This is a genomic window from Mesorhizobium sp. M2E.F.Ca.ET.219.01.1.1 (genome assembly GCF_004016445.2).
Taxonomy (GTDB): domain Bacteria; phylum Pseudomonadota; class Alphaproteobacteria; order Rhizobiales; family Rhizobiaceae; genus Mesorhizobium.
Window position 1 is genome coordinate 57,672 of the sequence record NZ_SADT02000008.1, and the last position, 115,343, is coordinate 173,014.

Annotated in this window: 99 protein-coding genes (2 of these 99 cut by a window edge); 49 read left to right on the top strand and 50 right to left on the bottom strand. The window is 60.4% G+C overall.

What is annotated here, in order from left to right:
- The 7 genes from EN862_RS31390 to EN862_RS31420 form a co-directional block, all read left to right on the top strand.
- Positions 1 to 635, top strand: the 3' portion of a protein-coding gene (locus EN862_RS31390) for a carbohydrate ABC transporter permease (protein ID WP_127868167.1). The gene continues 250 nt to the left of window position 1, outside the view; only the last 635 of its 885 coding nucleotides appear in the window; its start codon lies beyond the left edge, outside the window; it ends in the stop codon at positions 633 to 635.
- 79 nt (positions 636 to 714) lie between these two features.
- On the top strand, positions 715 to 2,313 hold the full coding sequence (locus EN862_RS31395) for a GMC family oxidoreductase N-terminal domain-containing protein (protein ID WP_127868168.1): 1,599 nt from the start codon (positions 715 to 717) through the stop codon (positions 2,311 to 2,313).
- 181 nt (positions 2,314 to 2,494) lie between these two features.
- Positions 2,495 to 2,971 (top strand): heme-binding protein, encoded by a 477-nt coding sequence (locus tag EN862_RS31400; protein WP_189401898.1) that lies wholly within the window; start codon positions 2,495 to 2,497, stop codon positions 2,969 to 2,971.
- Positions 2,972 to 2,988: 17 nt separating this feature from the next.
- The gene (locus EN862_RS31405; protein WP_127868170.1) at positions 2,989 to 4,290 is read left to right on the top strand and encodes an acyl-CoA dehydrogenase family protein; all 1,302 of its coding nucleotides are present in this window, start codon (positions 2,989 to 2,991) and stop codon (positions 4,288 to 4,290) included.
- Positions 4,287 to 5,438: a Xaa-Pro peptidase family protein gene (locus EN862_RS31410; RefSeq protein ID WP_127868171.1), complete on the top strand. Its 1,152-nt coding sequence runs from the start codon at positions 4,287 to 4,289 to the stop codon at positions 5,436 to 5,438. The genes EN862_RS31405 and EN862_RS31410 overlap by 4 nt, the downstream gene beginning before the upstream one ends.
- On the top strand, positions 5,435 to 6,184 hold the full coding sequence (locus EN862_RS31415; RefSeq protein ID WP_127868172.1) for an SDR family oxidoreductase: 750 nt from the start codon (positions 5,435 to 5,437) through the stop codon (positions 6,182 to 6,184). The genes EN862_RS31410 and EN862_RS31415 overlap by 4 nt, the downstream gene beginning before the upstream one ends.
- A 34-nt stretch (positions 6,185 to 6,218) precedes the next feature.
- On the top strand, positions 6,219 to 7,448 hold the full coding sequence (locus tag EN862_RS31420; RefSeq protein ID WP_127868173.1) for an amidohydrolase family protein: 1,230 nt from the start codon (positions 6,219 to 6,221) through the stop codon (positions 7,446 to 7,448).
- Between the two features lie 181 nt (positions 7,449 to 7,629).
- Here the strand turns inward: EN862_RS31420 and EN862_RS31425 are convergent, their stop codons facing one another.
- Complete coding sequence (locus EN862_RS31425; RefSeq protein WP_127868174.1) at positions 7,630 to 8,643, bottom strand: Gfo/Idh/MocA family oxidoreductase; 1,014 nt, start codon at positions 8,641 to 8,643, stop codon at positions 7,630 to 7,632.
- A 430-nt stretch (positions 8,644 to 9,073) separates the two neighbouring features.
- Between EN862_RS31425 and EN862_RS31430 the strand changes: the two genes are divergently transcribed.
- The 4 genes from EN862_RS31430 (at position 9,074) to EN862_RS31445 (ending at position 13,042) form a co-directional block, all read left to right on the top strand.
- Positions 9,074 to 10,333 carry an ABC transporter substrate-binding protein gene (locus EN862_RS31430; RefSeq protein ID WP_127868175.1) on the top strand — a complete coding sequence of 420 codons (1,260 nt, stop codon included), beginning with the start codon at positions 9,074 to 9,076 and terminating at the stop codon, positions 10,331 to 10,333.
- Positions 10,334 to 10,513: 180 nt separating this feature from the next.
- Positions 10,514 to 11,359, top strand: a complete 846-nt coding sequence (locus tag EN862_RS31435; RefSeq protein WP_245519790.1) for a sugar ABC transporter permease — start codon at positions 10,514 to 10,516, stop codon at positions 11,357 to 11,359.
- Entirely contained in the window at positions 11,349 to 12,233 is an 885-nt protein-coding gene (locus EN862_RS31440; protein WP_127868176.1) for a carbohydrate ABC transporter permease, read from the top strand. The genes EN862_RS31435 and EN862_RS31440 overlap by 11 nt, the downstream gene beginning before the upstream one ends.
- A 98-nt stretch (positions 12,234 to 12,331) precedes the next feature.
- Positions 12,332 to 13,042, top strand: a complete 711-nt coding sequence (locus EN862_RS31445) for a cytochrome b561 domain-containing protein (protein WP_127868177.1) — start codon at positions 12,332 to 12,334, stop codon at positions 13,040 to 13,042.
- 128 nt (positions 13,043 to 13,170) lie between these two features.
- On the opposite strand, the gene EN862_RS31450 is transcribed toward EN862_RS31445, so the two are convergent.
- The gene (locus tag EN862_RS31450; RefSeq protein WP_127868178.1) at positions 13,171 to 14,976 is read right to left on the bottom strand and encodes a chloride channel protein; all 1,806 of its coding nucleotides are present in this window, start codon (positions 14,974 to 14,976) and stop codon (positions 13,171 to 13,173) included.
- 189 nt (positions 14,977 to 15,165) lie between these two features.
- On the opposite strand from EN862_RS31450, the gene EN862_RS31455 reads away from it, so the two are divergent.
- On the top strand, positions 15,166 to 15,597 hold the full coding sequence (locus tag EN862_RS31455) for a helix-turn-helix domain-containing protein (RefSeq protein WP_127868179.1): 432 nt from the start codon (positions 15,166 to 15,168) through the stop codon (positions 15,595 to 15,597).
- 78 nt (positions 15,598 to 15,675) lie between these two features.
- On the opposite strand, the gene EN862_RS31460 is transcribed toward EN862_RS31455, so the two are convergent.
- Genes EN862_RS31460 through EN862_RS31470 form a run of 3 tightly spaced genes read right to left on the bottom strand, consistent with a single transcriptional unit; the run spans position 15,676 to position 20,174 of the window.
- Positions 15,676 to 16,401, bottom strand: coding sequence for a ribonuclease activity regulator RraA (locus EN862_RS31460; RefSeq protein WP_127227940.1), 726 nt, complete (start codon positions 16,399 to 16,401; stop codon positions 15,676 to 15,678).
- Positions 16,402 to 16,414: 13 nt separating this feature from the next.
- The gene (locus EN862_RS31465; protein ID WP_127868180.1) at positions 16,415 to 18,058 is read right to left on the bottom strand and encodes a hydantoinase B/oxoprolinase family protein; all 1,644 of its coding nucleotides are present in this window, start codon (positions 18,056 to 18,058) and stop codon (positions 16,415 to 16,417) included.
- Positions 18,042 to 20,174 carry a hydantoinase/oxoprolinase family protein gene (locus EN862_RS31470; protein WP_127868181.1) on the bottom strand — a complete coding sequence of 711 codons (2,133 nt, stop codon included), beginning with the start codon at positions 20,172 to 20,174 and terminating at the stop codon, positions 18,042 to 18,044. Before EN862_RS31470 ends, EN862_RS31465 begins: the two co-directional genes overlap by 17 nt.
- A gap of 322 nt (positions 20,175 to 20,496) precedes the next feature.
- Between EN862_RS31470 and EN862_RS31475 the strand changes: the two genes are divergently transcribed.
- Both EN862_RS31475 and EN862_RS31480 read left to right on the top strand, forming a co-directional pair.
- Complete coding sequence (locus tag EN862_RS31475) at positions 20,497 to 21,993, top strand: aldehyde dehydrogenase family protein (RefSeq protein ID WP_189401894.1); 1,497 nt, start codon at positions 20,497 to 20,499, stop codon at positions 21,991 to 21,993.
- Positions 21,994 to 22,006: 13 nt separating this feature from the next.
- Positions 22,007 to 23,659, top strand: a complete 1,653-nt coding sequence (locus EN862_RS31480) for a choline dehydrogenase (RefSeq protein ID WP_127868183.1) — start codon at positions 22,007 to 22,009, stop codon at positions 23,657 to 23,659.
- Here EN862_RS31480 and EN862_RS31485 read toward each other — a convergent pair.
- On the bottom strand, positions 23,652 to 24,104 hold the full coding sequence (locus EN862_RS31485) for a RidA family protein (protein ID WP_127227935.1): 453 nt from the start codon (positions 24,102 to 24,104) through the stop codon (positions 23,652 to 23,654). The genes EN862_RS31480 and EN862_RS31485 overlap by 8 nt on opposite strands.
- A gap of 198 nt (positions 24,105 to 24,302) precedes the next feature.
- On the opposite strand from EN862_RS31485, the gene EN862_RS31490 reads away from it, so the two are divergent.
- The 5 genes from EN862_RS31490 to EN862_RS31510 all read left to right on the top strand — a co-directional run bounded on the left by EN862_RS31490 (position 24,303) and on the right by EN862_RS31510 (position 28,737).
- Positions 24,303 to 25,040, top strand: a complete 738-nt coding sequence (locus EN862_RS31490) for a FadR/GntR family transcriptional regulator (RefSeq protein WP_127868184.1) — start codon at positions 24,303 to 24,305, stop codon at positions 25,038 to 25,040.
- A 152-nt stretch (positions 25,041 to 25,192) separates the two neighbouring features.
- On the top strand, positions 25,193 to 26,284 hold the full coding sequence (locus EN862_RS31495) for an ABC transporter ATP-binding protein (protein ID WP_127868185.1): 1,092 nt from the start codon (positions 25,193 to 25,195) through the stop codon (positions 26,282 to 26,284).
- Complete coding sequence (locus EN862_RS31500; RefSeq protein WP_127868186.1) at positions 26,281 to 26,637, top strand: hypothetical protein; 357 nt, start codon at positions 26,281 to 26,283, stop codon at positions 26,635 to 26,637. Before EN862_RS31495 ends, EN862_RS31500 begins: the two co-directional genes overlap by 4 nt.
- Entirely contained in the window at positions 26,634 to 27,632 is a 999-nt protein-coding gene (locus EN862_RS31505; RefSeq protein WP_127868187.1) for a Gfo/Idh/MocA family oxidoreductase, read from the top strand. Before EN862_RS31500 ends, EN862_RS31505 begins: the two co-directional genes overlap by 4 nt.
- 67 nt (positions 27,633 to 27,699) lie before the next feature.
- A complete protein-coding gene (locus EN862_RS31510; protein ID WP_127868188.1) occupies positions 27,700 to 28,737 on the top strand; it encodes a pyridoxal-phosphate dependent enzyme in 1,038 nt (345 codons plus the stop codon).
- Positions 28,738 to 28,746: 9 nt separating this feature from the next.
- On the opposite strand, the gene EN862_RS31515 is transcribed toward EN862_RS31510, so the two are convergent.
- From EN862_RS31515 to EN862_RS31525, 3 genes are all read right to left on the bottom strand, one after another.
- Positions 28,747 to 29,496 (bottom strand): FadR/GntR family transcriptional regulator, encoded by a 750-nt coding sequence (locus EN862_RS31515; protein ID WP_127227929.1) that lies wholly within the window; start codon positions 29,494 to 29,496, stop codon positions 28,747 to 28,749.
- Positions 29,497 to 29,644: 148 nt separating this feature from the next.
- Positions 29,645 to 30,346, bottom strand: coding sequence for an SGNH/GDSL hydrolase family protein (locus tag EN862_RS31520; RefSeq protein WP_210235690.1), 702 nt, complete (start codon positions 30,344 to 30,346; stop codon positions 29,645 to 29,647).
- A 40-nt stretch (positions 30,347 to 30,386) separates the two neighbouring features.
- Entirely contained in the window at positions 30,387 to 31,430 is a 1,044-nt protein-coding gene (locus tag EN862_RS31525) for an extracellular solute-binding protein (RefSeq protein WP_189401892.1), read from the bottom strand.
- A gap of 592 nt (positions 31,431 to 32,022) precedes the next feature.
- Between EN862_RS31525 and EN862_RS31530 the strand changes: the two genes are divergently transcribed.
- From EN862_RS31530 to EN862_RS31540, 3 genes are read left to right on the top strand one after another with little or no spacing between them, the layout of a single operon-like run.
- Positions 32,023 to 33,105, top strand: coding sequence for an ABC transporter ATP-binding protein (locus tag EN862_RS31530; protein WP_245519762.1), 1,083 nt, complete (start codon positions 32,023 to 32,025; stop codon positions 33,103 to 33,105).
- A complete protein-coding gene (locus EN862_RS31535) occupies positions 33,087 to 33,983 on the top strand; it encodes an ABC transporter permease (RefSeq protein WP_127868191.1) in 897 nt (298 codons plus the stop codon). The genes EN862_RS31530 and EN862_RS31535 overlap by 19 nt, the downstream gene beginning before the upstream one ends.
- Positions 33,980 to 34,771 (top strand): ABC transporter permease, encoded by a 792-nt coding sequence (locus tag EN862_RS31540; RefSeq protein WP_245519763.1) that lies wholly within the window; start codon positions 33,980 to 33,982, stop codon positions 34,769 to 34,771. Before EN862_RS31535 ends, EN862_RS31540 begins: the two co-directional genes overlap by 4 nt.
- Before the next feature lie 486 nt (positions 34,772 to 35,257).
- Here EN862_RS31540 and nadC read toward each other — a convergent pair whose 3' ends face one another.
- The 8 genes from nadC to EN862_RS31585 all read right to left on the bottom strand — a co-directional run bounded on the left by nadC (position 35,258) and on the right by EN862_RS31585 (position 42,723).
- Entirely contained in the window at positions 35,258 to 36,106 is an 849-nt protein-coding gene (nadC, locus tag EN862_RS31545; protein ID WP_127868192.1) for a carboxylating nicotinate-nucleotide diphosphorylase, read from the bottom strand.
- Between the two features lie 2 nt (positions 36,107 to 36,108).
- Complete coding sequence (locus EN862_RS31550) at positions 36,109 to 37,662, bottom strand: L-aspartate oxidase (RefSeq protein ID WP_127868193.1); 1,554 nt, start codon at positions 37,660 to 37,662, stop codon at positions 36,109 to 36,111.
- Complete coding sequence (gene nadA, locus EN862_RS31555) at positions 37,659 to 38,633, bottom strand: quinolinate synthase NadA (protein ID WP_189401890.1); 975 nt, start codon at positions 38,631 to 38,633, stop codon at positions 37,659 to 37,661. The genes EN862_RS31550 and nadA overlap by 4 nt, the downstream gene beginning before the upstream one ends.
- 66 nt (positions 38,634 to 38,699) lie before the next feature.
- The gene (locus EN862_RS31560; RefSeq protein ID WP_127868195.1) at positions 38,700 to 39,671 is read right to left on the bottom strand and encodes a hypothetical protein; all 972 of its coding nucleotides are present in this window, start codon (positions 39,669 to 39,671) and stop codon (positions 38,700 to 38,702) included.
- 471 nt (positions 39,672 to 40,142) lie between these two features.
- A complete protein-coding gene (locus EN862_RS31570; protein WP_127868197.1) occupies positions 40,143 to 40,853 on the bottom strand; it encodes an autoinducer binding domain-containing protein in 711 nt (236 codons plus the stop codon).
- A gap of 40 nt (positions 40,854 to 40,893) precedes the next feature.
- Positions 40,894 to 41,466 carry an acyl-homoserine-lactone synthase gene (locus EN862_RS31575; RefSeq protein WP_127868198.1) on the bottom strand — a complete coding sequence of 191 codons (573 nt, stop codon included), beginning with the start codon at positions 41,464 to 41,466 and terminating at the stop codon, positions 40,894 to 40,896.
- An 89-nt stretch (positions 41,467 to 41,555) separates the two neighbouring features.
- Positions 41,556 to 42,275: a LuxR family transcriptional regulator gene (locus tag EN862_RS31580; RefSeq protein ID WP_127868199.1), complete on the bottom strand. Its 720-nt coding sequence runs from the start codon at positions 42,273 to 42,275 to the stop codon at positions 41,556 to 41,558.
- A 172-nt stretch (positions 42,276 to 42,447) separates the two neighbouring features.
- Positions 42,448 to 42,723, bottom strand: a complete 276-nt coding sequence (locus tag EN862_RS31585; RefSeq protein ID WP_127868200.1) for a hypothetical protein — start codon at positions 42,721 to 42,723, stop codon at positions 42,448 to 42,450.
- A gap of 332 nt (positions 42,724 to 43,055) precedes the next feature.
- On the opposite strand from EN862_RS31585, the gene EN862_RS31590 reads away from it, so the two are divergent.
- The 6 genes from EN862_RS31590 to EN862_RS31615 all read left to right on the top strand — a co-directional run bounded on the left by EN862_RS31590 (position 43,056) and on the right by EN862_RS31615 (position 49,722).
- Positions 43,056 to 43,757: a response regulator transcription factor gene (locus EN862_RS31590; RefSeq protein ID WP_127868201.1), complete on the top strand. Its 702-nt coding sequence runs from the start codon at positions 43,056 to 43,058 to the stop codon at positions 43,755 to 43,757.
- 311 nt (positions 43,758 to 44,068) lie between these two features.
- The gene (locus tag EN862_RS31595; RefSeq protein WP_127868202.1) at positions 44,069 to 45,328 is read left to right on the top strand and encodes an aminotransferase class I/II-fold pyridoxal phosphate-dependent enzyme; all 1,260 of its coding nucleotides are present in this window, start codon (positions 44,069 to 44,071) and stop codon (positions 45,326 to 45,328) included.
- Between the two features lie 103 nt (positions 45,329 to 45,431).
- A complete protein-coding gene (locus EN862_RS31600; RefSeq protein ID WP_245519764.1) occupies positions 45,432 to 46,769 on the top strand; it encodes an aspartate aminotransferase family protein in 1,338 nt (445 codons plus the stop codon).
- Positions 46,770 to 46,787: 18 nt separating this feature from the next.
- On the top strand, positions 46,788 to 47,705 hold the full coding sequence (locus EN862_RS31605) for a DMT family transporter (protein ID WP_189401888.1): 918 nt from the start codon (positions 46,788 to 46,790) through the stop codon (positions 47,703 to 47,705).
- Positions 47,706 to 47,731: 26 nt separating this feature from the next.
- Positions 47,732 to 48,250 (top strand): GNAT family N-acetyltransferase, encoded by a 519-nt coding sequence (locus EN862_RS31610; RefSeq protein ID WP_127868204.1) that lies wholly within the window; start codon positions 47,732 to 47,734, stop codon positions 48,248 to 48,250.
- A gap of 62 nt (positions 48,251 to 48,312) precedes the next feature.
- Complete coding sequence (locus tag EN862_RS31615; protein ID WP_127868205.1) at positions 48,313 to 49,722, top strand: amidohydrolase family protein; 1,410 nt, start codon at positions 48,313 to 48,315, stop codon at positions 49,720 to 49,722.
- A 149-nt stretch (positions 49,723 to 49,871) separates the two neighbouring features.
- On the opposite strand, the gene EN862_RS31620 is transcribed toward EN862_RS31615, so the two are convergent.
- The 4 genes from EN862_RS31620 to EN862_RS31635 form a co-directional block, all read right to left on the bottom strand.
- Positions 49,872 to 50,558: an aspartyl/asparaginyl beta-hydroxylase domain-containing protein gene (locus EN862_RS31620; RefSeq protein ID WP_127868206.1), complete on the bottom strand. Its 687-nt coding sequence runs from the start codon at positions 50,556 to 50,558 to the stop codon at positions 49,872 to 49,874.
- A gap of 189 nt (positions 50,559 to 50,747) precedes the next feature.
- Complete coding sequence (locus tag EN862_RS31625; RefSeq protein WP_127868207.1) at positions 50,748 to 51,626, bottom strand: SDR family oxidoreductase; 879 nt, start codon at positions 51,624 to 51,626, stop codon at positions 50,748 to 50,750.
- Positions 51,627 to 51,962: 336 nt separating this feature from the next.
- Positions 51,963 to 52,460, bottom strand: a complete 498-nt coding sequence (locus EN862_RS31630; protein WP_127868208.1) for a hypothetical protein — start codon at positions 52,458 to 52,460, stop codon at positions 51,963 to 51,965.
- Between the two features lie 276 nt (positions 52,461 to 52,736).
- Positions 52,737 to 53,864 carry a porin gene (locus tag EN862_RS31635; RefSeq protein WP_127868209.1) on the bottom strand — a complete coding sequence of 376 codons (1,128 nt, stop codon included), beginning with the start codon at positions 53,862 to 53,864 and terminating at the stop codon, positions 52,737 to 52,739.
- Positions 53,865 to 54,434: 570 nt separating this feature from the next.
- On the opposite strand from EN862_RS31635, the gene EN862_RS31640 reads away from it, so the two are divergent.
- Positions 54,435 to 55,580 carry a glycosyltransferase family 9 protein gene (locus tag EN862_RS31640; RefSeq protein WP_127868210.1) on the top strand — a complete coding sequence of 382 codons (1,146 nt, stop codon included), beginning with the start codon at positions 54,435 to 54,437 and terminating at the stop codon, positions 55,578 to 55,580.
- Here the strand turns inward: EN862_RS31640 and lpxD are convergent.
- The 5 genes from lpxD to EN862_RS31665 form a co-directional block, all read right to left on the bottom strand.
- Positions 55,577 to 57,001, bottom strand: coding sequence for a UDP-3-O-(3-hydroxymyristoyl)glucosamine N-acyltransferase (gene lpxD / locus EN862_RS31645; RefSeq protein ID WP_348632096.1), 1,425 nt, complete (start codon positions 56,999 to 57,001; stop codon positions 55,577 to 55,579). The two genes, EN862_RS31640 and lpxD, sit on opposite strands and share 4 nt — an antisense overlap.
- Positions 57,002 to 57,024: 23 nt before the next feature.
- On the bottom strand, positions 57,025 to 57,774 hold the full coding sequence (locus EN862_RS31650) for a DUF3313 domain-containing protein (RefSeq protein ID WP_245519765.1): 750 nt from the start codon (positions 57,772 to 57,774) through the stop codon (positions 57,025 to 57,027).
- 171 nt (positions 57,775 to 57,945) lie between these two features.
- Positions 57,946 to 59,178 (bottom strand): patatin-like phospholipase family protein, encoded by a 1,233-nt coding sequence (locus EN862_RS31655; RefSeq protein WP_348632097.1) that lies wholly within the window; start codon positions 59,176 to 59,178, stop codon positions 57,946 to 57,948.
- Between the two features lie 483 nt (positions 59,179 to 59,661).
- The gene (locus tag EN862_RS31660) at positions 59,662 to 61,053 is read right to left on the bottom strand and encodes a HAMP domain-containing sensor histidine kinase (protein ID WP_127868212.1); all 1,392 of its coding nucleotides are present in this window, start codon (positions 61,051 to 61,053) and stop codon (positions 59,662 to 59,664) included.
- On the bottom strand, positions 61,050 to 61,793 hold the full coding sequence (locus EN862_RS31665) for a response regulator transcription factor (protein ID WP_245519766.1): 744 nt from the start codon (positions 61,791 to 61,793) through the stop codon (positions 61,050 to 61,052). Before EN862_RS31665 ends, EN862_RS31660 begins: the two co-directional genes overlap by 4 nt.
- Before the next feature lie 222 nt (positions 61,794 to 62,015).
- Between EN862_RS31665 and EN862_RS31670 the strand changes: the two genes are divergently transcribed.
- The 6 genes from EN862_RS31670 to EN862_RS31695 all read left to right on the top strand — a co-directional run bounded on the left by EN862_RS31670 (position 62,016) and on the right by EN862_RS31695 (position 72,011).
- On the top strand, positions 62,016 to 64,679 hold the full coding sequence (locus tag EN862_RS31670) for a glycosyltransferase family 39 protein (protein ID WP_127868214.1): 2,664 nt from the start codon (positions 62,016 to 62,018) through the stop codon (positions 64,677 to 64,679).
- 167 nt (positions 64,680 to 64,846) lie between these two features.
- Positions 64,847 to 65,713, top strand: coding sequence for a MipA/OmpV family protein (locus EN862_RS31675; RefSeq protein ID WP_127868215.1), 867 nt, complete (start codon positions 64,847 to 64,849; stop codon positions 65,711 to 65,713).
- Between the two features lie 321 nt (positions 65,714 to 66,034).
- Positions 66,035 to 67,480, top strand: coding sequence for an efflux transporter outer membrane subunit (locus tag EN862_RS31680; protein WP_127868216.1), 1,446 nt, complete (start codon positions 66,035 to 66,037; stop codon positions 67,478 to 67,480).
- Positions 67,480 to 68,553 (top strand): efflux RND transporter periplasmic adaptor subunit, encoded by a 1,074-nt coding sequence (locus EN862_RS31685; protein WP_127868217.1) that lies wholly within the window; start codon positions 67,480 to 67,482, stop codon positions 68,551 to 68,553. The genes EN862_RS31680 and EN862_RS31685 overlap by 1 nt, the downstream gene beginning before the upstream one ends.
- Positions 68,550 to 71,639, top strand: a complete 3,090-nt coding sequence (locus EN862_RS31690) for an efflux RND transporter permease subunit (protein ID WP_127868218.1) — start codon at positions 68,550 to 68,552, stop codon at positions 71,637 to 71,639. Before EN862_RS31685 ends, EN862_RS31690 begins: the two co-directional genes overlap by 4 nt.
- Before the next feature lie 24 nt (positions 71,640 to 71,663).
- Positions 71,664 to 72,011 (top strand): hypothetical protein, encoded by a 348-nt coding sequence (locus tag EN862_RS31695; RefSeq protein ID WP_127868219.1) that lies wholly within the window; start codon positions 71,664 to 71,666, stop codon positions 72,009 to 72,011.
- Positions 72,012 to 72,320: 309 nt separating this feature from the next.
- On the opposite strand, the gene EN862_RS31700 is transcribed toward EN862_RS31695, so the two are convergent.
- The 5 genes from EN862_RS31700 to EN862_RS31720 form a co-directional block, all read right to left on the bottom strand.
- Positions 72,321 to 73,736, bottom strand: a complete 1,416-nt coding sequence (locus EN862_RS31700) for an amidohydrolase family protein (RefSeq protein ID WP_189401887.1) — start codon at positions 73,734 to 73,736, stop codon at positions 72,321 to 72,323.
- A gap of 46 nt (positions 73,737 to 73,782) precedes the next feature.
- Entirely contained in the window at positions 73,783 to 74,562 is a 780-nt protein-coding gene (gene fabG, locus EN862_RS31705; RefSeq protein WP_127868221.1) for a 3-oxoacyl-ACP reductase FabG, read from the bottom strand.
- On the bottom strand, positions 74,562 to 76,301 hold the full coding sequence (locus tag EN862_RS31710) for an acetolactate synthase catalytic subunit (protein WP_127868222.1): 1,740 nt from the start codon (positions 76,299 to 76,301) through the stop codon (positions 74,562 to 74,564). Before EN862_RS31710 ends, fabG begins: the two co-directional genes overlap by 1 nt.
- Positions 76,301 to 77,668 (bottom strand): aspartate aminotransferase family protein, encoded by a 1,368-nt coding sequence (locus tag EN862_RS31715; RefSeq protein ID WP_127868223.1) that lies wholly within the window; start codon positions 77,666 to 77,668, stop codon positions 76,301 to 76,303. The genes EN862_RS31710 and EN862_RS31715 overlap by 1 nt, the downstream gene beginning before the upstream one ends.
- A 94-nt stretch (positions 77,669 to 77,762) precedes the next feature.
- Complete coding sequence (locus tag EN862_RS31720) at positions 77,763 to 78,491, bottom strand: GntR family transcriptional regulator (protein ID WP_127868271.1); 729 nt, start codon at positions 78,489 to 78,491, stop codon at positions 77,763 to 77,765.
- A gap of 176 nt (positions 78,492 to 78,667) precedes the next feature.
- On the opposite strand from EN862_RS31720, the gene EN862_RS31725 reads away from it, so the two are divergent.
- The 5 genes from EN862_RS31725 (at position 78,668) to EN862_RS31745 (ending at position 84,399) form a co-directional block, all read left to right on the top strand.
- Entirely contained in the window at positions 78,668 to 79,843 is a 1,176-nt protein-coding gene (locus EN862_RS31725) for an ABC transporter substrate-binding protein (RefSeq protein WP_127868224.1), read from the top strand.
- Between the two features lie 96 nt (positions 79,844 to 79,939).
- On the top strand, positions 79,940 to 81,043 hold the full coding sequence (locus EN862_RS31730; RefSeq protein WP_127868225.1) for an ABC transporter ATP-binding protein: 1,104 nt from the start codon (positions 79,940 to 79,942) through the stop codon (positions 81,041 to 81,043).
- A gap of 2 nt (positions 81,044 to 81,045) precedes the next feature.
- A complete protein-coding gene (locus tag EN862_RS31735; protein ID WP_127868226.1) occupies positions 81,046 to 81,933 on the top strand; it encodes an ABC transporter permease in 888 nt (295 codons plus the stop codon).
- Positions 81,934 to 81,979: 46 nt separating this feature from the next.
- Positions 81,980 to 82,777 (top strand): ABC transporter permease, encoded by a 798-nt coding sequence (locus EN862_RS31740; protein WP_245519792.1) that lies wholly within the window; start codon positions 81,980 to 81,982, stop codon positions 82,775 to 82,777.
- Positions 82,778 to 82,824: 47 nt separating this feature from the next.
- The gene (locus EN862_RS31745) at positions 82,825 to 84,399 is read left to right on the top strand and encodes a M81 family metallopeptidase (RefSeq protein WP_189401885.1); all 1,575 of its coding nucleotides are present in this window, start codon (positions 82,825 to 82,827) and stop codon (positions 84,397 to 84,399) included.
- Between the two features lie 18 nt (positions 84,400 to 84,417).
- Here the strand turns inward: EN862_RS31745 and EN862_RS31750 are convergent, their stop codons facing one another.
- The 14 genes from EN862_RS31750 to traI form a co-directional block, all read right to left on the bottom strand.
- Positions 84,418 to 85,326: a nucleotidyltransferase and HEPN domain-containing protein gene (locus tag EN862_RS31750; protein WP_127868273.1), complete on the bottom strand. Its 909-nt coding sequence runs from the start codon at positions 85,324 to 85,326 to the stop codon at positions 84,418 to 84,420.
- Between the two features lie 270 nt (positions 85,327 to 85,596).
- Positions 85,597 to 86,193: a cold-shock protein gene (locus tag EN862_RS37460; RefSeq protein ID WP_127868228.1), complete on the bottom strand. Its 597-nt coding sequence runs from the start codon at positions 86,191 to 86,193 to the stop codon at positions 85,597 to 85,599.
- Positions 86,194 to 86,329: 136 nt separating this feature from the next.
- Positions 86,330 to 87,646 (bottom strand): IncP-type conjugal transfer protein TrbI, encoded by a 1,317-nt coding sequence (trbI, locus tag EN862_RS31760; RefSeq protein WP_127868229.1) that lies wholly within the window; start codon positions 87,644 to 87,646, stop codon positions 86,330 to 86,332.
- A 12-nt stretch (positions 87,647 to 87,658) separates the two neighbouring features.
- Entirely contained in the window at positions 87,659 to 88,111 is a 453-nt protein-coding gene (trbH, locus tag EN862_RS31765) for a conjugal transfer protein TrbH (protein ID WP_127868230.1), read from the bottom strand.
- On the bottom strand, positions 88,111 to 88,956 hold the full coding sequence (gene trbG / locus EN862_RS31770; protein WP_189401882.1) for a P-type conjugative transfer protein TrbG: 846 nt from the start codon (positions 88,954 to 88,956) through the stop codon (positions 88,111 to 88,113). Before trbG ends, trbH begins: the two co-directional genes overlap by 1 nt.
- A 16-nt stretch (positions 88,957 to 88,972) precedes the next feature.
- Positions 88,973 to 89,635, bottom strand: a complete 663-nt coding sequence (locus EN862_RS31775; RefSeq protein ID WP_127868231.1) for a conjugal transfer protein TrbF — start codon at positions 89,633 to 89,635, stop codon at positions 88,973 to 88,975.
- A gap of 17 nt (positions 89,636 to 89,652) precedes the next feature.
- Positions 89,653 to 90,855: a P-type conjugative transfer protein TrbL gene (gene trbL, locus EN862_RS31780; RefSeq protein WP_127868232.1), complete on the bottom strand. Its 1,203-nt coding sequence runs from the start codon at positions 90,853 to 90,855 to the stop codon at positions 89,653 to 89,655.
- Positions 90,849 to 91,016: an entry exclusion protein TrbK gene (locus EN862_RS31785; protein WP_348632098.1), complete on the bottom strand. Its 168-nt coding sequence runs from the start codon at positions 91,014 to 91,016 to the stop codon at positions 90,849 to 90,851. Before EN862_RS31785 ends, trbL begins: the two co-directional genes overlap by 7 nt.
- Complete coding sequence (gene trbJ, locus EN862_RS31790) at positions 91,013 to 91,762, bottom strand: P-type conjugative transfer protein TrbJ (protein WP_245519768.1); 750 nt, start codon at positions 91,760 to 91,762, stop codon at positions 91,013 to 91,015. Before trbJ ends, EN862_RS31785 begins: the two co-directional genes overlap by 4 nt.
- A 31-nt stretch (positions 91,763 to 91,793) precedes the next feature.
- Entirely contained in the window at positions 91,794 to 94,262 is a 2,469-nt protein-coding gene (locus EN862_RS31795; protein ID WP_127868235.1) for a conjugal transfer protein TrbE, read from the bottom strand.
- A gap of 9 nt (positions 94,263 to 94,271) precedes the next feature.
- Positions 94,272 to 94,571 carry a conjugal transfer protein TrbD gene (locus EN862_RS31800; protein WP_127868236.1) on the bottom strand — a complete coding sequence of 100 codons (300 nt, stop codon included), beginning with the start codon at positions 94,569 to 94,571 and terminating at the stop codon, positions 94,272 to 94,274.
- Positions 94,568 to 94,969, bottom strand: coding sequence for a TrbC/VirB2 family protein (locus EN862_RS31805; protein WP_245519769.1), 402 nt, complete (start codon positions 94,967 to 94,969; stop codon positions 94,568 to 94,570). Before EN862_RS31805 ends, EN862_RS31800 begins: the two co-directional genes overlap by 4 nt.
- Positions 94,959 to 95,930 (bottom strand): P-type conjugative transfer ATPase TrbB, encoded by a 972-nt coding sequence (gene trbB / locus EN862_RS31810; protein WP_127868237.1) that lies wholly within the window; start codon positions 95,928 to 95,930, stop codon positions 94,959 to 94,961. The genes EN862_RS31805 and trbB overlap by 11 nt, the downstream gene beginning before the upstream one ends.
- Positions 95,931 to 95,938: 8 nt before the next feature.
- Complete coding sequence (gene traI / locus EN862_RS31815; protein WP_127868238.1) at positions 95,939 to 96,562, bottom strand: acyl-homoserine-lactone synthase TraI; 624 nt, start codon at positions 96,560 to 96,562, stop codon at positions 95,939 to 95,941.
- Between the two features lie 390 nt (positions 96,563 to 96,952).
- Here traI and repA point away from each other — a divergent pair, with 390 nt between their 5' ends.
- From repA to EN862_RS31835, 4 genes are all read left to right on the top strand, one after another.
- Positions 96,953 to 98,140, top strand: coding sequence for a plasmid partitioning protein RepA (repA, locus tag EN862_RS31820; RefSeq protein ID WP_127868239.1), 1,188 nt, complete (start codon positions 96,953 to 96,955; stop codon positions 98,138 to 98,140).
- A 71-nt stretch (positions 98,141 to 98,211) separates the two neighbouring features.
- Complete coding sequence (gene repB / locus EN862_RS31825) at positions 98,212 to 99,207, top strand: plasmid partitioning protein RepB (protein WP_127868240.1); 996 nt, start codon at positions 98,212 to 98,214, stop codon at positions 99,205 to 99,207.
- A 160-nt stretch (positions 99,208 to 99,367) separates the two neighbouring features.
- Positions 99,368 to 100,708, top strand: a complete 1,341-nt coding sequence (gene repC, locus EN862_RS31830; protein WP_127868241.1) for a plasmid replication protein RepC — start codon at positions 99,368 to 99,370, stop codon at positions 100,706 to 100,708.
- A gap of 153 nt (positions 100,709 to 100,861) precedes the next feature.
- Positions 100,862 to 101,269 carry a helix-turn-helix domain-containing protein gene (locus EN862_RS31835; RefSeq protein WP_245519770.1) on the top strand — a complete coding sequence of 136 codons (408 nt, stop codon included), beginning with the start codon at positions 100,862 to 100,864 and terminating at the stop codon, positions 101,267 to 101,269.
- 18 nt (positions 101,270 to 101,287) lie between these two features.
- Here EN862_RS31835 and EN862_RS31840 read toward each other — a convergent pair whose 3' ends face one another.
- On the bottom strand, positions 101,288 to 102,403 hold the full coding sequence (locus EN862_RS31840; RefSeq protein ID WP_245519771.1) for a site-specific integrase: 1,116 nt from the start codon (positions 102,401 to 102,403) through the stop codon (positions 101,288 to 101,290).
- 98 nt (positions 102,404 to 102,501) lie between these two features.
- Between EN862_RS31840 and EN862_RS31845 the strand changes: the two genes are divergently transcribed.
- The 4 genes from EN862_RS31845 to EN862_RS31860 all read left to right on the top strand — a co-directional run bounded on the left by EN862_RS31845 (position 102,502) and on the right by EN862_RS31860 (position 105,192).
- Positions 102,502 to 102,780 (top strand): DUF1778 domain-containing protein, encoded by a 279-nt coding sequence (locus tag EN862_RS31845; RefSeq protein WP_127228078.1) that lies wholly within the window; start codon positions 102,502 to 102,504, stop codon positions 102,778 to 102,780.
- Positions 102,777 to 103,304 (top strand): GNAT family N-acetyltransferase, encoded by a 528-nt coding sequence (locus EN862_RS31850; protein WP_127228077.1) that lies wholly within the window; start codon positions 102,777 to 102,779, stop codon positions 103,302 to 103,304. Before EN862_RS31845 ends, EN862_RS31850 begins: the two co-directional genes overlap by 4 nt.
- A 245-nt stretch (positions 103,305 to 103,549) precedes the next feature.
- Positions 103,550 to 104,506 (top strand): DUF1403 family protein, encoded by a 957-nt coding sequence (locus EN862_RS31855; protein ID WP_127868243.1) that lies wholly within the window; start codon positions 103,550 to 103,552, stop codon positions 104,504 to 104,506.
- A 2-nt stretch (positions 104,507 to 104,508) separates the two neighbouring features.
- Positions 104,509 to 105,192, top strand: a complete 684-nt coding sequence (locus EN862_RS31860) for an SMC-Scp complex subunit ScpB (protein ID WP_127868244.1) — start codon at positions 104,509 to 104,511, stop codon at positions 105,190 to 105,192.
- A gap of 265 nt (positions 105,193 to 105,457) precedes the next feature.
- Here the strand turns inward: EN862_RS31860 and EN862_RS31865 are convergent, their stop codons facing one another.
- Genes EN862_RS31865 through EN862_RS31880 form a run of 4 tightly spaced genes read right to left on the bottom strand, consistent with a single transcriptional unit; the run spans position 105,458 to position 112,345 of the window.
- Positions 105,458 to 108,769 carry a DEAD/DEAH box helicase gene (locus EN862_RS31865; protein ID WP_127868245.1) on the bottom strand — a complete coding sequence of 1,104 codons (3,312 nt, stop codon included), beginning with the start codon at positions 108,767 to 108,769 and terminating at the stop codon, positions 105,458 to 105,460.
- Positions 108,762 to 109,559, bottom strand: coding sequence for a hypothetical protein (locus EN862_RS31870; protein WP_127868246.1), 798 nt, complete (start codon positions 109,557 to 109,559; stop codon positions 108,762 to 108,764). Before EN862_RS31870 ends, EN862_RS31865 begins: the two co-directional genes overlap by 8 nt.
- A 46-nt stretch (positions 109,560 to 109,605) precedes the next feature.
- Complete coding sequence (locus EN862_RS31875) at positions 109,606 to 110,784, bottom strand: PAN domain-containing protein (RefSeq protein WP_127868247.1); 1,179 nt, start codon at positions 110,782 to 110,784, stop codon at positions 109,606 to 109,608.
- Positions 110,768 to 112,345 carry a hypothetical protein gene (locus EN862_RS31880; RefSeq protein ID WP_127868248.1) on the bottom strand — a complete coding sequence of 526 codons (1,578 nt, stop codon included), beginning with the start codon at positions 112,343 to 112,345 and terminating at the stop codon, positions 110,768 to 110,770. Before EN862_RS31880 ends, EN862_RS31875 begins: the two co-directional genes overlap by 17 nt.
- Positions 112,346 to 112,609: 264 nt before the next feature.
- On the opposite strand from EN862_RS31880, the gene EN862_RS31885 reads away from it, so the two are divergent.
- Positions 112,610 to 115,343, top strand: the 5' portion of a protein-coding gene (locus EN862_RS31885) for a hypothetical protein (RefSeq protein ID WP_127868249.1). 1,652 nt of this gene lie beyond the right edge of the window; only the first 2,734 of its 4,386 coding nucleotides appear in the window; the start codon lies at positions 112,610 to 112,612; the stop codon falls past the right edge of the window.

Here is a 115,343-nt window from a genome sequence, read left to right on the forward strand (position 1 = left end):
CACCATATTTCGTGAACTCGGTGATGATGGTCGTCCCGGCTGTCCTGCTGTCGACCCCGATCGGGGCGGTCAACGGCTTCGCCCTCACGCATTTCAAGTTCCCGGGCCACAATTGGGTCTTTGCGTTTCTCTTGTTCGGCGTCTTCATTCCGCTGCAGATCGTGCTCATCCCGTTGGCCTATGTGATGGGTTCGCTTGGTGTCGCCAACAGCGTCGTGGGTCTGATCCTGGTTCATGTGATCTATGGCATTGCCTTCACGACTTTGTTCTTTCGCAACTTCTTCGTCACAGTGCCGCACGAGATCGTCGATGCAGCCCGCATGGATGGCGCCAGGTTCCTGCAGATTTTCCGTCGCATCGTGCTTCCCATCGCAATCCCAACGGTGGTGGTGTCGGTCATCTGGCAATTCACCCACATCTGGAACGACTATCTTTTGGCCACCACCTACACCTCCGGCCTGACATCGCCCGTGACCGTCGGGCTCTACAACATGGTGGCGTCAACCACCGGAACGAAAGAATACAACGTCAACATGGCCGCGGTGTTCTTGACAGCTCTGCCTACCCTTTTGGTCTATGTCTTTGCCGGACGTTATTTCCTGCGCGGGCTGGTCGCGGGATCAGTCAAGGGTTGAGCCGGGCCTGACCATCCGAGAACGACCATCGTGAACTTGAAGCCGCCGGACATTAGATCTGCTTGCCGTGAGAAATGTCGTGACTGGAATTTTTGATTTTATCATTGTCGGTGCGGGATCGGCCGGTTGTGTGCTGGCAAACCGATTGAGCGCCGATCCGGCAGTCAAGGTGCTGCTGCTGGAAGCCGGACCCAGGGACTGGAATCCCCTAATCCGTATACCGATTGGCGTGAACTATACGGTGGGCGGTCATCTGGATTGGCGGCTGACGAGCGAGCCGGAGCCAGGCGTCGACAACCGGCGCATCAAGCTTCCACGCGGCAAGGTCCTCGGTGGATCGTCGGCGATCAACGGCATGATCTTTGTCCGGGGACATGCCGAGGACTTCAATGACTGGCAGCGGGCAGGCGCCACGGGCTGGGACTGGAATGGTGTCCTGCCCTACTTCAAACGCATGGAGACCTGGCAGGGGCCGGCCTCCCAGGATCGAGGCTCATTTGGGCCGATAACCGTCAGCTACGGCAACTACCGCACGCCTTTGTTCGAAGCCTTCCTCGAGGCCGGGCGGCAAATGGGCATGCCGGTTGTCGAGGACTACAACGCCGGAAACCCCGAAGGCTTCGACTGGGTCCAGTACAACATCGACAAGAAGCGCGGCGTTCGCTGTTCGGCCGCGCAAGGCTATTTGCAGCCGATCCGCCACCGCAAGAACCTGACGGTGGCCACGAATGCCCATGTCACCGGCCTCCTTCTGCAAGGACCGCGCTGTACTGGCGTGCGCTACACCATCAAGGGCGTCGAGCACTCGGCTGCCGCCGCCGAGACGATACTGTCTGCCGGTGCCTATATGTCTCCCCATCTCCTGATGCTGGCGGGAATCGGCCCCGCCGAACAGTTGCGCGCTGCCGGCGTCGACCCGATCCTGGACCTTCCAGGCGTGGGCGAGAACCTTCAGGACCACTGCGGCAGTCTTGTGCAGTTCGCCTGCACCAAGCCCCTGACCTACTACTCGTTGAAGCACCCTGTCCGTGGCCTCAAGGCGGCTGCCGAATATGCTTTCAGGCGGACGGGCCCGATAGCCGTCTTCCCGATGTCGGTTCAGGCGTTCCTGCGCAGCAACCCTGCCGAGGAGCGACCCAACCTGCAGGTCCAATTTTATCCCGTGAGCCGCGACCTGAAATCTCCCAAGGGCGAGATCGCGACATTTAATGCCTACACGCTGCAGTTTGGCCTTATGCGGCCGAAGTCGCGGGGCCGGCTCCTGCTGCAATCAAGCGACCCCTTCACCGCGCCCAGGATCCAGCACAACCTTCTTACCGATCCGGCTGACATCCAGGTCCTGACCGAAGGTCTGCGGCTGGCGCGTGAAATCAATGCCCAGGAAGCCTTCCGCGCCTTCACCGGTGAAGAGCTTGACCCGGGCCGGCACATCCAAAGCGACCGCGATATCCAGGCCTATAATCGCCGCAACCTGTTGAACGAGTATCACCCATCCGGCACCTGCAGAATGGGAACCGATGACATGGCGGTCGTCGACCCCGAATTGCGCGTGCGCGGCATAGCGGGCCTGAGAGTGGCGGATGCCTCGGTGATGCCCGTGGTGACCTCAGGAAATACCAACGCTCCAGCGATGATGATTGGAGAAAAGGCTGCGGCAATGGTTATAGGCGAGGATTAACTGCATGCGATTTGCGCCGGGACCGGCCGCCTGGAAGAACCTGAGGCAGTAAGCCGAAAAGGCTTCAAGACATTGGAATATATAAGGAAGATCGTGGCCGATACGGCTGCGTTCGATGCCGGTTTGCGCCGCGTGTGTACAAACCACGTGCATACAACACAAAGGTTTGAGGATTGGACCCATGGATGAAATTCGAGACCAGATCAAGGACCTTCAAAGAGAGACGGAGAGGCATGCTTTCTCGGCGTTCAGCCCGGCCGACGCGCTGGGCATTGGCAAGACGTTGCTTGGTCTGGCGGAGGAGGAGGGGCTGCGCGTTGCGATCGGCGTCGACCTCGGGGAACAGGTGATCTTTCGCGCGGCGCTGCCTGGCACCAGCGCTGACTATCAGCATTGGATTGAAAGGAAATTCGCCGCGGTAAGACGTTTTGCCAAGGCTTCCATGCAGCTTGAGCTGCAAGCCAGGCTGGAGCCCGATTTCGCCACCGAACGCGCGCTCGATCCCAGCCGCTACGTGCTGTGCGGAGGCGCGGTGCCGATCTGCGTGGGGACCGCCATGGTCGGTGCCATTGGCTGTGCCGGCCTTGCTTCCATCGACGACCACCGGCTGGTCGTTCGTGCCATCGAAACGTATCGAAAGGCCATTGACGGAAGCTGAGCAGAACTGCATACTGCATGCAGTACAAAATTCCGGCCGGCAAGAAGGAAAGGGATGGGATGTATCCGTTCAAGACAAGCCCCGAGGACGCCCAATGGATCGAAAAGGCCAGAGCCCTCAAGGAGGTCTTTGCCGGACGCGCAAGGCAGGTCGACGCGGCCGGCGGCTGGCCGCATGAGAACTGGCAAGACATCATCGACGGCGGCTTCCTGAAGCTTGGCGTGCCGAAGGAATATGGAGGGTACGCCAACCAGGATGCTGGCTTCAGCAATCTGTGCCACGCCGTGGTCGAGATATTCGCCTCGGCCTGCGGCAGCACCGGCTGGATCATCCAGAACCAGTATCACTGCTTTGGACTGGTCGCCGGGCTCGGCAATGAGGAGCAGAAGCGGCGCATCTTCACTGATGTGGCACAAAACGGAGCGGGCGTGGCGTCGGTCGGTAGCGAGGTCCAGCCGGGTCGCTCACAAGTGGTGCCGCACAAGGATGGCAAGATCTCGTTCGCTTCGGATTTGACGCCCACCGAGGGCGGTTTCCTCGCGAACGGCTTCAAGGGTTTCACCAGCGGTGGCGCGGCGTCGAAATACCTGCTGTTTTGGGCATTGGCCCCCGGGACCGATGACCCCGATGTTGGTGCGAGCGTCTTCGTCATCGAGTTGCCTAACCCCGGGGTCGAGTTCGTCTCCGGTTGGGAAGAGGCCATCGGCATCCGCGCATCGCTGTCGGGCGGTGCCAAGTTCACCAACGTCTTCATTCCGTGGAAGAACGTTCTTGGCGAGCCGGGGGATTTCAACCAGAGCCATCCCTACACCTTCGAGCTTGCCTATGCGGCGCATTCGCTTGGTTCGGCGCAAGGCATCTACGAGGAAGTGCGCGATGCGGTCGCGGCGCGACCGTTCCTTCAGCAAGACGACGTCAACATGTACTCGCTCGGCGAGATGGCCTCCGCGATCGCAGCGACGCGTTCACAACTGTGGTACGCGCAATATCTCTACGACCAGAAGATGTGGGGCGAAGCCTCGCACGCCACTCTCATGGGCCTGCATATGGCCAAGACGACTGTTGCGATGGTCTCGACCAAGGCCTTCGAGATCGTCGGCACGAGGGCGGTGTTCCGGTGGAGCTCCATCCCGCGGCTGATGCGCGATGCACGCGTCGCCACGCTGCATACGCGTGAAAGCATGATCATGAAGACGGTCGCCAAGACCGAACTGTCGCGGGACTATCACCCCAAGGCGAAATATGGTCGTCGGCTCCCCGAGACCGAGCGCAAGACCTGGGCCGATCTGGGCTTCCATTTCAACCGGGATGCAGCATGACGGGCGGTACCGCCAAGGCCGATAGCCCGCTGGCCGTGCTGCCTTTCGACCGGGCGGAATTGAAGCGACGGGTCAGCCGTGTTCTTGCGGAGATGGCTGATCGCGGCGCCGACCTGTTGCTCGTCGATCAGATCGACAGTCTGGCTTACCTGACGGGCTACGCCCACTCCGGTGCCCGCTACCAGGGTGCGCTGATCTCACCCTTAGGTGATGTGACCCTGCTGATCCGCTCGGCCGATCAGTTCGGGGCCCAGCGACAGGCCACGGTGGATGCGTTTGTCACCTTTGACGATCACAAAGACGAGATCGCGCTCCTGGCGGGCCTCATCCGCGACAGCGGCGCGAAAACGCTGGCCATCGAGACGGACAGCCATTTCCTCACCATCGAGCGATATGAGCGTCTCCAGACAGAAAATCCCGGACTGAAATTCATCGATTTCGGCAAGGTGATTTGGGAACACCGTTTGATCAAGTCGCCGGCCGAGATCGAGGCGTTGCGCCGCGCCTGCGCGATAGCCGACGCCGCGATCCAGGCCGGAACCGACGCAATTGCCGTGGGCCGTTCAGAACGCGAACCCGCCATCGCAACATACCGCAAGGCAATCAGCCTGGGAGCCGACAACGGTCGCGTCGCCGTGTTCGGATACGGCAGCACAGTCGCCAACATGCACGGCCGGCTGGGCGAGCGGATCATGCAGACGGGCGAGCTTTATTTCATTGAGGCTGTTCCGCAGGTTTACGGCTATTCGGGACGCATTGCCCGGCCGATGGCTGTTGGACATGTCTCTGATCGTCAGCGCGCGATTGCGCAGCGTGTCGTCGAGATCCAGGATGAGTTCATCGCCGCCATGGTTCCCGGCGCGATTTCGGGCGAGATTGACCGCGTAGCCCGCGAGACCATGCTTCGCGAAGGCCTGAAGAAGACCTACCCACAGGTCTCGGCTTACACGCTCGGCTATCACGCCGTGCCTCGCACGTCCGATCATACCCGCATCTTCATGCCCAACGAGACGTGGGCACTCGAGCCGAACATGGTTTTCCACGTCATCCATTATTGCGAGGGCATGCCCTTCAGCGAAACGGTTCTGGTCACGCAAAACGGGCCGGTCCGTCTCACTCAGACCGCCAGGGAGATTGCCGTCAGATGAGCCAAGTCGGACAGCGTGTTCTGGTCGTCGGTGGTTCCAGCGGTATGGGCGAGGCTGGCGTGCGGGCTCTCGCCGCCTCCGGCGCGCGCGTAGTCATGGCCGACAGGAAAAAAGCGCCTGGCGACCTGGGCGCCGAGCGGGTTCTCGAAATCGACATCGGCGACGACGCCCTTATTGCCTCTGTGGTGAGCGAGGCGGGCGAAATCCTCGGCGGCCTGGATGCTGTCTGGAACAATGCCGGTGTTTGCCATGTCGGCACGCTCGAAAGCATGGAATTGGACGACTTCGATCTCAGCTTCGCGCTGAACGTTCGCGCCAATGCTGTGCTGGCACGTACTGCGCTTCCGCTGCTGCGTCAGGCCGGAGGCGGCAGCTTGCTTTTCACGGCATCGGCAGCGTCGATCATGGTCGCCAAGGGTTCGTTGCCATACATCGCCTCGAAGTCGGCATTGCTGACGATGACCCGGCAACTCGCGCTGGAATATGCCGGCGACAACATCCGCGTGAACGCTCTTTGCCCTGGTTGGGTGGACACGCCCTTCAACGCACCTGCCTGGGAGATGTTTGGCGGAAGGGAATCCTTCCTCCACAAGGTGCCGGAGCTTGTACCGCTGCATCGCATGGGAACCGTCGAGGAATTCGGCGCCATCGTCCGCTTCATCCTCTCGGCCGATGCACGCTTCATGACCGGCCAGGCGGTTGTGGTCGACGGCGGGGAGTCTTTGATAAAGGGCCCGACCCGCTGATGGGTGATGGCCGGCCACACATGTAGGAACAGCCATGAGCGATATCGTCATCACCAACGCCAGCCTGCTTGATCCACGGGACGCAAGGTTGCGTTCAGGCCAGCAGATCCGGATCGAGGGCCAAAAGATTGTCGAGGTCGCCGGCTCGGTTGGCACGCCCCAGGGAGCGACTAGGATTGATGCCGGCGGTCGTGTCGTGATGCCCGGCCTTATCGATGCACATGTCCACGCGATGGCCTTTGTCAATAATCAGGTGACGCTGGCCAACACCGCACCGTACCTCGTCGCGGCGCACGCCTCGAAGATCCTTGCCGACTATCTGCGGCGGGGCTTTACCACCGTGCGCGATTCCGGCGGTGCGGATGCGGCACTCGCCGATGCCACACGCCTCAACCTGTTTCCTGGTCCGCGCCTTTTCGTGCCGGGCCTGGCGCTGGCGGTCACCGGAGGACTGGGCGATTTCCGGGTGAGGACCGAACATGATCAAGGGTGCCCGCATTGTCGCAGCACGCGCAACATCAGCCGTGTCGTGGATGGCGTGGATGCAGTCCGCCGGGCCGTGCGCGAGGAGATCGCCGCCGGTGCTCATCAGATCAAGTTGATGGCTGGGGGAGGCAACTCCGGGAAATCCTCGATCTACTCGCCGCATTTCTCACTGGAAGAACAGCGGGTCGCCGTGCAGGAGGCGGCCGATTTCGGCACCTATGTGATGGCGCACTGTTATGGCGTCGATGTCATCCGCCGCGCGCTCGAGGCCGGCGTGCGTACGATCGAACACGCGAACCTAATAGACGAAGCTACCGCGCGTCTGGTGGCGGAGAAAAGCGCCTATGTCGTGCCTACGCTGTCGACCTTCGAGGCCAGCATCTTCTACGCCGATCGATTGGGCACGCCCGCGCATATCGTCGAACAGGTCAAGATGATGCTGCGCCGCGGCGTCGAAGCAGTAAAGATCTGCCGCGACGCCGGTGTCAAACTCGGGTTTGGTACCGACCTGGAAGGCGTCATGCATCATTATCAATTGCATGAGTTCAAGATCCGCTCCGCGGTCGAAACGCCTGCCCAGACCTTGCATTCGGCCACAATCGTCAACGCCGAGATCGTGCGGCACGAGGGCAAGCTCGGAGAACTCATCCCCGGCGCCTTCGCCGATATCCTGATCGTCGACGGCAATCCGCTCGAAGACATCGGCGTCTTCCAGGAGGACGGCAGCGGCATTCGCGTCACGATCAAGGACGGCCATCTCCACAAACGTGAAATCTGAGCGGCATCGGCGCGCCCAAGGCACAATGACGACCTCTCGTCCCTCTTCGGCGCCCCTGTCTGTTCCCGATGAAGCGAAGCTGCGCCTTCAACATTGAGCGCCAGACGGTTCCTTGTACTTCTGTTCACGCCGGGAACGGTCTGGCGCATGGCCAACTGCAACATTGTCGCGCGACCTCGTCTCACACTTGCTCGATGAGAACGGTCTGACCTGTAGCGGCCGATTGCGCCACCGCCTTTGCCAATTTCACACACCAAACACCGTCCTCACCCGTCGAGGAGGGGCTACCCTTCCCTTGAACGGCGGCTATGAAATCGGAAACACCGCGGTCATAAGTGACTCTGAGTTCAAGAGGTATGTCTCGCTCACCGTCGGATGTTCGCAAAACGACGCTGCCGCCAGGGGCCTGTGACATGACGTCGATGCCAAGAATGCTGCCGGCGGAGCCATGAATTTCGACGCCGCGCGGGCCATAGCCGACGACGAAACTGTCATGGCATTGCACCAAGATGTCGCCTGGAAATTCCCACACCGACATGACGCTGTCCTCGATGCCGTTCGCCCCTTCGCCGGACGCAGTCGCCAGCGCGGTGATCCTGGTGGGGTTGGTCTCCAGATAGAATCGAAGGAGATCTCCATTGTGCACGGTGATGTCGTAAATAACCCCCGCGCCCGCACTTTTCTCGAAAAGCCTCCAAGTCTTTAGGCTCTGGGGTAACGATCCTGCATGGAAGATGCGAATGGAGTTGACTTTTCCTATCGCTCCTTCTCGCAGGAGCCGCTTTATCGCTCGGTGGCTCTCCATGTTGCGCAGATGGTGGTTCGTAGCGAGTACCACGCCTTTGCGTTCGGCTGCCTCAACGATCGATTGCGCTTCTTTCGGCTCCAAAGCGAGCGGTTTTTCGCAAAGCACGTGCTTGCCGGCTTCGATGGCGGCTAGCGCCTGCGACAGGTGCTGATCGTTCTTGGTGCTTATGTAGACTGCGTCGATTTCTCGATCGCTCAACATCGGCACAAGCGAGTCATAGGCGTCGGGAATACCCATCTGGTCCGAGAAGGCTTGGGCTCGGCTCAAATCACTGCTCACGATGGCCTTGACCCTGCCCAGAGGGTGCTTTCGTATGGAGCCTACCATCCACTCGCGCGCGATGGTGCTGGCGCCGATCAGGCCCCAGGAAACCACTTTCTCGGTCATTGCGATGCACTCCATTCACTCCCGCAGGGATGCGGGATCCTCATGTCGACCATAATTTGTCTGACTAAAATGTCATTTGTCAACATGCTGGCAATTGGAAACTGCGAATGACCCCGGTCTGACTTTCAATTTTATCCTGCAAAAACGGTGGCTTATAGGACATTGCGCGCGCTGTTGCGCGCATACCGAAGGCCTCCCCAGGGGCATGCGCCCGATTTGTGATTGACATATATGTAATAAAAGCTAACGATAAGTCGGACATTCGAAGCCGGCGACCTGAGACGGCGACTCTGAACGACAGGCAAGGCGGCAGTGTCAGCGTCGGGGTGGGGTGGCGCGCGTGTTGTCAAGAAGAGGCGAAAGAAACGCCCGGAAGACCGCAACGAACAACCTTCTATCGCAACCGTATTTTCACCAAGGGGAATGAGAAATGCTTAATCGGAATCTGGTTCTCGCGACGGCCTTGTTGCTGTCCGGTTCGACATCGATGGCGCTGGCGGGCGGGCCGAACGTGGAGGTCATGCACTACTGGACCAGCGGCAGCGAGGCAGCCGGACTGAATGTGCTCAAGAAACTCCTCGAGGAGCGTGGCGTCACTTGGAGCGACTCGCCGGTGGCTGGTGGCACCGGAATGAACATGGTGCAGGTGCTGCGCGCCCGCATCGCATCCGATACCGCGCCCGCCGCAGCGCAGATGCATGCTCAGCAGGTCCAGGCCTGGGCATCCGAGGAGGTGCTAACCGACCTGACGGACCTCGCCAAGAAGGACGACTGGGCCAAGGTGATTGCTCCGGAACTTGTTCCTCTGATTTCTCATGACGGTTCGTATGTCGCGGTTCCGGTGAACGTGCACCGTTCCAACTGGCTCTGGTACAACAAGAAAGTCTTCGATTCCGCCGGTCTGCAGCCGCCGACAACCTGGGACGAATTCAACGAAGTTTCCGAAAAGCTTCTCGCCAAGGGCGTGACGCCGCTGGCCCTGGGAGGTCAGCCCTGGCAGGAGTTGGATCTCTTCGAGAATGCTGTTCTTGGCATCGGGGGCGCCGACTTCTACCGCAAGGCTGTCATCGATGAGGACGAAGCCGCGCTTCGCAGCGACACGATGGTCAAGGTTTTCGACCAGTTGCGCAAGATGAACAAATATATCGATTCCAATTATCCCGGCCGCGACTGGAACCTTGCTACCCAGATGGTGATCAAGGGCGAGGCTGGAATGCAGATCATGGGAGACTGGGCGAAAGGGGAGTTGTCGCTCGCCAACCTGCAGCCCAACGTCGACTACGGCTGTGTGCCCGCCCCCGGCACCAAGGGAAGTTACGTCTGGCTGACCGACAATTTCGGCTTCTTCAAGACCAAGGACAAGGACAAACAGGCCGGCCAGCTCGCCATGGCGTCGGCGATCCTGGACAAAGGGTTCCAGGAGGCCTTCAACATCAAGAAGGGCTCGATCCCTTCGCGGATCGACGTCTCCATGGACAAGTTCGATTTCTGCGGCAAGGCCGCGTTTGCGGATCGCGCGGAAGCCCAAAAGAGCCAGAAATCGCTGCCGTCACTGGCGCACAATGCCGCGGCCGGGGCAACGAAAACGGGCGTCTTCACCGACGTCGTCTCAACTTTCTTCGAAACGCCCAGCGTGACCTCGCAGCAGGCGATCGAGCAACTCGTAACCGGCCTTAAATCCGCGCAGTAGTGGACCGGGTCGAGGTCAGGCGACGATCGCAGCCGCTCAACGAAGCTGCGATCGTCGGCTTTTGCGATACGAAAGGATTCCTGGGTGTCAACGACTTTCCCGGTCCAGCAAACCGCGAAGCGCGGGCAATGGCGTGAAGGCTCCGGCGCCAAGCTCTGGCTTGCCCGCAACGCATCCCAACTGGCATTGGCCCCATCGGTCGCTATCATCCTTCTGGCGGTCTACGGCTTCATGGTGTGGACAGGGGTGGTGTCGTTCACAGCATCCAAGATGCTTCCGACCTACGAATTTGTCGGCTTCGATCAGTACTGGCGCCTCTGGAGCAATCCAATATGGCGCATCGCGGTCGACAATATCTTCATTTTCGCGATCCTGTTTATCGCGATTGCATCCATTATCGGAATGGCGCTGGCGATCCTGGTCGACCAGAAGATCCGCGCCGAGGGCTTCTTTCGAACGATATATCTCTACCCGATGGCGCTGTCGTTCATCGTGACGGGAACCGCCTGGAAGTGGATCCTCAACCCGGGCCTCGGCATCGAGCGCATGGTGCGGCTATGGGGCTGGGATAGCTTCCGGTTCGACTGGTTGGTGGACCCTCGGTTCGCCATCTACACGCTCGTCATCGCAGGCGTGTGGCAGTCGTCCGGATTCGTCATGGCCCTGTTCCTGGCGGCGCTGCGGGGAATCGACGAGGATATCACCAAGGCCGCGAGGCTTGACGGGGCCGGCAGCTTTCAAATCTATCGGCGCATCATCATACCGCAGCTTGGGCCAGCCTTCTTGACTGTGTTCGTCATCCTGACGCAGCAGGCAGTTAAAAGCTTCGACTTGGTGGTCGCTCTAACCGCCGGGGGCCCTGGAAACAGCACACATCTTCCTGCGACATTCATGTACATGCAGACGTTTGGTCGAGACCAGATGGCAGTGGGCGCCGCCAGTGCCATGATGATTTTCATGACAGTCACCGCAGTCGTGGCACCATACCTTTATTCCGACGTGAGGAAACAACGCGATGACACATGACGGCATCGTTCTCGAAAGGGGAGGGCGCTATCATCTCAGGCGCGTATTCATCTATTGCTGCCTGATGTTCATCGCGGCCGTCTATCTGCTGCCGCTCGTGGTCGTGGTATTTACGTCTCTCAAGAATATCGACGAGATACGCAACGGCTCCTTGCTTTCGCTGCCGAAGGCGCCAACCCTGGAAGCTTGGCAGCAAGCCTGGTCCGACGCTTGCATTGGTCTTCAATGTTCAGGTTTGAAGGGCTTCTTTCTCAATTCAATGATCCTGATCGTCCCCGCTGTAGGTCTGTCAACTGCAATCGGAGCCATAAACGGTTTTGCGCTCACGCATTGGAAATTTCGCGGCTCCAACGTTATATTCGCCCTGCTCCTTTTTGGCGTATTCATTCCATTCCAGATCATCCTCATTCCAATGGCTCGTTCGCTCGGCACGGTTGGCCTGGCGAACACTATGCCCGGCCTCATATTGGTTCACGTGGTATATGGGATCCCTTTCACAACGCTGTTCTTCAGGAATTATTTCGTCTCTTTGCCTGCCGAATTGGTCAAGGCCGCAAAGGTAGATGGCGCGGGTTTTTACCAAACCTTCTTTAGGGTCATCCTGCCCATTTCAATCCCTTGTATCGTCGTCGCGGTGATCTGGCAGTTCACTAATATCTGGAATGACTTCCTCTTCGGCACAACATTTACATCCGGCGACAACGTTCCGGTCACCGTAGCTCTGAACAATATTGTCAACACGACCACCGGCGTGAAGCGCTACAACGTGGACATGGCGGCAGTCGTACTGACCGCGCTGCCCACGATTGCCATCTACGTTCTCGCTGGGAAGTACTTCCTTCGCGGGCTGATGGCCGGATCCGTGAAGGGGTAGGGAGAGCCGGCCAGTTTATTGGAATCCTGGCTCCTGGCGCGTCAGCAATGGCGCCCAGGTGGCACAATGGATCTGCGCGCCAGACGGATGAGCAACACATGGACGCTCCTACCACTTTGCAATTGCCATTTGGCTTCGCACTTCAGGCGCATTGGGAATATCACGCCTGGCTGATGTTCACGATCTGGATCGTTCTGGTTCCCGGCATTGTTCTTCTCACCCGGTACGGCAAGCCGCCGCCCTCTCGCGAAGGCATACCGAAGGGAAGTCCTAAACTTGGTCGCAAGCTCTATTGGTTCACCGTTCATCGCCTGGGACTTTCCTTGCTTGGCTTCTGCAGCCTTTGTGGAGGGGCGATCGCCTTGCTGGCGAACGGAGGCTTGAGTGCCACGATCCACGCAGTATTTGGCATTGCAACCGTAGTCCTCGGCATCCTCCAGCTTGTGAGCGCGCGCCTTCGCGGGACCCATGGCGGCCCCGATGCATCCACCCAGAGCGCCATGACCGCGACCGTCGGTCGGGGCGACCATTATGATATGAGCCCACAACGCCGATGGTTTGAGGCCTACCATAAGATTGTCGGGTACTTCACGGTGGCCCTGGCGTTGGGCGCAGTGGTGACAGGCCTGTCGCAATACTGGATCTCTAGCCTAGCTGTCGGCCTCGGCCTCACCGTTATCATGTGGGTGGTGACTATGATCGTCCTGGAGGCAAAGGGATTCCACCACGATACATATCTGTCGAACTTCGGCACCGGAGCTCGTCACCCGTTCAACAAGCTTCGCATCGATCAGTTGAATGGTGACTAGGTACGCTGCTGCCCACTCTCGGCCGTTGGCCGTCTCTGGAGCGTTTTCGCCGGCGGAGCGGCGAACCGCTCTATGTCTTGTTTAAGCAATTCCGGACGGAAAACCGCCCCACTTTTCCTAGGATTGCTCTAAACCGCGCTGTCCTTGACGCTTTCTGGCGCCTTACGCTTCGCGCCAAAGCTGAGCAAGGCGGTGCGTTCGCGCTCCTCCGCCTGCTTTTTCGACCTGACCCGCATCATGTCTTTCCAGCCGATATAGCCGACGAGCCGTTCGTCCTCGCGTGAGACGACCGGCAAATGCGAGATGTTGGCGTTGAGCAGCTTGTCCGAAAGCGCCTCTAGATACTCGTCCGGATAAGCGAGCGTGATCTTGCTGCCGGCGAGCAGCTCGCCGAGGGTCGCGTTGCGGTGCTTGCCGTTACGACGCCAGCGCAGGATCGCCGGCGGATCGATCACGCCGAGCACATGGCCCGCCTCGTCGATCACCGGAAAGCTCGGATGCCGCGTGTCCGGCGCGGTCAGGAAGGTCGCCGCGCCATGTAGCGTCATCGTCGCCGGCACGCTCTCGACCTTGGTCGTCATCACTTCCTTGACCCTGGTTAAGGCGAACGGATCGACGCGGTATTCGCGCACGAGATGGTGCCCGCGCCGCGCCACCTTCTCGGTCAGGATCGAGCGCTTCATCAATAGCACGGTGACCGCGTGCGCGGTCGCGCAGGCCGCGATCAGCGGCACCAGCACATGCGTGTTGCCGGTGAGCTCGGTGGCGAAGAAGGTCGCCGTCAGCGGCGCGCGCATGGTGCCGCCCATCGTCGCCGCCATCGCCAGCAGAGGCCAGAAGCCGGGGCTTGCCTCGGGCAGGATGCCCGACAGCACCGCGCCCATCGTGCCGCCCATGATGAGCAGCGGCGCCAGCACGCCGCCCGATGTCCCGGATCCCAGCGCAACCGACCAGATGACGGCCTTCACCACCAAAAGCAGCAGCGCGGCAGTCGCGACCATGCGGCCGTCGAGCATGTTGGCGATGTTATCGTAGCCGACGCCAAGCGCGTGCGGCTCGACCAGCCCGCCGATGCCGACCACAAGGCCGCCGATCATCGGCCACCACATCCAGTGTATCGGCAGTTTCTGGAAGGCGTCCTCGCAGGCATAGACCAGTTGCGTCAGCAGGCCTGAAAGCAAGCCGGCGCAGATACCGATAAGCATCCAGCCGCCCAGCCCGGTGGCAGATGCCTCCATGGTCCCTGAGAACGGAAAGATCGGTCCTGGCAGGTGCAGCAAAGTGCGCTCGACTTCCGCGACGATCGCCGCGACCGCGACCGGGATGAAGCTGCGCGGCGTCCATTCGAACAAGAGCAGTTCGACGGCAAGCATGATTGCCGCGATCGGCGTGCCGAACACCGTCGTCATGCCGGCGGCCGCGCCCGCGACCAGCAGCGTTTTGCGCTCATTGTCGCTGACCGGCAGCATCTGCGCGATCAGCGAGCCGATGGCGCCGCCGGTCATGATGATCGGGCCCTCTGCGCCGAACGGTCCGCCCGAGCCGATCGAGATCGCCGACGACAGCGGCTTCAGCACCGCGACCTTGGCGTCGAGCCGCGAGCGTCCGAGCAGGATCGCCTCAATGGCTTCGGGGATGCCATGGCCGCGAATCTTCTCGCTGCCGAAGCGCGCCATCAGGCCGATGATCAGCGCGCCGATCACCGGAACGATCACCGCGGCTAACTCAAGCGGCGTGTCCTCGAGCCTCAGTTCGGCCAGCGAGAACTGGCCGAAATAGGCAATGTTGGTGGCGAGCCGGATGAGCTTCAGGAGCACGATACCGGCAAACAGCCCGGCGGTCGCCACCAACACGGCAATGGCCGCGATGATCAGCACGCGAGGGTCGGTCGTGAAGTCGCGAAGATGGCCGTTGCCGGCGTGAGCGGATTTCATTGTGGGAGCCCGAGCTTTCTGGCGGCGCAAAAGGCCGTCCGGTTTTCGGCGCCTTCATATCGTAATACGATATAATTCCTCAAGGCCGTTTTCGATCATCGATCCGCGTCATTTTGGACAAGGATCGCGTCAGGCACCGAACTTTGAAAAGAGTTTGAGCTTTGACGGAAAACAGCCATAAGTCGAAAAATGACGTCTCCGCCGAAACCACGCCCCGCCATCAGCCAGGCCGATTACCAGCGGCTATCCCAGTTCCGTTATCTGATCCGCCGCTTCCTCGAATTCAGCCAGATCCAGGCGAATGACGCGGGCCTGACGCCGCGCCAGCACCAGGCGCTGCTGGCGATCAAGGGATTTCCCGACGGCGGACCGGTGGCGGTCGGCGATCTCGCCGAGCGGCTACGCATTCGCCACCACAGCGCGGTGGAATTGGTGAACCGCCTTGCCGAGGCAGGCCTGGTGATGCGCGATCACGACAAGGGCGATCACCGCCGCGTCCTGCTGCAGCTCACCCCTTTGGCCGACGATCGCCTGGCCGAATTGTCGGCCGCGCATCTGGACGAGCTTTCGCGCATCGAGCCCATGCTGCGGCGTCTGCTCTCGCGCCAGGAAGAGACGTAGATCAAGGGGAAGTAGCGGGCTGCGAAGGGAGGATCGCAGCCCGCCAGGCCGGCCTCGGGAGGACGAGGCCGGCTAGGTCTAGCGTCCCGCCTTTTTGCGCCAAGCCTCATATTTTTCCTGGTTTTCTGGTTTCGTGCAGGGATAGAGCCCTATGATCGACGCGCCGCCACGAACCTCCTCCAGGACGAAGTCCTCGAAGCATTCCATTCCGGTGCATTCCTCCGCAATCTCGTCGGCGAGGTGAGCCGGGACCACCATCACGCCGTCCTTGTCCCCGACGAGGACATCGCCTGGGAAGATCGGCGCATCCCCGCACGAAATGGGCACGTTGATGTCCAGCGCTTCATGATGTGTCAGGTTGGTTGGCGCAGACGGCCTGGCGTAGTAGGCGGGCATGTCCAGCGCGCCTATGCCTTCCGCGTCGCGGAAGCCGCCATCCGAGACCACGCCCGCCGCGCCGCGCAACGCCAGCCTCGTGATCAAAATAGAGCCCGCGGTCGCAGCCCTGGCGTCCTTGCGCGCGTCCATTACGAGGACATGGCCGGGTGGGCAAGTCTCCATCGCAACGCGCTGTGGATGTTCCGGATTCCGGAAAACGGTGATCGGATTGCGATCTTCGCGCGCGGGAATGTAGCGCAGTGTGAATGCCGGGCCGACCATGTTGTCCTGTTTGGGCGCAACCGGAACGACGCCCTGAATGAACTGGTTGCGCAGCCCTCGCTTGTAGAGCGCCGTGGCGATGGATGCGGTGGATATCTTCTTCAGCTTCGCTCGCGTTTCGTCAGATAAGTTATGTTCACTCATGCTTTCCTCGAGTTCACTTGGTTAGACCGTTTTGGCGATCGGCCGTGACGCTGCCGGCATCGCGGTCCGCGGCGGAGCCATAGCCGCCCCCACCGGGCGTTTCGACGACAAGCCTGTCGCCCGCGGGCACCAGCTGCTTGCCTTTGCCCTTGAGGGATCTGCCTGACTTCAGCGCGACTTTCCCCGGAGCACCGTTTTCGCCGCCGAAGCGGCCGCGTGCGGGGTTCTCGATGCGGTCGAGGGCTGCGTAGATGTAGAACGGATGGCCTTCGCGATGACCGATCTCGATGCTTTGACCGAGACCGCCACGAAATTTACCAGCTCCGCCCGAACCGGCACGCAATTCCTTGCGCCAGAAAATGAGCGGGGTCAGGGTCTCGAGGATCTCGACAGGAACACCAGATACCCCCGACGGGAAGGCCGTGGCGTTGAGCCCATCCAGCCGCGAGCGGGCTCCGGTGCCGCCGGTCTGAACCGACAGCGCCGAGAAGCGTCGCGTCCCTGCGATGCCTTGTGTGAGGCAAGCGTCATGCGCGTCTTCAAGGATGAGGTTCCACAGAGCTGACGCGCCCTCGGCCAAAACGTTCTCGGGAACCAGTTGCGCAAGACAGCCATAGACCACATCGGGCAGCATCTGGCCGATGACGTGTCGCGACGATACCGGGGCAGGACGTTGGGCGTTGACGATTGTCTCTTCGGGAGCCGTGACCGTCACGACAGATAGCGAGCCCGAATTGTTCGGGACCTCAGGGAACAGCGCGCAGGCGACGGCATAGGTCGAATAGGCCTGGGCATAGCTGATGGGCACGTTGATGCCGCGCGCTGAAAGGCCCGATGTGCCAGAAAAATCCACCGTGATGTGGTCGTCCGCAATCCGGGTCGTTGCCTTCAAGGTGACCGGCCGGTCATAACCGTCGATCACCATTTCGGCCTCGGCTGTGCCTTTCGGAATTGCGGCGATCGCCTTCAGGGCTGCGTCGCGTGAGCGCCTGACAATCTGGTCGCAGAGGGCGGTCAGATCGGTAAGATGAAACTCATCCAGCATGTCCGCCAGCCGGCTCACTCCGATCTGATTGCAGGCGGCGAGGGACATCAGATCGCCTTCGAGTTCAGCCGGGTAGCGCGAATTCGAGCGCGCGAGGGTTATCAGGGTTTGATCGATCTCGCCCGCCGTGATCATTGCAAGTGGGGGGACATAAAAACCCTCCTCGAAGACATCGCGGCCGTCCGGGCCAAAGCCAATGCCTCCGACGTCCATGAAATGACAAGTTGATGCAAAAAGCCCAACCAGATGCCCCTTATGGAAGGCGGGCGTCACCGCGACGAAGTCATGCAGATGGCCCGTCCCCATCCAAGGGTCGTTGGTGACATAGACGTCACCCTCGCGCATCGTGCCTGCGGGATAGCGGTTCAGGAAGTGCAGCACCGAGGCGGCCATCGTATTGACATGTCCGGGCGTGCCTGTCACCGCCTGCGCGATCATGCGGCCGTCGGGGTGGAAGTAGCCCGCAGAAAGATCGCCCGATTCGCGCACGATCGGGCTGAACGCCGTGCGGCGTAAGGCCTGGGCCTGTTCCTCGACAACGGCGATAAGGCGGTTCCACATGATCTGGAACTCGATCTCGCCAATCTGCTGGATTTCAGGGCTGACGGTCATTTGCCGCTCCTTTGCGATCGGACTGTCGGGCCGCTTGGACGACAAGATTGGTCAGGACCAGGTGGCCGAACGCATTGCATTCGACACAGAAGTCCCTCGGAACGACTGTGTTGGTTTCCCGCTCGGTGATGACGAGCGGCCCGGTCAGGACGGTCCCCGGGCCAAGCTCGGAGCGCTCATAAACCGGAGCGTGGACCGTGCTGCCATCGATTTCGGTGAAGGGCGTCTCGCCCGACGGTTCGATCTTCCCGAGGCTGCCATTTGACGCCTCATCTGCCACCAGTGCAGGTTGCGCAGCAGATGCGGTGACCGCCCACGTGAGAACCTCAATTTCGTGATTGGGCAGAAAGCGACCGAAGACCTCTTTGTAGCGCCGATCGAATGCCTCCTTCAAAGCCGCGCCGTCGATCCCGCCATCCGCCGCGAATGGCAGATCGACCTCGAGCTCGTGGCCCTGCCCGACATAGCGTAGGAACGCTGAGACATGCGCTTTGATGGGTTGGTCGCCCGCTGCCGGAGCAACCACGGCGTTGGCCTCCTGTTTCATCTGCGCAATGAGGTCGGCAGTGGCGGCATTGTTGACGCGTTCCAGCCGGCTATGGCGGCTTCGCACGACCTCGTAGGCCAAAGGGGCCTCCAGAAAGCCGATGGCCGATCCAACGCCGGCTCCCTTGGGCACGATCACATTTACCAATGACAATTTCCTTGCCAGTTGCGCTGCGTGCATCGGCGCGGCGCCGCCAAAGGCGATCATTGCGCGGCGGCGAAGATCCTTGCCGTGCTCGGCGGCATGGACCCGGCTGGCGTTTGACATGTTCTCCTCGACAATTGCAGTGACCGCGGCGGCGGCCTGAACAGGCGTCAACCGCAACTTGTCCCCTACGTCGCTGGACAGCGCTTGCTCTGCCAGATCGCGCCGCAAGACCATGCGGCCGTCGGCGAATTTTCGGGTGTCGATCCTCCCCAGCACGAAATCACCGTCAGTGACAGTCGGCCGACGGCCGCCGAGTCCGTAACAAGCTGGCCCCGGCTCCGAAGAAGCACTCTCAGGACCGACCGTGAGGCGCCCCATGCTGTCGACCTGGGCGATCGAGCCGCCTCCAGCGCCGATTTCGACCATTTCGATCACGGGTATCCGGACCGGCAGGCCCGAACCCTTGAGGAACCGTTCGGTCCGATCCACCTCGAAGCTGCGCGATTTCAGCGGCTGGCCATGGTCAATCAAACAGATCTTGGCGGTCGTCCCCCCCATGTCGAATGAGATGATGGCGTCAAGATCGCATTCCTTTGCGATCTTGGCTGCAAGGATTGCCCCACCAGCCGGGCCGGATTCGACCAAACGGATCGGGTAATCAGCGGCCTGGTCGACGGTCGTGAGCCCTCCTCCCGAGGTCATAAGCAGGATTGGCGCGTTGAGCCCCTTTTGCGCCAACTCAGCTTTCAGCCGGCCGAGATAACCGGCCATGATTGGACGGATATAGGCGTTAGCAACCGTGGTTGAGGTGCGCTCGTACTCGCGAACCTCGGGGCACGTCTCGGACGAGATGCAAAAATAGACGTCGGGCAGCATGGCCGACAGGATTTCCCGCACGCGCAGCTCATGCGATGGATTCGCATAGGCATGGATCAATGAGACGGCGATCGATTGAACGCCTTGCTCCTTCAAGGAATGCGCAAGGGCGACGACATGTGTGTCATCGAGCTCGAGCAGCACGCTTCCATCGGAGGCGATCCGCTCTGGTATGGTCAAGCGCAAGCCGCGGCCCACCAACGGCGGTGGCTTCTTAATGAAGATGTCGTACTGGTCGTGGCGGCTTTCCGAACCAATTTCGATGGTGTCGCGGAAGCCTTGTGTGGTGATCAGAGCTGTCTTGGCACCACGGCGTTCGATGATTGCGTTCGTCGCCAAAGTCGTGCCGTGCAGGAAGACGTCAAGGTCATCGAATCCAAGCCCTCGCGTTTCCAGCAGGCCCTGCACGCCATCGATAACGGCGCGTTCGGGCGCCTGATGGGTCGTCAGAATTTTGGTCGAGGCGCGGACGCCGGCGATCTCGATGACGATATCGGTGAAAGTGCCGCCGATGTCGGCAGACGCTCTGTTGACGCGGGAAACCATCAGTGCTCCATTATCGGCAGGCAGTTTCCATATTTGTAATTTTTCTGAATTGTTGTCAATCAATCTTGCGTGCAGACTGACGCAACTCATCCGTCCGGCCCGGCCTTGGGGAGCCGGCTTATAGCGATTTGACTGCCACTGCAGCAATTGCGAACCCATGAAAAGTGCGGATGCCCATTTGCAGTCAGCTAAATCTTGGAGTATGTGCCGCGCGAAAGGCGGTTGACAAATATGTAATTTTGTTGCCCGCTTTGCGCAGAGTTTCAGGTGCGCTTCGGCAACGTTTGCCAAGCGCACGCAGACCGGAATGCTGGGATTTGGAATGACTTCTGGTTTTATTACGCCGAAAGCGGTCAGACAATTTGGCAGCTGGATTGACGGCGCGTGGTCGTTTAGCCAAGGCGCGCAGAGTGTGTCGGTCAACCCGGCCAATGGCGCGCCGGTTTCGCTGTTGCATGAGGCGGGGGAGGGCTTGGTCGACCAGGCCTGTGTGCGCGCCCACGCTGCCTTCGAGGCCGAATGGCGCCTGTCAAGCGGGGAGCAACGCTCCAACGTGTTGCTGCGAACCGCCAGTCTTATTCGCGAAAATGTGGATGAACTGGCCTGGTTCGAAATGGCCGAAAGCGGCAAGCCGCACAAGCAGGCGAGGCTCGAGATCGAGCGGTCGGCTATGCTGTGGGAATTTGCCGCCACGCAGGCCCGCTCGCTGACAGGCGACAGTTTTGGCGGCCTGGGCAAGGACTATTTGGCCTTGACACTGCGCGTCCCGGTCGGCGTGGCCGGCGTCGTGACGCCCTGGAACTTTCCGTTCTTGATCATCAGCCAGAAGCTGCCATTTGCCCTTGCAGCCGGCTGTGCGGCTGTCGTGAAGCCATCGGAACTGACTTCCGCCACGACACTGCTCTTGGGTCCTATCCTCAAGCAGGCGGGTCTGCCCGATGGGGTGTGCAACATAGTGACGGGCAGCGGCAGGCTGACCGGGGAGGCTTTGCTTAAGCATCCGCTGGTTCGAATGATCTCCTTCACCGGATCGACAGCGGTGGGCAAACACGCCATGGAGATCGGCGCTCGGATGTTGAAGAAGGTTTCACTCGAGCTAGGCGGCAAGAACGCCCACATCGTCATGAATGATGCCGATCTGGGAGCCGCGCTCGACGCCACCTTGCATGGAGCCTTTCTCAACGCCGGCCAATCGTGCAATCAAGGCGGTCGTATCCTGCTTCAGAACGGCATCGCCAAGGATTTCACGCGTAAGTTCATCGAGGCCGCACGGTCCATCCCCGTCGGCGACACGCTGCGTGACGACGTGCTGATGGGTCCGATCATCAGCGAAGCGCAATATCGAAAGATTCTAAGCTACATCGAGATCGGCAAAGCCGAAGGCGCCACGCTTGCCCTTGGCGGCACGTGTCGTGAAGAGGCCGGGGCGCGCTTCATCGATCCGACCGTTTTCACCGAGGTCGCATCCAGCATGCGGATTGCCCAGGAGGAAATATTCGGTCCAGTTTGCACCATCCAGACTTTCGAGGCGCTGGACGAGGCCTTCGCCATCGCCAATGGCACCGACTACGGTTTGTCGGCCGGCATATGGACGGGAGACACAGCCGCGGCGCTGAGGGCTGCACGCGAGCTGGAGGCCGGAACCGTTTGGGTCAACACCTATCTCGACGGACCCGCTGAATTGCCGTTTGGCGGCCTCGGCGCGAGCGGGATCGGGCGCGAGGTTGGTCGCGTCGGTTGCGAAGAGTTCATGGACATCAAAACTGTCCAACTGCGCAGCGGCGGATATCAGCCGCGCTGGATCGGAAAGGCCATCTGAGGGGAGGGTGACGATGGACAAGGAATATGACTTTATCGTTGTGGGGGGCGGCTCGGCCGGCTGCGTCGTGGCTTCGCGCCTGAGCGAGGATGCCGGCTCACGCGTGCTTCTTGTCGAGTTCGGCAAGAAGAACGACGGTCCTCTGGTTCGCTGGCCAGCGGGCTACGCCAAACTGCAAGGCCCGAGATTTCGCTACGAGTGGGAAACGGTTCCGCAGCCGGCGCTCAACAACAGGCGCATGCTTTTCCCCCAGGGCAAGGTTCTGGGGGGCGGCTCCTCGGTCAATTCGATGGTCTACATCCGAGGCAACCGTCGCGACTACGATCAGTGGCGCGACTTGGGCAACGAGGGGTGGGGCTATGACGATCTGTTGCCCTATTTCCGCAAATCCGAGGACAATGAGCGATACCTTGATGACTACCATGGTCAGGGCGGGCCGCTTGGCGTATCCGACCAGCGTTCGCCGATCGACCTGACGAGGGTCTATATCCGCGCGGCGCAACAGGCTGGCTACCCCTACAACACCGATTTCAACGGCGCGCAACAACATGGGGTCGGTTATTATCAGGTCACTCAGCGCGCGGCACGTCGCTCGAGCGCCGCGCAGGCCTTTATCTACCCCAATGCCAATCGCAAGAACCTGACCGTGCAAACCGAGGCCCGCGTGCTTCGGGTGTTCGTGGAGAACGGCCGCGCGAGAGGCATCGAGGTCGCAATAAAGGGACAGACAAGCCGGATCGAGGCCAGGTCCGAGGTCATCGTGTGCGCGGGCGCAATCAATTCTCCGAAAATCCTGCTGCTTTCAGGCGTCGGACCAGCCGCCGAACTCAAGCGCGCGGGCGTGAGGGCGATTCATGATTTGCCAGGCGTCGGCAAGAATTTGCAGGATCATCTGGACGTCTATTGCTGTGCCAGCCTCAGGGAACCGGTATCGTATAACGGTCACGACAAGGGCCTGATGGCGGCTTGGCACACGCTGCAATTTCTGGCCTTCGGCACTGGCCCCCTCACGTCGAATGTCTGCGAGGGTGGAGGCTTCGTATCGACTGATGGGAACACCGATTGGCCCGACATCCAGATGCACTTCCTTCCCGCCTACGTCATCGATCATGGCCGCGTGCAGGTCAAGGGCCACGGAATGACCCTCAACACCGCCTATCTTCGACCCGAAAGCCGCGGAGAGGTGATGCTGGCGTCCGCGGATCCGGCGGCCGAGCCGATCATTGATCCGAAATACATGACGCATGAGCGCGACTGGGCGCACACCGTCAACGGGTTCAAGATTGCTCGTGACATCCTGTCACAGCCCGCTTTCGCCAAGATCTACAAGGCCGAACACTTGCCTGGCGCGCAACGAACGAGCGAGGAGGATTTGCGTGCCTATGTTCGAGAATGGAGCAAGACCGACTTTCATCCTGCAGGGACCTGCAAGATGGGTTCCGACGAAATGGCTGTTGTGGACACCGACCTCAAGGTCCGCGGCATCGACGGACTACGGGTGATCGATGCCTCTATCATGCCGACGCTGGTCTCAGGCAACACCAATGCGCCAGCGATCATGATCGGCGAGCGTGGCGCCGATGCGGTGAAAGGGCGCAAGTTGCCGCAGCAGCACACGCTCGCTCGAGAGGTGCAGCAAAAGCTTCCGGCCCACCCGGCTACTTGACGGCAGCGACAAGCTCGATCTCAACGCTGGAGTTGCGCGGCAGTTCGGCAACGCCAACCGCGGAGCGCGCGTGATTGCCGCGTTCGCCCAGCACCTCACGCAACAAAAGGGTTGCAGCGTCGGCCACGCGGGGCTGGAGATTGAATCCCGGTGCCGACGCGACGAATACTGTCATCTTCAGGATCTGGACGACATTGTCCAGACCGCCGACGGCATGCGCGAGAGAGGCAAGCGCGTTGCGCATCGCAAGGTCAGCCGCTTCCTTTGCCTGTTCGAGCGTGACATCCGATCCGACCTTGCCCGGGTGGAGATCCTCATCGCCGGTCTTGGGCACATTACCGCTGACCCAGGCCTGGCCGTCGTGCACGAGAACCGAAGTGTAGCCATAAGCGGGCGGTTGGTAGGCCGGGATCTCGTATCCGTTGTAGGTGAAAGCACCTGTCATTGTTGTCATTCCTCCTATGGGCCCCGCGGTGCTTCTGGCGGGCCGCGTCTCTCGTGAGCACCGCTAAGATTTGCAACTGGGGGCGAGTTGCTGGACTTATCGCTGATATGTCGGACATGTGTCATAAAAACAGCTTGCTGTAAAACAAATTAGCTGACAGATTACAAATATGTGCAAACTCCAAGCCCCGGCAGAGCGATGAAGCTCAAACTGGCAGACCAGGTCTATGGCGCCCTTCGGCAATTCGTCGAAGGCGGTGAGTGGCCAGAGGGTACGCGCATACCTCCGGAGACCGAGCTTGCTAAGAACTATGGCGTCTCGCGGCCCGTCGTAAGGGAGGCTTTGATCCGGCTCAAAATGGAGGGCTTGATCGGATCCCGCAAAGGATCCGGGAGCTTTGTGATCGGCAAAAATGGCCTGGACCTGGGGGGCTACCGGCCAATCGAGAACATAGCCGACCTCATCCAGGCGTTTGAATTTCGATTCTCCGTCGAATGCGATGTCGCCGCTTTCGCGGCGCTGAGGCGGACCGACGAGGAGTTGGAGCAAATTCGTATTGCCTCCGCCGTTGTCAAGAACCAGTCGAACGAGGAGACCTTCGGCGATGCCGATTTCGGGTTCCACCTGGCGCTGTCCCGAGCAAGTCGAAACGCAATGTATGAAACCACGCTCAGCATGCTGCGCACGCAGATCGTCTTCGGGATGCGGCTCGTCGGAGAATTCTCTCAACAACAAGCGGCAACCCGGTCGGAGGCGATCTTCGAAGAACACGAGATGATCGTCGACGCCGTTGAGGCTCGAGATGCCGACAAAGCCCAGTCGGCAATGGGTCGGCATCTCATGAACTCACGACGAAGGATCCTCGGCTTCGAAATCGCAAGTGATTGGCAACCCACATTGGGCACCGGACCGTCGATCCGAAGGGGGCAGAATTGAAGCGGCCCCTCGGTCCGCCGCACTTGCGTTCTTGCCGACCGCGATCGCTCGGGCGTAGCGCCCCCTCGATCGCAGATCTGTGCACCCAGCCCGCGTTTTCCAGCGCGATTTCGGTCGCCGCCCGGTCCGGCGGCCCTGTGAGAGGTTAGTTTATGTCTTCGTTGTCCATCGATAGTGTTTACAAATATTACGGCCCCAACCTGTGCGTCTTGAAAAACATCAACATTGACGTCGCATCCGGCGAATTTCTCGTTCTTCTCGGACCATCAGGATGTGGCAAGTCGACGTTGCTCCATGCAATCGCCGGCCTTCATAGAATCAACGCTGGCGAAATCCGCCTTGGGGAGCGCGTCCTCAACGAAGTGCCCTGTCAGCACCGCGACATCGCGATGGTGTTCCAGTCCTATGCGCTTTATCCCTCGATGACCGTCAGGCAGAACATCGCTTTTCCGCTGGAAATGCGAAAACTGCCGAAGCCGGAACGTGACAAGGCGGTCTCCGACGTCGCCAACCTGCTCCAAATCAGCCATTTGCTTGATCGAAAGCCAGGGCAATTGTCTGGCGGGCAGCGGCAGCGGGTAGCAATTGGCCGCGCATTGGTGCGAGAGCCAAGCCTTTTCCTTTTCGACGAACCACTATCGAACCTCGATGCTCTTCTGCGTGTCGAAATGCGCACCGAGCTAAAGAAGCTGCACCACCGGATGGGTCGAACCACCGTCTACGTGACGCATGACCAGATCGAGGCCATGACGCTGGCAAACCGCATCGCCATCCTGGACAAAGGTGTCGTTCAGCAACTGGGAACCCCAGGCGAGGTCTACAATCGACCTGCCAATCTCTTTGTTGCAACTTTCATCGGCAGCCCGCGCATCAACCTTTTGCCCGCGGTCAGCAAGGGGGGGAGGGTGGTGCTGGAGGGGTCAGGAACAATCCTGCCGGTCCCGCAGGAATTCGCCTCGGCCTTGCGCCAGGATGGTCGCAGGGTCACGGTCGGAATTCGTCCGGAGCACTATGGCCTGGCAGAGGGTAACGCCGCGAGCGAGAAGACCGTCGACATCGAGGCCGACGTCAATCTCATTGAGCCGACGGGATCAGACGATGTCATTTTGTTTCAGCATTCCGGCGTGGAACAGTTGGCCCTGCTGCGGGCAGGGCATGTGAGCCAGAGCGGCAGGGCGCGGCTGCGTGTCGATACGTCACGGATCAGCGTCTTCGACAGCGGGTCCGGCGAGCGCCTTCAATGAGCCTGGATGCAGATATCTGCATGGCAGCTTCCTGGCTTGGAGACGCATCCGTCGCCCTGTCACCATGGCGGCAAATCATGCGCGGCACCGGGTGCCCATCGGCACCTGCCCACGCGATCGGCGTTACAGGTGTCTGGCGCCAAGGCGCAACTGTGCCGGCCAGCCAGCCCGAAGGTTTTGTGCCCGTATTCAGCATGCGCAAAGCGCAGCACTTCCAAAGCCTCCATGCTGCTGACGGATCCTTGTTTTCGCCTTCAGGTGCCGTCGATCCCGCGTTGACGATAGCAGCCCAAGCCGTGCTGGTAGGCGATCGGCTGACATCCATCCTCATTCATCAGGAACCCGTGCAATGACAAAGCAACTTCGATGGGGACTTGTCGGCGCAAGCCGCATAGCCGCTGAGTGGATCATCCCGGCGATCAGGGCGACACCAGGAAACGAAGTGGTTGCCGTCCAGGGCAGCAACGCGGCACGTGTGAGCGAATATGCCCGGACCAATGACATCCCGCTTACCTGCGAGTCGCTTGATGAGCTGCTCTCGGCCGGTGTCGATGCGGTCTACATCTCCAACACCAACGAAAAGCACGCGCGCGCCGCCATAGCGGCGCTCAATGCTGGCAAGCATGTGTTGGGTGAGAAGCCGATGGCCATGGCCGAACAGGACGCCCGGGAAATGGTTTCGTTGGCAAAACACAAAAATCTTGTCTTGGCGATCAACCATCATTTGCGCGGCATGAATAGCCACCGAAAGCTACGTGAACTTGTCGAAAGTGGCGTGCTCGGCGACCTTGTCGCGGTTCGCGCCATGTTCGGCGTTCTGCTGCCCCACGACAATCGCGGATGGCGCACCGATAGCGCTTCGGCCGGAGCAGGCGTCTTCTTTGACCTGACCGTTCATGACGCAGATACCCTGCACTTCATACTGGGTGAGAAATTTGTGCGCGTTGCTGCTTTTACTTCCAACAACGGCATCTCTGCCAAAGGGATTGAAGACGGCGTAGCCACAATAGCCCAAACGGCGTCTGGGCTCACAGTCCAGATCACGGAGAGCTTCGCGATCGAGCATGCTCGAACAACCCTCGAACTGCACGGCACCAAGGCTTCTGTCTTTGCCGATGACGTGCTGCTGCAGCGGCCCGGCGGCAGGCTGGAGCTAAGCGTGCGAGGCAACCGCCAAGAAATTCCGATCGAGCATGAAAACGCCTACCCCCGTGTCATAGCGGCCTTTGCCGATGCCGTCAGGGGCATCGGCGGCCCGCTTGTCTCCGGCGAGGACGGTCTCGCTTCGCTTCGATTTGCACTTGCCGCGCGGACCGCGGCCGCAACAGGCCGAGTGATCGAAATCTGACCGCGTCACGTGTGCGGATCGCGCCACCGGATCGCGCCGGGAGCATCATCCAAAGGATACAATCCGAATGACGATTGTTTCACAGGTCGAACTGAGCTCTGCGCTCGCAGCGCTCCCGCGTGTGCGGCTGGCGCATCTTCCGACGCCCATCGACTACTGCCCCACGCTGACAAAGCGGCTCGAAGGACCGAGGATCTGGATCAAGAGGGATGACTGCACCGGTGTCGCCTTCGGCGGCAACAAGGTCCGGCAACATGAATTCATCCTCGGTGACGCGGTTAGTCGCGGGGTCGACGTGGTGATCCAAGGCGCCGCGTCTCAATCAAATCAATCGCGCCAACTCGCCGCAGCTGCTGCGCGGCTTGGCCTAGACTGTATCCTGATGCCTCGCAAGGACGCCCACTACGATCATGTTCAAGGCAATCAGCTTATCGCCAGGCTTTTCGGCGCCAAGATCGTGCCCGTGGACGCAACGGCTTCGCTGAAGCAGGCCAAGGAAGATATGGCGGCAAGGCTGAAACGCGAAGGCCGAAACCCGGCTATCCTCGGTATGGGAGCGCAATCCGCGCTGAGCTTGGCGGCGGTCGCCTATGTCAACGCGTATCTGGAGATATCTTCTCAGTTCGAAGCGCTGCGCGAAGCGGAGCCCACTCACATCTATGCGACCTCTCAGGGAAGCACGCAGGCCGGCTTGCAGGCGGCGGCAATGCTGCTTGGGCACACCACTCAAATCCGCGGCATCAACCCGATGGACAGCCGCAACGAGGCCTATGAGTTTCCTTCCGCGATTGCCGGTCAGTGCGAAGCGGCGGCGCGTATCCTCGGGTTCGATTTGTCGGTCCCAGTGGAAGCAATCAGCAACTCCACCGATTGGGTCGGCGCCGGCTACGGCCTCCCCTCTGCGGATGCCCAAGAGGCGTCTGCCCTGCTGGCCCGAACCGAGGGTATCCTTGTCGACCCGGTGTACTCAGGAAAAGGGCTCTCCGGCTTGCTTGGTGATATAAGGTCTGGCCTTCTGACGGCGAAGGACCGCGTGGTGTTCATCCATACAGGCGGACTGCCAGCCATTTTTTCCTACGCCGACGCCATTCTGGCTTGTACCTAGATATGACCGTCACGAAGCTGACGAGCTGGTGTTGACCGGCCCCAGCCTTTGCCAATTCGGTGGGACATCAAATCCCAGGATACGATGGCGCGACTGAAGCAGATGGTTCCGCATCGCGTCAAAAGCCGCTTGCGCGTCACCCGACTTGATTGCATCGACGATCAAGGCGTGTTCGCGATAAACGGTCTGAGCTCTTGTGGTGCTGCCGATCAGCGAGAATTCGCCCACCAGGCGCATACCCAAAAGTATCTGGGGATTGAGCATCGACAGCGTCGCTTCGAAGAGCTTGTTCCCAGTGCCCTTGGCAATCGCGATGTGGAATGCCAGGTCAAGATCGCCGAAATCACTCTCGCTCAGATCGCTTTTGAACTTCTCATGCGCGGAGATAATTTCAGCCAGATCCTGCGGTTTGCCCCGCAACGCGGTGAATGCCGCAGCATCGCACTCAATCGTCAATCGGAACTCGAACGCGCTGATAAGGTCGGCAACATTCTCGATAGGGCTGTAACTTCGCCTAGGTGCCCCGTTGGCGGCAATGACCACGCTGCCTGAACCGCGACGGGAGTCGATGATCCCCTCGCTGCGCAGCTGCACCAGGGCCTCGCGCACGACGGGGCGTGAAACACCGAAGCTTGCCGCCAGTTCGGTCTCGGTAGGCATGCGTGTGCCTTCGCGCCACTCACCCTCGTCGATCTGACGACGCAAACCGTCATAGACGCGCTTCGAGAGCTTGATGCGCTCATCATTTGGAGCACCCATTCGCAAAATCCGCGTGATTCTCGCAGTTGTCTTACAAATCTACTCAAGCAAACACGGAAAATCCATAACGTGAGCATCGGGCCGGACGTCGTCCGCGGCAAATCAGCGGATGCTGGCGATCGACGGCCGCCATCTTCCGCAATCGAAACTAGAGCACCGTCCCCGCGCCAAACATTGTCAGCAGTTTGTCGGCTACCGCTTTTCCGAGAACAGCATGTTGTTGGACCTCCAGGTGGATACCATCCACCGGACTGACGCTAATGAACTGCGCGGCGTTCAGATATTCGGCGCCAAAATGGGATGCGACATCCTTGTATTTTCCAGCCAGTTGGCCCGATTTGATGCGTCCGCCAGAAAAAATCTCGCCGAGGAATCCGACTTCCTCGATTGGGGCGGGAGCGATGACCAAGATGTGTGGATCGGATCCTCCGGGACCCGATTTGCCGGACAAGATCAGCTCGATCAACGCGACCAAACCCCGAGCGATGTCTTCCGAAGTAAGGCTGAAGCGTGTCTTCAGATCGTTGGTGCCGAGCATCAACACGATTGCGTCCAACGGACGGTGGGTATCGATGCATGGCTTGAGGTAGGTAAGTCCGTTGCGCGAGGCGCCTTCGATAGGATCATCAAGAGTTGTCGTTCGACCGGGAAGGCCCTCCTCGATTATGCGAAAGCCCTTTCCCAAGGCTTCCGCCAGAACGCCTGTCCAGCGTGCCGTCTCATCAAATCGCTGACTGTCGAACCAACTCTTGGCTGGGGCAGAGCCATGGGTGTTGCTGTCGCCGTAGCACAGAATGCGCCTCAATTTTGTCATCGATGTCGGACCATTTGCTGCGGCGGCAGTTTTCACATGACGAGCCCGTCGCATCACGCGATGCGACCAGCCGATGTCATGGCGTCGCCTTGACTTGGTTCCAAAGGTCAGTGCGCTTGGTGGGATCTTCGTCCGGCTGCATCCAGAAGATCTTGGTGCCCGCCGGTATGGTATCAGTGGACGTGACCGAATTCGCGTAGCCGGATTTCTCCGTTAGCTCTGCGGCGATCTTCTTGCTGATTACGAAGTTGATCCACTTCAAAGCCAGATCATAGGAGTCGCCCTTGGCCCCGCTCGTAACCGCCCATGTATCCACCCAAGCGATGACGCCTTCCTTTGGATAAGCTTGCTTATAGTTCAGGCCGCCGCCTGCGAGGGCCTTAATCTGCTGATCCGCGTAAGCACCGAAAATGATCGGCGCATCATTGTTTTGCGCCAACTGAACCGAATCTTGCACGAACGTGTAGAAGCTCGCGGAGTTATGCTTCAGGTCTACCAGCTTCGGCATGGCATCCTTAAACTGCTGATCAGTCAGATGAAAAGGCGTCTGCACGCCGTTCATGATTGCCGCTGTGGCGAACGCACTTTCGCCGTCGTCATAGAGCAGCACCTTGCCCTTGTACTGAGGATCCCACATCACCGACCACGAGGTGGGCGCCGGATTCACCTTTGCGGGGTCATAGATCAGCGTCATCGGGCTGAAGGCATAGGGAATAAGATAGGTCTTGCCGTCGTGAACCGCGCCGGCGATCTTGGAAAGATCCTGGAACTGGGGTAATTGGCCGGCATGATTCGGGATCTTGGACAGATCGATCGGCTGGAGCAGTCCCGCTTCGTAGTATCTCTGCATGCCAGCTGCAGCTGTCGCAAAGATGTCAAAGTCCTTGCCTTGGCTACCCTGGATCTTGGCCCACATCTCATCGTTGGACCCTGCAAAAACCACTTCAACGGTGGCGTTGTTGTCCTTCTCGAACTGCGCGACCCATTCCTTGTCGGCGTAACCGTCCCACGTCAGTATGCGTAGCTTGCCCCCGGCGTTTGCCGGTCCGGCAATGGCAAGTGCAAGGACGGTCGATACCGCCAGCAGCTTCCCGATTTCGCCGAACAACTTTTTGTACATTCTCATCTCCTCTGGAAGGTGTTCCCACATCGTTGATCACTTGAGGCTGCCGCATTTTGGTCCGTGCGCGGTTCTGGTTCTTCTCGGCTAAGGGCGTCCTTGTGACAGGTGCTCCCGCCGAGCGGCTCGCTTTTGCTCCGGCACTCTAGCTCTCTCACACCTTGCGAACGCATCGCTCGGCTAACGTAGTGCATGCAGCGTGCAGTCGGCAGTCCGAAGAGTCAAGGGGTGGCGGTGGTTTTTTGAGCCGGGCCTTCATTAGCGGATCTCGCAACTTTTCGTGAACAGCCCCGTCGGCAACAACGCAATCCAAAATTTGGCAAGCGCCAGAAAAGGCCAGCTCAGCGGCAGAAACCTGGTGGTCGCGAAGCCTCTGTCAATTGCGATGAGCAAGCTTCTTTCGGGGCTTGGCGGTGCCAGCGCGGTAGCGTTTTAACGGCACGACTCCGGGGGGCGCAAAGCGAATTTGCAGTATTGCGTTCTGCATGCAATTTAGTATAGGTGCGGCTCATGATTGGCGGCGGTGGCATCGCCGACGCGATCCGCCAGGATAACGGGTTGCGGAGCCTAACCGGCTAATTGGGAAATGCTTATGAGCGACCAGCCTCTTATCGAAATGAGAGATATCGGCAAGATCTATGGCAGCCACACGGTCTTGCGCAATGTCAACCTTGACATCGGCCAAAACGAGTTTCTTGTGGTAGTGGGACCCTCGGGCTCCGGCAAAACGACAATCCTTCGCATGATTGGCGGATTTGTCGAACCAACAAGCGGGGACATCCTTCTCAACGGATCCCGGATTAACGGCATCCCGGTCAATCGCAGGCCGTTCAACACTGTCTTCCAGGACTATGCCCTTTTCCCGCACATGACGGTTGCTGCCAATGTCGGCTATGGGCTCCGGGTCAAAGGGCTGGCAGCCGACGAGATCAAGAAGCTGGTTGCGCAGACGCTAGACCTGGTAGGGCTGGGCCAGCTCGGGTCGCGCTATCCTGCGCAGATGTCTGGCGGACAGCGGCAACGAGTGGCCTTGGCGCGCGCCCTTATTTGCAAGCCGCGATTGGTCCTGCTGGACGAGCCGCTCGCCGCGTTGGACGCCGGCCTTCGCCACCAGATGCAGACGTTCCTGAAATCCATTCAGCGCGAAATCCAAACCTCATTCCTGTTCATCACCCACGACCAGGAAGAGGCCATCAGTCTGGCCGATCGCATTTGCGTCATGGATCACGGGGAGGTTGTGCAGGTCGGCCGGCCGGAAGAGGTCTACTATAGACCTTGCAATCGCTATGTCGCGGATTTCTTCGGTGACAACAATCTCGTTGACGCGCAGGTGAAGACAGTCAACGGCGATGGCGTCGCTGTGGAGACGCCTTTTGGGATGGCGGTGGCCCGGGGCGATCAAGGGATGCATTTCAACGCCGGCGAGGCGGTGACGCTTGCGGTGAGACCCGAGAACGTTGAGCTTCTCGGAGCAAACGGATCCGCACCGGCCGGGCACGTCAAATCAGTTTCCTTCGTCGGGCCGTTGTCGCTTGTAGAAGTTGAATCGACCAAGTCGCCCGGTGCGACCCTGCACGTTAAACAACTCAGCAGCCAATTGGCTGCGCCGTTTAAAATAGGCGCCGGCGTGACGGTCTCTTGGAAGGGTAAAGAGACGTGGGTCATCCGCAAGTGAACTTCAGGAAAACCCCAGAGCTTGGATCCGCCCGAGAGGCCCGGCTGATCAATAGCCTCGTTGTCATCGCCTATATCTTGCCGATCGCTTTGATCCTGGGGCCATTTTGTATTTTCTTCGTCGTCAGCTTCGGACGAGTTGAGGCCTCCGCCGTCGTTATCGACTTCAACCTGTCGAACTACGTTCGGATTTTGGCCGACTCTACCGTCCGCATGGTCATTGGACGGACCCTCGTAATAGGCATTGCGACAGCCCTTGTATGCACACTGGTCGGTTTTCCGGCCGCCTATTTGATGAAGATTCTTGGCCCGACGCGGCGCTCTCTTTTAATGGTGGCGTTTGCTGTGCCTTTGTTGATGAGCTACGTCATCAAGATCTATACAGTTCGCAATCTGCTTGGCACAAATGGCGTCATCAACCATTTCCTTATGGCCTCGGGCCTTGTCTCCCAACCGCTCGAATTCTTCACGCTAAGCTACTACGGGGTCTTCTTGACATTGACCTCTGTGTTGCTGCCGTTTGCCGTTTTTCCGATTTTCCTGTCCCTTGATCGCATTCCGGCAAGCTTGGTCGAAGCGGCCGCCGACCTGGGCGCCAGTCGCACGCGCATTTTCTGGACGGTGATATTTCCATTGAGCCTGTCGGGGGTGGCAGTTTCGCTGACATTCACGTTTGTGCTGGCGATCGGTGATTTCATCACCCCGGAACTGGTTGGCGGGCCCAACGGATTCACACTTGGCCGCATCATCTTCAGTCAGTTCGGTCTCGGCTTCAACTGGCCGTTCGGTGCCGCGCTCTCAATTTTCATGATGATGATTGTCACAGTGGCTCTGGCATTGGCTACTCGCATCCGTCCACCTGGAAAGGTGACATTTTGAAGTCCGCACGCTCCACGGTCGTCGTCCTTTGCGCAGTGACGGCGCTGATCTTGGCTGTCCTTTACGGGCCGATTCTCATGGCCATTGTTACCGCCTTCGTGCCGATGCGCGGCGGCGTGTTCCAATGGGATCAAGTCTCCATCGTGGCGTTTGAGAGCATCAACGGCGACATTGTCGATGCCCTGAAATTGACCCTGATCGTCGGGTTTGTCGCTTCCACGATCGCACTGGCGATCAGCACCGGAATTGCTCTTTACTGCGCACCAGGAGCTGGCTTGGGCAGAAAGTTCATTGAGTTCCTGATCTTCCTCCCGTTTGTAATGCCTCCTATCATTACAGGGCTCGCGCTCCTTATCTCTTTTCGAGAGGCCGACGTCCCGAGGTCGCTTTTGACTGTGTTGGTTGGCCATGTCACGATCTTGCTGGCGATCGCCTATCGGACCATCGTGACGCGGCTGCGTGAAATGGGCGCCTCTCTGGTCGAGGCGTCGCTCGATCTGGGTGCCAGCCGGCTTCAGACTTTCTGGTGGGTTGTGCTACCCAATCTCAGACCGGCTCTGATGGCGTCATTCGTCCTATGCTTTGCGTTATCGTTCGACGAGACCATGGTCACTCTGCTTCTGACCGGTGGCCAAAGCACTTTCCCAGTTCGGCTTTGGGGCATGATGCGCCTTGGCTTCTCGCCCTCGATCAGCGCGCTGGTCGTCTACATCCTCGCCGTCAGCACGGTATTGAGCCTCTTCCTCATTAGGCTTTTTGTCCCCGCGCGCTCCAAGGCAGTCGCGTAGAAACGAAGGGTTGCCACTGCGACGCTGGTCATTCTCCGCTCAATGACCTCGACAGCACGTCGATGCGGTCCAGCTCACGTTCGCTCATTAAACCAGTTCCAATTGGTCCAGAGCTTTCAAACGCGGGCAGATTAGCAAGGCAGGATGCGGCAGAACTGGCGAGCAGCCGTCTGGAACGTCAGGGACCTTGTGGAGCCGTGCTCCTGGTCCCACGTCACCATAGTGAAGGTGGCGCCGGATCTATTTGAACCTGAAATACACGGGACGTTACCCGACGAGGTGTTCGCCAACGGCGCGGTGCCGGCACCTCAGATTCCAGCTGTGCACGGCTTATCCCGAGCAATACCGCCGCTAAGGCGACGATATGGCGGGCAATCGCGACGAATACCTTGCCTTGCGAGCGACCGAGGCTCTGACTTTGCCGACAGGGTGAAGCCGCGGGCGCCGGTACGCAATGGCCACTGATCAATGTCGATCTGCCTCTCGCTACTGGCAATCCAGCCCGATATCCAGGATCGGCGCGCTGTGCGTGATCCAGCCGACCGAGATCAGATCGACGCCGGTCGCGGCGATCGCAGGTGCCGTCTGCACGGCCACCCGGCCGGACGCCTCGGTGATCGCGCGGCCGTCAACCATCGCCACGGCCTCGGTCAGCTGCTCGATGGACATGTTGTCCAGCAGCACGGCGTCGACGCCCACCGCCAGCGCGACATGGAGCTGTGCAAGCGTGTCGATCTCGACCTCGATCTTGACCATGTGGCCTGCGGCCGCCCGGGCGCGCTCGATGGCCGTGCGGATGTCGCCGGCGATCGCGATGTGGTTGTCCTTAATGAGAGCGGCGTCATCGAGGCCGAAGCGGTGATTGCCGCCGCCACCGGCGCGCACGGCGTATTTCTCCAGGGCGCGCAGACCGGGTGTGGTCTTTCGCGTGCACACGATCTTGGCCTTGTGGCCGCCCACAGCATCGGCGATCGCCGCGGTTTGTGTCGAGATGCCGCTCAGATGACAGAGCAGGTTGAGCGCCGTCCGCTCGGCCGTGAGCAGCGCGCGGGCAGGTCCGCGCACCGACGCTATGATGTCTCCCGCGGAGACGACGCTGCCGTCGGCGTGGATTATGGTGACTTCGGTTCGTGGATCGATCAGCTCGAAGGCGAGGGCGGCGACAGCGAGGCCGGCGATCACGCCTGGCTGTCTTGCGGCTAGCACCATCGTAGCGGTGGCGTCTGGAGGAACGATCGCGTCGGTGGTGAGGTCGCCGGCGCGGCCAAGATCCTCGAGCAGGGCGGCGCGCACCAGCGGCTCGACCATCACGCGCGGCAGAGGCGTCAGAGTCATGGTCAAGCCCTCCTGTCGAGCAGCGTTGCAGTGTCGGGTATTCCGTCGGAAAGGATCGCCGCTGCTTCGAGCGTCTCGTTCATGGACAACCGCAGCGATCGTGACCGAGCATCGCGCCGTGGAAAATCGATGCGGAAGTGCGATCCCCGGCTCTCCTCCCGACGAAGGGCGGCGATAGTGATCATCAGCGCGACCAGCGCGGGATCTGACGCGGCATCGCGACCGGCGACAATCGGCGCCAAGGCCTTTGCAGCTTCGCGCAGCATTTGGGCGTCGCGCTCAATGCCGAGCGCGTGCGAAGCGATCGGGCGGATGCGTGAGGCGTCCGGTCGCGGCGGCACGATAGCCGGCTTCAGCCGTCTGTTCGCGGGAGGCGAGGCGGCGGCGACGCTTGCCGCGACCGAGGCAGCGCACACCACTGCTTCAATGAGCGAGTTGCTTGCGAGACGGTTGGCGCCGTGCAGCCCGGTCCGGGCGACCTCGCCACAGGCCCACAGGCCGCGAAGCGAGCTGCGGCCTTCCGCGTCCACGGCCACCCCGCCCATGTGGTAGTGAACCGCTGGCCGGACGGGGATCGGGTCCAAGGCGGGGTCGATCCCGGCCTCCCGGCAGAGCGATGCGATCGCGGGGAAGCGCCGGGCGAACCTCGCCCCGAGACACCGCCGGGCGTCGAGAAACACGCGATGCCCGGCGCGAAGCTCACGCCACACGCCGCGCGCCACCACGTCGCGCGGCGCGAGTTCTTCACCTGGCGTGTCGGCGAGGAAGCGGCTGCCGCGCTCGTCGACGAGAACCGCGCCTTCGCCGCGCACCGCTTCGCTTATCAACAGCATCGGGCGCCGCGGACCGTCGAGCGCGGTGGGGTGGAACTGCACGAATTCGAGATCGGCGAGTTCAGCACCGGCACGTGCCGCAAGCGCCAGGCCCTGGCCGAACGAGCCGAGCGGGTTCGTCGTATGGTCGAACAGGCCGCCTATGCCGCCGGTCGCAAGCACCACGCGTCCCGTCGAGAGCGTTATTGCCTCGCCGTTTCCGACGGCAAGCACGCCGGCGATTTCGCCGTCCTCGACGGTCAGGCGCCGCACCTCGACGCCCTCGAGGACGGTGATCGAAGGCGTCCGCCACACGGCGTCGGCGAGCGCGCGAACCAGTTCACGGCCGGTCGCATCGCCGCCGGCATGCACGATCCGCCGGCGCGAATGCGCGGCTTCGAGTCCGAGCAGCAACGTGCCGTCGGAAGCACGGTCGAAAGCAGCGCCCAGCCGCGCGAGATGCTCGATCGCTTGCGGCGCCGCCTCGACGACGCGCCGCACTGCCTTCTCATCGCAAAGCCCGTCGCCGGCCGCGAGCGTGTCGGCCAGGTGCAGGTCCGGACTGTCGTCGCCGCCAAGGCTTGCCGCAATCCCGCCTTGGGCGAGCACGCTGGAGGCTTCTTGTCCCAAGGAGGTTTTGGAGGTGAGGACGACCGGCTCCGATGCGAGATGCAGCGCGGTCATCAGCCCCGCGATGCCGCCGCCGATGATGACCGGCCGGCCGTGGAGGTTTTGCATGGTCATATGGCGAGCATCCGCTCCACCGCCCGGCGCGCCGGGTCCGCGACACCCGGATCGATGGTCACGATGTGGCGGTTCTCCTCGAGCGCCGCGCGGATGTTGGCGAGCGTGATGCGCTTCATGTGCGGGCAGAGATTGCAGGGGCGCACGAAGTCGACCTCAGGATGCTCGACCGCGACGTTGTCGCTCATCGAGCATTCGGTCATCAGCACGACCCGCGCCGGCTTGTGCCGGCCGACATAGTCGGACATCGCCGCCGTGGAGCCTGCGAAATCCGCCTCCGCGACGACGTCCGGCGGGCATTCGGGATGGGCAAGCACCGTTACGCCGGGATGTGCCTCGCGCAGTTCGCGTATGTCGGCGGAGCTGAAGCGCTCATGCACTTCGCAATGCCCTTTCCAGGCGACGATCTCGACCTTCGTCTGTGAAGCGATGTTCTTCGCAAGATATTCGTCTGGCAGCATGATCACCCGCGGCGCGCCGAGCGATTCCACCACTTGAAGCGCATTGCCCGAGGTGCAGCAGATATCGGACGCTGCCTTCACGGCGGCGGAGGTGTTGACGTAGGTCACAACCGGAACGCCGGGATAGCGCTGCCGCATCAGCCGCACATCCGAAGCCGTGATCGAGTCGGCAAGGGAGCAACCAGCGGCAAGATCCGGAATGAGCACGGTCTTGCCGCGATTGAGGAGCTTCGCCGTCTCGGCCATGAAATGCACACCCGCCAGCACGATGACGTCCGCATCGACCGACATCGCCTTGCGGGCGAGCGCCAGGCTGTCGCCGACGACGTCGGCCACGCAGTGGAATATCTCGGGTGTCTGGTAGTTGTGCGCGAGGATGACGGCGTTGCGCTTGCGCTTGAGCGCCAGGATGGCGTCGATGTCGCCGGTGAAGGCCGGCCATTCGATCGGCGGGATCACTCGCCGGACGCGATCGTAGAGGGATGCGGCGGTCGAAGGCGAAGTAGGCATCGGCGCTCCAATTATTCTCTAGATGAGTATAATCCGGACATATTCTTATTATGAGAATAAGAACTGTCAAGCGCGCGATAGTGGCAATTTCGTCCCTGCGGCAACCCGTTCGTCGAGAACGGCGTGGCGGAAGCGGAAGAGCTTCGCCGGCCGCCCGACGGTGTCGGCGGTCGTCTCGCCGGTTTCCTCGACCAGTTCCTGCTGCTCGATGAGGCGCCGGAAGTTCGGCTTGTGGACCAGCCTCCCGGAGAGCGCTTCCACGGTGCGCTGCAACTGGAGGAGGGTGAAGACCGGCGGCATCAATTCGAAGACCACCGGCCGGTATTTGATCTTGGAACGCAGCCGCGCGATCGCCGTTGCCAGGATGCGCCGATGGTCGGCTATCATCGTGGCGCCGGGTACCGGTCGCGGCGATGCGCTTCGCTCTGACACGCGCGTCGCCTCCTCGATCAGACCTGCCTCGTAGAGAAGTTCGTAGCGTTGCAGGACGAGTTCCTCGTTCCAGTGGCGGCCGTCAAAGCCAAAGGCGATTGCGGCCCGCTGCCGGCGCTCGCGCCTGATATGGTCTTGGCCAACGCCGTCCGCCCAAGCCAGCAACCGTGGCTGCAGTATATCGGCGACCATCGAGGGGATGTCGGAACGGTGGTCTTCCCAGGGGAAATAATCGTACCAGCTCCGCCAGGCGCGCTTGCCCGGGCCGGCGGCGTGCTCTGCGCGCGTCAGGGCGAGATAGCTGATCGAGATCACTCGCTGTTGGCGCTCTTTACCGATCCGGTCACGGTCGGCAAACGTGTAGAGTTGCTCGATGTAGCCGAGCTGGTGGCCGGTCTGATGTTCCACCCATCCTCGCAGCCCGGACTGCAGCGAGCGATGGCCATGCTCGAAGGGACCCGACGGCAAGGCATCGCCAGCCCCAACGGCAAGGACGCTTGGACCATGCTCGGTCATCGCCACAACGACAGCGATCAAGTCCACGCTAGCATTGTGGGCCTTGCTCGAACGCTTAGCCTTGCTGCCTGTCGCTGCCTGGTCCTGCATGATCTCCCGCGCGTCAGTCAGCACTGGTCGAGAAGTTGAATCGGTTCGATACGAAGGTGGACTGCGACCGGGGCGCGGTCAACGGGCCTGGATCGGTCTTCATCGGCCGCAGCCGGTGCCTAGCAACGTCTCGGTGCTGACTGCGATCTGGTGCCATTCAAGCAGCTTCTCGCGGGCAAGCGTGGGGCCGAAGTACCGGTAGCGAGCGCGCACCAGATCCGACGGGCGCAATGCGCTCGGTCCGCGCCGGCGTTGCGAGCCGTCAGCCTTCCTTTTCAGTTTCGTGTTGGCAAGCCGTCTGAGATGTGAAGTCGCGGACTGTCGCATCTCTAAATTGCTCAAGTGTCGCATCGCTATATAGATGCTACGAGCGGAAATTGCATAATCAACATTATGGAACTTGCGGTGACCGGTCCGGTACACTTGTGCGTTATTCGATTGACAGTTAGCGTTACCATTTGCACTGGTCATTCAATTGAGGAGCTTGCGAACCATTGCAATACGGACAGCGTGTGGCAGGTTTATCGCCCCGAGCTTTTCTCGCACATTGTCGAGATGATATTGCACGGTTCTGTGCTCTATTCCGAGAATGGCAGCAATCTCCGGCATATATTTTCCCAGAGACGACCACGTGAGGCATGCAGCCTCCTGCGTTGTTAGCCGCGTTTCCGTCCTCTCACACTCAGCCGCGCTTAGTATGCTCAGCTTGATGTGGACGAAAGCCACCGCCGTCGCTGTCCGGTGACTGTCTTGTAGGGGCGAGATTTCAGTGGACTGACGGGAGGACGCCAAGGTGAGCATCGCCACGGTTCCAAAACTCACTTGCAGGGGAATTGTCAGTCCTGACCGAATACCAAAGTCGGTCGCCTCTGAAACGAAACGCCGCTCTTCCGGCGATCGTCGCCTTGGATGTAGATCCTCGGTCGACCAAGAGAAAGGTGCATTGAGTCGTTTCGCTTTCGTCACCACGGGATCGATGCTGGAGTACCGTTTGCGAAAATAGGTCTCTCGCCATTCGGGTGGATAATCGCTCGATACCCCGGCGCCAGTCAGACCGGAATGGAGATATGCGTACCGCTCAAAGCCACAATCCACTACAAACTTCTTCAGAGCGTTTCGCACCGCGCGTTCGTCGCGAGCAAGATCGATGGCGTCGATCAAAGCGTGAACTTGTTCGTCCAACGAGGCACCCCTGTTTAGCCTGACTCTATCTTGTCCCTACCTAAATCGTCGTATTCCAGCCGATTGCGTGGCCCGGCTCGGGAGCTTGTTCGATGTCAATCTGCACCGCGGCGAGTTGCATGCCGGCCACCTGGACAAACGACCCGAGCAGTCCATAGCGAAAACTCGCGGCATCGAACCGCGTCAGCCAATCAGGCTCTATCACGCTTGTTAGTCTCGATATGCCCAGAAGCCTGCACACGCTGGGAACTGAGCTCATCAACTGCCGGAAGAGCTTCCCTCCGCGACGATCCCTTCTTATGAAAAATCGGGACCATTCATGGATCTCACGCCCATGCGGTACCGGTCCATCGACCAGGTGCGAATAACGATCTTGGAGAAGATGAGGGGCACTCGTCGGCAGAAACCTGTACCCTCCGACCACATGGTCATCCTCGAGGGCGAGCACATAAACTGCCTCGGGTGTATCATAGCCGTCCACCTCGCGCCCGTCGGGTCGGGCAAGCGCCGCCCACCCGCGCTCGCCGACAAAAATGTCGTGACGCAACCTGTAGTGTTCCTCCAGAAGATCTTGGTGGCGAGGGTCAGCGCTACCGGTGATGAGACGAATCATGAAATGCGGCCACTCCTCTTTGGAGCGACATTCTTAGGAGGAACTCGCGCCGGCTATTGCCATCTTTAGCCATTGACGCGCGGCATCCTTCAGCCGGCGATCTCCATCGAGCTCATAGCTTTTGCGACGGCCTGCGTGCGCGTGACGGAGCCAGTCTTCCGCATAGCCCCAGCAATATGCTTGTTCACCGTGGAGTCGGATATGCCGAGTATCTGCGAGATCTCCCACGCTGTTTTGCCCTCCGCCACCCAGGTTAGCACCTCGCGTTCCCGATCAGAGAGCGTCAGGCCTTTGGGACGGCTACGGTCGACGAGCAATTGAAGCCTGCTCGCGAAAGTAAGCGACAGGACATTCACGGATTCTAGGGCCTCCTTGCGCGTGATAGGCGTCTCGCCGGCAAGCGAAATGCAGCCGGCGAGCGCGTTGCGGACGGGAATGGGAATACATACGCCGTCCTTCAGGCCGGCATCGGCCCCTTCCCTCATGATGCGATCGCCAGCGGATCCCAACGCGCTGGCGCGCATACTGGCCTCTTTCCAGGTGAAGGGCGTCCTAAGGACAAGGGAGGCCATCGCAACCGGATCGCGCTTGATGTAGTCGCGCGATAGATAGTGGGACATCCAGTCTTCGGGCCAGAACCGTTCAAGGACCAGATTTTCGAAGCGCTGGCCGTGGCTTGGCAATCCCGTGACGATGAAGTGGCTAAACCCGAACTGGCGGATAGCGGCGCGATAGAGTCCGATGAGCGCCCCGACGGTTGGGGCATTTGCCAACTGTAAGGCGTCCTGAAGTATGTGCATGGTATTCATCCGGCGCTTCCTTTCGCGTGAATGCCACGGACACGGTCAGAGTTTAATGATGCATTGAGGCTATTGAAACCGTTTTCAATCATCGGAAGCTACAAAACAAGCCCAGGCAGAGATATTAGCACTGCCGCAAATTCAGCCTAGCAGCGCTCTCGCTTGACCTTCAAATGTGCTATCAGCCGGACGGCTTCTGTTCGTCCGGCAAGGTTTTCCGTGCTGGCGGTTCTTTTCTATCACTGCGCCTCAGTTGCGAAAACACAGTGAACCAAAACCGAAAATCATCTTCGCGGCCGGCATAGCGGGCAGTGAAGGCTGCGGACGCAGCTGCGAGCGATGCCCCTGAACCGTAAAGGGCGACTGCGGCGTCAGCAGCCTCCGAAGGATTTGCAAAATGCCATAGTGTTAAGCGATTTCCGCCAGCCAGTATGTCTTCGTTATCATGTTGTTCCACGCCAAAATCTCCCGCGGGTTGCGTCCGGCGCGGGGCTGACGAAGCCATTAGACCGGACGTTGATCACCCACAGAAGTGAGCCACGGTCTCGGGCATCTGCCCGGACACATTCGTGCCGTCCCTGGTCTTGCGGTCAAGGTGCGCGTTGAGCGGCTCTGGGCAAGGTAGTAATTCTACTACCTATTTCGCTAGGATCGATTGCGATAGCGGTCAGCGTTGATTGTGTCACCTTCGAGGTCGGAATCCAGCGGGTGCTGGCATTGCGGCGAGAGGAGAACGACCGCGCGCGATCTCGTATTTCGGCTCGCCTTCGACCGGGAGCAGAGCTGCCGATGGAGCCAGTGGCAATTATCTGCTCGCAAGACGCAGAACTCTACATCATCCTCGAATACATTCTTGGCTTGGAAGGATACAAGGCCCTGCTCGCGGGCAACGTCGAGGATGCGGTGGAACGGGCGAGGGAAATATCTCCCGCCGTAGTCATCCTGGACTGTCGTCCCGGCGGCCTCCCGATCGCCACGCTGTGTGCCCAGCTGAAGCAGGAGCCGACAACTCGAGCTGCCCTGCTTGTCGCGCTGATTGCACCAGGCGCGGAAGACCAGCATATCGAACTTTTGAAGGCAGGTGTTGACGATAGCCTCGTCCGGCCTCTGGTACCAGCGAAGCTGTTAGCTTCCTTGCGATCTAAGCGGACGACAGGCGCGCGCAGCAATATTCACGGCCACCACGTTCTTGGCTTCGGCAACATAGAACTGCGGCCCGACAGTTTGCGCGCGCGAAGTGGCGATAGGGAATTCCAACTAGGGGCGATTGAATTCCGCATGCTACGGCACCTGCTCGAAAATCCGCGCCAGGTTTTCAGCCGCCAGGACCTAATCGCGATCGCTTGGCCAAAAAACATCCATGTCGACGACCGCACGGTGGACGTACATGTCAGTCGTCTACGCAAGTCGCTGCACAAGCTCCGAACGGGAATCTCGATCCGAACGGTCCGATCCGCCGGCTACATGCTTGATGATACGGACAATTCCTGATCGGCAGAACTGTTGCCTGCACCAACATCTCCACCACTTGCGGCATGCCGTGAACTTACCACAAAGCTGATTGTCCCTCGCCGGCGTGGTCAGCCGGATCCGGATGCGAGTTCCGCCCCATCTTGTTACAGAACCGTGAAGGTTGGTTTGATTATTAACTTGCTTGTCAAAAGAAATTAACAACAATTCACCCGCAAGCACAATGTTCTTCTTTATATCCATCCTCTCTTTTGGAAGATGCTTACCCGCGAAAGAAGGATGGGCTTATGTGCCACATCTGCTCGATCCTTTATTCGCGAAAGGAGGTTCAGATGTCGGCAGCAGAATCTCCAGCAAGGGCTGGCCGCGCTGCTCGCTTCCGCAACACTGCCTCGGTCATCGACCGGACTCGAACGTTTTTCGAGGAGGCTCACCGCCGCGGCCTGATGGCCGTCTACGGGCGCTGCGGACTGGGAAGGACCGTCTCACTCACGGCAGGAGACCGCCGAGGCAATACGATCACAGACTATGTGCGCTGTTCCTACCTTGGCCTCGACAATCATCCGGCTATCGTTGCCGGCGCCATCACGGCAGTCGAAGAATATGGCTCGCTTCACTGGTCCTGTGCGCGCACTCGGTTGAATTTTGGGCTCATAGGCGATCTTGAGGGCACCCTCTCCCAACTCTTTGGCGCACGCGTCATTGCGTATTCAACGGTTATGGTTGCCAACATGGGCGCACTGCCGATCATTGCCTCTGGACATCTGACGGAAGGACAGAAACCAGTGATGGTTTTCGACCGTCTGGCCCATGCCTCGCTCGCCTTTCACAGGCCGGTCGTGGCGCAAGAGACCCAGGTCGAGACTATTCCTCACAGCGACCTCGATGCCTTGGAGCAGATTTGCCGGAAGCATCCGGTCGTCGCCTATGTGTGCGATGGTGTTTATTCGATGGGCGGCTTTGCGCCGATCAAAGAACTTCTGAGGTTGCAGGACAAGTATGGTCTCTTTCTCTACATCGACGATGCGCACGGCATTTCGATCTTTGGTGACAACGGCGAAGGCTTTGTGCGCTCGCAATTGCCCCCTGACCTTGGCGAGCGCACGATCGTTGCGGCTTCGCTCGGCAAGGGTTTCGGCGCTTCTGGCGGCATGCTCATGCTGGGAACAAAGCATCAGGAAGTGCTGTTTCGCTACTACTCCCTTCCTCATGCATTCTCTGCTTCACCGAATGTCGCGGCCGTTGGCGCCGCCCTCGCATCGGCGAAGATTCACCAAACAGCCGAGCTCAAGCTTCGCCAGGAACGCTTGGCCGATCGGATTGCCTTTTTCGACAAGCACATCGAGACTGACCAGCGCGGCGCCCTGCTGCCGATCCGCATGATCAAGGTGGGTGACGAATTCGCGGCCATCAAATTCGCGGAGCGCCTGCTCGACGAAGGCTTTTACACATCCGTGACGTTCTTTCCTACGGTTGCTCAGGGCCGGTCAGGCATACGCATCTGCCTGACGGCAAGTCACGAGCTTTCGGACCTCGGGCAGCTCTGCGCCAAGATCGCTTGCTATGAGCAAGAAGCACTGACGGCGGCCTGATGCCTACGCGGCAATCAGGTCGGCTTCGTCGCGGCCTGTAGGGCCCAGGTGCCCACTCAATCAAGTCGCATCTGGACAAAGCGGCTTATCGGAGTTTCGGAACATGACCAGCCACGAGCAAATGAGGATCTCTCGCCTGGCCCATGAGCGTGCGAAAAAGGTCATGCCTGGAGGCAACACTCGCAGCAGCGTCTACGAGGCGCCCTTTCCGCTTTATCTGAAATCCGGAAAGGGAGCCTATGTGACAGATGTCGACGACAACGCCTATCTGGATTTCCAGAATAATTTCACGGCCCTGATCCATGGCTATGACCACCCTGACGTGAACTCGGCGCTGGTCACACAAATCGCCCGGGGACTGAGTTTTGCTAATCCCACCGAGAGTGAGATCGATCTCGCCGAGATTCTTTGCGAAAGGGTGCCCTTTTTCGAGCAGGTGCGCTTCACAAATACAGGATCGGAAGCGGTGATGATGGCCATCAAGGCCGCGCGTGCCATCACCGGGCGCCCGCAAATAGCAAAGTGCGAAGGCGCCTATCACGGCAACTACGACTATGTGGAAGCAAGTTTCGATCCCGTTCCTTCCGACTGGCAAACGGGGACCGCAGAGGCCCAGGCGTATAACCACGGAACCCCGGCCTCAGTCCTGGCCGAGGTGGTCGTCATTCCTTTCAACAACGTCGCTGCGACTGAGCGGGTGCTGGAGCGGCGCAAGCGGACGCTGGCCTGCGTTGTCATCGACCCCCTTCCATCGCGCGCGGGGCTGGTGCCCGTCGATCCCTCGTATCTCCGTTTCCTGCGAGAGTTCACTGGTCGCCATGGAATTCTGCTGATCTCGGATGAAGTTCTGAGCTTCCGGCTGAGCTATCGCGGCGCGATTGCCACCTACGGGATTGAACCGGACCTGTGCACTTTCGGCAAGATCGTCGGCGGCGGACTGCCAATCGGGGCTGTTGCCGGTCGAGCCGAAACCATGCGTGTCTTTGATCCAAGCCGCGGCAAACCGCCCGTCTCCCAGGCCGGGACCTTCACCGCCAATCCACTGAGCATGGTTGCAGGCGCTGCCGCCATGCGCGCCCTGACCGAGCTGGAGATCGAGCGGCTCACCGCCCTTGGAGCGCAAGTTCGATCGGAACTTGGCGCAACACTGGCTGCCTCAGATATAGGAGGGCATGTCACTGGCGCCGGCTCCCTATTTTGCGTGTTCATTGGCGACGGAGAAGTAAAGGACTACGCTAGCGCCTATCATTCGTGGCAGCAAAGACAGCGCCTTTCGCGGTTGATCTCACTCTGCCGCGACGAAGGGATTCTCCTATCGCGCATCGGTCTTGGGGCTCTTTCAACCCCAATGGCAACGGCCGAGATCGCCACGCTCGCCGTGCGGTTCGGTCGAGCATTGGCCAAGCTGGCCGCCACGACACCGTCCGCCGCTGTTGCGTGAGGCAGGAGAATGACTGTCATGAAAGGCGCCTTTGCAGTCGCGAACGATCGGCTATCGCTCCTCGCCTACCTCCTGCTCGCCGCCGTCTCAATTTGGTGGGCGGGCTCTTATATTCTCATCAAGATCGCGGTTCTTGATGTGCCCCCGGCGACCCTTGCGACGGCGAGGCTGCTGATCGCTGCAACTGTGCTGCTTGTGTGGTTGAGGTTCGGCCATGCAGAATCCCTTCCCGCAAGCTTCGATGCCTGGGCCAGATACGCGCAGATCGCGTTGTTCGGCCACGCTCTGCCTCTCTATCTGATCGCGTGGGCCTCCATGACCGTGCCGGTGAGCGAAATGGCGATCCTGGTCGCCACGACGCCTCTCTTCGCGGTGCTTCTCGCCTGTCTTGCCCTTCGTGAGAAGCCATCGCGAGCAACCATCTTCGGTCTGTTGCTGGGCTTTATCAGCCTGGCCGGGTTCTTGAGCCCTTCCGCGGTATCGACGTTGTATTCAAGCAGAAGTGCCGCACCGCTTGCGGCCCTTTTGGGAGCAGCTGCAAGCTATGCGCTGTCCGGTCGCGCGGTGGCCCGACTACAGGACAAAAATGCGCTTGTGACTGGAACGGCGGTCATGATCTGCGCAATTCCAATGTTGCTGCCGCTGAGCCTCGCCTTCGAACGCCCTTGGGCGATCACCCCGACAGCGCAGGCTCTTGTCGCACTGCTGCTACTCGGCGTCGTGTCCACAGCCGTGATGTACGTCGTTTACTATCGCTTGATCAGGTTGAGTGGGCCAGCCTTTGCCAGCACGCACCACTACTTGGTCCCTGCTTTGAGTATCGCCTTCGGCGCCGGGTTTCTCGGCGAAAGGCCAACTCCAATCCAAATGATGCTCGTGATGCCGATAATCGCGAGCGTTTTCATCGTTCGCGGGCTGATCTCCCGAAAATTGTGAAACGCGCCTTTCGGAGGAGAACGATCGTGCTTACTCTTCAGACGCCGCGACTTTTTATGCGCCCGCTGGCCAAGTCCGACCTCGAAGACGTTCATCGCCTGCACACCGATCCGTTGGTCGTACGATCGCTGTTTTCAGGCGAGCCTCCGTCCCGCCAGAACACCGAGGAAAAGCTGGACCAGTATGTCCAGGCTTGGCGGCAGAACGGCTTTGGCTTCTTCGGCGTGTTCCTCAAAGGAAATTCGCGGGCAGGAAGCGAATTCGCGGGCCGCGCGGGCCTGCGCCGCTTCGAGGATACGGCGGATGTCGAGTACGGCCTTTGCTTGTTCGGGCACGCTGCTGGCCACGGGATCGGTCCCGAACTCGGCGGGGAGATCCTGCGCTATGCCTTCGAGGAACTTGGCCTGGAGCGGGTGGTCGCGCTGATCCGGCCCGAGAACGAACGCGCTGTTCGCGCGGCCGAAAAGATCGGATTCAAACATATCGAAGACAGACCATACGGCGATCGCGTGAAGGGTTTTTACCAGGCGCGCCGGAGCCCGTAACGCGATCGAGAAGAAATGCGAGCTAACGGCTCGCGTCAAGCCCCTCAGCAGGGAGAGAAATCATGGAAGTCTTGACGGCGAAGACGATGGGTCCGTCGAAGAATGAGAGGCCCATGTATGACCTTGTCGTTCACAATGCGGTGCTTCTGACGGTCGATGAAAAAGACCATGTGATCGCGAATGGCGCCATCGCAATCCACGACGGGCTGATTGTTGCGGTCGGATACAGTCGGGACATCCTTTCTCGCCATGATTTCCGCGAGGTGATCGACGCAGGCGGAGGAATACTCCATCCCGGCTTCATCGACGCCCATGTCCATATTTCCCAATACACCTCGCGCAGCGTTCTTTCCTGCATGGACGGGACAAGTGTCACCATGGGCGACTGGAAAGCCGCGCTTACGCCGGATGATGAGCATGCGAGCGCGGCCTTGGCGGCCGTCGACTATTTAAGAAGCGGCTACACTGGCTTCGTCGACCCGGGCACCATCTTCTCGCCTGACGCGGTCGCCCCGGTCGCGGATGAATTCGGCATTCGCATATGGCTTACCGATCCGTATGTCGCCGACGCCGGCACCGAACTCCAGAAACACTTCCCGGAACTTGTCAGCGAGTCCTTTCTTGCCCTTTGGCCAAAAAATCGGGACGAAGCCTTTCGCCGCCTGGGATCACAATTATTCCGCAACAAGGACCGGAACAGTCTCGTCAGAGCATTTGTCGGCCTCTATGGCGAAGGCACGGACTCTCAAGCTCTTTTCCGCGCCGCCTTCGATCTGGCCCGTGAGCATGGCGTGCAGATGCAGGAACATTTGGGCTACGCGCCCCTCCTTTACCGTCAACGGGAATACGCGCTCGGGGCTAGCATGATGCAGCACATGAGCGAAGAGGGTCTCCTCGGCAGCCACGTCACCTTTGTGCACATGAATGCCGTTCATCCTGGGGACGTCCAGATCCTCAAGGCGCGGGACGTCGGCATAGTATGGTGTCCCTACGGGCAGTTGCAGATGCTTGGCCGGGGCGGCGCCGAAGGCCGGATGGTGGAGCTGCACCGGGCCAGCGTAAAGGTCGGGATCGCAAGCGACATTCCTCGCGCTGTGCATTTTGGCGGGCTCGGTACATTGGCAACGGTAACGGCGGCGGCAACGGGGCTGGCCGCGTCGGGCCCCGAAATCCTGCGCATGCGCACAATCGGATCAGCTGCCACGGTAGGCGCGGCTTCGGAGCTTGGCAGTCTCGAGGTCGGCAAGCGGGCCGACTTCGTAGTGCGTAGGCCGGATGTATCCGAAAACCTTGGGCTTGATCCGGCGCTGGAATTCGCGGTAATTGCCGACGCTGGCACAATCGACTCCGTGTTCGTCGACGGCAAGTGCGTTCTAAAGCATGGAGAGGTGCTGAAGGCCGACAGGCCCGCCGTGATCGCTCGCGCCCGCCGTTCAGTGCGCGGCCTTGCGGCCCGCCTTCACCTTGCCTGATCGGCCTTAGGTTTCTTGCCCTGCGCAGTGTGATTGTAGGTGCGCACGAAGCCTTCTATGGGCCGGCACCACATCTTCGAATGCGCCGAACGGAGCCACCGCCCTGCCGATAGCCTCCTGCTTCTTGCTCATTCGGTTCCCTTGTGGCTTCAACCGGCGAAGGACACACCTCGATAACGCATGCCTATCTGGACCACTCGCACGATCAGCCTTGACAGCATCTCCATGTCGACCGGCATGTTTGGACGCCAGACATCAAGAAGAAGCGCGACGCGAGGCTGATCGGACTTATTCATCACTTCGTGCTCGAAGGTATCGTCCCAGAGCATGCATTCGCCATCTGCAATGCGCCTTTCCTGATGATTGATCATCATGATTGTCGCCGGGCGACCGTCCGGCTGGCGTGGGATCACCAAGCCAAGATGAAACCGCATAACACCGCGGAATGGCCCGCGATGAGCTGGAATGTGCTTGTGCGGCGCCAGGAACGAGATTGCCGCTGATTTGACTTCCGGGCTCTCATTTAGCAGCCGGCTGAGGACCGGCATCCGCGACAGGTTTTCCGGTATCGTCATGTCATAGGCTTTGAGCACGAACATCCGCCAATCAAGGCCGTCATTGGCCGAGATTTCTGCCTGCTCGGGCATGATGTCATGAAACCGGGGAACCTTGGTCAACCGAACCGCGAGCGCCTCGTCACGGATATCCTTCCATGCGCCGACAAACTTCGCAGCGTTGGGGAATTGAGTTTCGGCCTCCAGGATCGCCGGAGCTCGTATGCGCCTTTCATAAATCCGGCGCACGAAATTGGTTGCGAAATCATAGATGCGTGACATTCATTCCTCAATAGGGTTACCTGATGCCTGCGAGTGAGGTCCAGCGGCCCTTGGGTCACGCTAGCCGCGCATCGGCATTTCCACTTAGCTATTCCGGCTTCCGGTTTTCTTCTGTTTATTTCTGTTGAGAATTATGTACGAGGCGACGCGGCGAAGCACACCAGGTGGTCCAATGGCGATGAGGACAACTCATCGCAGCCCGTCGGCCAGCACCTCGCCAAGCGGGCGGGTCGGCCGTCCGATGAGCACGCTCAGTTGGCGGCTGCAATCCTCGAGAGCGCCTTTTGCAGCGCAAGCGTCAGAGTCGACCAAAAGGTCTGCCAGCTCATCGCGCAATCCTGCGGCACGCAGCTTGTCCCGGTACTCTGACGGGGAAAGGTCTCGATAAACAATGGGCTGCCCGCTAATCGAGGCAGCCTGCGACGCCAATTCGTCGAGAGTGAATGCCTCGTCGCCGGCCAGTTCGTAGACACGACCTACGTGATCGTCTGTACTCAAGACGATCGCAGCAGCTTCAGCATAGTCAGCACGAGCTGCCGAGCAAATCCGGCCGTCTCGCGCACATCCGAACAGTACCCCTCGATCGAGGGCTGACCGCAACGACGCTAGGTAGTTTTCAGTATACCAGCCATTTCGAAGTATTGCATGAGGAACCCTGGATGCGACGAGGTCCGCTTCCGTTTGCCTATGGTCTTGCGCTACCGCGAGAGCTGACTCCGGCGCGCGAAGAACGCTTGTGTAGACGATCAGTTCGATGCCCGCCTGTTCGACTGCGGTGATCGCGTTCCGGTGCTGCTGAACCCGTGCATGAGCATCTGTCCCAGATATAAGGAGCAATCGCTCCATCCCCTCAAAGGCAGCCGCGACGAGCTCAGGTTCCCTGTAGTCGACCACCCGTACATCGACGCCCTTTGACCGCAAGCGCTGCGCCTCAATGCTCAAAGGGGAGCGTGTAGCCGCAACGATCCTGTCAGCAGAAAGTCGCCCCAGGAGAGCATCTATGACAAGCTCTCCCAACTGCCCAGTGGCACCCGTCACCAGAAATTTCCCACGCAATGGAGTTCCCATAAAAAATCCTTTTTGAGGAGAAATCCCGGACTATCCCACTGCACGCCGGCTCGCAGCAGGATGGCTCTGTCCCTTCCGCCGTCGCCTCCCCGTGGAGCCCGTCGCCCCCGGGGGTGGTAGTGGCGACGGGCAGGCAAATGGCTACACCGGGTAGAATTGGATCGACCAAAGGCCCGATCTTACTTGATTGGAAAAGCTATTTAAGTCAATTCAACAACCAATCTGAAATATAACAAAATATACATTCGCTATGGATCATTCAGATAGCAGAATACGAACCAGCATATTATTTGCTGCAGGCGAAACAGGCCGGCGTTTAACTCAGATATTGCCAACCTAAAAAGCCCGCCGAGCCGCGGCCATCACCTCAGTGACCAGATCTCGCCTCAGGAGGTCAATAGGAAGATCGCCGCCCAGATGCGGCGAAGGGTGGACCAACCACGACCATGCAAGCCGTGGGTTCTTTGCCAGGGCAAAAACGTCCGGAATTCCTGGAACAGGCCTTCCGTCCACGAATTGCGCCAGTGGGAAAACGTGCCTGCCAAGGCCTTTGCGCAATGCAATGACCTGATTGCGCTTTTGCCAGCGGTGCAACGTCGACCGGGGAATCTGAAAGTTCAATTCCAGATAGGTGGGTCCGGCAACGGCGCCCGCCCAATCTTCAAGTCGCATCGAGGTCACATCGGCTGGACGCCAACGCGTCAAATTTGGTTCAGCCACCCGCTTGGAGTTGCCAGGTGTCAGCCGGGCCTTCGTGCCTGCCAGTGCCGAATTACCGTTGATGGCATCCTGGGGCTGCGGCTCAACTGGTTCGAAGCACGCAACGCTGTCCATTTCGTGAGCGCCAAGCCATCCTACCTCGTTCAGCCGGGTTGTCACCCCCGCGACGATCAGGCCGACGTCTGTGGCCGCGTTGTCATACGTGACCAGATATCCCCACCCGTAAGGGCCCGATGTTTTAATATTTAGAAATATGTACAAACATATGCGATGAACAAATTATTTCATACCAACCCCCGGCTGCCCGCCAGAGCTAACCGGGGCATCTCCTACAAAGAAAAATGGTCCGCGGCTGGGGGCCGCGGACCAGGATGGCAAAAGCTACTGATGCTAGAATGACCGCTGGAAGCGGAGGATGCCGCCGACGCCATCGTCCTTGACGAGGCGGAAGTCACTCTTTGCCCTGTTGTAGTAGTCGACCTCTGCCGTGACCGTGAAACCGGGGACGACATCATAAGCGACGTTCGCGGCCAGACCGAGGGTTTTGCCTTCGTCATAGGAAACCTGGACGTTGAACGAAGTCTTGTCGTTGAACTTGTAGGTGCCGCCGCCCCAAATTGCCCAGCTGCCGTCCCAAAGCTTGTAGAAGTTGTGTCCGGTGTTCGGCTCCGTCACCTCATCCTTGTTGCCGTAGCCAACCATGGCGAACAGGGACAACTCGTTGGTCGCGTTGACGTCCAAGCGAACCTTCCCGGAGATCGCTTCGTAATTGCTGTCATAAGCGAGTACGCCGGTAACGGCACCCCAGCCCTGTGTGTACTTCACGCCGCCGACCACATGCGGGACGTAGCTGTCGATGGTGTTGACGCCCGACCCTTCTTCCAGCGAGACAACTGCCGAGAAGCCGTTGCCGGCGTCGAAGTAGTACTGGATAACGTTGGTGTCGAACTCGCCATAAGGGACGATCGTATCGTCAATGACATTACCGGCGTAGCCGATGAAGGTGTCGAAGGCCGATTCGTCTTTACCGACGCGAAGACCGCCCAGTTGGATCCAGGCGAAGTTCAACGACACATCCTTGTTGCCGGCCTGCCAGTGATTCCGCTTTGTGTTGCTCCCGCTTTGATCGGTGTAATCCCCGGCGTTGTTGCCGTAATTGAAGCGGACTTCGGTGTAGGTCTTCAGCGTGCCGAGTTCGGTTTCTTCGCCAGTCCATGTTTTCAAAGTGAAGCGGGCTTGCTTGAAATAGGTGTCGTTCCTCTTGCCGCTCTTGAGATGGTCCGGGACGTTCTGCACCCCCTCACGATCGCCCATGCCGATGTCGTAGCGGACAAAGCCGCCAATGCGCAGGCAGGTCTGAGTGCCGGGGATATAGAAGTAGCCGGCACCATAGACGTCGCAGATCTTGACGTATTGCGCGGGTTCCGGTTCGGCGACGGTGATCGCGTCGGCGGCACGCGCTGCCGAAACTGCAATCAGCGCCGCAGTTGAGCCGAGAAGCAGGCTCTTGATGTTCATTGTCTGACCTCCAGTGACGTTGAGGGGCGGCTAAGACTTTAGCCTCGGTCCCCGTATCGAAACGGCAGATATCGCCGCCTCCTCGCAATGGATTATCGGTCGACTTCGATTCTTCAATGGTAATATGATAAAATCACTTGGTTCAATATCGCTATAAATGGCGATGTTGCTGAAATATCACGAAATATGATACGCATGATACTTATGAAACGTAATGAAACCTTTGGCACAGATGATACGAACAAGACAATAATTGGTGGCAACGCGACATTATCTGGGGCGCAATCTGCGAGAGCAGATTTTCCGACGCAGCCGGCTCGCAAGCCAAGCGGTCGCCTAAACGAGTATGGTTGTTCCGTCGAGATTGCGCGGAAGGGGCCTTTGCTTCCCGGTGCTTAGCAAATCTTAACAACACAAAATCCACGGCAACAGCAGGACGAGGTTTCAGTGCCATCCGTGCGCGAGCGCGGAGGTCCGCTGAGATAATGCCCCGGGTTGGAAGCTTAGTTTTGCGGCTCAGCAGCATGCATGGCGCTTACGCGCCACCTGGCCACAGCCGGATCGAAAATCATGGCTGACGGCTTTTCAGTTGTGTTGGGCAAGGAACGGCATGCTCGGCCGATCGTGGCATCCATCCTAGTCATCCAGACCAAATATATTGGCGATATGGTGCTGACGTCCGCGGTGGTGCGGAATCTTCGCCTCAGCTTTCCAGGCGCTAGAATAACAATACTTTGTACGCCTGGACTCTGCAGCTTCGTGGTTGCGCAAAAAATCGCCGATGATGCACTGGGGTTCGACAGGCGAGGCAAGGGTAAGGGCCTGCTCGCGCGATTGAGCGAATACTACGATTTGATCGGGGAGCTGCGCCGGCGAAGGTTTGACCTCACAATCGATCTGAGCGACTCCAGAACGTCCCGGCTCCTGCATGGATTGGTCGGCGCCCCCCTGCGGGTCGGATTCGAGCCCCCCGAAAACCCTTTGCGCTTCTGGGAAAGGCAGCCAGCCAACATCTTTGCTGAGCCCTCTGGCCCAGAAGGACCCCATTATCTGCACCGATATCTGTCGCCTCTGCGCGCTCTCAATATCAATGTGACGGATGCCACGCCCAGGCTTGAGCCGACAGCTGGAGCTCGAGAAGAGGCCAAGGAACTCTTGGCGGTGAATGAGCTGATCGGAAACGCATACATTGCCGTGCATGCCGGCGCCAGATTTGAAGGGCGGTGCTGGCAGCCGCAACATTTCGCCACGGTGATCGACGAGATCTTTGCCGCCAGAGGTCTTCGCACCCTCCTGATTGGCGGTCCCGATGAGACAGAGTCAGAGAAAACCATACTCGCATCAACTGTGTCACCGGCTGTGAGCCTGGTGGGGAGAGTGTCGCTTGAGACACTGGTCGCGCTGCTTTCGAACGCGTTGATTTTCTTGGGGAACGAAAGCGGTCCGATGCATCTGGCGGCGTCCACCGGAACGCCGGTTGTTGGCTTGTACGGCCTCACGCCCCCCGACGTCTGGTCCCCAGTGGGGGTGCCGCATCGAACCTTGGCGCCGCCCCTGCCCTGCCAGTGTGTTGCCGCCGGCATGTGCATGCCAAACAATCCCGGCCGGGTCTATTGCGTTCATCGCTTGCGCGTCGACGACGTGGTAGCAGCGACGCTCGATTTGATCGACGTTGCGCAAAATAGAGGGCTAAGAGCGGAGGCGACGCGCCCTTAGGGCGAATTCCCGCTCCGGCGTTTCGCCAGATTTTTGACTGTGGTGACTTCGCGGAACCATTCCCGCAACGGTTTCGCCGGCATCCCGCCCCACCGTTCACCCGCTGGAATGTCTCGCATCAACCTGGAGGCTGCCGCGAGTTGAGCGCCGCGACCGACAAGCAAATGGCCAGCAATAGCGCTCTGGCCGCCTATGCCGACCTCATCCTCCACCGTCGTCGATCCCGCGATCCCGACCTGAGCCGCCAGGACGCAGCGCTGCCCGATTCTGACATTGTGAGCGATCTGCACCAGATTATCGACCTTGGTCCCGTCACCGATAACGGTGTCACGGCCGCTGCCCCTATCGACCGTGGTGTTGGCGCCGATCTCCACATCGTTGCCAAGTACGACCCGACCGAGATGAACGAGCTTGAAATGTCCCGAACGGCTCGTCGCAAACCCGAAGCCATCCTGCCCCAGACATGCCCCCGGCTTTATCACCGCCCGTTCCCCGATGCTGCAGTGGGCGATAGTCACATTGGCCCCTATGGAACAATCCGCGCCGATCACGACGTCAGGACCCAATATAGCGTGGGCGCCGATGGAGGTCGCATTACCGATGACAACCCCTTCCCCGATGACGATCCCCGGGTCGAGCACCACACCGGCTCCAATGCGAGCTGTCGGATGCACGAAACACCCAGAAATCACGCCGGCGCTGCCAAAGAGTGAGGGGGCCCGGACGGCCTCGGGATGCATTCGCGCCAGAATTCTCGCATAGGCCAGTCGCGGATGCTGGACGATAATGGGAATTGTGCCCTCGGGCACCAGATGGGCAAAACGCTCAGCGACCAGGCAAGCGCCGGCGCAGGTGGCACGTAGCGCCTCCACATGACGGGCATCGTCAAAATAGGCTATGTGCCATGGCCGCGCGGTATCGAGATTGGCGCCGCTGTGCAGGCGCATCGTTGGATCGGCATCGTTTGGCAGCTGAGCCCCGGCGTCCTGAGCAATTTCCGCCAAGGCTATGCCCCGGCTGGTGTCGGTCTGGGCCGTGCGCAAATCGTTGTTGTGAGCCGGTTGATCAGGGTCGGTCGGCCTGCCAGGGGGGCGGGGATTGCAGGCCGACCGACTGACCGCGGGCCCGCTGGCGAGCGACGCGGTTTCGGGAGGCAGGCCCTCGGTGTGGAGGAGCGGAAAGAGTTGATGAGGCTGCGTATCGGCCGACCCAGGTACCAGGCTGTCGCGCAGGCGGCGTGAGGCCCATTTCGTCAGATGGAACAGCACGAGGACGGCCATCACCGTCGTCACCAGGCCGTCGATGCCGAAGTCGATCAGGCGATCTGTGAGTCTCTGGAGCAGGGCCAAGGCCCGAGCGGCAAAAGATCGACGGCCGGCATGTTTGGCCGTCGGTCGCAGCTTGCCACCGGGTCGTGCCATTTGAACGCCCCCTGGCTCGGCTCTTACAAACTTCCGCTGTTCACCGCGCGCGGCGGCTTATCCGTCCAGGACGGCGGGAGACCAATTTGGGAGCCGGCAAAATCCTTCAGACCGGGATCCCGGCCGAACCTTTCGCAGGCGTGGTATTTCGGTTTGCCGCCGAGATTGGACTTCAGCTTCTGAAAGGATGGAAGTTTTGGCAGACCCTTGAACGGCGTCTTGCCTGTGACGAGCATCTTTGAGAAGTCATTGCCGAAGCTGGAAGCCAGGGAATAGGCATCTCCGACTTGTGACATTCTCGCGCTGGTGGTGATGAAATTCGCCCCCTTGGACCACACCATCGCGGCGGCCTGTTCCCCATCCCTCGTGGTTGCCTCGGCTTCAACGCCAAGGCCGCCAAGGCCCAAAGGCAATCTGGGAACGGGCACGGGCGAGACGAAGGATGCTCCGAGCGACGTTGCGGTCGACACGCCGGCCATCGTGGCGTTGGTCGGCACAATGCGCGTCACGGTGGCGTGTACTATGAGGTCGGCATCCTTCATGCTGTCGACCACTTGGAAACGATCACTGACGCCGACACAGAGTGCACGGTTGATGGCGTTGGCGACTAACGCGCTGTCCGAGGGCTTCTTAACCGATTGCTCCGCATAGGCAGAGACCATGGTGGGTTCGATGTATACCGTCTTGGTCTGGTTTAGATCTTGCGGAACGGCTTTGTATTCGGCTTTCTTGATCCGTCCGTCGACCTTGGCCATATCGTCATAAGAGGCCAAGGAGCCGCCGGGCTGTAGGGGCACCGATGTGCAGCCGGCAATTGCCGATACGGCGAGGGCGGGAACCAGCGCTTGGCCAAGCCGGCGCGGATTTGGCCAGTTCCGAGCTCTACCTGATCGAGAATTTGGCAATTCATTTCTCCTTGCTGACGTGAACGTGGTTGCCGGACGCTATGGATTTTGTTCATCTGGCATTGCTGCGACGCGCTTTTCAGCGAACAACGGCGTATCTTGCCAGAGATGTCCGCTGGCCATCTTGGCGTAGCCGAGGCTGTAGAGCGCGCGCATGTAGTGGGTGTTGAACGGATCGGTCATCTTGTACGGGACCTGCATGTCGATGACGCCGACATGGAACCGGATGCCCTTCTTCTGGGCGTAGAGATATGTCGCCAGCAAAGCACCGCGTGTTTGCGACTTGATGAGCGTGGCGTTTGCCCTGGCCATGACGACAAAGGTGTTGTTGGTCGTGGTGGAGAACTCGGGCATCAGCGCGTTGTTGATCAGAATGAACATGTTGAAGCGGCGGCCCTTGCGCCACGCATCCTTATCGCGCCCGGCCATCCAGCCTTCAGGGATGGTCAAAATCTGCGACACCGAACCGCCATCGGAATGCATCTCTTCGAAGGACTGAGCCCCGGACTTCGCTTTGATCAGCACCGCGGGATACATGCCCGGTATGCTGGCGGAGGCGATGATGACGTCCTGGAAGAGTTTGAGCGCGTCGGGTCGGCCGCTGTCAGCGATCGCCCCCATGTTCCAGATGACCGCCCGCTGGGAATCGAGATTCGAGGTCAGCACGAGCAGTCGCCGGCCTTTGCGGTGTTCAGCGGCGATCTTGGCTAACACTTTGGCGGTGAGGTATTTTTCGACCATCCGGCGTAGTGGCTGCTGCTTGAGCAGACTCGGCCCAAATAGCCCCTTGGGCAGAAAATCGGCGTCGACCAGGGTTTCTGCGATGCCGCTCGTGTAAAGGTCGACGAGGGCCTGGTCATAGTTGGCACCGAGGAAAGCGTAGGGTGCGATCAACGCACCGGTGCTGACGCCGCTGACGATATCGAATTGAGGGCGGGTACCGATTTCTGACCACGCCTTCAGGGCACCGACGCTGAAAGCGCCTGCGCCCCCGCCGCTCGACAATACAAGGTAATTGATTTCCTTGTTCTTCGCGATCGGCAGCCAAGCCCGTTGATCGGCCTGCCCCTTGGCCAGATCCGCGTAGGTGCGGATATCCTCGAAGCCGTCAATGGTGGCAACGCTTGCGACCTTGGCGCCGTAGTCGATCCGATCTGGCGCCAGACAGCCGGTCAGGAACGCCAGCAATAAAATGACCATCAATCGATGCACGTTTACCGCCTGCGCCGGGCTGCCGGTGAAGCGCTGGGAGTCGCTCCAGTCCTTCAGCACAATTGGCGAGCCCCTCACGAGCCGCCTTGCGCGGCACTAGCGCCGATTCACGATTGTCTTGGGTTTTGAGTTGTTAAGAATTGTTACGGCCCGGAAGGCAGCGGATCTTAGGCTTTACCAACGGGCTGGCCTGACGGTAGCGTCGCTGACGCGAGCGGGGAGGTTCAGACTATGGCGGTGATACTTGTTACCTACGATTTGAAACAGCCAAGCGTAACTATGACCCAGTCCACAAAAACCTCAAGGATAACTACATGTGGTGCAAGGGACTGGGAATCGGTGTTGTTGCTTGATACAGAATTCGCCCCCGACCAAAAATCCGCAATGATTTGAGATCGTTGGTTGATCCCAACCATGTCATCTTTGTAGGCCGAATTGTTCGCGAATCGGGGTCCTTCAACTACTGTTGACAGATTGGTTGAACAACCCAGAACGAAATTGGTGAGGCGCCTGCAGGCGGCGCTTCGCCTTGTAAGGACCTCGTCAACCCGCCAAAGCGCTTGCCTGTGCGTCCGCCAATTTGACCGTCGGGCTCGCGACAATCTGGGCCTGCGGCAGCGAGACTTTCACGCGCAGGCCGTGGGGAACGATGTTCTCCAAGGTCAGCGAGCCGCCATGGCCTTTCACAATCTCGTCCGCTATCGATAGACCAAGGCCAAAACCGCTGTTGGTCGTCGAGGTGCGGGCCTCATCCGCCTTGAAAAATGGCTCCAAGGCCTTTTCGTGCAGGCCCTGAGCAAGACCGGGACCATTGTCCCTGACCACAATGGACAGTTCGCCCCGTGAAGAGTTGGATAATTGGACATGGACGATGGTGCCGAACCTGACGGCGTTTTCCACAATGTTGGTTATGGCGCGTGTCAGGCCTTTCTGTTTGCAGGAGTACCCGAAGCGCTCGGGACCGACATAGATAACCGTGTGGCCCAGGTCGCAGAATCCGGCGACGATGGTCTTCAGCAAGGCCGCGATGTCTACCTTGCGCAGCGGCTCGTCCCGGGCGGTGCTGCTCAGATATTGCAGGCTGTCCTCGATCATCGCAGTCAAGGTGGTGATGTCATCAAGCATCAACTGCTTGGCGGGGATGTCCTTCGACCGCTCCACGCGCATGCGTAGCCGTGTCAGGGGTGTCCTGAGGTCATGGCTCACGGCGGTCAACATGCGTGTACGGTCATCAAGCATCTTATGGATGCGACGCCGCATGTCGTTAAGCGCCGTCGCAAGGGTGCGGAGCTCTTTGGCGCCAGCGACCGTGAAAAGTTCGTCCTCTTTGCTGTCAAGCCGCAGGCTCTTTGCCGCCTCGGCAAAGCGGACAAGCGGCGACGTGATCAGGCCGCCGATGTAAAGCACCAAAAGCAACATTGGGAGGATCAAGATAAGGATCTTTGCGATGAGTTCGACAATCGCGCTCAAGAATGCCGGATAGGTGTCCGCGTCGGAGAAGCGCACCAGAAGACCACGCTTGGCGTCGACGCGCACCACCAGAGCATTGTGCTCCTCGTCCTGGGGCACAACCACGGCCTCGAAGTCCTTCGGGAGCACGTCGCGCAGCTCGTCGGCGACGAACTGCAAATGCTCTCTTTGGCTGCTGACTAAGCTGAAATCCGCCCAAGGCAGGAGCTGCATATCGAGCCCAATCGGAGCTGTCGCGCGCAGCAGCTTCTCAACGTCGGCCTCGCTGGAGCTGTTTCTGACCTGTTCTACGATCAACTCGATTTGTGTGCTTCTGACGGTCACCAACGTCTGAGCGGGGCCGTTCTTGAAGATGTATGGTTCCGGCAGAAGTGCAATGACGCTCAGCAGCACCGCCGGGATGGGGATCGCGGCAAGCACGATGAACTGCAGGCGGATCGGGGCCTGTCTGAACCAGCCGATCATGCGGCGACCGTAACCTCCGGCGTGAAGATATAGCCCCCCAGTCGCACCGTCTTGATGAAGGTGGGTTCCTTGTAATTCGGCTCAATCTTCTGGCGGATCCGACTGACATGCACATCGATGCTGCGGTCCACCGGTCCCGCCGACCCCGCATGGGTGCAAGAGAGGATTTCTTGCCGGTTCATCACCTGCCGCGGGTTCTGACAAAACACCAGGAGCACGTCAAACTCGGCCGTGGTGAGTGGCACATGGACACCCTCGCTATCGGTTAGCTCACGCGCGACCGGATCTATCTTCCAGCCCGCGAAGGTCAGCGGTTCCTGGCTCGGTTTGGACTGGCTGGCATAGGCCGATCGGCGCAGAAGCGCCTTCACCCGCGCCAGCAATTCCCGGGAACTGAAGGGCTTCGTCACATAGTCGTCTGCCCCCAACTCAAGCCCCACCACCCTGTCGACCTCCTTCGTCAGCGCGGTCAGCATGAGGATAGGCGTGGTGTCGGCCGATCGGATTCTGCGGCAAATGCTGAACCCATCTTCCCCCGGCAGCATCCCGTCGAGCACAATGAGGTTGAAGTCCTTTTTCCGCAGCAGCCGATCCATTTCGGTGCCTGAACCGACGGCCTCGGCCAGGTAGCCCGCATCTTTCATCAACTCGATCAGCATGCCCGCGATATCCCGATCGTCCTCAACGACAAGGATGCGCGGCGATCCCTGCGAGGGAACGGTGTATGCGAAATTGTCCATAGGTCCAGCCATCGGATCGTCTCTAGACTAGGCAATACCCCCCCTGCTCCGGAGCTGTCAGCAATAATTGTGTTTATTTTTGTTGCTGCCGCGCAGCTCGCCTGTCGACCAAGGCGAAACAAATCCGAGCACAGCTTAACAACACTTAAACCTCTCCGATGAGCCGGGACGCTACCAGCAGTCCGGACAACAGACGCTGACGGCCATTGCCCGGAGAGCTTCATGCATTCACGTGTCGGATCGAACCTGGCAGAGGCGAGCTCGAAGTCGAGGCCTGGCGACGCGACAGTTGGCGCCGTTCATCCATCTGTGTCCATTATCGTGCCCACCCTCAACGAAGTCGGCAATGTCGACCGTACCCTGCGTGCGATCCTCGCCCAGGTTTCCCGGCATTGCGAGTTCGAGATCATCGTTACCGATGGTGGCTCGGCCGACGGCACATGCGCGAAAGTCACCGATTGGCAAGAAAGTCATCCGGTTCGCCTCTTGAGGAATGGAAGCGGGCGCGGATTGGCGGCCGACGTCTTATGGGCTGCTTCGAACGCCAGGTTTTCGATCCTTGTGGTGCTGGACGCAGATGGCAGCCATCCGGCAACATCGATCATGGATCTGGTCCGGCCCATCGCGGCGGGCCACTTCGACATGGTCATCGGCAGTCGCTATTGCGAGGGTGGGGCGAGCGTCGGCTGGCCGCTGCATCGGCGCATCCTGTCACGTATCGGCGCGTCATTTGCTGCACCCTTCACCGATGTCGAGGACCCGTTGTCGGGCTTCTTCGCGATCCGCCGCGAATGCTTGCTCAGGGGCGCCGATCAGGCGGAAGGCTTCAAGATCGGTCTGGAGGCGTTGCACGCTGGTGGCGGCGACCTCAGGGTCGCTGAAAAGCCCATCACCTTCTGCGATCGGCATGCGGGGAAATCCAAAATTGGCGCCCGGCAGTTCATCGCCTATCTCGCGCAGTTGGTCAGGTTTTCCCGCGGAACAACCTCTTCGGACGCCGTGCAGCGTTTTCTGGCGGTGGGCATGGTCGGCTTTCTTCTCGACTTGTGTGCCGTCTCGATCCTGTTGGCCGCCGGGGCCGGTCTAGCTGTGGCTCACATCTGCGGTTTTTGCTTTGCCGCTGCATTCAACTACATCGGCCATGCGCGATGGTCGTTTGAGGGACGGGCGAGCGGTCGCGCTGGAAGCACACGTTTCCTGGTTATCTCCATCCTGGCCCTGGCGATACGTGGCGGATTGATCGCGGCGGGATCCGGCGCACTCGGCCTGCCGCTCTATTGGGCACTGCTGGGCGGTATCGTCGGCGGCGGCGTGGTGAGCTATCTCGGCAATGAATTCTATGTCTTTCGGCCCAATGCGTCGCTGTCCGCCCCGGCTCGTTGGAATATGGCCGCCTTGGCCATCACGGCCTATGTGGTCGTCCTGAGGCTCGTTTATCAAGGCGACATGGACCTCATTCCGCAGGAAGCCTATTACTGGAACTACGCACAGCATCCAGCCTGGGGCTATCTCGACCATCCACCCATGGTGGCTTGGCTCATTCGGCTCGGGAGCGCGATTTTCGGCGACTCCGAATTCGGCGTTCGAATAATGGCGACGGGATGCTGGCTTGTGACCGCGTTCTTCAGCTTTCGGCTCGCCCACAACCTCTTTGGGCGCAGGGACGAAGCCTTCATCGCCCTGATGCTTCTGTCGGTTTTGCCCTTTTTCATGGGCGTCGGACTACTAGCCACGCCGGATGCACCCCTCACGGCAGCATGGGCCGGGGCGCTCTATTTCCTGGAACGTGCAACAATCGGATTACGCCCCACGGCCTGGCTCGGAGCGGGGCTTTGCGTTGGACTGGGCATGCTGTCGAAATATACAATTGCGCTGCTGGGGCCCGCGACGCTTGTGTTCCTGCTGATCCACCCTCAGACCCGGCTCTGGTTTTCAACCAGATGGCCTTATCTCGCAGCCATCCTCGCGCTGGCCGTTTTTTCGCCGGTGATCGCCTGGAATGGCCTGAATGGCTGGGCCTCATTCGAATTTCAGGGCAGCAGACGGTGGTCGGGAGAGGAAATGCAATTCTCCGTCCACAGCCTCATCGGCTATATTGCGGTCTTGTTGGGTCCGATTGGGATCTGGCTCGGCATTGCGGCAGCTTCCAAGCTTGTCTGGCGTCCCGACCGTTTCCACGCCAGAGCGGCCACCACTTTCGTCCTCATCTTTACGCTGGTGCCGCTCTCGGTTTTCGCTGCGTTTAGTATCCTGCATGCGGTGAAAATGAACTGGACGGGCCCCATCTGGCTCGCATTGTTGCCAGCTATGGCTAACGTTGTTGCGACGGCTGTCCGCAGCGGAAGCATGCCGCGCATGATCATCTTTTTGAAAATGGGCACGGTAGCGAGCGTGCTTGTTTTTGCGGTGTTGCTCCACTACGTCGCGCTCGGCCTGCCCTTCGTTGGCTACTCCGGAAGCTTGCGCGGTCTGCCCGTTGCCTGGGAAGAATTCTCCCTCCGGGCGGAGCAGATCGGGGCCGCCGTCAAGGCAGATACCGGCTACTCGCCCCTCCTGGTCGGGATGGACAAATACAACATCGCCAGCGAACTTGCTTTCTACGGCAGGGGGCGAACCGGTCTGGAAAACATCACCAGTCAAAACGTCTTCGGCGAAGAGGGGTTGATGTTCGGCGTGTGGAATGCCCCCTCTCTGTCGCGGCGTGGCGCGGTCATCTTGTTCGGTGTGAAGGAGGACAGCGTCTCCTCCAATCGTCTCGCAAGGTGGTTTGAGCATATCGGGTCCGTCAGGACCGAGACCGTGTGGAAAAACCATGCCGTGGTTGGGCGCTTCTTCTATAGGGTCGGATACAATTACCGGCGCCCGACGGACGTCGCTCCACAGTGATATCCAAGCGATCCGCGCTTTGAGCGTCGGGCAGCATTCACGAGCGCGCAGCAACATTTCTTAACATCACAAAATCCAAATCAACCGCGTCCTCTCAGAGAGTGCAGCCGCTGGAGGTGCGACTGCGTCGGGCTTCCCGAGGCCATCAACACCCAGGAGCCGACCGAATGCCATCGACGAAGTCTTTCTCAGCGCGCTCGCGGCACGCCGCCGTCGTCACGAGCCTTTCGGCGCTTGCCTTGCTCCCTTCGAAAGCAGGCGCGGCTGAGCCCTTCGACAATGAACCGGGCGCTGCTTCACCGCAGGAGGCGAATGTGGATCAGCGCCGGTATGGCCCTATCCGTCAGAAGCTTGCGGATTGGAACGTCATGGTCGCCGGCGGAGCGATGTATGCGCCGAAGTACGAAGGCTCGGATGAATTCGAAGTCGTCCCGATTCCGATGGTCTCGGCAACGATCGGCCGGTTCACGATCTCTCCCGGCGGGATAGACGTCGATGTATGGGAATCGAGCGGCTTTAAGGTCACCGTGAAGGGCGGCTACGATCTCGGCGGAGGCCGCAAGGAGAAGGATTCAATTCACCTCAAGGGTCTCGGCGACATTAAAGGCGGAGCACTCCTCGGAGCCCAGATTTCGTATGAGACGGGGCCTTTGGAATTCTATGCTTCTGTCGACAAGACGTTTGGCGGCAGCGACGGGCTGCAAGCTGTTGTGGGAGCAAACATCTCACACAACTATAACAACTTCCTCTTCGCCGCGGGCGCTTCAGCGACATTTGCGGACGACAAGTACATGCAGACCTACTTCGGCGTCACCGCTCTTCAATCCGCTCGATCAGGCCTTAGTCGGTATGAGGCCGGCGCGGGGCTCAAGCGGTTCGACATCGAAGGGTCGGTAACTTACATGGCGACCGAAAACTGGCTTGTTCGCGGTCAGGTCGGGGTAGGCTTCCTCACCGGAGATGCAAAGAACAGCCCGATCACACGAAAAGACACGCAACCGTCCGGGATGCTCCTTGTCGGTTATAGGTTCTAGGAACTCAAGGCCCAGCCCCTGCGACGCCCACGCTTGCGACATGATCAGGCCGCTGAGACTCACATAGGCGGCCACCCATCGGCACCGTGTTTTCCGCAGTCTGTATGCAGGCGAAGGGGATCATCGTGTTCTGGAACACGGTAGCCTGGAAATGGCCGAGGGCACAGTAGCGGATCAGAACGAAAAACGGGCGCCGGTATCTTCGGCCGCGTCGCCGCGACGATACAAGCCGCCAACCATTCTCCGAGCTGCAAAGCTTTCCGACGTGACGCCCGCCCCGGTCGCAGAAAGTCCTTCGCCGTACGCGGAAAATCACACAACATGTCCCGACTAAGCTTATCCTGTTTTAAAATCGTCAGCCTCAATGTCGCAGCGGCATCCTGCCTGCTCGTGACAGGCTGCACGACCAACTTCGCGCTGCAACCGCCTGGGGTAAAAGTCGCCAAGGTCTGGCATGCCACCGTCCCTCACGGCGGTCGGACCGGCGACTTGCTGTCGTGGTGGTCGACATTTTCCGACAGATCCCTGAGGGGACTTCTCGCTGCATCGCAAAGCTCCAGTCCCAGTCTTGAGTCTGCCTTGGCAGAGATCGAGAGCGCGCGCGCCACTTTGGTCACCGCTCAGGCAAGTCTGTCTCCGGCTCTGACTGGCGCGGGGGCAATCACACGCTCGGCGACCGGCGGCTCAGAAGCCAACAAAGTCCCGCCGGCCACAACAGCCAGCGCAAGCCTGGATGCATCGTGGGAGATCGATCTGTTTGGCAAGGCCCGGCAGAAGAGCGAGGCTGCGCGCCTACGCGTTGAGCAGCGAGTGGCCGACTGGCATGGTGCACGCGTTTCGCTCGCGGCCGAAGTAGCTGACTATTACATCCAGTATCGGGCCTGCCGTGAATTGGAGCGGACGTATGCCGCAGAGCTCGTCTCACAACGCGAGACCATCCGAGCAATGCAAACGGCAGAAAGTTCCGGTTTTGCATCGAGCGCCGATCTAGCGCTCGCCGGGGCTGGGGCCGCCACATCGGCCGCCACGTTGACTGCTCAGCGGGCCGAATGTGAAGTTCTCATCAAGTCGATCGCACGCCTGGCCGGGGGTGACGAGCCGCGCGCCCGCAGCCTTTTGGCGATGGGGAAGCCAGGCATTCCGACGCCCAAGGCCTTCCGAATAGCTGCGGTCCCGGCAGAGGCCTTGCGTCAGCGTCCCGATATCAACGCGCTGGAACTTGAGGTCGCCGCATCGCTGGCAGAAATCGGTGCTGCCAAAGCCGACCTCTATCCAAGCCTCAGCCTTGGCGGCTCGCTAACGATCGGATCTTCGTCACTCACCGGGGCCGCGGTTCCCTGGTCCTTTGGTCCGGCGCTTTCCATTCCGCTCTTCGATGGCGGGACACGCCGCGCCGCGGTTGGCAGTGCCGCAGCAGCCCACAATGCAGCGGTGGCTACTTACAAATCGGGCGTCTTGAGTGCCATAGCCGAGGTGGAGACTGTGCTCGTGCGGATCGAAAGTACACGGCGCCAGATCGGCGACGCCGCCACTGCTGCCCGCAGCTATCGTGCGTATTTCAAAGCCGTTGATGCTAACTGGCGGGCAGGCGGTGTCAGCCTGCTCGATCGCGAGGAAGCGCGCCGTTCGGCCCAGGCTGCAGAAGTTTCACTCATCGAGACTCGCCGGGACGCGGCACGCTACTGGATCGCCCTTTACAAAGCGCTCGGCGGCGGTTGGAACGACCCGAGGTCCGTTGAAGCAACTCCCGAAGAAAAGCCGCACTGATGCGACCGACATTCATTCTCCTTGCCCTCCTCCTGGGAGGCACCTCGTTTTCGAGCGTGAAGCTCGCCTTTGCCCAGCAAACCGAAGCGCCGGCACTTACCGTTGCTGTCGTGAAGCCCGCAGAGCGGCAATGGCCAGAAACAGTCCCGGCCAGCGGCTGGTTGAAGCCATGGCATGAGGCGGTCATATCGGCGGAAATCGGAGATCTGCGCGTCACCGACGTCCTTGTCGATGTCGGGTCGATTGTGTCGAAAGGTCAGCCGCTTGTCAGGCTTGCTGATGAAAGTGCGCGCGCGGAGCTGCGCAAGGCCCAAGCTGCGCTGGCAACCGCCAAGGTCGACCTTGCCAAAGCGGACGCAAATGCAGAACGCGCTCGCAAGGTGCAGGGAAGTGGCGCGCTATCTGATGAGAAGATATCCGACTATCTTATTGCCGAGCAGACGGCGCAAGCGGCTGTCGAGTCGGCCGAAGCCTCGTTGGAAAGCCAGAAAATCAAGCTCGACCAGACAGTGATCTCCGCGCCGGATGACGGGCTGATCACGTCCCGCTCGGCACAGCTCGGTGCCGTTGTCTCGCCTGGAACAGAGCTGTATCGCCTCGTGCGTCAGCAACGTATCGAATGGCAGGCCGAAGTTTCTGCACGTTATCTGTCCCGCATCAAGCAAGGTCAAATGGCTAGCATCGTCAGTCCGAGCGGCCGTCAGTTTAAAGGGACTGTTCGCCTGGTCGGACCGACGGTAAGCACGGACACTGGTCGGGCTCTGGCCTATGTTGCGCTGCCGCCCCAGGCTCATCCGCCAATTGGGCTTTATGTCACCGGCCAGGTCGAGCTTGAGACAACTTCGGCGCTCACAGTGCCGGAAACAGCGCTCGTGATGCGAGACGGCAACGCTTACGTCTTCACAGTTGATGCCGGCAAACGAGCGACCCGGGTCGGTGTCGACATCGGCCGCCGCCGAGGCAGCGAAGTCGAAATCCTGTCAGGCGTCGACCCCTCCGCAGACGTGGTGGCGACCGGCGGCGCCTTCTTGTCAGACAAGGCGCTCGTCAGGGTGGAGGGAGAGGCGCGATGAACTTTTCCACCTGGTCAATCCGCAATCCAGTTCCCTCGATCCTGCTGTTCGTCCTGCTTGCCGCCTGCGGTCTGCTCGCTTTCAATCGACTGCCGGTTCAGAATTTTCCCGACATGGATTTGCCTACGATCCATGTCAGCGCCAGCCTCGAGGGCGCCGCGCCGGCACAACTTGAAACGGAAGTTGCGCGCAAAATCGAGGACAAGCTCGCGTCGCTGACACTCCTTGACCACGTCTCGACGACGATCACGGATGGCTCAGTTAGCATCAACGTCTCATTCCACCTGGGAAAGGATAGTGAGGCCGCCCTCAATGAGGTGCGCAACGCCGTGGACGGTGCAGCAGGTGACCTGCCTGCCGGAATGCAGACGCCGAGCGTGACGAAGGTGAGCGTGCAGGGTACGCCTTTGCGCACTTATTTGGTCCGCTCCGCCCGTCTCAACGAGACGGAACTGTCTTGGTTCATCGACAACGAAATGACGAAGGCTCTTTTGTCCGTGGCCGGCGTCGGTGAAGTCAGCCGGATCGGCGGCGTCAACCGTGAAGTTCATATCGATCTCAATCCGCAGCTCATGACTTCGCTTGGCCTCAGCGCCGCGACCGTCTCTTCACAGCTCAAGGCCATGCAGTCGGACGCGTCGGGCGGCCGGGCCGAGGTCGGCGGCAGCAAACAGTCAATCCGCACGCTTGGCGCCGTCTCTTCCATCGAAGAACTGAAGGCGCTCGCAATCCCGCTCCCAAGCGGATCATTGGTACGGCTCGATGAAATCGGCACCGTGATGGACGGCTTCGCCGAGCGGTCCTCAATGGCCTACCTCGATGGCAAACCAGGGATTGCTGTTCAAGTCAAACGATCGAATGGTTTCTCGGACACGGGCGTCGCGTCCGCCATCCAGGCGGCGGTTGAAAACTTTGCCGCCGCCAACCCGGATGTCGAAATCGCCGAGGCATACAACACGATTGGGCCGATCATCGAAAACTATGACGGCTCGATGCACATGCTCTACGAAGGCGCCATCCTGGCGGTCATCGTCGTCTGGCTCTTCCTGCGCGACTGGCGCGCGACCTTCCTTTCAGCGGTTGCGCTGCCGCTGTCGGTCATTCCGACCTTCCTGGTGCTCTACCTTTCTGATTTCAGCCTGAACACGGTGACGCTGCTGGCGCTCTCGCTTGTCGTTGGCATCCTCGTCGACGATGCAATCGTCGAGATCGAAAACATTGCGCGTCACATGCAAATGGGAAAACCACCAATGGAGGCCGCCCTCGAGGCCGCAGACGAAATCGGACTTGCCGTTATCGCCACGACTTTTACGCTCGTTGCGGTTTTCCTGCCGACTGCCTTCATGAGCGGAATTCCAGGCCTGGTTTTCCGCCAATTCGGTGTCACCGCGGCCGTAGCGGTTCTCGCCTCGCTGCTTGTGGCGCGCCTGCTGACACCGATGATGGCCGCTTACATGATGAAGGCGCATCCTGCCAGGCAAAGAGATGGCTGGACCATGCGGGCATACTTGGCTTTCGTGAAGACCAGCCTTCGTCACCGTGCACTCACTGTACTTGGCGTGTGCCTGTTTCTGGGCCTCTCGCTTTCGACGATCCCTTTCCTCAGCGCCGGCTTCATGCCTCCCTCGGACGACGCCCAGGCGCAGGTGACCCTGACCCTGCAGCCGGGCAGTACAATCGAACAGACCAACGCTCTAACTCGGCAGGCAGCGCATATCGTTTCCGGCCTGCCTGAAGTGCGGCAGATATTTTCCGCCGTGGGCACTGCCTCTTCGAGTGACCTGCTGGAATCTTCGACCACTCTCGACACGTCCACCTCTTCCCTTGTCGTCGACCTCAAAAAGATCGGCGAGCGCAGCAAGACACAGACCGAAATCGAAAACGACATTCGACAAGCGCTCGCCGTCCTGCCCGGCGTCAGGACAGCAGTGGGATCAGGCGGCAACGGCACGACATTGACGATCGCTCTCGCCAGCGACAACTCCGACGCTCTCGAGCAGGCTGCCTGGGCATTGGAAGAGCAGTTACGCACGCTCAAGGGGATCGGCGCAGTCACCTCGAGCGCCTCTCTGCAGGCACCCGAAATCCAGATCATCCCGGATTTTGATCACGCCGCCGCATTTGGCGTCACGGCCGAGGCGATCTCCGAGGCTGTACGCGTGGCGACGAGCGGCGATTATTCCTCGTCGCTCGCAAAACTCAATCTGCCACAGCGTCAGATCCCCATTCGTGTTCGCTTCGACCCCGAAAGCCGCAAGACACTCGGCGATATCGCAAGTCTGCGTGTTGCCGGTGTCCGCGGTAATGTCGACTTAGGTTCAGTCGCCGAGATTCGTGTCGGCGGCAGCCCTTCTGAGATCAGCCGTATCGACCGCTCACGCAACATCACGCTTTCCGTCGAGCTCAACGGCCGGATCCTTGGCGATGTGTATAGCGAGGCGAAATCGCTGCCTGCGCTCCAGAACCTGCCCGAAGGCGTCAAGCTCGTCGAGCAGGGCGAATTGGAGCGCAGCTCAGAGCTCTTCGACAACTTCGCGATCGCAATGGCTATTGGGGTCTTTTGTATCTACGCCGTGCTCGTCTTGCTGTTTCACGACTTTCTGCAGCCGATCACCATACTCATGGCCCTGCCTTTGTCGCTTGGGGGAGCGCTGTTGCCAATTGTGCTGACTGGCACCAGCTTCTCAATGCCTGTGGTTATCGGCCTGCTGATGCTGATGGGCGTTGTGACCAAGAACTCCATTCTTCTCGTCGAGTATGCCATCATGTTGCGGCGCACGGGGCTCACGCGTTTGGACGCGCTCATCGACGCTTGTCACAAGCGCGCCCGTCCGATCGTGATGACCACTGTCGCCATGGGGTGCGGAATGCTTCCTGTCGCGCTCAGTCTGAGCGGCGGCGACTCGAGCTTCCGCCAACCCATGGCGATCGTGGTGATCGGCGGCCTGATAACTTCGACCGTCCTCAGCCTTGTCGTTATTCCCGTGGTATTTACTTTCACCGATGATCTATTGGAGATCCTCAAGCGTCTTGTGCGGCGGCGAACTGGATCACGGAAAATGGACCTGGTCGCAGCTGATAACTAGTCACCAGCCATCCTGATTGTACCGATGACTGGTGCCGCGACCGACAAAAGCTTCTTCGAGGCATATCTGCAGCAATTTCCGGACGGCGTCTTTGCCGCCCTTGCGAGGTTGAAGATCGACGCAATCAAGAAGCGCATGGAAACCGAACGGCACGCGCAGCTGCCAGAGGCGGAGCGCGCCACTAACGCAAACGACGGCGCCAAAGGGACCGAACTAGCAAGCCTTGAATGTCGCGACCGGCTCGTCCAGTCATCGGCTCCCACGCCAGACGCAAGCGAACTTGTGCGCGCCACCCAAGGGGAACTCTTGCGCATAGGATGCCTTTGGAGCCGGGCTAACGGAGAGTGGGCGGCCAGCAGCCGCAAAGCCTAGGCGGATCGGCAAGGTGTCAGCCTGGCATCGCTGGAACCAACGGCGGAAATTCTGGAAAGGCTGAGGGCGGTCGGAGGCCGTGTCTGCCCGCTTACTTGCGACAACGGAATTGGAGTGCAGGGCGATCATTGTGTGCCGCAGGCAAGTGGCCTGAGCGCGTTTAATGGCACATGGAGATTAATCAGACGAGCAACAACGGACTACGGCGATTGGCGAGAACTCTCAACGCCCGTCAGGCCCGCCGTGATAGCTCGCGCCCGCCAGTCAGTGCGAGGCCTTGCGGCCCGCCGTCACCTTGCCTGATCGGCCTCAGGCGCGAAGGCCTGTCCTGGATGCAAGCGCGCGCGCCGAGCGATGCGCTGCGGCAATGACCGCGTCTTCATCCAGCGTGACGACCTTCCCGCCATCGACGACCTGACGACCGCCCACGTACACCGCTTTCACGGTGTGACGGCCGCCGATCACTCCCAGCTCTAGGCCCGGATCGAAGCCGAAATTCACAGAAGCGTTCGGACACCGCACCACGAAGTCGGCGCGCTTGCCGACCTCGAGACTGCCTAGCTCTCCGTCGGCACCGATCGTCGCCGCGGCGCCAAGCGTGCGCATGCGCAGAATCTCACGCGGCATTGCCGACCGTCCCGAGGCGGCGGCAGCCGAGGCGGCCAGGCTTCCAAGGACATCGAAGTCGGCAACACGAGGAATGTCGCTTGCAATTCCAACCTTTACGCCGGCCCGGTGCAGCTCCACCATGCGCGGCTGCGCCCCGTCTTTGCCGAACATCTGCAACTGGCCCCAAGGGCACCAGACGACTCGCAGCCCATATTTGCCAAAAAGCGAAATCTCGTCTTCGCGCACCAGGTTCATGTGAGTGAACGTGACATGAGAATCCAGGAACCCACGTTCCTCGAACCACCTCAGCAGTGGCTGCCCAAGCGCCTTCTCTCGTTTCAGCTGAAAGGCCGGAAGATATCCAAGATGCTCTTGAAATCTCACATCGCGATCGCGGGCTAGGCTCAGGGCGGCTTGGTAGAGTTCGGGTGAATCGGTCGCCTCGCCGTAGAGTCCGACGAAGGCTTTCACCAGGCTGTTCGGGTTGCGATTGCGAAACAGCTGGCCCCCCAGTCTCTTCAGCGCTTCATCAGTGTTTCGCGGCCAGCGGGCGAGAAAGTTCTCGCTGACCAGTTCAGGCAAATCAGCGGCCAGCGCCTCGCCACCATCGGCGACGTAAGGGTCAGTGAGCCAGATGCGGACACAGGCTTCATCAGCAACGGCCGCGACTGCATCAGGGTCAAAGACAGTTCCAGGATCGACAAAGCCGGTATAGCCACATTGCAAGTAATCGAGAGCAGCCAAACGGGCGCTTGCATACTCATCTTCTGGGGTCAGCCCGCCTTTCCAGTGCCCCATGGTAACGGAGGTCCCTTCCATCAGGGGCAAAACGCTGCGCGCCGTGTACTGGGAGACATGAACGTGGGCGTCGATGAACCCCGGATGGACCGCGCCTCCTGCCGCATCGAACAACTGGTCCGAGGCATAGCTGGCGAAAATCTTCTCTTGCCGGTCAAGCGCGACGATGCGTCCGTCTCGGACGGCAAGCGCGCCGGTCCGAACAACGCGATCATTAGCGTCCACCGTGAGGATTGTTGCATTGTGGACGATGAGATCACAGCGTTGCGGCTCATTCGAGCCGCCTGGCACCCCTGAGGCGTTCGTTGCAAAGGGCATGGTAATCATCCCAATTTTGTGGCTGGCTCGACAAGCGCTGAAGGATTCATGGGGGCGTGAATTCGCCTCCATTGATGTCGAGTACCGCGCCGTTCAGGAAGTCGGCGTCCGGCGCGACCAGGAAAGCAACTGCACGGGCGATGTCCTCTGCTCGACCGAGCCTGCCGATGGGAATGCGTGTAAGGGCCTCCTTGTTGACGAGCGAATCCGTGGGACCCGTCATGTCCGTCACGATGCGACCGGGGGTGATCGTGTTGGCGGTGATGCCGAACGGGGAATATTCGCTGACGATTGATCGCGCGAGACCGGCAAGCCCGCTCTTGGATGCGGTATAGGCAGCACCAGCTATCCTTGGCATCGTACGACCAGCGAGCGAACCGATGAAGACGATGCGTCCGTATCGGCGCTCGGCCATCGCCGGCAGAACGCATTGGCAGCAAACCAGCGCACCGGTCAGATTGATCCCCAACACTTCATTCCAGTCGGCAAGGTCGATTTCAGCAATCGGGATTCGGCCGCCATTGCGTTTGGGCGAGTAGCCGGCATTGCAGACAAGGACGGATGGAGTCGGCCAATGGGCGGCGAGGTCGCCGAAGAACCGTCGCACTGCCTCTGGGTCTCGCAGGTCGACCACCGCCGACCTTATTCGCTCTATCCCGTAGGAGGCGGACAGCGCGCGAGCGGCAGCCTGAACCCGTTCCGGCTGATGACTGAAGAAGGCGACACGATAACCTGCCCGCAAGAGCGCGTCGGCAGTTGCAAGGCCGATACCGCTCGAGGCGCCAGTGATCACCGCAACCGGTATCTCTTCGCCAAGTTCCGCCATCAGACAGCCTCCGCAAAAGCAGGAGACGGCTCAGCCGCATCAAGCGTCCCGTCATACAAAGATAGAGGCGGATGGGCATCGGGATCGGTAATGATCTCGATCAAGCACGGTTCGTCGGCAGCAAGGGCCGTCTGCAGCGCTGGCAGGACCTCTTCCTGGTTCTCGACCCGGACGGCGCTGCAGCCGCAAGCCCTGGCAAGCCCCGAATGGTCGACGGGCGCAAAATGGCAAGCACTGGTGTAGCGGCCAAACTTCACCGTCTCAGCATCTTTTTGGTAGCCGAGCACGCCGTTGTTCAGGACGATCACCTTAACGGCGATGCCCAGGCGCATCATTGTTTCGAGTTCGGCCCAGGAGTGGGCAAAACCGCCATCGCCGACGAGGGCGACAACAGGAGCATCAGGATTGGCCAATTTGGCGCCAATGGCCATAGGTAGCCCCCAGCCAAGACCAGCGAGACCGCGCGGCGTGAGGAAACGCTGGCCGACGGCAAGGGCCCTTAGTTGACCGGCCACCCACATGGAGGAGTAGCTGGCATCGGCAACCACCGTCATGGTCGGCGTGAGGCAGTGCTGCAGATCCATCATCACTCGCTCGGGTCGAAGCGAGCTCGGATGGCGCGCCAAAATCCGCCCGCGCTCCGACTCGAACGCTGCCTGCATCCCGGCAATCTTTCGCTCCAATTGATTGCGTCCCGCCAAGCGCCGCGACAGGTCACAAAGGCTGAGCGTGTCGGTGAGAGCGGTGAGCGTTTCGGCTGCATCACCGACAAGGCGGAGCGCCTCATAGTTGCGACCAATTTCCGCAGGATCGACATCGACATGAATGAGGCGCGCTGACTTCGGAATGGAGCGCCAGCTGTCAGTCCCGTTTTGATTTGTCCGCGTCCCGATAAGGAGGATAACATCAGCCTGTTGGAGAAGGCCCCTCGAGTGCCGCCCGATCGATCCCGGACCAGTAAGTGGACCGAGGACGCCAAGGGAAAGCGGGTGCGTTTCGTTCACCGCGCCCTTGCCCATGGGAGTCGTCATCACCGGCAAGTGCGCGACTTCCTGCAAGCGAGCAAGCGCCTGCGGCGCGCCGGTTGTCAGAGCCCCGCCGCCGGCCATGACGACCGGCTGGCGTGCCTGTGCCAGCAATAGGGCGGCAGCAGAAATCGCCTCGTCGCTCGGTCGCGATCTGTCAATCGGCCAAGCGCCGAGCGTCGCGGTGCGTGGATGTCCGGATTCGACGGCCACCTCCCGCAACAGATCCGCCGGCAGCAACAGCACCGCGGGGCCAGGTCTGCCGCTTCCAGCCGCGGTAAAGGCCGCGTCGACGTAATCATCCACGCGGTCCGCGGTGATGAGACGCCTGACCCACTTGGCGCAAGGCTGGAACAGGGCGATATGGTCAAGCTCCTGGAAGGCATTGCGATCGAAATTGGGCCGCTCCACTTCCTGGACAAGCGCCACGATCGGCACACTGGCCTTCAGCGCTTCGGCGAGCGGGGCGACCAGCAATGTTGCAGCCGGGCCATTTTGGGCGGCAACGACCGAGATACGGCCCGACCGCCGCGCATATCCGTCAGCCATGGCGCCGCCCATATTTTCCTGGCGATAGGCGATCTGTCGAATGCCGATCGCCTCGCATGCGAGAACGACGGCTGAGGGAAGGCTTTGTGCAAAAATGAGCTCGACGCCGTGGCGCTTTAATGCAAGGGCGATACGCTCGGCGACGGTTTCGCGAGATGCCGACATCACGCAATCTCCTCGAGGAGGGCGGAATTTTCAGAAAGGAATGCTTCAAAGACGCCGGAGATCGTCTCGATTTCCGCCTCCCCCATGGTCGTCGAAAGACAGGCCGCTGCGCCAAGTGGAAGAACGATGCCGTTTCCCGCGAAAAAGCGGGACATCTCTTTCATGACTTTGGTTTCGGCCGGGTTCCAATGCGCTTCCCGGAACTCGCGTGGACGCGTTGGCTTCGGGTGGATGCGGAAGAGCGAAGCCGCCCCGGTAATGCTAAGCGGCGCATTTGCACGTGCGATAATGTCCTCCAAGCGGTTCCGCAGTTGGTTACCCAGCCGTTCAAGCCGGGCAAAGGCGATTTCATCGAGGGCCTTCATTGCGGCCTGGCCTGCCACCATGGAGATCGGATTCGCCGAAAACGTCCCGCCTTGCGGAAGCAATGGCCGGCCGCGGCTGCCGTCGAACACGCTCATGATTTCGCCCAGACCTCCGACCGCTCCAATCGGAAAACCGCCTCCAATAATCTTGCCCAAAGCAAACAGGTCCGGCTGGAGGCCATAGCGTGCCGAAGCGCCGTGATAGTCCTGACGAAAATTGAGGACCTCGTCGCTGATGACGAGAATCCCATGCTCGCGCGCCGTCTCCTGGAGAGCGGCAACGAATTCCGGTTCGGGAGCGATGAGCCCAGCCCGGCTGGGCATCGGATCGATAACCACCGCCGCGATTTCGCTGGCGCGGCGGTTCAGTAATTCGCGCGTTCCAGCCGCATCGTTGAACCGTAGCACCACCACATCGTCCAGCACCGAAGCCGGCATGCCGCGGTAATAGGGCGTCGCCGCCGGGCTGTCCGGGAGGCCCCAGTTTTCCGGTACGCTTGCCTGAGCCACTTCCACCCAGTCATAGGCTCCATGATAGGCGCCTTCGATCTTGGCGATCCGGGATCGTCCCGTGAACGCGCGGGCTGCCTTGACGGCGAACATGACGGCTTCCGTGCCTGTATTGACGAAGCGGATGCGCTCGAGCCGAGGCACCCGGGCGCACAAGAGCGAGGCGAGCTCGACTTCGGCCTCCGTGGGGTTGGCGAAACAGGTGCCGGCCCTCATCTGGCTCTCGACGGCCGCTCGCACCGGTTCGCAAGCGTGCCCGTGAATGAGCGTAGTGAAATTCAGGTTGAGGTCGAGGAAGCGCCTACCGTCGACGTCGGTCAAATACGCTCCCTCTGCGCGGGCAATGTAGCGAGGAACCGGGTCGCGTTCGACCGTGACGCGCGTCGTTCCGTCCGGGAAGACGGCATGCGCGCGCTCAAACAAAGCGCTCGAATGCGGCCCAGGCGGAAAGGCCGCTGCTTTAGACGTCTGTAAACTGGCCGAAACAGGCATCACACCTCACCTCCATGGTCGCCACATCAAAGGGCGCGTCCTCAGGACACGGCGGAGGAGAAGCAGATTTTGATATTTGATGCAACAAAAAAGTTTAAGTGACCGGCTCTCCTTGTTGATCGCCAGCGGCACCGAGTTGCGACGACAGGCGGCGGTAGCCGCTGCGAATGTCGTTTTCGATTGCCGCTCGCACCGCTGCGGGATCCCGGTCCTGCAATCCACGCAGAGCCCACAAGTGGTTGGAAACGCCAGTGCGCGACTGCGCGAACTCCGGATAGAGGCCGTTGAACGCCGGGCCCATGCGAAGCCACAATGATTCAATGATGGTTACAAGCCGGCGCATGCCGGAACGGCGATAGATCAGGAAATGAAAATCCTTATTGGCATCGAGCACATCCGTGTATCGGCCCTCGTCCAGACCACGATTGATGCGCTGCTGTAACTCTTCCAGTTCATGGATATCCGCCTCGGTCACGTGGTTGGTCGACTGCTCGGCCGCCAAGCCCTCCAGGGACAGGCGAATTGCAGTGATCTCATCGAGGTCTGGAAGGCTGAGATAGGGCACAATGACCGTTTTGGGGCCGGCATTGATCAGCCCTCCCTCCCCGATCAGCCGTGTGATGGCATCCCGTGCCGGGGTGGTGCTGACCTCGAGGACTTGGGCGACCGAACGAAGCGTAAGCTTGGTGCCTGGCTGCAGTGCCCCTCGAATAAGCGAGTCCTTCAAAGCCGCGTAGGCACTCTCGCCGAGGCTGCTGTGCCGCCCAATCGGGGCAAGATCGCCAGGAAGCGCTTCCTTGCCCTTTTTTGACGCAGCAAACATCGCCAACCATCCTGTCCTGCGTGCGATCGCGGGAGATGCTCCCGCCGACTCGCTGTGAAACACGTTTGGAACCCTAGTCTTGGCCTGTGGCCCGCGCCAGAGGGTCAAAATGGTGTTCGGTGACTTGACAGAAATATGAAGCGTTTGTTACACCAAATTTCATATTTTAAAAAGGCGTGCGGACGACCTGCAGCCGGGAGGATGAACGGATGGACAAATTGGGAGTCGCGGAAGGGCTGATAAACAGGCGCAAACTGCTTGGCCTGGCCTCTGGTGCGGCGGCGGCGGGCATTGGCCTGGCCTTGCCTGAGCTCGTCATGGCGGCCCCCTTCGAAGGGCTCGTCGAACGCGCGCGCCAGGCGGGCGAGCGACAAGTCGTGGTCGCGGGCGGCACCGGCGCCTACGGTGACCTGGTCAAGAAGCACTTCTATCTCCCGTTTACCGAAGCCACGGGCATAGAGGTCGTCCCGACCGGCGGTGGCTATGGCGAGAAGCTCGCCAAGCTGAAGGCCATGACATCTGTTGGAAAGGTTGAATGGGACGTCATCACCCTTTCGATCGACTCGCTGACCCCCGACGTCACGAGCCTGCTTCGTGATCTTGGTGATTGCGCCGGCTTGCCGGACGTGGCCAGCCAGGGTGTCGACGGTTCATGTCTGCGCGAGGGCGTGATGTTTGATATAGGAGGCGGCGTTCTTGCCTTCGACAAACGCAGCTTTCCCGAAGGCCAGGCACAGCCGGCCGGCTGGGCGGATTTTTGGAACGTGAAGGCCTTCCCTGGGCCGAGGGCGCTACCCAACATCGGCAATCCGTGGTGGGCATTAATTGCGGCGCTCGAGGCGGATGGCGTCAGCCGAGATGCGCTGTTCCCACTGGACATCGATCGCGCCTTTCGCAAGCTGGACGAGATCAAGCCGCATGTGACGGTATGGTGGAAGAGCGGCGACCAGAGCCAGCAGATCTTTCGTACGGGCGAAGTGGTGATGGCTATGCTGTTTTCGGGCCGCGCCTTCCGGCTGCGCGGCGAGGGAATTCCGCTCGGCATCAGCTGGAACGGTGCGCCGCTGGATGCAGCATTTTGGGCTGTGACCAAAGCGGCTCAGCATCCAAACGCCGCGCTTGCGCTGCTCGATTTCATCTACACGCGCCCGAAGGCGCATGCCGAATTCGCGGCGGAGTCTTTCGGCTCGACGGCTCAGCGCGGAGCCCTCGATTTCTTGACGGCCGATGCCAAGGCCTCAAGTGTGCTGCAGCCCGCCAACTGGTCAAACATCGTTCGTGTCGACCGCGAATGGCTTGCCGCAAACCGCGAGAAGGTTTTGCAGCGTTGGAGCATGTGGATCGCGAGCTGAACTGATTTCCGAACGCCAGGGCTGCCAAAGCCATCAGGCTTGGCGATCCTGAAATGTTGTCCCTCAACTTTCGACTTTTTTGGAGGTAGCCGAGCAGTGGATGGAGCAAGCGTTTCGGTTCGGGGGCTAGGCAAGCGTTACGGCGCGGTTCGCGCCGTGAAGGAGGTGGGCATCGAGGTTCGTTCCGGCGAGTTCCTCTCGCTTCTGGGACCGTCAGGGTCCGGCAAGACGACGCTCCTTATGATGATTGCCGGCTTCGAGATGCCAAGCGAAGGCGCGATCCGGATTGGCGATCGCGACGTGACCTATGTTGCGCCGAACCGGCGCAATATCGGTATGGTGTTTCAGCGATACGCGCTGTTTCCCCACATGACGGTTGCGGACAACGTCGCCTTTCCGCTGCGTATGCGCAAAGTTGTGAAAGCCGAGATTGCGCGTCGGGTCACCGACGCCCTCGCGCTGGTGCAACTCCAAGACTTTGGCAAACGTCTGCCGGCCGAGCTGTCGGGCGGGCAACAACAGCGCGTGGCGGTGGCGCGCGCTTTGGTGTTCGAGCCGCCCGTCCTCCTTATGGACGAGCCACTTGGCGCGCTCGACAAGAAGCTGCGTGAGCAGATGCAAATCGAGATAAAGCGCCTGCAGCAGCGGTTGGGCGTGACCGTCATTTATGTGACTCACGACCAGGAGGAGGCGCTCACCATGTCAGACCGGATCGCGGTCATGCGCAACGGCTCGCTGGAGCAGATCGGTTCACCGACCGAGCTCTATGACAATCCCGCCACGCCATTTGTCGCCGATTTCGTCGGTAAGACGAACTTCCTGGAAGCTGTCTGTCAAAGCTGCAACGGAACCGGTCTCGAATTCGGCCTTGGCCAAAGCGGCTTCATTCACCTGAAAGAATGCCCACCCAATCTGCCCTCGCCGCCCCGGCCTGGCGACAAAATGCGTGTGGCCGTGCGACCGGAGCAGATACGAATCTTGCGCCCAGAAGATAGCGATAGCCCGCCTCTCAACGGCGTCGTTGAAGCCGTGATCTTTGTCGGCTCGTTCCGGACGTTCCTGGTACGCCTTGCCGGAGGCGAGCTCGTCCATGTTCAGGCCAGTACGGATCATGGCATTGCGCACCCGCAAGAAGGCGATCGCGTCGGCCTGACCATACCAAGCCAGGCAGTGCAGGTCTTTCCGGAGCGGAGGCCGTGACGATGCGCGCCAAACCCTTGGCGGGGAGTCCTTTTGGGGGCCGCCCAACTTCGGCGCAGGAATATGGGCCGGGTCTGTCGCTGCTTCTCGTAACCCCGCTTGTCCTGCTTCTCGTTGGGGGCTTCCTCTACCCGGTCGGAAAGCTCTTTTGGGGCAGTGTCTTCGTACCGGAAGCGACGTTTGCGAACTACGCGCGCATCCTGCAGGAGCCGCTATTCTTGCTTGTTCTGTGCCGCACGTTCGAGATCGCCTTCGTCGTTACCGCTCTCGCCTTGCTGCTTGGCTACCCGGTGGCTATGGCGATGGCCCGCGTCTCTGGGCGCACAGCAATGCTGATTGCCGCCTGCGTGCTCATCCCCTTGTGGACGAGCGTCCTCGTTCGCTCCTACGCCTGGATAGTGCTCCTCCAGCGAAACGGTGTTGTCAACAACGCGCTGATCGAGACAGGGCTGACAGGGACGCCGTTGCGGCTCCTCTATACACAGGGCGCCGTGATCGCGGCGATGACGCAGGTCCTGCTACCCTTCATGATTTTGCCGATCTATTCGGTTGTCCGCAACATTCCCGATGACTTTGTGAGAGCGGCGCGCAATCTTGGCGCCGGCAGCCTCCAGGCTTTCTTTCGCGTCACGTTGCCGCTCAGCCTTCCCGGCGTGACGGCAGGGGTGCTCATCACCTTCATTCTGTCGCTTGGGTTCTACATCACGCCGGCGCTCGTCGGCGGACCAGGCACTCTCATGATGTCGACCCTGATCGGTCAGCAGACGACGGAACTCCTTGACTGGCCATTCGCAGGAGCGCTTGCCGCGGTTCTGCTCGCCGCCACGCTTTTGCTCGTCATTGTTTTCCGGCGCGCGCTCGCGCTTAACAAGGGGTTCAAACTTGGCTAACGCTGACCTGGTTCTTGCTGAACGAGCCGTTCGAGAAAAAGGCCATATCGCCAGAAATACGGCGGCACTTCTTGCCGCGGTGCCGATCGGGTTGATCCTGTTTTTCCTTCTGCTGCCGACGCTCATCGTCATCCCGATGTCTGTCGGCACCTCACCCTACATTGAGTTCCCGCCCCGGGGGCTCACATTCAAGTGGTACGAGGCGTATTTCAGCGACCCGGATTGGATGGCCGCGACCTGGTTCAGCTTTCGTATCGCTGTTGCGACGACGTTCACGGCCACGGTCATCGGCACGCTTGCCGCTGTTGCATTGATCCGAGGCCGACTGCCTGCCAAAGAGTACCTCCAGGCGCTGACGCTGGCTCCGCTTATCGTCCCCCATATCGTCATCGCCGTCTCGCTCTATCTTTTCTTTGCCCCCCTCGGCCTGGTGGGCAACTTCTACGGGTTCGTCATTGCCCACTCGATGCTGGCGGTGCCCTACGTGGTGATCACAGTAAGTGCCGCTCTGCAGCGCTTTGATCCGAACCTCGAGCTTGCGGCACTCAATTGCGGCGCCACGCGCCTGCAGGCGTTTTTTCACATCGTGCTGCCGAACATCCGGCCCGGCGTTGCCGCCGGCGCGGTCTTCGCGTTCTTGGCCTCGTTCGATGAGGCGACAGTCGCCTTCTTCATCTCCGGCATCGAGGGCAAGACGATCACGCGCAAGATGTTCGAGGACATTGATTTCAATCTTACGCCGGTGATCGCCGCCGTTTCGACTGTCCTGACGCTGGTCTCGCTGGTGCTCATGAGCAGGATCGAGATTGCGCGGCGGCGGAGCGACCATGGCCGGCGGGAATGAAGCTTGGGTCCTGGCTAGCGCCACGCGCCAACAAAGGGAGAAATCTTGTGCATGGAGCAGTGCCATCAGGCGGAGCCGAACCTCGGCGCCGGCTTGACGAAAAGCCGTCGTCCCGCAGACGCATCCTCGTTGGGCGCCTGTTTCATGAATCGCACAGTTTCAGCACGCAGATCACCTCTGGCGAAGCGTTCGAAATCAAGCGGGGTGAGGAGTTGCTCGCTAACGCGCGACAGTCCGGGACGACCCTTGGTGGCATGGTCAATCGGGCGACCGCTTTTGGCTATCAGGTGGTGCCGGCCGTCTCGGCCGTTGCTCCCCCTGGCGGCCTAGTTGACCAGGATTTTTATGTTCAGATGCGGGACGCGCTGATCGCCCTGGCTCGCCATGAGCGATACGACGCCATCGCGCTCGAATTGCACGGTGCCATGGCCACGACTGAGCTCCCGGATGCGGACGGCGATCTTCTTGTACGCTTGCGCGAGGCTGTTGGGCCGGATGTCCCGATTGGCATCGGTCTCGACCTGCATGCCCATGTTACGCCGGCCACGCTTCGTTCGGTCGATATCTGCATCGCATGCAAGGAGAACCCGCATTCCGACGTGATTTTATGCGGCGAGCGGGTAGTTGAATGCCTGGCGGCAGTGCTGGACGGAACGCTCGACCCGGTCCTCACCATGGCCAAGGTGCCCATGATTTTGCCCGGAGCCGCCGAGACCGGTAGCGGCCCTCTTGCCGAACTTCATGCACGTGCACGTGTGCTCGCCGCGGCGCACCCGGAAATCTGGGACGTCTCCCTGTTCAATGTCTATCCCTACGCTGATGACCGGGGCATGGGACAGGCAGTAGTCGTGCTGACGCATGGCCTCAGCCGGCTTGCGCAAACTGCGGCAATCGAGCTCGCTGAGCTTTTCTGGGCATGGCGCGAGCGCTTCCAGGATGACCTTCTGACTATCGATCAAGCGTTCGAGCTCATCGCTCGCGAGCCCAATCGGCGCCCATACATCCTCGCCGACATGGGAGACAGGGTCCTGGCAGGAGCGCCCGGCGACAGCACCGCAATCATCGAACGTGCGTTGGTCGGGCCCAGCAGCTTGCGTGGTGCCGTTCCGGTCACCGATCCCGAAAGCGTTGAGGCCGCCGCATTGGCCGGCGTCGACGCTCGGGTCACGCTTGCCATCGGCGGACGCTTGACCCCCAGTTTCGCACCTCTCACGGTTTCCGGTATGGTCGCCGCAATCAGCGACGGTCGCTTTGTGATCACCGGACCGTTCGGTGCGGGCGAGGAAACGTCGCTCGGCCGCACCGCGGTGCTGGTGGTCGATGACCGGCTGACCATCATGCTGACGAGCAAGCCGGGCTTCACGCATGACCCCGCGGCTTTTGCCAGCCAAGGCATCGATGTCGCGACCCAGGATTTCGTCGTCGTGAAATCCGGATATCACTACAAGCTGAATTTCGCTGGGATCGGCACGCCGCTTGGCGTTGCGACGCCGGGAATTGGCTACTACACGCCAGGACTGCTGCAGTGGAGGAGAGCGCGATTCTGGCCTGAGCACGAAGTCCATCAGCCTGAAATCAGGGCTTATGTGAATGCCAAATCCGCCAAGACGCCGGCTGATTGAACGATCGAGGCAAGGGCGTCAGCCGACCACGGCTTCCTTCAACCGCCGCAGGTGGCCACGGCAGATTTCTTCGACCACCCTCTGCAATTCTGCGGTGCGCTCACCGAGCCAAGCAAGCGCCTCGTCGCTGATGTCGTAATGCTTCGAGTACCGTGCTTTCACATAGGCCTCGTTCAAAGTGTTGAACCATGCCCGGTAACGCTGCTGGTCACGTGGCCAGACTTCGGCGATCCGCCGGTCCTGCTCCTCAGCAAGCGCACGGAGAAAGGTCAACTTATGCGAAGGCGGGCTGTAATTTGTGAGCACCAAGAGAAGTGCCGAATAGGTGTTTTCAATTGCCTGATGTAGCTGGAAAGACGCGTTCTTCAGACGTCCTTTCGTCAGCGCAAACCGAAAGGCGTCGAGAAAATCCCGAGCGCTCGGCAAACGATCATCGAAATACTCCTCAGCGAGCTTATAGGCCGCCCCGGGCGCAAGTGTCCTTGGCTCAGCGAGCGGCTCATCATCCAACTCGTAAAGCACGATCCCGTCGCGGCGCATATCGGTGAAGAAATATTGCCCTTCACGCAGCGCTGTATTCACCTCACGCCGCGAATGCACAATGAAGTTTGTTGGCGTTTCTAAACCTCGATCGCGGATAAGGCGGTCCTTTGCCTTGTACCAATAAGCGAAATCGGCGAGCTTGCGATTGTTGACGACTATCAGCAGGTCGTAGTCCGATCGGTAGCCTTTCATAGTATGCGGCTCGTCGACCCAGTCTCCACGTGCGTAGGAGCCGAACAAGATCATCTTGAGGATCCGGCCCTTCTTCTTGAATTCGGTCGTGCCATCTGCAATGGCGTCGTCGAATTCTTCATGGATGAGTTCCATGATCCGGGCAAGCTCGCGCTGCTTTTTCTCCGGCAGATGATCAATGCTGGTCTTCATCATCGGTAGGCGTTGCAATCCGGATCAAACGTCACAAGGTCGGCTGCATGGGTTCTGCCATCGCTAGGCAGTCAACGGAAGGCGCCAACGGATGTGGTGCCGAGCTTCGCGTCGCGACAATGCCTGCTTGGTTTTGTCTCGCAATTTTTCCCATTGCAATAGCAAGAATTTCCCACGCTCGGACAGCAAGGCTACTCGGAAACTATGCTGCCTCGGTCGCTCGGCCGGTAAGCGAAGGAAAACTTCGGCGACCAAGAACCACAGTATAATCTAGGGGAGGCGAATGGTCTGAACCTCAAGACCCTTCTTGCCCTGCCCGCTTTCAAAGAGAACCTTTTGCCCTTCCGCAAGTCCGCCGAGCCCCGAGCGGGCCAGCGCGGTCGCATGAACAAAAATGTCCCTACCGCCATCAGAGGGCGCGATGAAGCCAAAACCTTTATCTGGATTGTACCACTTCACCATTCCCTCGCTTGTCGTCCCCGAACCGCTTCCGGAGGGCGCTCCGGCGTGCCCGCTATGGACAGAAGGCTTGGAGACGGCCTCGCCAACCTCCAGCACCTGCGCCACCTGCCGTCCTCTTGGAGTTTCTTCAATCGTAACTTTCAGGCGAGTCCCATCGGAGACGCCTCCGCTCCCCGCGGCCTCCAGAACTCGTATGTGCAGGTAGGCCTCAGCACCGTCAGCGAGCTTCACGAAGCCGAAGCCCTTGTTGGCGTTGAACCAGACCACCTCAGCGGTCGTAGGATCAGCAGCTACCACGGGCCGACGCTGAAAATAGCTGGGTTCCGACGTTCGATCGGAAGATCGACCGTCCTCCCCATAATCCCGTCGCCGCCCTTGATCGCGATGGTCTCTATATTTGCTCATGGTCTTCTCAATTGATCCCGCTGCGTACGCCGAGCCGGCCGTCAGTGTCACTGCCTAGGACATAGCGCTTGAGTCAAACTGCAATTCCGGCATTTCGACAAAATCGGCAATCATGCGCAACCGTCCCAGGTCAAAATTATCTGGAGTGCAACCGCGGAAATACGATGTCTTGGTCGACGAGAATGTTGAACCTGTAACCCGGCCGAACTTGGAGCGTCGGCTGCACGTCCATGTTCCGCTGGATGGTCCGGTCGGCGACACGCCCGAAGGTTTCCGCAAAGTTCCGCCTTGCCGCGTCGGATGCCGTGTCCTGCGCCGCGAGCGTCGAACTCTCCGGAACGGCCATGTCGATTCCTGTCCCGATCACCGCAATCAGAATCGCCGATCCGAAGGTCTGGAGCCACTTGCGATCGACCTTGTCACGAAACCCGCCATAGCCTTGGGCGTCGGTTCCCGCCATGCCGCCGATCTGGATCGTCGATCCATCCGGGAAGATGATGTCGGTCCAGACCATGAGAACGCGACTCTGCCCGAATGACACCTTGCTATCGTAACGGCCAAATAGCTTTGTACCCTGAGGAATGAGAACGTAATGCCCCGTGGCGCTGTCGTAGACGTTCTGGGAGGCCTGTGCGGTGATGCGGCCGGGAAGATCGGAGTTGATACCAGTGATTAGGGTGGCCGGGATGACGGAACCACGTTTCAGCTCATAGGGAGATTGCTGCGGAATCACACGGCTTGGAAGGTAGCCGAGCTCCTTCAGATCTGTGTTGAAAAAGTCCTCCTTGCTACGCTGGCCATTGGGATCGACGTTGGCGTCGCCAAGCCCGGCGCGCATGGCCGCCGCGTAGAGGTCGGACGCCGGCCCGATTGTTGATGCATTGGAAGAGCCCGGACCGGCGCCATGAGCGACTGGCGAGCCGGGTTCGCTCTCCCGCCCCAGCTTGCCTCCGTCGACAGCGATCGGCGCATCATAGGCTGCATCACTGGCTTGCAACCGCGCCATCCGCTGGCGCTGACGCTCACGCAGATATTGCTCCTTCTGCTCGCGTTCCAAACGGGCTCGCCAGATTTCTTCGGGCTCCAGTTCCCGAGACCTACTCGCCTCCTCTAGGTGCAACGGCTGAGCCGACACGACGTCGGTTGCCGGCCCCGTCGGCTTATTTTCGACAGGCGTCGGTTGGAACGTGGTTTGCTGCGGCTCCCCGATGATGCCGTCCGAAACCCCGCGCTTGATCTGGTCGGCGAAAGTGGATGCCGGATTGCCGGACGTTTCAACGATGCCGGAATCCTTCCGAAAGTAGAGCCCGCGGGAGGTCAGCCCGTAGAGAATGACGGCAAGAAAGGCTACCACCAGTACGATGACGACGATGACCGGCAGCCGATTGAGCCGTCTCATGCCGGAGCCCTGTTCCGCCTCCGGCGTGCCGCCGAGCTTGAGGGATTGGACCATGGCAGCGCCTCCCTAGCCTCGCTTCATGACCGAGAGCGCACTGGAGGGCTGCGCACCGCTGGGCTTCACCGTGTAGGCGCGGCCTAGTTCAAGCTCGTCCGTTGATAGGTGGGCGAGGACTTGGCCGTCATACGGCACGATCTGATAGACGAGCGGGACGGTTCGCGCGCCCTTCTCGGTTTTCTGATCGGTTATGATGGCGTAGCCCCAACTGCGCAGGGAAGATTCGAGCGCCTGTCCGAAGGGCGAACCGTCCTGCTTGAGGTAGACCGTCGCCTTTCCGGGCCCAACTTGTTCGGCCAGCCGGCTAACCATGTCGCCGGCGATCGCGCTTGCAGCCGGTCCAGAAATCTCGGCCGGGGCATCGCTAGCGCCAAGACCATCCGTTCCGGCTGACTGGCACCCGGAAAGAAGAACAGTGAGCAGCGCGGCGGCGGCGATGGTGCGGATGGGGCGAGCTGCCATCACCGCCCTCCCCGCCGGATCGTCACCTTTTCCTGACGCCAGCCGACGCCGGAGACGAGAACCGCGCGGTCGACATGATAGTCGACCACCATCATGTCGCCCTTCATTCTGTAGTTGACGATCCTGTTCTGCCCGCCCGAGATCACGAAGAGAACCGGCGCGTCCTGTCCGGAGATTGAGCGCGGGAACTGGATGTAGGTCTTTTGCCCGTCCGAATAGACCCGGGTAGGCCGCCAGCCGGCGTTGCCCGACACAGAATAGGAGAAGTTGAGCTGTTCGGCCGGCACGCCGGCACCGGGGATCGTGCTTGCCTCGATGCGCGCATTGATGTCGGCGAGTTTGTCCGACACGTCGTCCGGATACTCGAAGCCAACTCGAGCCATGTACTCGGTCTGGTGCGATTTGAGCTGGAAGTGATAGGTCCGCCGCGAGGTCGTCACCACCATCGATGTCACCAGGCCCGGCTCGGAAGGCTTGACGACCAGATGGATGGACTGGCCGCCGGCAGCGCCCGACGTCGCCGGCTCAACCTTCCAGCGAACGGTGTCGCCGACGAGGACGTCACGCACGACCTCCCCCTGCTGAAGCTCGATGTCGCAAACCTGGAGCGGTGAGCAGACCACGGATGGCTGGACCTCGCCGTAGAGGAAGATGACCTTTCCGTCGGCGCCCTTGGTCACGAGCCCGCGGCTGCCGCGCCACTGGCCCGAGATCCCGATGCCTTTCGCCTCATTGGCCGAGACGACATCGGCAAAAGACGCGGTCAGGATCGAAGATGCGGCGGTGAACACGAACACGAACACCGAGATGGGCACGGCTTTGTATTTGAGGATCGGGGAAATCATAGGCGGGCGGGGCCTTTCAAAGCTGCGCGGTCCAGTCGAAATCGCTGAGATAAAGTCCGATCGGATTGAGGCGGATCACGCCCTCATCCTGAGGTGGCGTCACCGTGACGGTGGCGATGCCGCGAAACCGGCGCACGGCCGTCTCTCGGCCGCGGCGGTCGCGCTCGAACTCGGTCCAGTCGATCTGATAGCTCTGGTTCGAGAGCGCGACGACGTTGTTTACCTCGACCGCGATCGTGGCGTTCTTGGCCTTTTCGAACGGGGAGTTCGAGCGGAACCAGGCGTTGACTTTCTCCGTAGCCGGGTCGGAGGTGCGCAGCAGCGCATAGGTGCGGTCGATGTACTGCTTTTGCACGACCGCATCCGGCGTCACCGACCGGAAGTTTGAGACGAAGCCGCCAAGCGTGGCTCGCACGACCCGCGGATCCGCGTATTCGATCTGCTGCGGAAAGCCCGCGTTGACGGCGGTGCCGAGCTTGTCGACCTCGACGATGTAAGGGACCAGCTTGACCTGCGTGCTCTGGTAGATCGAGTAGCCAAAGCCCAAGACGGCCATCGCCATGCCGGTGATGCCGACGATGCGCCAGGCCGAAGCGGCCTTCACGTATGAGCCATAGCGTTCGTTCCATTCGTTGCGCGCAGCAAGATAGGGATTGTCGGGCGGGGTGCGTCCGGCCATGCTTCACCAGTTCTCGGTTACTTGTTCTCGTTGAGGGGCGGAGGCGTCGGAAGCTTCGCCGACATGCCGGGGCTACGCGCGTGGTCGAGCTTGGCGTTGGCGAGGCCGAGCAGCGAGCCGGCATAGGCGCCAGGCGAAGCGATCGCCTTTTCCTTGGCTGCGGATCCTGCCGCCCATCCGGCGTTTCCGATCCCTGACGCCATGCCACGGAGCGCGGCACCCGCCATAGACGAGCCCCCTGCCCTCGCCGCGCTTGCCGCCTGAGCGCCAGTCCTCGCAGCGCTTGCGCCCAGAAAGGCGCCGCCGGCAGCGAAGGTCGCTGTCTGCCCGCCGTGGCGGATCGCTTCCATGCCACCCGAGACCGATGCGCCCTGGACGACGCCCTGGATGATGTTTGGTACGTAGATAGCGATGATGAAGATCACAACGGCTATGCCGGCGATCGCAAGCGCCGTTTGAAATTGATTTCCGACTTCGGGCTCGTTAGCCAAACCGATCAGGACTTCCGAACCGATGCGCGCAATCATCACAAGCGCCATGAGTTTCATGCCGACAGAGAACGCATAGACGAGGTAACGGACAGCAAAATCCTTTGTGTAAGAGGATCCTCCGAGCCCGAGCATGATCATGCCGGCAAGCAGGCCGAGATACATTTCCACCATCACCGAGACGAAGATTGCCGCGACAAGGGAAAAACAGATGACGACGACGACCATGGCGAATGCCGCCGAGATCGCGAGCGCATTGTCGTCGAAGAGCCCGAACTGAATTTTCTCCGACATCTTCGTAGCGACGGCGAGACCGGCATTGAAGACGTCCGCGGGCGAGGCGGTGCCGCCGCCGGCGCCAATCTGGAACAGGCTGTCCACGACCGCCTTGGCGAAGGTGGGGCCTTGCGCCAACACGAAGGCGAAGAAGCCTACGAACATGACCCTCCGGACAAGCTCGGCAAACCAGCTGTCGAGAGAGGCGGCCTGAAGGGCAAGCCAGACAGCCGCAATGCCGATCTCGATGGAGGCAAGAATCCAGAACAGCGACTTGGCCGCATCCATGACGGTGGTCTCCCACCCTTTCGCGGCCGCGGTGATTTGGTTCTGCAGAGAGCTCAGTACTGACCCCTCCTGTGCGAGTGCCGGTTCTGCTGCCATCACAGCCATGGCGACAAACAGCATTGTTGTCCGCAAGGCGCGGCGTTGTTTCGGGTCGAGGGGGCTCACCATTCCACCTTCATCTTCTCGCCGCCCGAAGTGGGATATTCCTTCGCGGATCCGAAGAACTTCGCTCTGTTGCCCTGGGCGGTCTCTTCCTTGGAGATGAGGAACCATATGCCGGCACTGAAGAGCGTGACCACGATTGCGATCAGGGTCAGTTTGGTTTTCACCACTCCACCTTCATCTTTTCGCCGCCGGAGGTGGAAGGAGCGGTCGAGTTGAAGAATTTTTCGCGACGGGCCTGGGCGAGATCCTTCTGCGCCTGCTCGGACTGGTACCAGGTGCCCATCATGGTCATCTGTTGCGAGACGAGACCGCGCAGTTTCTGGAGCTGCGCGACTTCCTGCGCCGCGATCTGATGCCCGACCTGCAACGCCTTCATCTGGCCGTCTGCGCTCTCGGACATTGAGCGAAGCGAAGCCATGGTCGACTCCTCGCTGGAAAACTGCTCGGCCGTCAGGTTCGCTGCCTTCAGCGTGCCTCCGATCGTGTCCCGATTGGTGTCGGACCAGCTTTGGTAGATGGACGAGAAGGCCTCTCCGTTTGGCAGGTTGGTTTTCAGATCGGCGAAGCTCTGGAAGCGCTGCTTCAGCACGTCGTCGATATTGCCCATCGAGAAGGCGACGCCGTTCCCCTGCGCAACGATGCCCTGCAGGCGGTTGAGGTCGTTTTCGACCTGACCCCAAATGTGATCGGGCAACTGCGCCGTGTTCTGGAGCATGTTCTGATAGATGTTCAGCTGATTTTGGATCTGCTCGGCGAGTTGAGCGATCTGCTTGACCTGGTTTTCAACCTGCACCCCCGAGCTCTCGAGGAGCTTGACCAGTTCGGCATTGTTGGCGAGTTGCGTCCATTCGGTCGCTTGACCAGTTACGCCGCCGGCGAGAGCCAAATGAGGAGCGGCGAAGGACAGCATTGACACGGCGATGACGGCGCCGCGCGCCGCCTCAAGCCGCCGGGAAAAGCGAGTCGGCATGGGTTATCCCCCTCTGCTGGAGCCAGTGATGGGGCCAGTCGGCCCCATGTTCGAGATGAAGGGCGCGGATGCGCTTGAGGTCTTCCTTGCCCGATGCCCCGACGAAGGAGAGTGTGACCGGACCGAGGGCCATGTCGAACAGCCGACGGCCGTCCGGCGATGCGACGTAATATTCGCGCTTGGGCAGCGCAGTCGCGACGATCTCGATCTGGCGCTCATTGAAGCCAATACGCTCGTAGAACTCCCGCGTGCCGGGTTCACGCGCTGCGCCATTCGGCAGGCAGATCTTCGTGGGACAGCTCTCCTTCAGGACATCGATGATGCCGGAGCGCTCGGCATCGGATATCGATTGCGTGGCGAGCACGACGGCGCAGTTAGCCTTGCGTAGAACCTTCAGCCATTCGCGGATCTTGTCGCGGAAGGTCGGATGGCCCAGCATAAGCCAGGCTTCGTCGAGGATGATGAGGCTTGGACTGCCGGTCAGGCGCTTCTCGACCCTGCGGAAAAGATATGTCAGTACGGGGACGAGATTGCGCTCGCCCATGTTCATCAGCTCCTCGATCTCGAAGCACTGGAACGCGCCAAGTGCGAGACCGTCCTTCTCCGCGTCGAGAAGCTGCCCCATCGGCCCGTCGACGGTGTAGTGATGCAACGCGTCCTTGATCCCGCGCATCTGCACGCCGCTCACGAAGTCCGACAGCGAGCGGCCGCGCGATTCCGCCATGAGGCTGATCTGCCGTGAGATCGCGTTGCGATGATCCGGGGTCACGGTCACGCCTTGCAGCGCAACCAGTGTCTCGATCCACTCCGACGTCCAAGCGCGATCGCCATCCGTCGACAGCTCCGCGAGCGGACAGAAGGCGAGACCAGGCGATCTCCGCTCCCCCTCTCCGGACGCGTCGCCACCGATCTCGTAGTGATCCCCACCGATGGCCAAGGTCAGCGGCAGCATCGAGCGGCCTTTGTCGAAGGCGAAGACCTGCGCGTCTGGGTAGCGCCGGAATTGGGCCGCGATCAGTGAAAGCAGCGTCGACTTGCCCGAGCCGGTCGGACCGAAGACAAGTGTGTGGCCGACGTCGTCGACATGCAGGTTCAACCGGAATGGCGTCGAGCCGGTGGCGACTTGGCAGAGCGGCGGCGAACCCGGGGGATAGAACGGGCATGGCGCCACCGGATTTCCGGACCAGACGGAGTTCAGCGGCACCAGGTCGGCAAGGTTACGGGTGTTGATCAGGGGCTCGCGGATGTTCGCGTAGGACACCCCCGGCAGGCTGCCGAGAAAGGCATCGGTCGCATTGAGCGTCTCGATCCGCGCCCCAAAACCTTCCGCCTGGATGAGGCGCCGGACCGCCTCGCATTTCTCCTGAAGCCGCTCATTCCCGTCGTCAAAGAGCACGATGACCGGGGTGTAGTAGCCATAGGCGACGAGTTGGGAAGCGGCTTCGGCAATGGCGTCCTCACTCTCGGCCACCATGGACATTGCGTCCTGGTCGAGCGACCGGCTCTGCGTCTGGAAAAGCTGGTCAAAGAATGGGCGAACCTTCTGTTGCCACTTCTTTCGTGTGCGCTCCAGCTTGGCACGCGCTTCCTGCTCGTCGAGAAAGACGAAACGGCTCGACCAGCGATAGGTGATCGGCATCAGATCCAGCGCATTCAGGATACCGGGCCAGCTTTCGGCTGGCAGGCCGTCGATCGCGACGACACCGAGAAAGCGGTTCTCCACCTTTGGCGTCAGGCCGTGCTGGAGCTCGGCCGTTACCAGCCAGTCGAGATACATCGGAATATCCGGCAATCGGACCGGATGGTTCTCCCCGGTGATGCAGAAGCGGATGAACTGGAACAGCTCGTCGTAGCGCGCCATGCGATGGCCGCCGCGCTCCTCGGTCTCCCGGGTCACCATCCGACGTATCGAGACGACATTCGCAAGATACTGTTCGACCTCGCGGGTGGAGGTGCGGAACTTGTCGAGAATGGTGTCGGCGTAGGTCGCGGAGCGGCTCGCGCTGTCGGAGTAGACATAGCGCGTCAGGCCGGAGCGGCGCGGTTCAGGCGGCCGCCAGGTCAGGATCAAGGCATGCCGGCTCTCGAAATGCCCCCTCTCCCGCTCGAAATGAGCTCGTCGCTCAGCATCGATGGCGCGCGTCACCGGATCAGGGAAGTGGCAGGCTTCTTCAGAAGGATAGTCGGTCGTCGGCACGCGGACGGCCTCGACCTGGATCATCCACCCCGAGCCCAGCTTCGAGAGGATCGCATTTATCTGCCGGCTGACTTCGTTGCGCTCGGCATCCGTCGAGCTCTCGCTGTCCGGCCCAGCGAAATACCAGCCGGCCATGAGCGAGCCGTCCTTGAGCAGCATCACTCCATTGTCGACCAAGCCCGCATAGGGAATGAGATCGGCAAAGGCGGGGCCCGAGACCCTGAATTGCTTCAATGCGACCATGAGCGGACCTCAGTACCGCCGCCATGGCGTCGAGGTCGCGCGGTAGTAAGGTCTGAAGGAGATGTGGCGAAGATAGACCCGGCGCATCAGTGGATCGGACTGTGCCATCATGCGAAGTGCTGCCACCGCCACGAGCCAGATGGCGACGCCGAAGAGCGCTGCATACCAGGTGAGCACCACAAAGATCAGGATCACGGCCGCGAGGCCTGTAAGCAACACCAGCTCGCGATCGGCGCCCATCAGCAGGTTCGGGCGAGAGAGCGCGCGATGAATACGGGAGCGCACCAGGCTGGAGTCGGAATCACTCACGAGTCCCCTCCCCGATCGCTTGAAGGCTCGACGATTGTGCCGCGGTCGACCGTTTCAGCTCCTGGCCGTTCCTCGCCGATCGTCGCGCCAGTCGCGCCGAAGAGGCCCACGATCTGGGTGGCGCCAAGTAGGACACCGCCGACAAGGGCAATGTAGCAAAGCCGTCTCGCGAAATCGTTGAGTTCGCCGCCGAAGATGAGCATGCCGCCGGCGATTGCGACGGCGGCGAGCGCGATGAAGCCGGCCACCGGCCCGGTGATCGATTGCTGGATCTGCTGAAGCGGCGCTTCCCACGGCAACCCGCCGCCACCCGATGAGGCCAGCGCCGGACTCGCGAGCGCAAGCGAGGTCAGGACCAGCAGTCCGCAGGCCACACGAGTCCGGCGGTCACGCTGCATGGCTGTCCTCGTCAGGCTGGGCGTAATGTTCGGTCTGATAATGCGAGCCGTCGAATCCCTCGACGTGGATGATATCAAGGACGCGCCGCCCTCTTCCGGTCCTTTCGATCGAGACGATGAGATCGACTGCTTCACCGATGACCTCTCGCATCGACTGCTGGCTCGCCTCCGAGGTCAGTTGCTCAAGGCGCCTGAGCGCTGACATTGCCGTATTGGAATGAACGGTCGTGACTCCGCCGGGATGGCCGGTGTTCCAGGCTTTCAGGAGTGTGAGTGCTGCGCCATCGCGGACCTCGCCTACGATGATCCGGTCAGGGCGAAGCCGCATCGTGCTCTTCAGGAGGCGCGCCATATCGACCGTGTCGCTTGTATGCAGGCAGACGGCGTTCTCGGCCGCGCACCGGATCTCCGTTGTATCCTCGAGGATGACGACCCGGTCGTCGGGCGAATGCTGGACAATCTCGGCGATGACCGCATTGGCGAGCGTCGTCTTTCCGGAGCCCGTGCCGCCGGAGATGACGATGTTCAAGCGAGACGCGATTGCGTTGCGAAGCACAGACGCCTGCTTTTCGGTCATGACCCGCTTCGTGACATAGTCGTCGAGCGGGATAAGCCGAGAGGCACGCCGGCGAATTGTGAAGGCCGGCGCCGACACGACTGGCGGCAACAGTCCCTCGAAGCGGTGGCCGCCGATCGGCAGCTCGCCGGAGATGATTGGTTGCTCGTCATCTGCTTCGGACTGGAGAGCGTGCGCTACACTTCCGATGACGATCTCCGCGGCCGCCGGCGTCATCTCCCCGGCTGGTGCAACGCCCTGCCCGAGCCGTTCGATGAACAGCTTGCCGTCTGGATTCAGCATGATCTCGACAACCGTGGCGTCATCGAGTGCCAGGCACAGATGGTCGCCCAATGCATCCTGAAGCTTGCGGACAAGCCGCGAGTGCGATCGAAGAAGGGTCACCGATGGCCTCAAGCTGCCTGCCGCCGCGTGGCCTGAAACGCCGACCTGTAGCCTGGCGGACAAACCTGGATAAAACTCGCCCGGTCAGCCGGCAGTATCCCGGCGATGGCGATCGTGCTGCCGATGCGGCAGGGCTTTCCCAACCGCTTCATCGGCCAGCCGGCCCGATTGAGGATCCGTTCGAACCTGAGATCTGTCGCGGTGGCGATCTCCGTATATCCGTTCAGCATCGACCATTCGATGATGGCCGCGAACATGGTGAGCGTTGCCTGATGCAGCGGCCCTCCCCTGCCCTCGCTGAATGTGGTGTCGACACAAAAACGCGAGCTTTCGATCAATCTGGCATGCGCATTGAGACGGCCGACCGCGAGCAATTGCGGAAACGTCCGCTCCAGCATTGTGTCCCCAAGTGCGGGAAGCAGGCGCGCACCCCCTATGATGGCGCCGTCGTCCGATGTCACCACGATGTAAGTCGGATCGAGCAGGTCAAACTCGTCGGTTTCCCGGTTGTTGCGGACATGCACGTTCCACTCCAATCGGTCAGCAAATATGACCGCTCGCAGTCGACAATAGGCATCGATGAGTTCTCGGTCTCTCTTCCCCGAGCCATTGCGTATTGCGCGTGCCAGCATTCGCCGAAGCCCCTCACTGATTGCGATGAGGCTTCATTAATCACAGATGGCCACGCTGCTGGAGCTGTAGAATTCTACAGTCCCTGAGTCGGGTCTACGGAGGGGTTGGCGCGTCTCGAATTGGCGGAGGCCTCCAACTTCCAGGTGGTCTACCCCCGAGAATTAACGGGGGTGCTTGCGAAGGCTTTGAGAATGCAACGGCTTGGCTAAATACCGGAAACAAAAGGAGAAATCGGAATCCTGAGTCTGCCGGATCGGGAGTTCTTGGGAGTGGCGTTAACTACTTGTTAACTCTATTCTCCTTGCCAGGAGGGGGGAATCGGACATACTGGCGCCAAATTGGCCGGATCACCGCATTCTGGCGCTATTTTCTTCCCGGAGCCGGTCCGAATGAGTGCGCTTCCACCTTTCGAATTTGACGAAAAGATCCTGGCGCAAGGCGCCGAGATTTCCCGTAAACTCGACCAGCTGCGACTGGAGAAGTTTCCGCCAAACGCGAAGAAGACGCTGCGCCGCTTCCCCATGTCGGAGGTCGCACATTACCTCGGAATCAGCCCGAACAATCTCAAGCGTCTCCACCTCGAAGGGAAAGGCCCTGAGCCACTTATAGCGGCTGGCGGACGGCGCTTCTATACCGCCGAGCAGATGATCGAGCTGCGGCACTATCTCGACAAGAACGGTCGCTCTGACGCCAAGAAGTATGTCCCTTCCCGGAAGCCTGGCGAGAAGCTTCAAGTCATCGCAGTTGTGAACTTCAAAGGCGGCTCTGGAAAGACCACGACAGCTGCGCATCTCGCGCAGCATCTCGCACTTACCGGGCACCGGGTTTTGGCGATCGACCTCGATCCGCAAGCGTCCCTGTCGGCATTGCACGGGTTCCAACCAGAACTCGACGGCAATCCGTCGCTCTACGATGCAATCCGATATGATGAGAAGCGCCGATCCATAGCGGACGTGATTCTGCCCACAAACTTTCCCCTGCTCGACATCATTCCAGCCAATCTTGAATTGCAGGAGTACGAGTTCGACACGCCCCTCTCCATGCAGAGTTCGAACGAAGGCAAGAGGTTCTACAGCCGGCTTGGGCGGTCACTAGAAGAAGTGGATGACCGGTTCGATGTCGTTGTCATCGACTGCCCGCCGCAGCTCGGCTTCCTGACTTTGACGGCGCTCACCGCGTCCACATCGGTCCTCGTTACGGTGCATCCGCAGATGCTGGACCTGATGTCGATGAGCCAATTCCTGCTCATGCTGGGCAATTTCGTCGCCTCCATCCGTGAGAAAGGTGCGCCAGTAAAGATCGACTGGCTCCGCTACTTGATCACTCGCTTTGAGCCGACTGATGTCCCCCAGACGCAGATGCTGGGGTTCATGCAATCCATCCTGGCCGAGGAGATCCTGAAGAGTCCCATGGTCAAGTCGACAGCAATTTCCGACGCCGGCTTGACCAAGCAAACGCTGTACGAAGTCGAGCGTGCGAACTTCAATCGCGACACCTACGACCGTGCGATTGAAGCGCTGGATGCAGTAAATTTCGAAATACAAGGTCTGGTTCATAAGGCTTGGGGCCGGCTGTGATGTTGACTGCCGTCAAAACGGTCAAAAATTACGGTGTTTTCAACAGCATAAGAGATCTTTGAGACCGCGCGATGGCTCGTAAAAACCCCTTCGCTAACATTCTGGAAGGCGACGAGAGACCCGTCGAGCGTTCGGTCGTCGAATATGCGGCGAGGGGCGCGTCTCGATCGATTCTAAGCACGCTGGACGAAATGGCGTCGCGCGCGGACAAGCTCGCCTCGGGAGAGACCATTGTCGAGCTCGAGCCTGACGTGGTCGATGTCTCCTTCGTCCGCGACAGGCGTGCCGACAATGAACAGGAGTTCAGCGAGCTCCTCGAGGCAATTCGAGAGAACGGCCAGAATTCCCCTATCCTGGTCAGACCGCATCCAAAGGCAACCGGGCGCTACATGGTTGTTTTTGGACACCGGCGCGTTCAGGTCGCCAAGGCGCTTGGTCGAAAGGTGCGAGCCGTCATCAAGCAGATGGAGGATCGTGAACACGTCCTCACGCTCGGGCAAGAGAACTCGGCTCGCGCTAACGTGCCTTTCGTCGAACGCGCGCTCTTTGCCGCGGATCTGGCTCGGCTCCGCTACGACGAGGACAATGCAACCATCCTCAAGGCGCTTTCGATCGACCGCACGACCCTGTCGAAGATGCTGTCGGTGGCAGCCCTCCCCGCAGACATTCTCGCGGCGATTGGCGAGGCCAAGGGTATTGGTCGCGATCGCTGGTATGAGCTCAAGCTGCTCATGGACAAGCCATCGAACCACGATATTGCTTCAGAGGTGGTCAATGAGGATGGCTTTTCGGCCCTTCCGAGCGATGCTCGCTTCGATCTTCTCGTGCGGCGGCTGAAAACAGCCTCTTCTCGAAAGCGCACCCAGTCCGGCCCGCAAAAGCGAAGCTGGGCGCCGAAGGGGGGATCCCTTTCGGCTGACATAACCACAGACGCGAAACGCTTCACTTTGGCGATCAAGGCCAAGAGCTCCGAAGCGCGTGCGTTTGGCGACTATTTGTCGGAGAACCTTGATCGTCTCTACGAGACGTTTCGGCGGGATTCGACGCAACCGAGAGAGGAACCGTAACCGCAAAGGAAAAAGGCCCCCGAAACGAGTTCCGGAAGCCCTTCTCAAGATTGAACACCTAGAGAATCGCATTTCCCGGAATCACAGTCAAGAGTCCCGTGAGGGGCAAACGCCGTTTTCGGCGGGCCTAATTCTTTTGCCTAGCGATAGGTGAAGGAAGATGGGGACGCATATTGCAACGACGCCCTTTGGGCGGCGGCCGATGACACTTGGCCTGATTTCAAGCCAGGTTTCGGCGAAGATTGTAGATCAAGACGCTAAGGTCTCGAAGTGGCAGGTTTTCCGCGACATACGCGAGGCTAAGGAAGCGCTTGGGGCAACGGATCGCGCTCTGGCCGTCCTCAACGCCTTGCTGACGTTCCATCGCGGCGAGGAACTGGCTGGAGACGAGAACCTGGTCGTCTTTCCGTCGAATGAGCAGCTCATCCGTCGCGCCAACGGCATGCCGGCAACCACGCTGCGGCGTCATATCGCCGTCCTGGTGGATTGCGGCCTGATCATCCGCCGCGACAGCCCGAACGGCAAGCGTTTCGCCAGGAAGGGGCAGAGCGGTGCAATCGAGCAGGCTTACGGCTTCGATCTGTCGCCGATCTTGACGCGCGCCGAAGAGTTTAGGGAACTCGCGGAGGCAGTTGCGATCGAGCGCAAGGCGTTCCGCCGGGTCAAGGAGAGGCTGACCATCTGTCGGCGCGACGTGGTCAAGCTGATTGACGTTGGCATCAACGAGAGCGTTCCCGGCAACTGGAGCAGCTTTCAGCGTCGCTACGAAGCGATCATAGGGGGGCTCCCGCGCACGGCGCCGCGGCAGGTTCTGGAGACCATAGCAGGGGAACTCGAAGACCTCTGGGCCGACGTGCATCAGACATTGGAATTGTTCGTAGAATCGCAGAATCCGGACGCCAATGAGTCCCGTTCTGGACGCCACATACAAATTTCAAACCCAAATCATAATCCTACCGGTGAATCTGAAAATAGCTCAGGAAATAACATTGAAGCCGGCCGCGACGCCGAGCATAACGACAACGTGCGCAGCCTGCCACAACGGGATGTGCCCTTGGGAATGGTGCTGAGCGCCTGCCCTGACATCGCCAACTACACGAAGGGGACGCAAATCCGGACCTGGCGAGACTTTGCAGCGGCCGCCGACAGGGCGCGGCCAACGATCGGGGTCAGCCCAGGCGCCTGGCAGGAGGCGGTAGAGGTCATGGGCTCCCAAAATGCGTCGATTACCCTGGCTGCGATTCTGCAACGGGCCGAACATATTCGTAGTTGCGGCGGCTATCTGCGGGATCTCACAGAGAAGGCGCGGGCGCAGAAATTCTCGGTGTGGCCCATGATCACCGCGTTGCTCAATGCCAGGGTCGGGGCGCTTGAGAAGGCTGCTGCCGGGAAAGGGGCGGAGGAACCTCCGATAGGCCAAGGGAGCGGGGTGAATGCCGTGGGCAGCTCGCTGGATATCAGCGATGCACTGCGCGACAGCATGAAGAAAAAGGGCTGGTAGCCATGTCCCGATCATTTCGCCCTGTATCGGCCAGCGTGGCTGTGCTGGCAATGAGATCGGATCGGCGCGCGATCGATACGTTGGCTGCCCGTCTGTCATTGACTTTCGCCCTCTCCCGCTCAATTTGGTAACCCATTGGGTTATATGGACTGCATGCAGACAGTTGCCGAGACACCACTGTTCATCAAGCAGGCAGCTGAGCTGTTCAATGAGGGGATGAGTGAAATGACGAAATTAGGCGCCGATCTGGTCCAGGCGATGTCGGAAGCTTTGGCTCATGCGCAAGGCAAGGACGTTCGCGGCATCAAGGTGCACAGTGTGGAAGTTGGCGGCGCGGATGCAAAAGCGATCCGCATGAGGCTCGACCTGACCCAGGACGAGATGGCAACCGTGCTGGGGACCAGCCCGTCCGGCTACAAGAAATGGGAGCAGGGGAAAAGGCAGCCGAGCGGCGCCGCGCGCACCTTGCTTCGCATCATGGAGAAAGAGCCTGAGGCCGTGTTGCGAGCCCTGTTGTCCGAGAGGGAGACGGCCAAAGAACCTGCCGGTGCATCGCATTGAGCAGGGGAGGGGGCTTTTCTATAATCCCGACGCCTTGGTGAGATTGACCCGGAAACGATCGCGCCTCCGCTGGTATTTGCGGGTCATTTCCGCGCTCGCGTGGCCGAGCTGTTTCTGGACATAGCGTTCGTCGACCTCGGCCGAGGAGGCCAAGCCGGCCCGGAGCGAATGGCCGGCAAACATCATGCCGCGTTCGCCCTCGGGCAGGTCGCCGCGCACACCGGCCGCCAGCGCGGTCCGCTTGACGAGCCGGGCGACCTCCTGGTCGTTAAGCCGCTCGGACCCGACCGCCTTGCCTTGACCGGTCACGCGGCGGAATAGCGGTCCGTGTGCGATGCGCGCGAGCTTGAGCCAGGTCTCCAGCGCCACCACGGGGCAGGTTAGATCGGACGACCCACGGCCGATCTCGACCTCCCGCCAGCCCGTCTTGCCGCGTAGGGTTATCAGGAGGCCCTTCTCTAGGATCTCGATCCAGCCGCGGCCATCTTCGGTCTGGTCGCGGCCGACATCCAGCGCCACGATCTCGGAGCGACGAAGAGCGCCGGCAAAGCCGATGAGCAGCATGGCGCGGTCGCGCAAGCCGCGTAAGCTTCCGCGGTCGAGTGTTTCCAGCATGTCAATCAGATCCTCCGGCAGGATCGCCTCCTTCTGCCGAGGCGGGGCTGCGTGTTTGTTGCGAATGCCGGCCATCACGGTTGCTATGTGGCGGTCCTTGCGGTCCAGCGGCCGGCCGCGCTGGGCGTAATTCCAGGCCAGCGAGGAGAGCCGGCGTTCGATCGTCGACACCGAGCTCGGCTTCTTGTCGCCGGTCGCCGTGCCCGAGGCTTGAGCCGTGATGTAGAGGCCGACCACCTGTGGATCGGGCGGAAACATCTCGACGCCTTGCCGCCGGCACCAGCTGGAAAAATGCTTCCAGTCCGATGCATAGGCCCGCTGTGTGTTGGCCGAGCTCGCCGCCTCGACATAGTCGCGTGCGCGGCCGGCGAGGTCCTCCAGATGGCTGGGAAGGCGCTCGATGACACGCGTCGCTGCTGGAAGGGGAGGGGAGGGGACTGCCGGTGGCTCTTCTTCTGCGCGCCCCATCTCCACAACCATATCGATGATGTCGGGAAGGTCGTCCTCGTCAGGACTCATGAGACGCCTCCATTCTGTACACATTCAATGCGTACGTAGTTGCAATCGCGATCCGGCAGATGTATCTATGCTGTTCAAGTAACGTGGGAATCCAAGCGATGGCCCGGGCAGCCCTTGATGATACTGATCGGATGAACATCCGGGTAAGGCCGGAGGTGAAGGCGCGCCTCTTGCGCGCCGCAGCGCTTCGCCATACCGATCTCACCAGCTTCGTCACCCAATCCGCGCTGCGCGAAGCCGAAACCGTAATCGCCGAAGCTGACACCATAAAGGTATCCGAGCGGGATTTTGGCCGCATCCTTGAGCTTCTGGACAATCCTCCGAAGCCGAACGCGAAGTTGCGTGCGGCGGCGGCCGCGCTTCCGAAGACCCTGTGAGCCTTCCGCCCTGGCATGAGGAGGCGATCGCCCGGTCGCACGACCGGAAAGCCTTTGACTGTGGCGATGTCGAGATGAATGCCTTCCTGCAGCGGTTCGCACGGCAAGGGCATGAGCAGAACGCTGTGAAGTCGTTCTGTGCGGTTCCCGACGATGCACCGGAAAAAATCCTTGGCTTCTACAGTCTGGCTCCGGCCTCGGTCGAACACCACGCGGTTCCTCCCCCGATGACGAAGGGTCTGGCGCGACACGATGTGCCGGGCTTTCTGCTGGCGCGGCTTGCTGTCGACAAATCGGTGGCGGGCAGGGGGCTTGGTGGTCAGCTTCTGCTCGCCGCCGCGCTGCGCTGCATCCGCGTTACTGAGGAAGTCGGCGGTGTGCTGATGATCATCGACGCCAAAAGCAGTCGAGCCGCGAGCTGGTACGCGAGCTATGGCGCCGAGCCGCTGAATGACCGTCCAATGACGCTTGTCGTTCCGCTCAAGACTTTTGCCGAAACCTTGAAGGCCAGCGGGCACCTCTGAGGGCGCGCCGTTGGCCGACAGCCGCGCGGCCGAAACATCGTCATCCGCCCCCGTGCTGTGGGACGGTCCGGAGGCGCGCGCGGCGCTATTTTCGGGCTTCAGCTCGCTGAAAACGGCCATTTCCTCTATAAAGACGAAAACGAATGATAAGGCAATATTATCATTCGTTTTGTGTTGCCGACAAGCTGTGCGTTTATGGCCGAAATTGATGGTGTAAAGCGCACAGGCATTTTACCCTCGCAACCATGATTCGCCTCGATCCCGCGACCGCCAGTTCCGCGGCGCCGCCGACTGTCCCCTCCTGGGTGCTGGCCGGCGGCGGTGGGCCGAGCGACGCCGACGCCGCCTTCCAGGCCGGCGCCGCCTTGGGCGCGCTTGACACGCTTGCCCGGGCGCAGCCCGCCTGGGCCGGCGCCTGGCGCCAGCGCCTGGCGCTCAAATGCGCCGCCGCCAGCATGCGGCTCGCCGGCCGCGCCGAGGATGCAGCCGCCTTGCGCGACGCCTGGCAGCTTTGCCCCGCCGGCGCCGACCCCGGTCCCGCCGGCGCCATCCTTGGCGCCTGGCGGCAGCTGGCGCTGCAGCCGCCGGCGGTCAGCGCCGATCGGCTGGCAAAAGTGGCCGAGCTGCTCGGCCTCCATTGGGACGACGAGGCGCTCGCCGACCTCTGCATGCAGATCGAAGAAGTGACGGCCTCGCAGCGGCCGGCGCCATTCGCCGCCGCCGCGATCGCCGCCCACGTGGTCGCCATGCGGCCCGATGCTGAACTGTTCGCCTGGTGGTTGGCCGACCTAGTGCTGGCGCAAAGCCTGCGCTGGCCGCGGCCGCTGCCGCTGCTGATGGCGCAGGCCTTTGGCCCGGCCTTCCGCTTCGAGGCCGACGGCGGCAAGTGCATCCGAACTGGGCAAAAAGGTTTCGAGCGCGCGGTCTGCCTGGCGCTGGTTCAAGCGGCGACCGAGGCCTGCCGGCTGGCGGCCGAGCTGTCGCGCCGCGCCGAAAAGCTCTTGGCAGTGGCGCCAAAACTGCGCGCCAAGGGAGCCGGCGACGTGATTTTTTTGCTCCTGAATGAAGATGCCGTCCCGGGCTCGCTGACGACCAAGAACCTGTCACGTTTTGCGGCGCGACGCCTGTTCGAGCGCCTCCAGCAACTGGAGGGCGTGCGCGAGCTGTCGGGCCGCACCACCTTCCGGCTGTTTGGGCTCTAGCGATGAACCAAGCGTCCGCCCGCCGCAAGCCGAACGATCAGCCGGCGCTGCTGGACACCGAGCTCGAGCACCTGCCGCCGGAACTGCGCTGGCGCGAGTGGATGGGCCGCGTTGAAGCCGTGATCTTTGCCGCCAGCGAACCCGTGCCGCGCGAGGTGCTGACGCGCGTAGTCGGCAAGAACTGCAATCTGGATCTGGTCATCGACGACATCCGCGCGGAGCTCGCTGGCCGCCCTTATGAGCTGGTGTCGGTCGGCGGCGGCTGGCAGCACCGCACCAAAAAGGTTTTTGGCGATGTCATCCATGCTGCCTTCGGCACGGCCCCGGGGCAGGGGTCGAAAGAGCTGACGCAGTCGGAGGCGCTTGTCCTGATGTGCATCGCCTATTTCCAGCCGATCACCCGCGGCGAGCTGTCTTCCTTCTTCGGCAAGGAGATTTCGCGCGATCTGATCGGCGTGCTGCGCGGGCAGGATCTGATCGCCTCGGGGCCGCGCAGCCCACAGCCGGGCGCGCCCTACACCTATGTGACGACCAAAAACTTCCTGTCGCAGTTCGGGCTCGACACGCTGCGCCAGCTGCCGGATTTCGAGGCGCTCGAGGACGCCGGGCTGTTGTCGAAGAAGAAGCTGCTGGCCGGCGACATCATGCCCGAGTTTTCAGATCGGGATGAGGATCGGGCTGGGTAAGGATGGCGCGCGAAGCGCCTTTGCGGTGGGTATCTCGACGGTCCACCGGAGATCACCTCGAGCGTCCAGCGCGACGGAGGGCTAAAAGTTCACTGTCCACGACCGCTGCCGTGCACGTTGTCGCGGGGAGCAGCATTGCTTCCTATGCTTTCCCGCGCGCATCCTGCTAAATTCGACTCGTTGGGGAGCAATGCGATCCGAGCGATCGCACTCCTGGAGCAACGTCACCTCTCGGTGAGCTGACGAGGGCGGGCCGAGCGACTGTTCAACCAGCCCCGTCGAGATGATCGAGATCGTCGAAGCCGGCGACGATATCGGCATTGCGGATGCGCTCCAGCGTGTCCTCAAAGCTCTCGTTGGGACTGCCCGGCTGAATGTGCTGGCGAATAGCATCGTAACGTTTGCGGGCAGCAACGCGCGACACCGAACGTGTCAAATGGAGGCGTACTGCCAAACTGTCGGGACTATCACAGCCTTCGCGTACGACCCCGCTTAATGTAGCCAAGACGGTGGAGACGGGTGTCTCGTCTCCGGCGGCGCGTAACCGCGCTGCGAGCAGGCGTCCAGGAAGGCCCGCTAAAAACGCAAGATCGGGTACGAGCCGTGACGCAAACTGGCGGGCATTCTTGCACTGCTTGAGATTTGTGCTGCGTCCGAGAAATGCCTTTTCGAGCTCGCATAGTGGCGCCCCTGACATCCAAATCGGCCAAAGTTTACGCAGCAAGAACAAAGCATATTTTCCGCGCGCCTCGTCATCGGCTAGTTTTTTATAGGGCGTGCCGAACATCTCTTCTAGGCTCTCAGGTCGCACGAGACTGAGCAACTGGCTCGGATGCGCGTCGAGCCAATCGAGCAGCGCCACCACTGCCTCGAGAGCCGTTCCGGAAAAGGCGCCGGCATCGAGCCGTTCGACGATCTGCTGAAGCAACTCGATAGAGAGTCCGGTTGCGCCAGATACCTGTTTGATCCAGCGGTCAGATTCAGGCAGCTCGAGAGTGGCTCGTGCGGCTAGAGCCGAGGCAACCCTTGTGCTCAGCCATTCGGCATCAGCGGCAACTAGGGCGCGGTAGGCGCCGAAGCTCCTGTTGAGCAACACCACAGCGGGATCGCCTTCGGCCCCGGCGATTGCCAGCGGCAGCTTGCTCAAGAGATAGGCTGAGGCGCCGGTCTGAGTGATGCCGTCGTGAATGCGGTCGAGCACCACCTTCAGCGGATCATCAATGACGAGACATTGGTCGGCCTGCTCGAAGATTGCCTGCAGCTCCATCCAATGCCCATTAATCTGGTTATTCTGATCGTCGAAGTCGATGACCTTGCTGGGCACAAGCAAGACGAAACCCTGCGCACCTTCGCCGGCGCGTCCTGCACGTCCTGCGGCGTTCAATAGCTCATGTGCCTCAAGCTTCTGCATCTTGTCGGCCTGTGGATCGAACCGGCTGTCCCCCGAGATAATGACAACTTCGCTCGGCAGGTTCATGCCCTGAGCAAGCGTCGAGGTCGCGAAAAGCACCTTGATCCCGTCCGGACGGCGAAAGAGGCTTTCGTGCAGTTCGCGTTCCTCGCGCAGTAGCAGCGCATGATGGCTGGCGGTCCCAGTCCTAAGCGTGCCATCAGCGGCAAGCTTCATGTAGCAGTAACCAGCTCCGCCCATCTCCTCTTCGGCAAGGGTGCGCCATTTTTGCTCTTCCTCTGTAAGCGTGATCTGGCTAGCGGCGACGCGGGCCGGGTAATCCTTGACACAGCTCTCACAAAAGACAGTGGTCTGGACAAACACCAATGTCTTCATGCCCGCAATCGCTGCAGCGGCGGCAATTGCGCCACTTGTCTGGTTGCCGTTGGGGGTGAGGTACCAGTTACCGCGCTTAGACCGGCCGGCCGACAGTAAGCGGCCGTCGCCGAGGAGCTGCAGCAGAGCATAGTCGCTGCGGTCGGTGGTCGACCAGGTCTGCAGGAGGCTGAACAAACCGAAGGGCTGCGCCAGCAACGCATCATTTACAGAGACAGGCGGCTTGTCGTGATCGGGATAGTCGATGCGGGCCTGAGCCAGGATAGCTTTGAGCGTTTTAATCTGCTCGGCGGGATAAACGACGCAACCCCGCACCTGCCGCGTTGGCTTCCAGCTCAGGTCCAGTGTCAGGCATTGGCGGCCGGTTATGTACTGAATCCAGCCGGCAATCTCCTGCGTGTTCTTCATCATAGCAGAAAGCAGCAGCAAATCGGCGTGAGGGGCGAGGCGCGTAAGGTTGAGCACGGCGAGCATCGCATCAAGCCCGCGCCTGCTTCGATCATCGTCGCGCGAATGAAGCAAATGGCATTCGTCGAAGACGATCAGACCGAGATCCGTGAACGCATCGGGATCGACCGACAGCAGCATCAGGCAGCGCTCGGGGGTCATGACGGTGACTTCGCCGAGCACGACGACATCACCAATGCCGACATCCTCGTCGACGTCGGCAAGAATACTGTAGTCCTGGAACGTGCCCTTCAGTGATCGCTGGGTCTGCCCAACGAGCGCATGTGTGGGCGCGAGGAAGATTACGCGCTCGCCGCGCAGCAACGCGGTGGCGATCTTAAGCTCGGCGAGCGTCGACTTGCCGCCACCGGTCGGAAAGCTGATTGCCGATGAGACGCCCTGTTCTAAATAGCCTTTCGCAACCGCTTCGCGGTGGTTGCGCCAGAGATAGGGTCGCTGCCGGGCCATGCGGCGGAGCGTTTGCCACCAGCCGTTGTCATCGACCCCGCCCGGCGTCGGAATACGACTCAGAGCAGTTCCGAGCAGGTCGCCCTCTAGCCCGAGCAGTAGGTTGGCGAGGTGCAAAGGACCGGGATAGAGGCTGAGCAGCGTCTCGCCGGCCACGCCGGCGCCATCGATCGGTTCGCTTGCTAGGGCGCGCACCTGCACAAACAGCTCGCTCGCGGGCACCACGCCGCCCACCTCGGGCGCGACGTCGACGCGCAGGCGCAGCTGCCGCGCGAGACTGGTGATGCCGCGCAGAAGCAGCAGGCGGAGCGCATCGAGAGCGCGGAAGCCGAGATCGTCGCCATTGACATCAATCTCAGGCTCGTCGGTATCGACGATCTCGCCGAGCCGACCTTGGGCAAGATTGCGGATCGCGCGCAACAGGTCTTGCTCGATCGGCCCGGCGTCCGGTGCAGGCACAATGCGCTTGGCGGCTTCGGCCGCATCGGCATGCGCTTCCGCCAGAAGAAAAAGCAATGTGGCGCAAACGTCAGAGCTGACCAACGCCGTGTCGACTTGGCTGGGGGTGTGGTCTCCGCGTAGCGATAGGGAGACGGCTTGGTGTGCTGAAGCCGCGACGAAGGCCGCCGAGGCACGGTTTTCGCGGTCGGGCAGCAAGGCGGCATAGGTCTCGTGGGCGGCAGCGATGCGGCGAAGCTCGGCGACGGTTGCCAGAAACGCTTCATCGTCCGCTTCGGCGGTAGCGCCGCGCAAGCGAATGCGCGCCGAGACTATGTCGGCAAATGCCTCTGTCAGCCGCTTCGGCAGATTTTCGAGATCGAGCCCCTCGAGTGGAGGCGCCGCCCGGATCAGTGCCGCGGTCGTCGGATCAAACATTGGCGATGGCCTTAATCTTGACGATCACGCGCGCGGCGAAGCTTGCCATCCAGCTGCGCATCGCGGGAAGGTATATGGTGTCGGCTCGGCGGCGGGCGGCAGCGCCCGGCGCGGAGTCGTCGAAGCCCTTGAACAGCTTCGCGCGGGCGTCGGCATTGTTATGGGTGTCACCAATGGTGATGCTGACGCGATAGCGCCTGGCATCGTGCCAAAGTGTGTTGGCGATCGCTGTATCGAGGTCGAACTCGGGATCGGCGGCGGCACGCGCGTCGAGCATCGCGCTCACTTCCTGGCTGAGTTCATTCAACCGCTCGCCCTTTTCGAGCGCGACAATGCCCGGCCAGACATCATCGCGGATGGTGTCTCTGGCCTTGTCTGTTGCCTTGTCCTCGAAGACGACAACCGCCGTGACCGCAGTGCCAGCTTCGTTCAATTCTAGCTGCATCCCGTCGAAGCCTTTGTCGGCCTTACGAATATGCGGCATCCGGGTGAGCGAGGCAGAAGGCTGCTGGTGCGCGGCGATCCACGATATCGCTTGGAACAGCCAGCCGTCCCTGTGCCAGGGATCTTCGCCCTCGGCCAAGGTCAGCTGCTTGATCGCTGCATACGCCTGCTCGGCATTGGCAGCGGGACCTGGCACGCCCGCACCGCTCAGGATCTTGGCGACGTGGCGATACTGGCCGAGCACGATGCGTGCGACACGCTCGGCGAGCACGTCTTCATCGTCGATGGTCCAAGCCCAGCCGTAGCAGAGTTCTCCATGATCTATTGGGACGAGCGTCAGGGTCATGGCGTGCTCGCCAGTGGCGCCGCACACTGCTTAGTCTCGCGTCGGATCATTCGTTGCCGGCAGCCTTTGTTCCCGAAGCCACGCCCTTGAAGACAGAGAGCGAAGACACTTGGTCAAGCATCGAGCACATGTTGTTTGGACTATCGAAATTGAAGCCCATGCATTTCTGGTCCACGGCGCAAGCGGTCACGCAACTGGCATAATTACTGGGCTCGTTCGAATAGGAATCGCCCACGACAACCGTATTCTTGTAGAAGACGAGGCTGGAATATTGGACCTTGCTCGCGACCGCGGGCTTTGCCGCCATGGCAGCGTCCGGAGCTCTTACCAGGATCGAGGCATCGCCTTTTAGGAAGCACGCGGAGTGCTTCTTGTCATAGGTGATGGCCTGACATTGATCGTCACCTTCGCATCTGGTCTGGCATTGGTCGAATGAGAGGTTCATGAGCGGCATTCCTGGAAGGTCGAAGCCCATCGCGTCCCAACCATCTTGCGCGATGAGCTTCTTGGCCGCTTCGGCTCGTCCAGATGGGGGCTCGAAGTCTGCGGGGTTGAAAGCCTTGCCGTCGAGCCACGCACATTTCGATGCAAGTTCCCTGGCGGAATCGTCGTCCAATCCAACTGATGCGAGTGTCGCTGGTGGCGCGATGGGAGCTTGGGGCGTGGCTGTTGGCGTCACCCGGTTTACAAGGTCTGTGTTGACATCAACGCCGTTGACGAGCCGACGGGTGTAGCACCACGCCCGATCCCAAGTGGGATCGTTCTCTTCGGTGAAATAGTGCCCCGATGTAAGCGTCCAGTGAGCACCCCGGAAGTCGACCTCCTTCGTGAGGAACTTGTTGAAATCCTCAGTCACCTTATCAGGCTTGTTGGGCAGCGGTGCCGATGGAGGATCGGCCGGCTTTGCTTCCTTAGGTGGATTGGTTCGCTCCGACTTGGGTTGTGTGGTCGTGTCGGACGGATCGAGTCTGTCGGTGCGCTTCTCGATCGCCTTATTAGGCGCGACAGGCGGTCTGATCTCACGCCCGAAGAACAATGCTGCTCCGTAACCAATGCCGACAGCAGCAACCGCCACGGCTGCGCCCGTCATCATCCTGCGGAAGGCATTAGCACGGGCCATCCTGTCGTAGGCTGCAGCTTCAGCCTCCAAAGTGGGAATGGCCGCTTGCTTGACGACCAGGTCGACCGCCTTTTCGAGGAGTGCAGTATTATGCCGGACCAGCACGTTTGCGACCGCCCTTAGCTGCTACCTTGACGAGACCCACGACCTCGGCCGGCAAATCCTCGTTCAGTGCTTTGCGCAGCGCGTCTGGATCGTCGGTGAGGACTGGAACATAGAGGATCTCCTTCACCACTTTTTCGACGGGGACCTCGACGCGCTTTTCCACCTCCCTGTCCACGGGCACTTCGACCGGCACTTTGACCGTTCGCACTCGCTGCCAGCGCCATCTTAGAAGCAGGCGCCTGATCAGACGTGATAACGGGTTCTCGGAACGAGATTCAGCCTGTGCAGCGATGCGCTGCAGACCGAGAGCCACCATCGCGGTGATCGGTCCGGCAAGGCCGGCGATGACCGCAAGCGAACCAAACCAAATGGCCGCTATCTTTCCTGCCTCGCCCTCGCTTACCTGTTCAGGCTTCTCGCCGTACCATCGCGCTGCAATTCGCCGGATCTGATCAGTCCGAGCCAGCGGGATTCGCCTCTTCTCAAGCTCGTTAAGCTGCTTTGCTATCTCGTCGCGTCTCGCCTGATTTGCTGCCACTACCTTTCCTTCGGCCGCTTCGGCGCTCTGCGCCGCGGACAGGTCTTCTCGCGCTTGAGAAAGCCGCCGCTCCCAATCGGTCGAAATCTCGTCCAGTGACTTCTCCAGATCCGCACGCCGATTTTGCAGCACCTGCTTCTGTCCATCGGTCATCTTGGGGCTTTGCAGCCTCAGCCGGTCGAACTCAACGCGCGTTGCGGCGATCTGCTGATCAAGGTCCTGGATCTGTGGCTCGTACTTTGCCTCCGTCTTCGTGCGTGGATTGGCGAGCTTTCCGATCTCGTCTTCCCAGTGCTTTGCCGATGCCGTGTCGCCGCTTTCCCTGGCGTCTTTGATCCGTTCGACGTAACTGTCCCTTTGTCGCTCAAATTCCTCGACCGCTTGCTTGACCCTGGTGTCTCTTTCAGCGACCAGGTCCGTGCGCCTTTGCTCCTGGTCCTTAAGCTGTTCCCTTGCCTTTGCCGCCTCGGGCGTCAGTGCCGTTGTTGCCTGCAGTTCCGCGTCGACATCGCCGATGCGCGCTTGAGTTTCCTTTCGCGCATTGTCGGCAAGCGTGCCAACCTCCTCGAGATCGGCCTTTGCTTTGGCAACCTGATCCGTCTGTTTTGCCGCTTCGTCCGAGGCGGTCAGCTTTGCGTTTTCCCGGGTGAGAGTGTCAATCTCGTCAGCGATCTCCTCGTATTGCAGTTCACGAAGGGTGCCTGCCCGCTCCAGGCCAAGCAGCACGGTTTCGAAAGTGATACCAGCAAGCAGGAGCAGGAAGATCAACAGCACAGGCTTCCAGAACCAGGAGGCGCTGTACAGAAGCGTTGCGATCGGGATTTTGGTGAGTTCGGCAATCGAAACAATGAAGAACGGAGCGCTCGCCAGAACCAAGTCCATTGCCGTGGCGGATTGGCTGGCTTCGAAAGCTTGGACTCCCAAAGCCAAGCCAGTGGCCAATCCGATGATAGATGCTGTAATCTCAAGCGCCCAGGCACCACGGTATGTCCACTGGCCGTAACTGGCCAGTTTTTGGCTCATGCTTGCGTTCACCCGGCGCCCCCGCCTTTTTACTTTCCCATTTTACCCTGCCACCTATTTGCTGCGCTTGCATCAGGAAATTTCTGAAATGGGACGAGACGGTCAAGAAGTTAGGAATATCGTTACTATCCTCCAAGGGGCTTTGTTCCCATCGAATAAGTCGGAAGCAGCGCCATGAAACATGGCACCTCCCAGCCGCTTTTCACCTACCAAGACCGTCTAGCAGCTTGACGGTGCGTCCTAGCTTAGGCAGCACGATAAATCATGGCCAAGAAATCAATTTCTGCTGCCCGCCAGCTTTTCCCCGCAATTGCCAATGCCTTGCTTGACCTCCCTCCAACTCGCGCAGGGTTCGAGGGCTTTGTCGCTGCGCTGATCGATGCCGCGACAGGCGGTCGTCTCGCTCTAATGTCGTCGGGCGACCAAGCTGGCGTGGACGGAGTGACACTCTCTCCGGGGTTCGCGCCGCGCCGGGCAATGCAAGCAAAAAGGTATGCAGAAGGCACTGCTTTGGATCAAAGTCATCTACTCGGCGAGATGGATCGGGCGGAGCAGCGGTTTGCAGGCTTGGACTGCTGGGTGCTCGCCTCAACAAAGACAATTCACGGGAAAGAACAAGAGGAACTGAAGAGCCATGCCGAGCGCAAGGGCTGGGGGCTGGTCGTCCTTGACTGGTCGTTGTTAGCCGGCCTCCCGCGTCTTGCTATTTTGTGCGCCGCACATAGGAAAATCACTGATTGCTACCTAACCGACGTGGCTGCTCGGGCGGAGCTCTCGGCGCTGACCAAAACCAACGGATATCAAGGCGCATTAAAGGCGTTAGTGCGTGACCTGGCTGCTGCTGACGTGGGGTTTGAGCCTGCGCGTGAGGCTGCCGCTTCCCAGATGGATGCCATATTCTCGGATCGTTTTACAGCTCGGAAGCTGGCTGGCGCTTCTCCCACGTTCCTCTCCCAGGCCCCGCCCGTTGTTCGTGCTAACGTGGATCGAGTCATTTCCGAGTGGTGGAGCAATGGCCGAACTGCTCTCGCACTTCTTGGCGATGAAGGAGCTGGCAAGACCTGGGCCGCTCTGATGGCCATGCGCACTCTCGGCGCCATCGCTGGCGGACCTATAACAGTCGTCATCCCGTCCGATACGGCTGCAAAAGCAAATGACGGATTGACTGCAGTAATCGAAGCCCTCGCGGAAATCGCAAAGAGGGCCGGCTCGTGGATCCAGGATCCGCTGGGGTTTTGGAGCAGACGGCTCCGCCTGTGGACGCAAGGGCGGACTGATGGCGGCCCTCAGCCTAGACTTTTGGTATTGGTTGATGGTCTCGACGAACTGGACCCGTTCAACTGGGATAGATGGTTTGCGTCGCTGCTGGAAGCGAGGATGGCGGGACTTGTCCGCATCATCGTCGCCTGCCGACGCGACGATTGGCAACGCTGGGCCAAACTCAATGATCTTCAGACGGATCAATTGCACGAATTTTCGGTTCCGCATTTCCAACCCGGCGAACGGGACGAGTTTCTTAGAAACCATAAAGTTGATATCAGCCAGGTCTCTAAACAGGTTTTGGAAGCCGCACTCCATCCCCGCACCGCCTTTCATGTGACTAGACTCGGTACTGAGATCGGCGATTTCAAGCGTATTACCCGTGAATTGATCCTCTTGCGAGATTTCCAAAACCGATACGAATTGAAGCGCGGGCCGCTCGATCCGGATGCATTCAAGAACATCGTAATTCGGATGGCTCGCGAAGCCGAAGCTGCAGTTCTCGCGCACAAACCGTTTACCGCAAGTGCAAGGAACGTGATCGACCACGCGGTCGAGGTCACAGGTCACGAGCCGGAAACGATGCGTCGAGTACTTAGCGAGCTGATCTCTGGCGGGTGGGTCCAACGGAGCCCAGGGTCGCCGCACGACCTAACCTTCACTGATAAGGCTCTGCCACTCGCTGTGGGCCTTGCACTGGCTAACGAAATCCAGTCGAGGCCGGTCGAGGTGGCACTGGGAGAAGTAAGCCGCCTGCTCCAACCTTGGGAAGCTGACGATCTCATCGAGCCGGTCCTCAGGACATGTGCGACTGTCTTGATTACACAGGGCGCCTCCCTTGATCTTTGTCGCGACATCCTTCGACGTTGGGGCAGCCGTCAGTTCCACAGTCTTGCAGCGCAGGACTTCTGGCGCCGTCTACATGTCTTCAGGCCAGAGCTCTTCCTCGAATTGCTCGAGACGGGGGCGACTGGATCGGGCTGGCTTGGTGAATGGGGCGTGGCCTCGCTGTGGGAGGATCAGCCCGAGTGCGTCGACTTGGTGGAAGCCCGTCTCCAACAATGGCTGACGCGGATCGGTTTGCCGCGGCATCGGACTCATTCCGATGCCAAGTTCGAAGCGTTCACAAATCGCGAGCGCTCGCGTCAGCTTCGCCGACTGAAGGCATTAGAGAGACGCGGTGAGGATGGATGGCTTGATCTACTGGGAACAGAGGTCGAGCCGAAAGTCGCGCCCTTCTACCGCGCCGTTCGCACGATTGGCTTTCTACCCCGTGCCTCTTTCGTCCCAAGCATCGTCGCTTGGGCAATCTCCGTGGCTGTCTCGGGACGACCTTACGGAGTTCGGGAGATCGCAGCGCTATTGCGCGATAACCCCTTCGATTGGAAGACTACGGTGGACGCAATCGCCAATACAGCAGGCGCCCTGATCGCTCTGAATAGCGGACTTGGCCGATCGGCGGCGGCTTTGTTGCTTGAAGCGACAGGTCGTCCGGAAGACGCAATCAGGGCAACCGAACTCCGACCTGGATTAGCGGCCCAGTTACCGAAGCCTCTGCTCTTGATCGACGGCGGTGAACTGTTTTTTGGGCCCGCTGCGCGCGGAAGTGATCGAGCACTTGCTGCCAGTCTCGTGGACTTCGCGGCTAATCCGGATCTTGCTCTGTCCGGTACTGTTCGTGCGGAGTTCGACCGGATTCTTTCAAACCTCGATGCAGGCGACATCGGAGGCTGGCTCG

Bases quoted from the DNA above. Each gene is read 5' to 3' on its own strand.
- EN862_RS31400 (WP_189401898.1), top strand. From the start codon at position 2,495: ATGGATGAAATTCGAGACCAGATCAAGGACCTTCAAAGAGAGACGGAG.
- EN862_RS31405 (WP_127868170.1), top strand. From the start codon at position 2,989: ATGCAGTACAAAATTCCGGCCGGCAAGAAGGAAAGGGATGGGATGTAT.
- EN862_RS31410 (WP_127868171.1), top strand. From the start codon at position 4,287: ATGACGGGCGGTACCGCCAAGGCCGATAGCCCGCTGGCCGTGCTGCCT.
- EN862_RS31415 (WP_127868172.1), top strand. From the start codon at position 5,435: ATGAGCCAAGTCGGACAGCGTGTTCTGGTCGTCGGTGGTTCCAGCGGT.
- EN862_RS31420 (WP_127868173.1), top strand. From the start codon at position 6,219: ATGAGCGATATCGTCATCACCAACGCCAGCCTGCTTGATCCACGGGAC.
- EN862_RS31425 (WP_127868174.1), bottom strand. From the start codon at position 8,643: ATGACCGAGAAAGTGGTTTCCTGGGGCCTGATCGGCGCCAGCACCATC.
- EN862_RS31430 (WP_127868175.1), top strand. From the start codon at position 9,074: ATGCTTAATCGGAATCTGGTTCTCGCGACGGCCTTGTTGCTGTCCGGT.
- EN862_RS31440 (WP_127868176.1), top strand. From the start codon at position 11,349: ATGACACATGACGGCATCGTTCTCGAAAGGGGAGGGCGCTATCATCTC.
- EN862_RS31445 (WP_127868177.1), top strand. From the start codon at position 12,332: ATGGACGCTCCTACCACTTTGCAATTGCCATTTGGCTTCGCACTTCAG.
- EN862_RS31450 (WP_127868178.1), bottom strand. From the start codon at position 14,976: ATGAAATCCGCTCACGCCGGCAACGGCCATCTTCGCGACTTCACGACC.
- EN862_RS31455 (WP_127868179.1), top strand. From the start codon at position 15,166: ATGACGTCTCCGCCGAAACCACGCCCCGCCATCAGCCAGGCCGATTAC.
- EN862_RS31460 (WP_127227940.1), bottom strand. From the start codon at position 16,401: ATGAGTGAACATAACTTATCTGACGAAACGCGAGCGAAGCTGAAGAAG.
- EN862_RS31465 (WP_127868180.1), bottom strand. From the start codon at position 18,058: ATGACCGTCAGCCCTGAAATCCAGCAGATTGGCGAGATCGAGTTCCAG.
- EN862_RS31470 (WP_127868181.1), bottom strand. From the start codon at position 20,174: ATGGTTTCCCGCGTCAACAGAGCGTCTGCCGACATCGGCGGCACTTTC.
- EN862_RS31475 (WP_189401894.1), top strand. From the start codon at position 20,497: ATGACTTCTGGTTTTATTACGCCGAAAGCGGTCAGACAATTTGGCAGC.
- EN862_RS31480 (WP_127868183.1), top strand. From the start codon at position 22,007: ATGGACAAGGAATATGACTTTATCGTTGTGGGGGGCGGCTCGGCCGGC.
- EN862_RS31485 (WP_127227935.1), bottom strand. From the start codon at position 24,104: ATGACAGGTGCTTTCACCTACAACGGATACGAGATCCCGGCCTACCAA.
- EN862_RS31490 (WP_127868184.1), top strand. From the start codon at position 24,303: ATGAAGCTCAAACTGGCAGACCAGGTCTATGGCGCCCTTCGGCAATTC.
- EN862_RS31495 (WP_127868185.1), top strand. From the start codon at position 25,193: ATGTCTTCGTTGTCCATCGATAGTGTTTACAAATATTACGGCCCCAAC.
- EN862_RS31500 (WP_127868186.1), top strand. From the start codon at position 26,281: ATGAGCCTGGATGCAGATATCTGCATGGCAGCTTCCTGGCTTGGAGAC.
- EN862_RS31505 (WP_127868187.1), top strand. From the start codon at position 26,634: ATGACAAAGCAACTTCGATGGGGACTTGTCGGCGCAAGCCGCATAGCC.
- EN862_RS31510 (WP_127868188.1), top strand. From the start codon at position 27,700: ATGACGATTGTTTCACAGGTCGAACTGAGCTCTGCGCTCGCAGCGCTC.
- EN862_RS31515 (WP_127227929.1), bottom strand. From the start codon at position 29,496: ATGGGTGCTCCAAATGATGAGCGCATCAAGCTCTCGAAGCGCGTCTAT.
- EN862_RS31525 (WP_189401892.1), bottom strand. From the start codon at position 31,430: ATGTACAAAAAGTTGTTCGGCGAAATCGGGAAGCTGCTGGCGGTATCG.
- EN862_RS31530 (WP_245519762.1), top strand. From the start codon at position 32,023: ATGAGCGACCAGCCTCTTATCGAAATGAGAGATATCGGCAAGATCTAT.
- nadC (WP_127868192.1), bottom strand. From the start codon at position 36,106: ATGACTCTGACGCCTCTGCCGCGCGTGATGGTCGAGCCGCTGGTGCGC.
- EN862_RS31550 (WP_127868193.1), bottom strand. From the start codon at position 37,662: ATGACCATGCAAAACCTCCACGGCCGGCCGGTCATCATCGGCGGCGGC.
- nadA (WP_189401890.1), bottom strand. From the start codon at position 38,633: ATGCCTACTTCGCCTTCGACCGCCGCATCCCTCTACGATCGCGTCCGG.
- EN862_RS31560 (WP_127868195.1), bottom strand. From the start codon at position 39,671: ATGCAGGACCAGGCAGCGACAGGCAGCAAGGCTAAGCGTTCGAGCAAG.
- EN862_RS31575 (WP_127868198.1), bottom strand. From the start codon at position 41,466: ATGATTCGTCTCATCACCGGTAGCGCTGACCCTCGCCACCAAGATCTT.
- EN862_RS31580 (WP_127868199.1), bottom strand. From the start codon at position 42,275: ATGAATACCATGCACATACTTCAGGACGCCTTACAGTTGGCAAATGCC.
- EN862_RS31590 (WP_127868201.1), top strand. From the start codon at position 43,056: ATGGAGCCAGTGGCAATTATCTGCTCGCAAGACGCAGAACTCTACATC.
- EN862_RS31595 (WP_127868202.1), top strand. From the start codon at position 44,069: ATGTCGGCAGCAGAATCTCCAGCAAGGGCTGGCCGCGCTGCTCGCTTC.
- EN862_RS31600 (WP_245519764.1), top strand. From the start codon at position 45,432: ATGACCAGCCACGAGCAAATGAGGATCTCTCGCCTGGCCCATGAGCGT.
- EN862_RS31605 (WP_189401888.1), top strand. From the start codon at position 46,788: ATGAAAGGCGCCTTTGCAGTCGCGAACGATCGGCTATCGCTCCTCGCC.
- EN862_RS31615 (WP_127868205.1), top strand. From the start codon at position 48,313: ATGGAAGTCTTGACGGCGAAGACGATGGGTCCGTCGAAGAATGAGAGG.
- EN862_RS31620 (WP_127868206.1), bottom strand. From the start codon at position 50,558: ATGTCACGCATCTATGATTTCGCAACCAATTTCGTGCGCCGGATTTAT.
- EN862_RS31625 (WP_127868207.1), bottom strand. From the start codon at position 51,626: ATGGGAACTCCATTGCGTGGGAAATTTCTGGTGACGGGTGCCACTGGG.
- EN862_RS31630 (WP_127868208.1), bottom strand. From the start codon at position 52,460: ATGGACAGCGTTGCGTGCTTCGAACCAGTTGAGCCGCAGCCCCAGGAT.
- EN862_RS31635 (WP_127868209.1), bottom strand. From the start codon at position 53,864: ATGAACATCAAGAGCCTGCTTCTCGGCTCAACTGCGGCGCTGATTGCA.
- EN862_RS31640 (WP_127868210.1), top strand. From the start codon at position 54,435: ATGGCTGACGGCTTTTCAGTTGTGTTGGGCAAGGAACGGCATGCTCGG.
- lpxD (WP_348632096.1), bottom strand. From the start codon at position 57,001: ATGGCACGACCCGGTGGCAAGCTGCGACCGACGGCCAAACATGCCGGC.
- EN862_RS31660 (WP_127868212.1), bottom strand. From the start codon at position 61,053: ATGATCGGCTGGTTCAGACAGGCCCCGATCCGCCTGCAGTTCATCGTG.
- EN862_RS31665 (WP_245519766.1), bottom strand. From the start codon at position 61,793: ATGGACAATTTCGCATACACCGTTCCCTCGCAGGGATCGCCGCGCATC.
- EN862_RS31670 (WP_127868214.1), top strand. From the start codon at position 62,016: ATGCATTCACGTGTCGGATCGAACCTGGCAGAGGCGAGCTCGAAGTCG.
- EN862_RS31675 (WP_127868215.1), top strand. From the start codon at position 64,847: ATGCCATCGACGAAGTCTTTCTCAGCGCGCTCGCGGCACGCCGCCGTC.
- EN862_RS31680 (WP_127868216.1), top strand. From the start codon at position 66,035: ATGTCCCGACTAAGCTTATCCTGTTTTAAAATCGTCAGCCTCAATGTC.
- EN862_RS31685 (WP_127868217.1), top strand. From the start codon at position 67,480: ATGCGACCGACATTCATTCTCCTTGCCCTCCTCCTGGGAGGCACCTCG.
- EN862_RS31690 (WP_127868218.1), top strand. From the start codon at position 68,550: ATGAACTTTTCCACCTGGTCAATCCGCAATCCAGTTCCCTCGATCCTG.
- EN862_RS31695 (WP_127868219.1), top strand. From the start codon at position 71,664: ATGACTGGTGCCGCGACCGACAAAAGCTTCTTCGAGGCATATCTGCAG.
- EN862_RS31700 (WP_189401887.1), bottom strand. From the start codon at position 73,736: ATGCCCTTTGCAACGAACGCCTCAGGGGTGCCAGGCGGCTCGAATGAG.
- fabG (WP_127868221.1), bottom strand. From the start codon at position 74,562: ATGGCGGAACTTGGCGAAGAGATACCGGTTGCGGTGATCACTGGCGCC.
- EN862_RS31710 (WP_127868222.1), bottom strand. From the start codon at position 76,301: ATGTCGGCATCTCGCGAAACCGTCGCCGAGCGTATCGCCCTTGCATTA.
- EN862_RS31715 (WP_127868223.1), bottom strand. From the start codon at position 77,668: ATGCCTGTTTCGGCCAGTTTACAGACGTCTAAAGCAGCGGCCTTTCCG.
- EN862_RS31720 (WP_127868271.1), bottom strand. From the start codon at position 78,491: ATGTTTGCTGCGTCAAAAAAGGGCAAGGAAGCGCTTCCTGGCGATCTT.
- EN862_RS31735 (WP_127868226.1), top strand. From the start codon at position 81,046: ATGCGCGCCAAACCCTTGGCGGGGAGTCCTTTTGGGGGCCGCCCAACT.
- EN862_RS31750 (WP_127868273.1), bottom strand. From the start codon at position 85,326: ATGAAGACCAGCATTGATCATCTGCCGGAGAAAAAGCAGCGCGAGCTT.
- EN862_RS37460 (WP_127868228.1), bottom strand. From the start codon at position 86,193: ATGAGCAAATATAGAGACCATCGCGATCAAGGGCGGCGACGGGATTAT.
- trbI (WP_127868229.1), bottom strand. From the start codon at position 87,646: ATGGTCCAATCCCTCAAGCTCGGCGGCACGCCGGAGGCGGAACAGGGC.
- trbH (WP_127868230.1), bottom strand. From the start codon at position 88,111: ATGGCAGCTCGCCCCATCCGCACCATCGCCGCCGCCGCGCTGCTCACT.
- trbG (WP_189401882.1), bottom strand. From the start codon at position 88,956: ATGATTTCCCCGATCCTCAAATACAAAGCCGTGCCCATCTCGGTGTTC.
- EN862_RS31775 (WP_127868231.1), bottom strand. From the start codon at position 89,635: ATGGCCGGACGCACCCCGCCCGACAATCCCTATCTTGCTGCGCGCAAC.
- trbL (WP_127868232.1), bottom strand. From the start codon at position 90,855: ATGGTGAGCCCCCTCGACCCGAAACAACGCCGCGCCTTGCGGACAACA.
- trbJ (WP_245519768.1), bottom strand. From the start codon at position 91,762: ATGCTGTCCTTCGCCGCTCCTCATTTGGCTCTCGCCGGCGGCGTAACT.
- EN862_RS31795 (WP_127868235.1), bottom strand. From the start codon at position 94,262: ATGGTCGCATTGAAGCAATTCAGGGTCTCGGGCCCCGCCTTTGCCGAT.
- EN862_RS31805 (WP_245519769.1), bottom strand. From the start codon at position 94,969: ATGCAGCGTGACCGCCGGACTCGTGTGGCCTGCGGACTGCTGGTCCTG.
- traI (WP_127868238.1), bottom strand. From the start codon at position 96,562: ATGCTGGCACGCGCAATACGCAATGGCTCGGGGAAGAGAGACCGAGAA.
- repA (WP_127868239.1), top strand. From the start codon at position 96,953: ATGAGTGCGCTTCCACCTTTCGAATTTGACGAAAAGATCCTGGCGCAA.
- repB (WP_127868240.1), top strand. From the start codon at position 98,212: ATGGCTCGTAAAAACCCCTTCGCTAACATTCTGGAAGGCGACGAGAGA.
- repC (WP_127868241.1), top strand. From the start codon at position 99,368: ATGGGGACGCATATTGCAACGACGCCCTTTGGGCGGCGGCCGATGACA.
- EN862_RS31835 (WP_245519770.1), top strand. From the start codon at position 100,862: ATGCAGACAGTTGCCGAGACACCACTGTTCATCAAGCAGGCAGCTGAG.
- EN862_RS31840 (WP_245519771.1), bottom strand. From the start codon at position 102,403: ATGAGTCCTGACGAGGACGACCTTCCCGACATCATCGATATGGTTGTG.
- EN862_RS31845 (WP_127228078.1), top strand. From the start codon at position 102,502: ATGGCCCGGGCAGCCCTTGATGATACTGATCGGATGAACATCCGGGTA.
- EN862_RS31855 (WP_127868243.1), top strand. From the start codon at position 103,550: ATGATTCGCCTCGATCCCGCGACCGCCAGTTCCGCGGCGCCGCCGACT.
- EN862_RS31860 (WP_127868244.1), top strand. From the start codon at position 104,509: ATGAACCAAGCGTCCGCCCGCCGCAAGCCGAACGATCAGCCGGCGCTG.
- EN862_RS31865 (WP_127868245.1), bottom strand. From the start codon at position 108,769: ATGTTTGATCCGACGACCGCGGCACTGATCCGGGCGGCGCCTCCACTC.
- EN862_RS31870 (WP_127868246.1), bottom strand. From the start codon at position 109,559: ATGACCCTGACGCTCGTCCCAATAGATCATGGAGAACTCTGCTACGGC.
- EN862_RS31880 (WP_127868248.1), bottom strand. From the start codon at position 112,345: ATGAGCCAAAAACTGGCCAGTTACGGCCAGTGGACATACCGTGGTGCC.